This is a genomic window from Ancylobacter koreensis (assembly GCF_023016525.1).
In the GTDB taxonomy this organism is placed as follows: Bacteria; Pseudomonadota; Alphaproteobacteria; order Rhizobiales; family Xanthobacteraceae; genus Ancylobacter; species Ancylobacter koreensis.
In genome coordinates, this window is the sequence record NZ_JALKCG010000005.1 from 1 (window position 1) to 113917 (window position 113917).

Annotated in this window: 100 protein-coding genes (1 of these 100 cut by a window edge); 58 read left to right on the forward strand and 42 right to left on the reverse strand. The window is 69.7% G+C overall.

From position 1 onward, the window contains the following. Positions 1-427: 427 nt before the first annotated feature. The 4 genes from MWN33_RS12805 to MWN33_RS12820 all read right to left on the reverse strand — a co-directional run bounded on the left by MWN33_RS12805 (position 428) and on the right by MWN33_RS12820 (position 5746). Positions 428-2869, reverse strand: a complete 2442-nt coding sequence (locus tag MWN33_RS12805; protein ID WP_247201266.1) for a glycosyltransferase — start codon at positions 2867-2869, stop codon at positions 428-430. Between the two features lie 241 nt (positions 2870-3110). Beyond that, positions 3111-3935 carry a phosphonate ABC transporter, permease protein PhnE gene (gene phnE, locus MWN33_RS12810; protein ID WP_247201267.1) on the reverse strand — a complete coding sequence of 275 codons (825 nt, stop codon included), beginning with the start codon at positions 3933-3935 and terminating at the stop codon, positions 3111-3113. Continuing rightward, a complete protein-coding gene (locus MWN33_RS12815; protein WP_247201268.1) occupies positions 3928-4797 on the reverse strand; it encodes a phosphonate ABC transporter ATP-binding protein in 870 nt (289 codons plus the stop codon). Before MWN33_RS12815 ends, phnE begins: the two co-directional genes overlap by 8 nt. A gap of 91 nt (positions 4798-4888) precedes the next feature. Beyond that, a complete protein-coding gene (locus MWN33_RS12820) occupies positions 4889-5746 on the reverse strand; it encodes a PhnD/SsuA/transferrin family substrate-binding protein (RefSeq protein WP_247201269.1) in 858 nt (285 codons plus the stop codon). A gap of 106 nt (positions 5747-5852) precedes the next feature. Here MWN33_RS12820 and MWN33_RS12825 point away from each other — a divergent pair, with 106 nt between their 5' ends. Both MWN33_RS12825 and phnF read left to right on the forward strand, forming a co-directional pair. Beyond that, positions 5853-7049 carry an alpha-D-ribose 1-methylphosphonate 5-triphosphate diphosphatase gene (locus MWN33_RS12825; protein WP_247201270.1) on the forward strand — a complete coding sequence of 399 codons (1197 nt, stop codon included), beginning with the start codon at positions 5853-5855 and terminating at the stop codon, positions 7047-7049. A gap of 4 nt (positions 7050-7053) precedes the next feature. Beyond that, a complete protein-coding gene (phnF, locus tag MWN33_RS12830) occupies positions 7054-7830 on the forward strand; it encodes a phosphonate metabolism transcriptional regulator PhnF (RefSeq protein WP_247201271.1) in 777 nt (258 codons plus the stop codon). Positions 7831-7843: 13 nt separating this feature from the next. Here the strand turns inward: phnF and MWN33_RS12835 are convergent, their stop codons facing one another. Next, positions 7844-8623 (reverse strand): DeoR/GlpR family DNA-binding transcription regulator, encoded by a 780-nt coding sequence (locus MWN33_RS12835; RefSeq protein WP_247201272.1) that lies wholly within the window; start codon positions 8621-8623, stop codon positions 7844-7846. Positions 8624-8802: 179 nt separating this feature from the next. Between MWN33_RS12835 and MWN33_RS12840 the strand changes: the two genes are divergently transcribed. From MWN33_RS12840 to MWN33_RS12880, 9 genes are all read left to right on the forward strand, one after another. Continuing rightward, complete coding sequence (locus MWN33_RS12840; protein WP_247201273.1) at positions 8803-9771, forward strand: ABC transporter substrate-binding protein; 969 nt, start codon at positions 8803-8805, stop codon at positions 9769-9771. Between the two features lie 80 nt (positions 9772-9851). Then, entirely contained in the window at positions 9852-10907 is a 1056-nt protein-coding gene (locus MWN33_RS12845; RefSeq protein WP_247201274.1) for a quaternary amine ABC transporter ATP-binding protein, read from the forward strand. Continuing rightward, positions 10904-12904, forward strand: coding sequence for an ABC transporter permease (locus tag MWN33_RS12850; protein ID WP_247201275.1), 2001 nt, complete (start codon positions 10904-10906; stop codon positions 12902-12904). Before MWN33_RS12845 ends, MWN33_RS12850 begins: the two co-directional genes overlap by 4 nt. Further along, the gene (locus MWN33_RS12855; RefSeq protein WP_247201276.1) at positions 12901-13776 is read left to right on the forward strand and encodes a phosphotransferase; all 876 of its coding nucleotides are present in this window, start codon (positions 12901-12903) and stop codon (positions 13774-13776) included. Before MWN33_RS12850 ends, MWN33_RS12855 begins: the two co-directional genes overlap by 4 nt. 47 nt (positions 13777-13823) lie before the next feature. Then, a complete protein-coding gene (locus MWN33_RS12860) occupies positions 13824-16274 on the forward strand; it encodes a GcvT family protein (protein ID WP_247201277.1) in 2451 nt (816 codons plus the stop codon). Next, positions 16271-17494: an NAD(P)/FAD-dependent oxidoreductase gene (locus MWN33_RS12865; RefSeq protein ID WP_247201278.1), complete on the forward strand. Its 1224-nt coding sequence runs from the start codon at positions 16271-16273 to the stop codon at positions 17492-17494. The genes MWN33_RS12860 and MWN33_RS12865 overlap by 4 nt, the downstream gene beginning before the upstream one ends. Positions 17495-17505: 11 nt before the next feature. After that, the gene (locus MWN33_RS12870; protein ID WP_247201279.1) at positions 17506-18426 is read left to right on the forward strand and encodes a phosphotransferase; all 921 of its coding nucleotides are present in this window, start codon (positions 17506-17508) and stop codon (positions 18424-18426) included. 160 nt (positions 18427-18586) lie between these two features. Then, complete coding sequence (locus tag MWN33_RS12875; RefSeq protein WP_247201280.1) at positions 18587-19516, forward strand: alpha/beta fold hydrolase; 930 nt, start codon at positions 18587-18589, stop codon at positions 19514-19516. Further along, entirely contained in the window at positions 19513-21102 is a 1590-nt protein-coding gene (locus MWN33_RS12880; RefSeq protein WP_247201281.1) for a rhodanese-like domain-containing protein, read from the forward strand. The genes MWN33_RS12875 and MWN33_RS12880 overlap by 4 nt, the downstream gene beginning before the upstream one ends. A gap of 196 nt (positions 21103-21298) precedes the next feature. On the opposite strand, the gene MWN33_RS12885 is transcribed toward MWN33_RS12880, so the two are convergent. The 3 genes from MWN33_RS12885 to MWN33_RS12895 all read right to left on the reverse strand — a co-directional run bounded on the left by MWN33_RS12885 (position 21299) and on the right by MWN33_RS12895 (position 24456). After that, positions 21299-22873, reverse strand: coding sequence for a tripartite tricarboxylate transporter permease (locus MWN33_RS12885; protein ID WP_247201282.1), 1575 nt, complete (start codon positions 22871-22873; stop codon positions 21299-21301). A 10-nt stretch (positions 22874-22883) separates the two neighbouring features. Next, on the reverse strand, positions 22884-23387 hold the full coding sequence (locus tag MWN33_RS12890; RefSeq protein ID WP_247201283.1) for a tripartite tricarboxylate transporter TctB family protein: 504 nt from the start codon (positions 23385-23387) through the stop codon (positions 22884-22886). A gap of 73 nt (positions 23388-23460) precedes the next feature. Continuing rightward, entirely contained in the window at positions 23461-24456 is a 996-nt protein-coding gene (locus MWN33_RS12895) for a Bug family tripartite tricarboxylate transporter substrate binding protein (RefSeq protein ID WP_247201284.1), read from the reverse strand. A gap of 444 nt (positions 24457-24900) precedes the next feature. Here MWN33_RS12895 and MWN33_RS12900 point away from each other — a divergent pair, with 444 nt between their 5' ends. The 5 genes from MWN33_RS12900 to MWN33_RS12920 all read left to right on the forward strand — a co-directional run bounded on the left by MWN33_RS12900 (position 24901) and on the right by MWN33_RS12920 (position 30125). Beyond that, positions 24901-26007, forward strand: a complete 1107-nt coding sequence (locus tag MWN33_RS12900; RefSeq protein ID WP_247201285.1) for an AbrB family transcriptional regulator — start codon at positions 24901-24903, stop codon at positions 26005-26007. Beyond that, a complete protein-coding gene (locus MWN33_RS12905) occupies positions 25991-26785 on the forward strand; it encodes an SDR family oxidoreductase (RefSeq protein WP_247201286.1) in 795 nt (264 codons plus the stop codon). The genes MWN33_RS12900 and MWN33_RS12905 overlap by 17 nt, the downstream gene beginning before the upstream one ends. An 11-nt stretch (positions 26786-26796) precedes the next feature. Then, entirely contained in the window at positions 26797-28164 is a 1368-nt protein-coding gene (locus MWN33_RS12910) for an MmgE/PrpD family protein (RefSeq protein WP_247201287.1), read from the forward strand. 10 nt (positions 28165-28174) lie between these two features. Then, positions 28175-29269: an isocitrate/isopropylmalate dehydrogenase family protein gene (locus MWN33_RS12915; protein ID WP_247201288.1), complete on the forward strand. Its 1095-nt coding sequence runs from the start codon at positions 28175-28177 to the stop codon at positions 29267-29269. 157 nt (positions 29270-29426) lie between these two features. Continuing rightward, complete coding sequence (locus MWN33_RS12920) at positions 29427-30125, forward strand: FCD domain-containing protein (protein ID WP_247201289.1); 699 nt, start codon at positions 29427-29429, stop codon at positions 30123-30125. 108 nt (positions 30126-30233) lie between these two features. Here the strand turns inward: MWN33_RS12920 and MWN33_RS12925 are convergent, their stop codons facing one another. Next, positions 30234-31265: a PdxA family dehydrogenase gene (locus MWN33_RS12925; protein WP_247201290.1), complete on the reverse strand. Its 1032-nt coding sequence runs from the start codon at positions 31263-31265 to the stop codon at positions 30234-30236. A 16-nt stretch (positions 31266-31281) separates the two neighbouring features. Then, a complete protein-coding gene (locus MWN33_RS12930; protein ID WP_247201295.1) occupies positions 31282-32037 on the reverse strand; it encodes an FCD domain-containing protein in 756 nt (251 codons plus the stop codon). Positions 32038-32339: 302 nt separating this feature from the next. On the opposite strand from MWN33_RS12930, the gene MWN33_RS12935 reads away from it, so the two are divergent. Together MWN33_RS12935 and MWN33_RS12940 are read left to right on the forward strand one after the other, a co-directional pair. Continuing rightward, positions 32340-33419 (forward strand): tartrate dehydrogenase, encoded by a 1080-nt coding sequence (locus tag MWN33_RS12935; RefSeq protein WP_247201303.1) that lies wholly within the window; start codon positions 32340-32342, stop codon positions 33417-33419. A gap of 31 nt (positions 33420-33450) precedes the next feature. Then, positions 33451-34878, forward strand: a complete 1428-nt coding sequence (locus tag MWN33_RS12940) for an MmgE/PrpD family protein (RefSeq protein ID WP_247201305.1) — start codon at positions 33451-33453, stop codon at positions 34876-34878. Positions 34879-34937: 59 nt separating this feature from the next. On the opposite strand, the gene yghU is transcribed toward MWN33_RS12940, so the two are convergent. Then, positions 34938-35816 carry a glutathione-dependent disulfide-bond oxidoreductase gene (yghU, locus tag MWN33_RS12945; RefSeq protein ID WP_247201318.1) on the reverse strand — a complete coding sequence of 293 codons (879 nt, stop codon included), beginning with the start codon at positions 35814-35816 and terminating at the stop codon, positions 34938-34940. Between the two features lie 325 nt (positions 35817-36141). Here yghU and MWN33_RS12950 point away from each other — a divergent pair, with 325 nt between their 5' ends. Continuing rightward, the gene (locus MWN33_RS12950) at positions 36142-37905 is read left to right on the forward strand and encodes a chloride channel protein (RefSeq protein WP_247201320.1); all 1764 of its coding nucleotides are present in this window, start codon (positions 36142-36144) and stop codon (positions 37903-37905) included. Positions 37906-37920: 15 nt separating this feature from the next. Here MWN33_RS12950 and MWN33_RS12955 read toward each other — a convergent pair whose 3' ends face one another. After that, positions 37921-39342 carry a helix-turn-helix domain-containing protein gene (locus tag MWN33_RS12955; protein ID WP_247201323.1) on the reverse strand — a complete coding sequence of 474 codons (1422 nt, stop codon included), beginning with the start codon at positions 39340-39342 and terminating at the stop codon, positions 37921-37923. Between the two features lie 142 nt (positions 39343-39484). On the opposite strand from MWN33_RS12955, the gene MWN33_RS12960 reads away from it, so the two are divergent. The 3 genes from MWN33_RS12960 (at position 39485) to MWN33_RS12970 (ending at position 43642) form a co-directional block, all read left to right on the forward strand. Further along, entirely contained in the window at positions 39485-39724 is a 240-nt protein-coding gene (locus tag MWN33_RS12960; protein ID WP_247201324.1) for a hypothetical protein, read from the forward strand. Between the two features lie 132 nt (positions 39725-39856). Further along, positions 39857-41155, forward strand: coding sequence for an isocitrate lyase (aceA, locus tag MWN33_RS12965; protein ID WP_247201326.1), 1299 nt, complete (start codon positions 39857-39859; stop codon positions 41153-41155). A 309-nt stretch (positions 41156-41464) separates the two neighbouring features. Then, positions 41465-43642: a malate synthase G gene (locus MWN33_RS12970; protein WP_247201328.1), complete on the forward strand. Its 2178-nt coding sequence runs from the start codon at positions 41465-41467 to the stop codon at positions 43640-43642. A 96-nt stretch (positions 43643-43738) separates the two neighbouring features. Here the strand turns inward: MWN33_RS12970 and MWN33_RS12975 are convergent, their stop codons facing one another. Beyond that, positions 43739-44347, reverse strand: coding sequence for a nitroreductase family protein (locus MWN33_RS12975; RefSeq protein ID WP_247201330.1), 609 nt, complete (start codon positions 44345-44347; stop codon positions 43739-43741). Between the two features lie 239 nt (positions 44348-44586). Here MWN33_RS12975 and MWN33_RS12980 point away from each other — a divergent pair, with 239 nt between their 5' ends. Together MWN33_RS12980 and MWN33_RS12985 are read left to right on the forward strand one after the other, a co-directional pair. Further along, complete coding sequence (locus tag MWN33_RS12980; RefSeq protein WP_247201338.1) at positions 44587-44907, forward strand: GNAT family N-acetyltransferase; 321 nt, start codon at positions 44587-44589, stop codon at positions 44905-44907. Positions 44908-45072: 165 nt separating this feature from the next. Next, the gene (locus tag MWN33_RS12985) at positions 45073-47784 is read left to right on the forward strand and encodes a DNA translocase FtsK (RefSeq protein ID WP_247201341.1); all 2712 of its coding nucleotides are present in this window, start codon (positions 45073-45075) and stop codon (positions 47782-47784) included. 39 nt (positions 47785-47823) lie between these two features. Here the strand turns inward: MWN33_RS12985 and MWN33_RS12990 are convergent, their stop codons facing one another. After that, complete coding sequence (locus MWN33_RS12990; protein WP_247201342.1) at positions 47824-48048, reverse strand: hypothetical protein; 225 nt, start codon at positions 48046-48048, stop codon at positions 47824-47826. Positions 48049-48315: 267 nt separating this feature from the next. Here MWN33_RS12990 and MWN33_RS12995 point away from each other — a divergent pair, with 267 nt between their 5' ends. The 5 genes from MWN33_RS12995 to MWN33_RS13015 all read left to right on the forward strand — a co-directional run bounded on the left by MWN33_RS12995 (position 48316) and on the right by MWN33_RS13015 (position 53324). Beyond that, complete coding sequence (locus MWN33_RS12995; protein WP_247201347.1) at positions 48316-49776, forward strand: NAD-dependent succinate-semialdehyde dehydrogenase; 1461 nt, start codon at positions 48316-48318, stop codon at positions 49774-49776. A gap of 180 nt (positions 49777-49956) precedes the next feature. Then, positions 49957-50799 carry an EamA family transporter gene (locus MWN33_RS13000; protein WP_247201348.1) on the forward strand — a complete coding sequence of 281 codons (843 nt, stop codon included), beginning with the start codon at positions 49957-49959 and terminating at the stop codon, positions 50797-50799. Positions 50800-50843: 44 nt separating this feature from the next. Further along, positions 50844-52166 carry an ATP-dependent DNA helicase gene (locus MWN33_RS13005; RefSeq protein WP_247201349.1) on the forward strand — a complete coding sequence of 441 codons (1323 nt, stop codon included), beginning with the start codon at positions 50844-50846 and terminating at the stop codon, positions 52164-52166. Positions 52167-52479: 313 nt separating this feature from the next. After that, entirely contained in the window at positions 52480-52929 is a 450-nt protein-coding gene (locus tag MWN33_RS13010; RefSeq protein WP_247201351.1) for an RrF2 family transcriptional regulator, read from the forward strand. Continuing rightward, positions 52926-53324 carry a methylglyoxal synthase gene (locus MWN33_RS13015; protein ID WP_247201362.1) on the forward strand — a complete coding sequence of 133 codons (399 nt, stop codon included), beginning with the start codon at positions 52926-52928 and terminating at the stop codon, positions 53322-53324. The genes MWN33_RS13010 and MWN33_RS13015 overlap by 4 nt, the downstream gene beginning before the upstream one ends. 111 nt (positions 53325-53435) lie before the next feature. On the opposite strand, the gene MWN33_RS13020 is transcribed toward MWN33_RS13015, so the two are convergent. Then, a complete protein-coding gene (locus tag MWN33_RS13020) occupies positions 53436-54677 on the reverse strand; it encodes an acyl-CoA dehydrogenase (protein ID WP_247201363.1) in 1242 nt (413 codons plus the stop codon). Between the two features lie 281 nt (positions 54678-54958). Between MWN33_RS13020 and MWN33_RS13025 the strand changes: the two genes are divergently transcribed. The 5 genes from MWN33_RS13025 to MWN33_RS13045 all read left to right on the forward strand — a co-directional run bounded on the left by MWN33_RS13025 (position 54959) and on the right by MWN33_RS13045 (position 60738). Further along, entirely contained in the window at positions 54959-56560 is a 1602-nt protein-coding gene (locus MWN33_RS13025; protein ID WP_247201368.1) for an ABC transporter substrate-binding protein, read from the forward strand. A gap of 183 nt (positions 56561-56743) precedes the next feature. Further along, the gene (locus MWN33_RS13030; protein ID WP_247201370.1) at positions 56744-57754 is read left to right on the forward strand and encodes an ABC transporter permease subunit; all 1011 of its coding nucleotides are present in this window, start codon (positions 56744-56746) and stop codon (positions 57752-57754) included. Beyond that, positions 57747-58727 carry an ABC transporter permease subunit gene (locus MWN33_RS13035; protein WP_247201372.1) on the forward strand — a complete coding sequence of 327 codons (981 nt, stop codon included), beginning with the start codon at positions 57747-57749 and terminating at the stop codon, positions 58725-58727. The genes MWN33_RS13030 and MWN33_RS13035 overlap by 8 nt, the downstream gene beginning before the upstream one ends. Further along, a complete protein-coding gene (locus tag MWN33_RS13040) occupies positions 58727-59716 on the forward strand; it encodes an ABC transporter ATP-binding protein (protein WP_247201374.1) in 990 nt (329 codons plus the stop codon). The genes MWN33_RS13035 and MWN33_RS13040 overlap by 1 nt, the downstream gene beginning before the upstream one ends. 71 nt (positions 59717-59787) lie before the next feature. After that, positions 59788-60738 carry a dipeptide ABC transporter ATP-binding protein gene (locus MWN33_RS13045; protein ID WP_247201658.1) on the forward strand — a complete coding sequence of 317 codons (951 nt, stop codon included), beginning with the start codon at positions 59788-59790 and terminating at the stop codon, positions 60736-60738. Positions 60739-60765: 27 nt separating this feature from the next. On the opposite strand, the gene MWN33_RS13050 is transcribed toward MWN33_RS13045, so the two are convergent. The 4 genes from MWN33_RS13050 to MWN33_RS13065 form a co-directional block, all read right to left on the reverse strand. Beyond that, entirely contained in the window at positions 60766-61635 is an 870-nt protein-coding gene (locus tag MWN33_RS13050; RefSeq protein ID WP_247201376.1) for an energy transducer TonB family protein, read from the reverse strand. Beyond that, entirely contained in the window at positions 61632-62192 is a 561-nt protein-coding gene (gene exbD, locus MWN33_RS13055) for a TonB system transport protein ExbD (protein WP_247201378.1), read from the reverse strand. The genes MWN33_RS13050 and exbD overlap by 4 nt, the downstream gene beginning before the upstream one ends. Positions 62193-62198: 6 nt before the next feature. Further along, on the reverse strand, positions 62199-63320 hold the full coding sequence (gene exbB, locus MWN33_RS13060; RefSeq protein WP_247201382.1) for a tonB-system energizer ExbB: 1122 nt from the start codon (positions 63318-63320) through the stop codon (positions 62199-62201). A 217-nt stretch (positions 63321-63537) separates the two neighbouring features. Next, positions 63538-64965, reverse strand: coding sequence for an FAD-binding oxidoreductase (locus MWN33_RS13065; RefSeq protein ID WP_247201387.1), 1428 nt, complete (start codon positions 64963-64965; stop codon positions 63538-63540). A 54-nt stretch (positions 64966-65019) separates the two neighbouring features. On the opposite strand from MWN33_RS13065, the gene MWN33_RS13070 reads away from it, so the two are divergent. The 10 genes from MWN33_RS13070 to mgtE all read left to right on the forward strand — a co-directional run bounded on the left by MWN33_RS13070 (position 65020) and on the right by mgtE (position 74232). Then, positions 65020-65307 carry a type II toxin-antitoxin system ParD family antitoxin gene (locus MWN33_RS13070; RefSeq protein ID WP_247201389.1) on the forward strand — a complete coding sequence of 96 codons (288 nt, stop codon included), beginning with the start codon at positions 65020-65022 and terminating at the stop codon, positions 65305-65307. Then, complete coding sequence (locus MWN33_RS13075; protein WP_247201390.1) at positions 65297-65461, forward strand: type II toxin-antitoxin system RelE/ParE family toxin; 165 nt, start codon at positions 65297-65299, stop codon at positions 65459-65461. The genes MWN33_RS13070 and MWN33_RS13075 overlap by 11 nt, the downstream gene beginning before the upstream one ends. A gap of 183 nt (positions 65462-65644) precedes the next feature. After that, complete coding sequence (locus tag MWN33_RS13080) at positions 65645-67474, forward strand: ABC-F family ATP-binding cassette domain-containing protein (RefSeq protein WP_247201392.1); 1830 nt, start codon at positions 65645-65647, stop codon at positions 67472-67474. Between the two features lie 136 nt (positions 67475-67610). Further along, the gene (locus tag MWN33_RS13085) at positions 67611-68411 is read left to right on the forward strand and encodes a TrmH family RNA methyltransferase (RefSeq protein ID WP_247201394.1); all 801 of its coding nucleotides are present in this window, start codon (positions 67611-67613) and stop codon (positions 68409-68411) included. A gap of 257 nt (positions 68412-68668) precedes the next feature. Beyond that, positions 68669-69286: an amino acid kinase family protein gene (locus tag MWN33_RS13090; RefSeq protein WP_247201395.1), complete on the forward strand. Its 618-nt coding sequence runs from the start codon at positions 68669-68671 to the stop codon at positions 69284-69286. Then, positions 69283-69849 carry a flavoprotein gene (locus MWN33_RS13095; protein WP_247201396.1) on the forward strand — a complete coding sequence of 189 codons (567 nt, stop codon included), beginning with the start codon at positions 69283-69285 and terminating at the stop codon, positions 69847-69849. The genes MWN33_RS13090 and MWN33_RS13095 overlap by 4 nt, the downstream gene beginning before the upstream one ends. Beyond that, complete coding sequence (locus MWN33_RS13100) at positions 69842-71314, forward strand: DUF6513 domain-containing protein (protein ID WP_247201397.1); 1473 nt, start codon at positions 69842-69844, stop codon at positions 71312-71314. The genes MWN33_RS13095 and MWN33_RS13100 overlap by 8 nt, the downstream gene beginning before the upstream one ends. Next, complete coding sequence (locus tag MWN33_RS13105) at positions 71311-71877, forward strand: DUF447 domain-containing protein (RefSeq protein ID WP_247201399.1); 567 nt, start codon at positions 71311-71313, stop codon at positions 71875-71877. The genes MWN33_RS13100 and MWN33_RS13105 overlap by 4 nt, the downstream gene beginning before the upstream one ends. A gap of 10 nt (positions 71878-71887) precedes the next feature. Beyond that, entirely contained in the window at positions 71888-72640 is a 753-nt protein-coding gene (locus tag MWN33_RS13110; RefSeq protein ID WP_247201401.1) for a (5-formylfuran-3-yl)methyl phosphate synthase, read from the forward strand. Between the two features lie 212 nt (positions 72641-72852). After that, the gene (gene mgtE / locus MWN33_RS13115) at positions 72853-74232 is read left to right on the forward strand and encodes a magnesium transporter (RefSeq protein ID WP_247201403.1); all 1380 of its coding nucleotides are present in this window, start codon (positions 72853-72855) and stop codon (positions 74230-74232) included. Positions 74233-74287: 55 nt separating this feature from the next. On the opposite strand, the gene MWN33_RS13120 is transcribed toward mgtE, so the two are convergent. The 5 genes from MWN33_RS13120 to MWN33_RS13140 all read right to left on the reverse strand — a co-directional run bounded on the left by MWN33_RS13120 (position 74288) and on the right by MWN33_RS13140 (position 79497). Continuing rightward, positions 74288-75088, reverse strand: coding sequence for a formylmethanofuran dehydrogenase subunit C (locus tag MWN33_RS13120; protein WP_247201405.1), 801 nt, complete (start codon positions 75086-75088; stop codon positions 74288-74290). Further along, positions 75085-76002, reverse strand: coding sequence for a formylmethanofuran--tetrahydromethanopterin N-formyltransferase (gene fhcD, locus MWN33_RS13125; RefSeq protein WP_247201410.1), 918 nt, complete (start codon positions 76000-76002; stop codon positions 75085-75087). The genes MWN33_RS13120 and fhcD overlap by 4 nt, the downstream gene beginning before the upstream one ends. Before the next feature lie 187 nt (positions 76003-76189). Then, positions 76190-77857 carry a formylmethanofuran dehydrogenase subunit A gene (locus tag MWN33_RS13130; RefSeq protein WP_247201416.1) on the reverse strand — a complete coding sequence of 556 codons (1668 nt, stop codon included), beginning with the start codon at positions 77855-77857 and terminating at the stop codon, positions 76190-76192. Next, on the reverse strand, positions 77858-79099 hold the full coding sequence (locus MWN33_RS13135; protein WP_247201417.1) for a formylmethanofuran dehydrogenase: 1242 nt from the start codon (positions 79097-79099) through the stop codon (positions 77858-77860). A gap of 17 nt (positions 79100-79116) precedes the next feature. Next, entirely contained in the window at positions 79117-79497 is a 381-nt protein-coding gene (locus MWN33_RS13140; protein ID WP_247201419.1) for a 4a-hydroxytetrahydrobiopterin dehydratase, read from the reverse strand. Between the two features lie 157 nt (positions 79498-79654). On the opposite strand from MWN33_RS13140, the gene MWN33_RS13145 reads away from it, so the two are divergent. The 6 genes from MWN33_RS13145 (at position 79655) to MWN33_RS13170 (ending at position 85590) form a co-directional block, all read left to right on the forward strand. Then, complete coding sequence (locus tag MWN33_RS13145; protein ID WP_247201426.1) at positions 79655-80674, forward strand: beta-ribofuranosylaminobenzene 5'-phosphate synthase family protein; 1020 nt, start codon at positions 79655-79657, stop codon at positions 80672-80674. An 87-nt stretch (positions 80675-80761) separates the two neighbouring features. Next, a complete protein-coding gene (locus MWN33_RS13150) occupies positions 80762-81658 on the forward strand; it encodes an NAD(P)-dependent methylenetetrahydromethanopterin dehydrogenase (RefSeq protein WP_247201427.1) in 897 nt (298 codons plus the stop codon). Beyond that, a complete protein-coding gene (locus tag MWN33_RS13155; RefSeq protein ID WP_247201428.1) occupies positions 81624-82793 on the forward strand; it encodes an ATP-grasp domain-containing protein in 1170 nt (389 codons plus the stop codon). The genes MWN33_RS13150 and MWN33_RS13155 overlap by 35 nt, the downstream gene beginning before the upstream one ends. A gap of 5 nt (positions 82794-82798) precedes the next feature. Then, on the forward strand, positions 82799-83767 hold the full coding sequence (gene mch / locus MWN33_RS13160) for a methenyltetrahydromethanopterin cyclohydrolase (protein ID WP_247201429.1): 969 nt from the start codon (positions 82799-82801) through the stop codon (positions 83765-83767). Between the two features lie 81 nt (positions 83768-83848). Further along, a complete protein-coding gene (locus MWN33_RS13165) occupies positions 83849-84757 on the forward strand; it encodes a RimK family alpha-L-glutamate ligase (protein ID WP_247201430.1) in 909 nt (302 codons plus the stop codon). Next, on the forward strand, positions 84754-85590 hold the full coding sequence (locus MWN33_RS13170; RefSeq protein WP_247201432.1) for a triphosphoribosyl-dephospho-CoA synthase: 837 nt from the start codon (positions 84754-84756) through the stop codon (positions 85588-85590). The genes MWN33_RS13165 and MWN33_RS13170 overlap by 4 nt, the downstream gene beginning before the upstream one ends. Here the strand turns inward: MWN33_RS13170 and MWN33_RS13175 are convergent. Beyond that, complete coding sequence (locus MWN33_RS13175) at positions 85580-86284, reverse strand: HisA/HisF-related TIM barrel protein (RefSeq protein WP_247201433.1); 705 nt, start codon at positions 86282-86284, stop codon at positions 85580-85582. The two genes, MWN33_RS13170 and MWN33_RS13175, sit on opposite strands and share 11 nt — an antisense overlap. 29 nt (positions 86285-86313) lie before the next feature. Between MWN33_RS13175 and MWN33_RS13180 the strand changes: the two genes are divergently transcribed. The 5 genes from MWN33_RS13180 (at position 86314) to MWN33_RS13200 (ending at position 93056) form a co-directional block, all read left to right on the forward strand. Beyond that, positions 86314-87276: an ATP-grasp domain-containing protein gene (locus tag MWN33_RS13180; protein WP_247201434.1), complete on the forward strand. Its 963-nt coding sequence runs from the start codon at positions 86314-86316 to the stop codon at positions 87274-87276. Further along, a complete protein-coding gene (locus tag MWN33_RS13185; RefSeq protein ID WP_247201436.1) occupies positions 87276-88310 on the forward strand; it encodes a hydantoinase/oxoprolinase family protein in 1035 nt (344 codons plus the stop codon). The genes MWN33_RS13180 and MWN33_RS13185 overlap by 1 nt, the downstream gene beginning before the upstream one ends. A 26-nt stretch (positions 88311-88336) precedes the next feature. Further along, positions 88337-88699, forward strand: coding sequence for a dihydroneopterin aldolase (gene folB / locus MWN33_RS13190; RefSeq protein ID WP_247201437.1), 363 nt, complete (start codon positions 88337-88339; stop codon positions 88697-88699). A 109-nt stretch (positions 88700-88808) separates the two neighbouring features. Continuing rightward, positions 88809-91457 (forward strand): aminopeptidase N, encoded by a 2649-nt coding sequence (gene pepN / locus MWN33_RS13195; protein ID WP_247201445.1) that lies wholly within the window; start codon positions 88809-88811, stop codon positions 91455-91457. A 132-nt stretch (positions 91458-91589) separates the two neighbouring features. Further along, a complete protein-coding gene (locus MWN33_RS13200) occupies positions 91590-93056 on the forward strand; it encodes a sensor domain-containing diguanylate cyclase (protein ID WP_247201454.1) in 1467 nt (488 codons plus the stop codon). 4 nt (positions 93057-93060) lie between these two features. Here the strand turns inward: MWN33_RS13200 and fae are convergent, their stop codons facing one another. After that, positions 93061-93600: a formaldehyde-activating enzyme gene (gene fae, locus MWN33_RS13205; RefSeq protein WP_247201456.1), complete on the reverse strand. Its 540-nt coding sequence runs from the start codon at positions 93598-93600 to the stop codon at positions 93061-93063. 309 nt (positions 93601-93909) lie between these two features. On the opposite strand from fae, the gene MWN33_RS13210 reads away from it, so the two are divergent. Further along, positions 93910-96237 carry a sensor histidine kinase gene (locus MWN33_RS13210; protein ID WP_425532004.1) on the forward strand — a complete coding sequence of 776 codons (2328 nt, stop codon included), beginning with the start codon at positions 93910-93912 and terminating at the stop codon, positions 96235-96237. Positions 96238-96247: 10 nt separating this feature from the next. Next, a complete protein-coding gene (locus tag MWN33_RS13215) occupies positions 96248-97357 on the forward strand; it encodes an NAD(P)/FAD-dependent oxidoreductase (RefSeq protein ID WP_247201459.1) in 1110 nt (369 codons plus the stop codon). Here MWN33_RS13215 and MWN33_RS13220 read toward each other — a convergent pair. The 16 genes from MWN33_RS13220 to MWN33_RS13295 all read right to left on the reverse strand — a co-directional run bounded on the left by MWN33_RS13220 (position 97354) and on the right by MWN33_RS13295 (position 113615). Continuing rightward, positions 97354-100332, reverse strand: coding sequence for a bifunctional [glutamine synthetase] adenylyltransferase/[glutamine synthetase]-adenylyl-L-tyrosine phosphorylase (locus MWN33_RS13220; RefSeq protein WP_247201461.1), 2979 nt, complete (start codon positions 100330-100332; stop codon positions 97354-97356). The genes MWN33_RS13215 and MWN33_RS13220 overlap by 4 nt on opposite strands. A 66-nt stretch (positions 100333-100398) precedes the next feature. Next, positions 100399-101808: a sensor histidine kinase gene (locus tag MWN33_RS13225; RefSeq protein ID WP_247201465.1), complete on the reverse strand. Its 1410-nt coding sequence runs from the start codon at positions 101806-101808 to the stop codon at positions 100399-100401. Further along, entirely contained in the window at positions 101792-102472 is a 681-nt protein-coding gene (locus MWN33_RS13230) for a response regulator transcription factor (protein WP_247201471.1), read from the reverse strand. The genes MWN33_RS13225 and MWN33_RS13230 overlap by 17 nt, the downstream gene beginning before the upstream one ends. 394 nt (positions 102473-102866) lie before the next feature. Next, positions 102867-104432: a Do family serine endopeptidase gene (locus MWN33_RS13235; protein WP_247201475.1), complete on the reverse strand. Its 1566-nt coding sequence runs from the start codon at positions 104430-104432 to the stop codon at positions 102867-102869. Between the two features lie 92 nt (positions 104433-104524). Further along, a complete protein-coding gene (locus MWN33_RS13240; protein WP_247201479.1) occupies positions 104525-105016 on the reverse strand; it encodes a cytochrome c-type biogenesis protein in 492 nt (163 codons plus the stop codon). Beyond that, complete coding sequence (locus tag MWN33_RS13245) at positions 105013-105204, reverse strand: DUF2283 domain-containing protein (RefSeq protein WP_247201480.1); 192 nt, start codon at positions 105202-105204, stop codon at positions 105013-105015. Before MWN33_RS13245 ends, MWN33_RS13240 begins: the two co-directional genes overlap by 4 nt. After that, complete coding sequence (locus MWN33_RS13250) at positions 105201-105449, reverse strand: DUF4258 domain-containing protein (protein ID WP_247201481.1); 249 nt, start codon at positions 105447-105449, stop codon at positions 105201-105203. Before MWN33_RS13250 ends, MWN33_RS13245 begins: the two co-directional genes overlap by 4 nt. A 3-nt stretch (positions 105450-105452) precedes the next feature. Continuing rightward, positions 105453-107465 carry a heme lyase CcmF/NrfE family subunit gene (locus MWN33_RS13255; protein WP_247201482.1) on the reverse strand — a complete coding sequence of 671 codons (2013 nt, stop codon included), beginning with the start codon at positions 107463-107465 and terminating at the stop codon, positions 105453-105455. Positions 107466-107628: 163 nt separating this feature from the next. Next, positions 107629-108075 (reverse strand): cytochrome c maturation protein CcmE, encoded by a 447-nt coding sequence (gene ccmE / locus MWN33_RS13260; protein WP_247201483.1) that lies wholly within the window; start codon positions 108073-108075, stop codon positions 107629-107631. 4 nt (positions 108076-108079) lie between these two features. Beyond that, positions 108080-109231 carry a c-type cytochrome biogenesis protein CcmI gene (gene ccmI, locus MWN33_RS13265; protein ID WP_247201484.1) on the reverse strand — a complete coding sequence of 384 codons (1152 nt, stop codon included), beginning with the start codon at positions 109229-109231 and terminating at the stop codon, positions 108080-108082. A gap of 157 nt (positions 109232-109388) precedes the next feature. Then, positions 109389-109856, reverse strand: a complete 468-nt coding sequence (locus MWN33_RS13270) for a YMGG-like glycine zipper-containing protein (protein ID WP_247201485.1) — start codon at positions 109854-109856, stop codon at positions 109389-109391. Between the two features lie 93 nt (positions 109857-109949). After that, entirely contained in the window at positions 109950-111335 is a 1386-nt protein-coding gene (locus MWN33_RS13275) for an ATP-binding protein (RefSeq protein WP_247201486.1), read from the reverse strand. Next, positions 111335-112021 carry a response regulator transcription factor gene (locus tag MWN33_RS13280; protein WP_247201487.1) on the reverse strand — a complete coding sequence of 229 codons (687 nt, stop codon included), beginning with the start codon at positions 112019-112021 and terminating at the stop codon, positions 111335-111337. The genes MWN33_RS13275 and MWN33_RS13280 overlap by 1 nt, the downstream gene beginning before the upstream one ends. 69 nt (positions 112022-112090) lie before the next feature. Beyond that, positions 112091-112402: a hypothetical protein gene (locus MWN33_RS13285; protein ID WP_247201488.1), complete on the reverse strand. Its 312-nt coding sequence runs from the start codon at positions 112400-112402 to the stop codon at positions 112091-112093. A 179-nt stretch (positions 112403-112581) separates the two neighbouring features. Further along, the gene (locus tag MWN33_RS13290; RefSeq protein ID WP_247201489.1) at positions 112582-112830 is read right to left on the reverse strand and encodes a hypothetical protein; all 249 of its coding nucleotides are present in this window, start codon (positions 112828-112830) and stop codon (positions 112582-112584) included. Beyond that, on the reverse strand, positions 112827-113615 hold the full coding sequence (locus MWN33_RS13295) for a glycoside hydrolase family 108 protein (protein WP_247201491.1): 789 nt from the start codon (positions 113613-113615) through the stop codon (positions 112827-112829). The genes MWN33_RS13290 and MWN33_RS13295 overlap by 4 nt, the downstream gene beginning before the upstream one ends. A gap of 144 nt (positions 113616-113759) precedes the next feature. On the opposite strand from MWN33_RS13295, the gene MWN33_RS13300 reads away from it, so the two are divergent. Further along, positions 113760-113917: the 5' portion of a hypothetical protein gene (locus MWN33_RS13300; RefSeq protein WP_247201493.1), read on the forward strand. It continues 352 nt past the right edge of the window; 158 of the gene's 510 nt are visible here — the first part of the coding sequence; the start codon lies at positions 113760-113762; its stop codon lies beyond the right edge, outside the window.

Here is a 113917-nt window from a genome sequence, read left to right on the forward strand (position 1 = left end):
CCGCCGAGACGCCCCGCTCCTTGATCAGCCGAACCGCTTCAACCTTGAACTCCCGCGAAAACTTCCGTCGCTGCATCTGCCACCTCCGGCTTCATGAAACACCCAATCTCGGTGTCCACGAAACCGGCAGAAGGCCTCATCTTCTATCCCAGTCCCTCGAGAGCACCGGCATCGGGCTGGCCGTTCTGAGTGATCCGGACTCGATCGCGTATTACGGGGGCTACTGGAACTATCTCGGCATGGAGTTCGGGCGGCCGACGCTGATGATTGTAAGGCCGTTTCCCCCGAACGGCTCCACGGGGGACCGGCCGGCGGGCCGACCCGGCTGCGGCTTCCGCTCCCGCCCGTCCCCTGTGGCGACGGTAGCCCCCATTTTCAGCGTCCATGCCCGATACCTCTCGTTGCTCCGGCCCTGAGAGACGCGTCGCTAGAGGGATGGGTTAGGATCGAGGCCCACCCCCTGGACGATCGCCTTCATGCGGGCGATGCCGCCGTCGAAGCTGTGGTGCTCACGCATGCGCTGCAGCCCGCCAAGGGAAAGCTGTTGCCAAAGCTCCTCGTCCCGGTAGGCCCGAACCACGAGCTTGGCGAATTCGCCGGGATCATCGGCGACAAGAATGCCGCCCTCCTCGTCGAGCTTCATCCCCTCGGCTGCCGCTGACGTGCAGATACAGGGAACGCCGTGGCATAAACTTGAGATAACCTTGCCTTTCGAGCCGGCACCATACCGCAATGGCGCGACGGTCAGTCGAAGACCTTCGAACGCCTCCTGAAGATCCGCGACATGACCCACGGGAACAAGTCCCGGATCGCTCCGTCGCCGCAGTTCGTCGGGCATGTCCGCGCCCATCAGATGGAATTGCACATCCGGCAGTTCGCGCCGAACGAGGGGCCATACTGAATCCAGAAAATACCCGACAGCGTCGAGATTGGGCAGATGCCTGTAGCCGCCGATGAAACCAATATGGCGTCGCGCCGCGAAATCCCGCCGCCGGCCGGGAATGTCCCGGACAAGCCGAACCTCGTGGACGGTTGCGCCGGGCACTTCGTCTTCGAGGAGCTTCAACTCCTCATTCGAGACAACGATAGCCGCATCGGCAAGCCGGATCAGGTCCAGCTCCCTTTCGCGCGTGCGAAGGGCTGCGTCGATCTTGACGCGATTGCCTTCGAGATGACCCTCCCGTTGCTCCCTGAGAAAATGAAGGTCCACCGTGTTGAATATAATCTTGGAGTTGCGACTGCGCGCGCGGATGACTTCAAGAAACTGTCCACCATGATACACTCGCGACAGAAAAGCGAGTTCGAACTGACTTATATTTGATCGTATGAACTCATATATACTTGGCGCCAAGGTATCATCTACGACAGTGACGCCCGTGTTCTCAAACTGCTCCTTGGCCGCCCGCGCCATCTCATCGAGCGCGGTGGATTGAAAATGGGTCGTTGCCGCAAAGTAGACATGGTATCCCATCCGCTGGAAGATGCGGACGAAATTGATCGCGTCGAGCGATCCGGAATCGCGGTCCGGCGTCGGGTAGGCGCTGTCGATGACAAGAACGCACCGGCTGCCCTCGGGCACCAGCTTCCCCGTGCGGGGACGATCGGACGGATCGGCGGAGGTCTCCGATGAACCGCCAGCGCTGGAAAAGGTTGGGAAGGGCGGATGCTCGGGAGGCTGACGATAGGCCTTCGGCAGCGCCAAATAGGCGTCGCCTTCCATCCATTGCCGGAACGGCGATCTGGGGACGCCCTTGCTGATGACCCAGGACCGGAAGATGCCGCGCGGCTTGCCGTCGGCGTGGAACAGCAGACGGCGCAAACCGCCGGTCGGCTTGCCGTTGCGCCGAAAAAACAACCGTCCGAGAACCGAGCGCCGGTCAACGGCCGCCGGGCCGGGTGAGTGCTCCAACACCCTCAGGCGCTGTTGAGTGGTGCGCAACTCCTCCAGAATGCCGTCGAATATGAACTGCTGCTGCGCCGCGAAGTTGGCCAGAAGCTGGGCGTCATCGAGAGGAGGCGGTTGCGTGCCCGCACCCGCCTCCTCCTCGCGATACCACCGCAGAACCTCGATCAGCCCGGATGCGCGCACGAGCAAGGGGGCGTGCAGCAGGCTCGGCAGCAGGTTTGGCAGCTTGATCGACGGCGCAATGACCTCGTCGTAATGGCGCCGGGCGTCGTCGATATGGGCGACGAACTCGCAGGGAATGTTGAGCGATTCCGAGATGTCGCGCCACTTGAAGGGCAGGTCGATCGTGTCGGCGCGCCAATAGGCGAACGGCCTGCGATAGGCCGCCGCGACCAGGCAGGCGTGCATGGCCGAGCCCAATACAAAATCGGCCGAGAAAATGGCGTCGATGACATCGGTCAGCGCCTTCTCGTTGTTCTCGACATTTGGCCGCACAACAAGGTCGCAGCCAGAAGCGGCAAGAAGAGCCTGATCGTCTCGCTTGTCGTGGAAATGGGGCACACAGATGGACTTGCCCGCCAGCCAGTCCAGCTTCCGCGGGCGGTAGAGCGCCGGCATAAGAAAGGCCGGATCCCCCTGCGGCACGAAGGCGCCAAGTGCCAGTTCGGCAGCGCTGAGCGGCCCTCGCACCGCTTGAACCTCGACGGCAGGCCAGTTCTCGCGCGAAAGCCCTCCAGCTTCGCGGACGCCGCATCCCCAGAAAACCACGGGATGATCGGACTGCGCCCGCAGCGGGACGAACATGTCGTCCATCACGCTGCCTACAATGTGGACGCCTGAAACACCGGCGCGATAGCCGAAGAAGAGACGCGATACGAGATATTCCGACAGGAAGTCACCGAAATTCTGCGTATCTTCGCCCTTCAGCCAATAAAGAACGTTGGATCTATTCGAGAATTTCATATCGGCGCAGCCACGGGGTTTGCAAACGCACAGCCAACCGCAGCGTTCTTAGCCTAGAAATTGTATGTCGATAAGTTCTATTGGCTCATCTTCCGACGCCCTCAGGGAGCTCGCATCCCTTCGCGCGATTGGCCCCGCGGGTGCCCCGCCGCCCGGGTCGGCGGAAGCGCGCGGCTTCAATCCGTCCCGGGAGCAAGGCATTGGCGCGGATGCCCTGCCCGGATCATCGTCCCTCTACCGCCTACTGGAACTTGGCGCGTAGCCGGTCGGTCAGCAGCTCCATCACCAGCACGATGGCGAAGATGGCGAGGATGATGGCGGAGGCGTTGCGGTACTGAAACAGGTCGAAGGCGACCTTCAGCTCCTGCCCGATGCCGCCCGCGCCGACGAGGCCGAGCACCACGGAGGAGCGCACCGCCTTCTCCAGCGCAAAGAGCGAGGAGTTGATCAGCGTCGGCATCACGTCCGGCAGGATCGCCCCGCACAGCACCGTCACGCGGTTGGCGCCGATGGCGTGCAGTGCCTCCTGCGGCTTCATGTCGGCCTCCTCCATCGCCTCGGCGAAGAAGCGCCCGCAGAAGCCGATCGTGTCGACCACGATGGTCATGGTGCCCGCCACCGCCCCCAGCCCTAGCGTGGAGACGAAGAGCAGCGCCCAGACGAGATCGGGCACGGTGCGGAACAGCGAGACCAGCGCGCGCGGAAGCTGGCGGAACACGCCGAGCGGGGAGATGCCGCGCGCCGCCAGCCAGCCCACCGGCAGGCTGAGGATCACGCCGAACACCGTGCCGACCAGCGCGATCTGCAGCGTCTCGACGATGCGCCAGCCCATGCGCTGAAGAAAGCCCGGATCGGTGTTGGGCGGCAGCATGCGCCCGACCAGCTCGGCCATGCGCGGCGCGCCGGCGGCGAGCTTCTCGGGCGCCGGCGCCACCTGCCCGACCGAGGCGAGGAACACCGCGCCGAACACCACCAGCAGCGTGAAGGACACCGGCGAGATCGACGGCAGGCGCGGCGGAAGCCCGGCGCTACGCATCGAAGCGCTGTGCACGGAAGCGCTACGCATGGAGCAGCCCTCCCGCGTTCGCGCCCTGCGCCGCCGGAATGTCCGGGGCGCCCTCATCGGCAAAGGCGCCGTGGGTGAACACCTCGTCCATGTCGCGCGCCCTCACCTGCGCCGTCGGCAGGTCGAAATGCACCTGGCCCGCCCGGAGCGCGATCACCCGGTCGGAATAGTCGAGCGCGTGCTTCATGTCGTGCGTGGTGTAGACCAGCGTGATGCCGTGCTCGCGCGCGAGATCGGAGAAGATGGTCATGATCTCGCGGCCCACGGCGGGATCGAGGCTGGCGGCCGGCTCGTCGGCGATCATCAGCTTGGGCCGGCGGATCAGCGCGCGGGCGATGGCGACGCGCTGTGCCTGCCCGCCGGAAAGCTGGTCGGCACGGGCACCGGCGCGCTCGGCAAGGCGCACCTCGGCCAGCGCCTGCATCGCCTCCTCGCGCCATTCGCGGCGGGCGATGGCGTGGTGGAAGGCGCGCCAGCTTCCCGGCAGGCCGAGCTTGCCCTGCACCACATTGGTGAGCACCGACTGGCGCCCGACGAGGCCGTGGTTCTGGAACACGAAGCCGATCTGCCGGCGCAGCCGCCGGAGCTGGGCCGGGCTCGGCGCGGTGGAGAAGCTCTCGCCCAGCGTCATGATCTCGCCGCCGGTCGAGGGCAGCAGGCCGATCAGGCATTTCAGCAGGGTCGACTTGCCCGCCCCGTTGGAGCCGATGAGCGCCACGCGCTGGTCGGCGCTTATGTCGAGATGGACCCCGGCGAACACCGCCTGCCCGTTGGGATAGGTCTTGGAGAGCCCGCGCGTGCGGATCACCTGGGCGGGGATCACCTGGGCAGGGATCGGCTGCACCATGCCGGCCGGCTGCATGTCGGTCTCCGGGAAAGGGATGAGAGGGAGCCGCTGAAAGAACGATGCCGCGCCGGACGGGGCGGACCCGTCCGGCGCGGCAGTGCCGGGATCACTCGACGAAGCTGGTGAAGCTCTCGATGCCGATGGTGCGGTACATCGAGCGGACATAGTCGTAGTCGCTGTCCTTGATGTCGGTGATGAAGATGCCGCCCTTGAACTTCTGGTTGTCCTCGCCCTTGAGCACGGCGCTCATCAGCTCGTTGCCATGCTTGAGGAAGGCGTCACGCACCTTCACGAACACGTCCTCGGGGATGTCCTTGCGGGCGACGAGGATGTCGTTCGGCAGGTCGCGGCCGCGCGCCACCACCGCGAAGGCAGCGTTGGGGAACGCCTTGCGGATGGAGTTGAGGTGGCCGTAGTTCAGGCCGATGGCGGCGATGTCGCCGCGGATCAGGGCTTCCGCCGCGACGTTGCGGGAGATGATCACGCCCTCATAGTCCTTGCCGTACAGGATGCCGAAATCGGTGAGCACCTGCGCGGGCCCGAGATGCTGCGAGGTCGAGCCGACCGAGCCGAAGGCGACCTTCTTGCCCTTGAGGTCCTCGACCGTGCGGATCGGGCCGTTGGCGAGCACGGCGATCTGCGCGAAATAGTCCGGGCGCTGCCAGGCCACGACGATGCGCGGATTGCTCAGCTCCTTCATGACGACATATTCCGCCGGGCCGGTGAGCACCAGCTCGACATGGCCGGAATTCATCGCCTCGACGGCGGCGGTGCGCGAGCTCACCGGGATCAGCTCGATGTCGAGCCCGGTGAGCTTCTCCAGTTCCTTCTGGAAGCCGCCGAACTCCTGCTGGAGCGCTTCCAGCCCCTCAATGTCCGTCACCGCGAAGCGGACAGGCTCGGCCACCGCGGTGAAAGCCGTCGCCAGCGTGATGGCGAGGGCGGAAACAAGCGTGCGAAACATTTTCTGTCCTTTGCTGTATAGACAGGAACTTCGATGCCTGATTATCTGTATAGACAGCAGATGACGGGTTCGTGACACTGTGACGGCAGGGCAGCGGGTGAAGGCGATGGGTTCGGTAATGAACGGCTGGCGGATCGAGAACGGGCGGACGCTTACGGAGCGCGGCTGGAGCGAGGCGTCGCTGCATGTCGCCGGCGAAGCGCTGGCCGAGGACGACGCAGGCGCGCCGCGCCGCATCGACGCCTCCGGCCTGCTCGTCCTGCCCGGCATGGTCGACGTGCATGGCGACGCCTTCGAACGCCATCTCATGCCTCGCCCCGGCGTGCGCTTCGACACCACGCTGGCGCTGCGCGACACCGACCGGCAGCTCGTCGCCAACGGCATCACCACCGCCTTCCACGGCGTCACCGTCTCCTGGGAGCCGGGTCTGCGCTCGGTGGAGGCGGCGCGCGCCTTCGTCGCCGCGCTGATGGCGCGGCGCGGTTCGCTGAGCTGCGACACCCGCCTGCACCTGCGCTGGGAGACCTTCGCGCTCGACGCCGCCGCCGAGGTGGCGGAATGGCTGAAGCTCTCCCCCGCGCCCATCCTCGCGCTCAACGACCACACCACCGGCTCGGTGCTGAAGGGCACCATTGCCCGCAAAATCGGCCAGATGGCCGAGCGCGCCGGCATCGGCCGCGAGGACTACATGGCGCTGCTCGACCGCGTGTGGGGCCGGCGGGACGACGTGCCGGCCGCCATCGCCGCGCTGGCGCGGGCCGCGCGCGACAACGGCAACGTGCTGCTCGCCCATGACGAAAGCTCCCCGCAGGAGCGGGAGCATTTCCGCGCGCTCGGCGCCGTCGCCTCGGAATTCCCGATGACGCAGGAAACCGCTGAGGCCGCCCGCCTCGCCGGCGAGGACATCATCCTAGGCGCCCCCAATGTGGTGCGCGGCGGCAGCCATAACGGCGCGCTCGACGCCGCGCAGGCGATCCGCGAGGGCCGCTGCACCGTGCTGACCAGCGATTACCACTACCCCTCGCCGCTCTACGCCGCCTTCAAGCTGGCGGCGGGCGACATGGAGGCGCTCGCCACCTATTGGCCGCTGGTCTCGCGCAACCCGGCCCGCGTCGCCCGCCTCTCCGATCGCGGCACGCTCGCCCCCGGCCGGCGCGCCGACCTCCTCCTCGTCGACGCCTCGGACATGGCGCATCCGGAAGTGGTGGCGACCATGGTGGCGGGCCGAATCGTCTATGCTCGGCGCGCGCTCGACCATCGGGCGACGTCGGTAAATCCGGCGCTCGCGAGCGCGGCGGAGTGAGGGCGTGAACAGGAGCGTGCGGTCCCAGCCCGCCCGGCAGGGCGACGTCAGCGGCTTCGACGGGCTGGTGTTCCGCCCGCGCAGCGACACGCCGATCTGGCAGCAGATCTACGACTACATATTGTCGCTGATCGACAGCGGCTGGCTGCAGCCCGGCAGCCAGCTTCCCGGCGAGGTGCATCTCGCCGAAAAGCTCGGTGTCACCCGCATCACGCTGCGCCGCGCGCTCCAGCAGCTCCAGCAGGAGGGGCATCTCACCTCGCGCAAGGGCGTCGGCGTCTTCGTGCGCGCCCTGCCCTCGGCGCTGGTGGTGCGCGACGGCAGCCGCTTCGCCGAGAGCCTGCGCGCCGACGGCAAGAGCGTCACCACCCGCACGACGTTTCTTGAGGCCGAATTCGCCGACGCGGCGGCGGCCGAGCACCTGCGCCTGCCGCCCGGCGCGCCGGTGATCCGCCTGCGCCGCGTGCGCGCCGCCGACGGCCAGCCGATCCACATTTCCACCAAGGTCTTCCCCGCCGCTCTGCTGCCGGACTTCGAGACCGTCTATTCCCGCCGCCAGTCGGTGACGGACGTGTTCATCGCGCACGGAATCCAGAAATACCGGCGGCTGGAGACCCGCATCAGCGGCGGCTTCGCCACTCCCGACGAGGCCAGCCTGCTGGCGCTCACACCCGGCACGCCGGTGTTCCGCACCAGCTCGATCAACACCGATGCGAACGGCAACCGCCTCGAATGGGGCCTCGGTTGCTGGCTGCTGACCTCGGTCGACTTCGTGTTCTGACGAGCGGGGACGCTTAGCCCACAGGCGGCGCCACCACCAGCTCGATGCCCGCCCCGGTGATCCACTGGCGGTCGCCCGGCTCCGGCTCGCGGTCGGTCACCAGCACGTCGATGGCCCCCGGCGCGCAGATGCCGACGGCGGCGCGGCGGCCGAACTTGGAATGGTCGGCCACCACCAGCGACTGGCTCGCCGCCTCGATCATGGCGCGGGCGATGCGCGCCTCGTCGAGGTCGAAATCCATGAAGGCGCCCTCCTCGTCCATTCCGGCGACGGAGAGGATGGCGAGGTCGGCGCGGAACTGGCGGATGAAGGCCAGCGCTTCCGGCCCCACCGCCGCCGCGAGGTCGGCGCGCAACTCGCCCCCCGCCATGTAGACGCGGTTGCCCTCGCGCCCGACGAGGTGGCGGGCGATCTCCAGCGAATTGGTGACGACGGTCAGGTCGCGCCGCTGAGTCAGCGCCTCGGCCACATAGGCGGTGGTCGAGCCGGTATCGATGAGCAGCACCTGCCCGTCACGCACCCGCGCCGCCACCGCCGCGCCGAGCGCCCGCTTGGCGGCGGCGTTCACCCGCATGCGGCGGTCGAACGGCGCCTCGCTCCCCGGCCCGGCCCAGGCGACGCCGCCATGGGCGCGGGTCAGCACCCCGCCGTCGACAAGGGCGCGCACGTGGCGGCGCACCGTCTCGTCGGAGACGCCCAGCTTCTCGGCGAGCACGCTGATGCGGCTGAACCCGTCCTCGCGCACCGCCTCGATGATCGCCGCCTGCCAGCGCGTTGGGTGCGGAACGTTCATTCACATGCCTCCGATGTGGGCATGTTGTGGGGGTGGCGCGATGAAATCAACAAATTTGAGGTTCTGATGTTGATTTTCGTTGGAATGGCATTGATCCTGCAGCGTGACGGCCGTCGCAGAAACAGGCGTCAGGAAACCGGCGCCCAACAGGCCGCACCTTCCAGCTCGGGAGTTCCCTCATGGTTTCTCTGTTCCGACGCCGATCCGTTTCACGCCTCGCTGCCGCGAGCCTCGTCGCCCTCGGCCTCGCCGCCGGCACCGCGCAGGCCAAGGTGGAATCCAACGACCCGATCAAGATCACACTGCACGACTGGACGGGCGAGCTTATCAGCGCCCGCATCATCGGCGAGGTGCTCAAGAAGGCGGGCTACAATGTCGATTACGTGCAGGCCGACTATCTCGCCCAGTTCGCCGGGCTGAAGACCGGCGACCTGCATCTCGCCCCGGAGATCTGGGCCACCACCGGGCAGGAGGCGCTCGACGAGGGCGTGAAGTCCGGCAAGGTCGAGAATCTCGGCGAGACCGGCATGATGGCGATCGAGGAATGGTGGTTCCCCGATTACATGAAGGAAAAGTGCCCCGGCCTGCCGGACTGGCAGGCGCTCAAGAAGTGCGCCGCCGAATTCTCCGCCCCCGAGACCGCGCCGAAGGGCCGCTATCTCGGCGGCCCCGTCACCTGGGGCGGCTTCGACGAGGAGCGGGTGAAGGCGCTCGACCTCGATTTCGAGGTGGTGCACGCGGGCACCGACGCGGCGCTGTTCGCCGAACTGCAGAGCGCCTATGACCGCAAGGCGCCCATCGTGCTGTGGATCTACGCGCCGCACTGGGCGCCGATCAAGTACAAGGGCGAGTTCGTCAATTTCCCGCGCTACGAGCCGGCCTGCTACACCGATCCCGCCTGGGGCTCCAACAAGGAGGCCACCCATGATTGCGGCAAGCCGCGCGGCCCGATCTGGAAGGCCGCCTGGGCGGGGCTGAAGGACAAGTGGCCGGGCGCCTATTCGACCATCAAGGACGTCAAGATCGACAATAACGAGATGGGCGCCCTCGTCGCCCGCGTCGATCTCGACGGCGAGAAGGTCGAGGCGGTGGTCGACGACTGGATCGCCAAGAACGAGGCGCGCTGGAAGGGCTGGCTGCCGAAGTAGCCCGGCCGGACTGACCGCTCTCCCGCTTCGACGGCCGGCGCCCCGGTGCCGGCCGTCCTCTCCCGCCTCACTCACGGAGCATGCCCGTGCCGTCGTCCGCGGACGCCCCCGTCCTCGCCTGCCGTCACGTCTCGAAGCTGTACGGCCACGGCGCCGCGCGCTTCCTCGACGGGCGCGCCGCCCCGGAGGAAATGGCCGCTGCCGGCGTCATCCCCGCCGTCATCGACGTCAATCTCGCCATCGGCCGGGGCGAGACCTTCGTCATCATGGGCCTGTCCGGCTCGGGCAAGTCGACGCTGGTGCGCTGCCTCGCCGGGCTGATCGAGCCGACCGGCGGCGAGGTGCTGTTCGAGGGCCGCGACCTGTTCGCCCTGCCCGAGCGCGAGCTGATCCAGCTGCGCCGCCACAGGATGGGCATGGTGTTCCAGCATTTCGCGCTGCTGCCCCACCTCACCGTGCTCGGCAACGTCGCCTTTCCGCTCGACGTGCAGGGCATGCCGAAGGCGCAGCGCGAGGCGCGCGCCCGCGAGATGATCGAGCTGGTCGGCCTCAAGGGCCGCGAGGCCTATTTCCCGCGCGAATTGTCCGGCGGCCAGCAGCAGCGCGTCGGCATCGCCCGCTCGCTCGCCGCCGACCCGGAGCTGTGGTTCCTCGACGAGCCGTTCTCGGCGCTCGATCCGCTGATCCGCCGCGAGATGCAGGACGAGCTGAAGCGCCTGCAAGCCATCCTCAACAAGACCATCGTCTTCATCACCCATGATTTCGACGAGGCGGTGCGCCTCGCTGACCGCATCGCCATCATGAAGGACGGACGGCTGGTGCAGGTGGGCACCGCCGAGGAGCTGATCCTCCATCCCGCCAGCGACTATGTGCGCGCCTTCACCCGCGACGCGCCGCGCGCCAAGATCCTCACCGCCCGCGCCATATTGCGCACGCCCGGCCCGGACGAGGCCGGCATCGCCGGCATGGTGCCCGCCTCGACGCCCATCGCCGGCTTCGCCCAGCAGGTGGAGGCCACCGACAAGCCCTTCGCCGTGGTGGAGGACGGGCGCATCCTCGGCGTCATCGACCGCCGCGCCATGATGGACGTGCTGGTGGGGCGCGACCTTGCCGGTCCGGCGGAGCCCGGCCCATGAGCGCCCCGGCGCTGGAGGCGGCCCCGCCGCTGGCGCGCCCGCGCGCCGCCGCGCTGCTGTGGCCGGTGGTCGGGGCGATCACGGCGCTCCTCGTCCTGCTCCCCACCTCCGCCCTGCCGGGCTGGATGTGGAAGCTGCCCCCCTCGTGGAAGCTGCCGCTGGCGGGAGAGGTTTCGGCCTTCGTGAAGTGGCTGGTGGACAGTGCGGCCCTCGGCCCGCTCGCCTTCATCGACCTCACCCGCGCCATCGCCTGGGTGCTGGACTGGCCGCTGGCGCTCGCCCGCGCGCTGCTGGTCGCCGGCTTCACCACCGGGCAGGGCTCGCAGGCGGTGCAGTGGTTCCCGCCGCTGCCCTGGTTCGCCGTGGTCTTCCTCGCCGTGGCGCTCGCCGCGCGGGTGGGCGGGTGGCGGCTCGCCCTGCTGATGGGCGCGGGGCTCGGCTACCTCCTCGTCTTCGGCCAATGGGCGAGCGCCATGGTCACGCTCGCCTCCGTCCTCGTCGCGGCACCGCTGGCAGTGGCGGGCGGGCTGATGGTGGGCATCGCCTGCCACCGCTCGCCGCGCGCGGAGAAGGCGATCACCCCGCTGCTCGACCTCGCCCAGACCGTGCCGGTCTTTGCCTATCTGGTGCCGATCCTCGTGCTGTTCGGCTTCGGACCGGTGTCGGCGATGATCGCCACTATCCTCTACGCGCTGCCGCCCATGGTGCGCATCGCCGCCGCCGCCTTCCGCGCCGTGCCGGAGGAGGTGGTGGCGCTCGCCCGCATGAGCGGCTGCACGCGCCGGCAGTTCACCTGGAAAGTGCTGGTGCCCACCGCCAGGCCCGCTTTGATGCTCGGCGTCAATCAGGTGATCCTGCTCACCCTCAACATGGTCATCATCGCCTCGATGATCGGCGCCGGCGGGCTGGGGTACGACGTGCTCACCGCGCTGCGCCGGCTCGCCATCGGCGCGGGTATCGAGGCGGGGCTCGCCATCACCGTGCTCGCCATACTGCTCGACCGGCTGGCGCAGGCGATGGCGCGCGCCAGCGAGCGCGGCCGCCACCACGGCGCGCGCGCGCCCCGCCGCTATTGGCTCCCCGTGCTCGCCGTCAGTGCCGCGTTGTGGCTCGCCGCTTTCCTCGCCCCGCCGCTGGCGACTTTCCCGGACAGCCTCCAGCTCTCCACCGCCGCGTGGTGGGACGAGTGGGTGCGCTGGATCAACATCACCTTCTTCGACACGCTCGACGCCTTCAAGAACGCGGTGCTGCTGAACCTGCTGGTGCCGGTGAAGCGCTTCATGCTGGCGCTGCCCTGGCCGTGGGTCGCCCTCGTCGCAGCATTCGCCGGCTGGCGCGCGGGCGGGGCGGGGCTGGCGCTCGGCGCGCTGGCGGGAGTGCTGTTCATCGTCTTCGTCGGGCTGTGGGAATATGCGGCGCTGACGCTCTATCTGTGCGGCGTCTCGGTGCTGGTGGCGGTGACGCTCGGCGTGCCCATCGGCATCTTTGCTTCCGGCCGCGAGCGCCTGTGGCGGGCGGTGGAGGTGGCCATCGACACCCTCCAGACCCTGCCCTCCTTCGTCTACCTCATCCCCATCGTCATGCTGTTCCGCGTGGGCGACTTCACCGCGATGATCGCCATCGTGCTCTACGCCATCGCCCCGGCGATCCGCTACACCGCGCACGGGCTGCGCGGCGTGCCGGCGCCTCTGGTGGAAGCGGGCATCGCCAATGGCTGCACGCGCACGCAGCTCCTCACCCGCATCAAGCTGCCGCTCGCCCTGCCGGACATGCTGCTCGGCGTGAACCAGACCATCATGCTGGCGCTCTCCATGCTCGTCATCACCGCGCTGGTCGGCACGCGCGACCTCGGCCAGGAGGTCTATTCGGCGCTCGCCAAGGCCGATGTCGGGCGCGGCGTGGTGGCCGGCCTCTGCGTCGCCATCATCGCCATGGTCGCCGACCGGCTGATCTCGGCCGCCGCGCTGCGCCTCAAGCGGAGGCTCGGCCTGTCATGAGCGATGCGTCGACGCTCGACAAGGTGCGCGGCCTCGCCTTCTGGCAGGGCAAGGTCGATCCCGTGCCGCTGACCGGGGGCATCACCAACACCAACTTCCTCGTGGAGGACGCCGGCAGGCGCTATGTCGTGCGCGTCGGCGAAGATATCCCCGAGCACGGCATCTCCCGCGCCGCCGAGCTGGCGGCCAGCCGCGCCGCCCATGCCGCCGGGGTGTCGCCCGCCGTGCTTCACGCCGAGCCGGGCATCCTCGTGCTCGACCATATCGACGGCCGCACCTTCGCGGCGGCGGACGTGCGCGCCGATCTCGACCGCGCGGTGGCGCTGGTGAAGCGGGCGCATGAGGGCGTGCAGCTTCATCTGCGCGGCGGGGCGCCGGCCTTCTGGGTGTTCCATGTGGTGCGCGACTATGCGCACCGGCTCGACGCCGCCGGCTTCCGCCTCAAGGCCGAGCTGCCGCGCCTCTTGGCGATCTCCGAAAAGCTGCGCCGCGCCGTCGGGCCGGTCGATCTCGTCTTCGGCCATAACGACCTGCTGCCGGGCAATTTCCTCGACGACGGCAAGAGGCTCTGGCTGATCGACTGGGACTATTGCGGCTTCAACTCGCCGCTGTTCGACCTCGGCGGCCTCGCCTCCAACAACGGCTTCAGCGAGGCGCAGACCGAGCGGGCGCTGACGCTCTATTTCGGCGCCCCGCCGGACGCCGCGCTCACCCGTTCCTTCCGCGCCATGCTCGCCGCCTCGCTGCTGCGCGAGGCGATGTGGAGCATGGTCTCGGAACTCCATTCGAGCATCGACTTCGACTACCGCGCCTACACCGAGGACAACCTCGCCCGCTTCGAGGCCGCGCTCGCGGCCCTCGACGGGCCATGAGCCCCGTTCTGAACCCGCTTGCCCGCGTGCAACGAAATGGACCGCCGATGAGTGCCCCAGACCTTCCCTCCTCCGCCCGCGTCGTCGTCATCGGCGGCGGCATCGTCGGCTGTTCCACCGCCTATCACCTCGGCAAGATGGGCTGGACCGACGTCATCCTGCTGGAGCGCAACAAGCTCACCTCCGGGTCGACCTGGCACGCCGCCGGCCTCGTCGGGCAGCTCCGCACCAGCGCCAACATCACCCAGTTGCTGGGCGAATCCGTCGCGCTCTACAAGCGGCTGGAAGCCGAGACGGGCCTCGCCACCGGCTGGAAGATGAATGGCGGCCTGCGCCTCGCCTGCAACGCCGACCGCTGGACCGAGGTGAAGCGGCAGGCCACCACCGCCAAGAGCTTCGGCCTCGACATGCAGCTCCTCACCCCGAAGGAGGCGCAGGAGCTCTGGCCGCTGATGACGGTGGACGACGTGGTGGGCGCCGCCTTCCTGCCGACCGACGGTCAGGCCAACCCCTCCGACATCACGCAGGCGCTCGCCAAGGGCGCGCGCATGGCCGGCGTCACCCTGATGGAGGAGATCGGCGTCGAGGCCATCGAGGTCGAGCTCGGCAAGGTGAAGGCGGTCGTCACCACGCAGGGGCGCATCGCCTGCGAGAAGGTCGTGATCTGCGCCGGCATGTGGTCGCGGGCGCTCGGCAAGCTGGCCGGCGTCAACATCCCGCTCGTCGCCGTGCAGCACCAGTACATGGTGACCGAGCCCATCGAGGGCGTGCCGCGCAACCTGCCGACCCTGCGCGACCCCGACCGCCTGACCTACTACAAGGAGGAGGTCGGCGGGTTGGTGGCCGGCGGCTATGAGCCCAACCCCATCCCCTGGGCGCAGAAGGGCATTCCCGACGGCTTCCACTTCTCGCTGCTGCAGGAGAACTGGGAGCACTTCGAACCGCTGATGAACCTCATGCTCGGCCGCGTGCCGGCGCTGGAGACGGCGGGCGTGCGCCAGCTCATCAACGGGCCGGAGAGCTTCACGCCGGACGGCAACTTCATCCTCGGCGAGGCGCCGGAGGTGAAGGGCGTCTTCGTCGGCGCCGGCTTCAACGCCTTCGGCATCGCCTCGGGCGGCGGCGCCGGCATGGCGCTCGCCGAATGGGTGGCGCGGGGCGAACCGCCCTACGATCTCTGGCCGGTCGACATACGCCGCTTCGGCGCCAATCACCGCGACGAGGGCTGGGTGCGCACGCGCACGCTGGAAGCCTATGCCAAGCACTACACCATGGCCTGGCCCGCCGAGGAGCATGCGAGCGGACGCCCCCTGCGCCGCTCGCCGCTCTACGACCGGCTGAAGGCGGAGGGCGCGGTGTTCGGCGAGAAGCTCGGCTGGGAGCGCGCCAACTGGTTCGCCGGCGAGGGTGACGAGCCGCGCGACCTTTATTCCTTCGAGCGGCCGAACTGGTTCACGGCGGTGGGGCGCGAGCACGCGGCCTGCCGCGAGCGGGCGGTGCTGTTCGACCAGACCTCCTTCGCCAAGTTCGAGATGGTCGGCCCGGATGCGGAGGCCGCGCTGTCGTGGATCTGCGCCAACGACGTCGACAAGCCGCCGGGAACGCTGATCTACACCCAGCTGCTCAACGCCAAGGGCGGCATCGAGTGCGACCTCACCGTCGCGCGGCTGGCGGCCGACCGCTACTACATCGTCACCGGCACGGGCTTCGCCACGCACGACTTCGACTGGATCGCCCGCAACATCCCCGAAGGGCTCGACGCGAAGCTGATCGACGTCACCTCGGCCGGCGCCACGCTCTCGCTGTTCGGGCCGAAGGCGCGCGACATCCTCGCCGCGCTGACGGACGACGACATCTCCAACGAGGGCTTCCCCTTCGGCCGGGTGAAGCGCATCGGCGTCGCCGGAGCGCCGGTGACGGCGCTGCGCGTCACCTATGTCGGCGAACTCGGCTGGGAGCTGCACCTGCCGGTCGAATTCGCCGCCACGGTGTTCGACGCGCTCGTCGAGGCCGGCCGGCCGCATGGCCTCGCGCTGGCCGGCTACCGCGCCATCGAGACGCTGCGGCTGGAGAAGGGCTACCGCGCCTGGGGCGCCGAGATCGGGCCGGACCATTCCCCGCTCGTCGCCGGCCTCGGCTGGGCGGTGAAGCTGAAGTCCAACCGCAACTTCCTCGGCCGCGAGGCGCTGGAGGCGCAGCGCGCCAGGCCGCTGCCGCGCCTGCTCGCCGGCTTCACGGTGGACGATCCGGGCATCGTGCTGCTCGGCCGCGAAACCATCTACCGCAACGGGCGGCGCGCCGGCTGGCTGTCCTCCGGCGGCTTCGGCTACACGCTCGGCAAGCCGGTCGGCTACGGCTATGTCCGCGACCCCGACGGCGTGAACGCCGACTACGTGCTCTCCGGCAGCTACGAGCTGGAGGTGGCGGGCGTGCGCGTGCCGGCCAGCGTCTCCCTCGCCCCCTTCTACGATCCCAAGATGACCAAGGTGAAAGCGTGAGCACGTCGGCGCAAATCGTCATCATCGGCGGCGGGGCAGTCGGCACCGGCGTCGCCCTCCAGCTCGCGGAAGCGGGCTTCAAGGACATTCTGCTGCTGGAGCGGGAATCCTCGCTCTGCGCCGTCACCAGCCCGCAGGCCGCCGGCCTCGTCGGTCAGGTGCGCTCCTCGCTGGAGCGCACCAAGCTCGCCATGTGGTCGGTCGCCACCTTCGCCCGGCTGGAGCGCGAATCCGAGATGAAGCCGAGCTGGCGGCAGACCGGCAGCCTGCGCCTCGCCCAGACCGAGGCGCGCGTCGCCGAGTTCCGCCACATGATGGCGGTGGCGAAGGAGGCGGGGCTGGAGGTGGAGCTGCTCGACGCCCCCGCCGCGGCGAAGCTCTGGCCACATCTCGACTTCGCGGCGGCCAAGGCCATCCTGTTCTGCCCCACCGACGGCTATCTCCAGCCCGCCGATCTCGTCGCCTCCTATCAGCACGAGGCGCGCAAGCTCGGCGTGCGCTTCAAGACCAGCGCCGGCGTTTCCGGCATCCGGCTGGAGAACGGCCGCGTTGCCGGGGTCGTCACGCAGGAGGGCGAGGAGATCGCCTGCGCGATGGCGATCAACGCCGCCGGCGCGCATGGCTACCATGTCGGGCGCCTCGTCGGGCTGGATCTGCCGGTCATCCCGGTGCGCCACCACTACATGATCACCACCTCCACCGACTGGATCCGCCCGGACATGCCGGTGCTGCGCATGCCGGACGGCACGCTCTACGCACGCGCCGACGTCAATGCGCTGCTGATCGGCGGCTGGGAGCCGGAGGCGATGTCGCTCGACCCGCGCAGCTACGGGCTCGGCGACCGGCTGCCCGCCATCGCCGAGGACTGGCCGGTGCTGGCCAATTTCATGGAGGAGTTCCGCCCCTTCGGCGGGCCGCTGTGCGACCAGCCGATCCGTCACGTCTTCACCGGCTGGCCGACCTTCACGCCGGACGGGCGCTTCATCATCGGCGAGAGCAAGCAGGTGCCCGGCTTCGTCTGCGCCGCCGGCTGCAACGCCCATGGCGTCTCGGGATCTGCCGGCATCGGTCGCCACGTGGTCGAGGCGCTGACGGAGAAGGACCCCTCGCCCTATGTGAAAAGCCTGTCGCCGGAACGCTTTGCCGGCGGCTTCGACTGGGACGAGGCGCGGCGCAGGGCGCAGCATATCCTCGAAACCTATTACCATATCGGCCATTGAGGGAGGTGGGGGTGAGCGAGCAAAAGGCCCGGGAGGCGCTCGCCGCCCTCCCCTTCTTCGCCGGGCGCGACGTGTCCGGCGCCACGCTGACCCGCCTCGGCGGGCTCACCAACCTCGTCTACCGGGTCGGGCTCGGGGACGAGGTGTACTGCCTGCGCCTGCCCGGCGCGGGGACCGAGGCCTATATCGACCGCAAGGTGGAGGCGATCAACGCCCGCGCCGCCGCCGCCGCCGGCGTCTCGCCCCCGGTGCTGGCGACCGACGAAGGCGGGTTGATGCTTTCCGCCTTCATCGAGGGCGCCACCACGCTGAGCCCGGAAGGCTTCCGGTCCATCCCCGGTGCGGTCGCGCGGGCGGGCGCGACGCTGCGGCGCCTGCACGACAGCGGCGAGAGCTTCGCCTTCCGCTTCGAGCTGTTCGCCATGATCGACGAGTATCTCGCCGTGCTGGCGAAGCTCGGCGCGCAGCTTCCCGAGGGCTATCACGACGTGGTGGCCGAGGCCGGCGCGGTGCGCGAGGCGCTCGCCGCCCATCCGCTCCCCTTAGCTCCCTGCCATTGCGACCCGCTGTGCGAGAACTTCATCGACACCGGCGCGCGCATGTGGATCGTCGACTGGGAATATTCGGGGATGAACGACCCGATGTGGGACCTCGGCGACGTCTCGGTCGAGGGCGGCTTCGACGCCGCGCAGGACGAGGAACTGCTCGCCGCCTATTTCGGCGGGCCGGCCGGCGCGGCGGATCGTGGACGCATGGTGCTCTACAAGGCGATGTGCGACCTGCTGTGGACGCTGTGGGGCCTGATCCAGCATGCCAACGGCAACCCGGTCGACGATTTCTGGGCCTATGCGGTCAACCGCTTCGAGCGCTGCAAGCGGCTGATGGCCGAACCCGACTTCGCCCGCCATCTCGACGCCGTGCGCCGGGGCTGAGACGCGCCCCGCCATCCGGGACGGCGGCCATCGTCGCCAGAAAGCCGGCAATGTCGGGCGGTTCACGGCGGCTTGCGTCTTTTTACATGACTGCACGGCCAAATTGTTGACAGTTGGCACAAATCGGAGGAAACATCCGGCATCAGAAGAGGAGGCGCCCATGGCCGTCGTAGAAGCCGTTCCCGAGCTCGTTTCGTCCACCCGGCTGATGGAGGGCTTCACCTTCCAGCGCATCGAGACGCGCGGCGCCGAGATCAATGTCGCCACCGCCGGCGAAGGCCCGCCGCTGCTCCTCATCCACGGCAACCCGCTCACGCTGGTGAGCTGGCACAAGGTCGCCCCCTCGCTGGCGCGCGACTTCTCCGTGGTCGCCATCGACATGCGCGGCTATGGCGACAGCTCCAAGCCCTATGGCGGCGAGGACCATTCGGGCTACTCGTTCCGCTCCATCGGCGAGGACGCCTTCGACGTGATGGACGCGCTCGGCCACAAGACTTTCGCGGTCGCCGGCCATGACCGCGGCGCCCGCGTCGGCTTCCGCATGGCGCTGGACCAGCCCGAGCGCGTCACCCGCTACGCCGCGCTCGACATCGTGCCGACCCACCATGTGCTCAACAACATCACGCTGGGCTGGGCGCGCGAGAGCTACCACTGGTTCTTCATGGCCCAGAAGGCGCCCTTCCCCGAGAAGCTGCTCTGCGCCGATCTCGACTATTACATGCGCTACAAGCTCAACAAGAAGGGCGTCGGCCTCGAAATCTTCACCCCCGAGGCGATCGAGGAATATATCCGCTGCGCCACGCCCGAGCAGATCCACGCCGTCTGCGAGGATTACCGTGCGACCATCACCGTCGATCTCGACATGGACACGGCGGAATACGGCAAGCGCAAGATCACCTGCCCGACGATGGTCATCTGGGGCACCAACAGCCATTGCGGCCGCCACTTCAAGCCGGTCGAGGCGTGGTCGGAATGGGCGGACGACCTCGTCGGCCTGCCGGTGCCGACCGGCCATTACCCGGCCGAGCACCGCCCGGACCTCGTCTATGCGGCCTTCTATCGCTTCTTCCGCGGTGAGCCCGTGACATGACCATTGCCCGCGTGACGGCGGAGGCGGCCCGGCGCCGCCTCTTTGCCGGCGGCGAAATCGCGTTCCTGGATGTGCGGGAGGCCGCCGCCTTTGGCGACGGCCATCCGCTTTTTGCGATTCCGTGCGCCTATGGCCGGCTCGAACTGTCGGCAGTTGCCCTCGTCCCGCGCCGCGATTGCCCGCTCCTGCTGGTCGACGACGATGACGGCCTGTCCGAGCGCGCGGCCGAGCGCCTCGCCGCCTGCGGCTACACCGACATCACGGTGGTGATCGGCGGCGTGCCGGCCTGGAAGGCGACCGGCTACGGCATCTTCGCCGGCGTCAACGTGCCGAGCAAGACACTGGGCGAGTTGCTCGAACACGCGCACCATCCCGGCACCATCGACGCCCCGACCTTCGACCAGTGGCGGCGCGAGGGGCGCGAGCACCTGTTCTTCGACGCCCGCCCGCCGGGCGAATACGCCAAGATGCGTATCGAAGGCGCGCGCTGCGTGCCCAATGGCGAGCTGGCCCATCGCCTCGCCGCCGTCGCGCCGGACGAAACGACGCCCATCGTCATCACCTGCGCCGGCCGCACGCGCGGCATTGTCGGCGCGCTGGGGCTGCGGGCGCTGGGCGTGCGCAACCCGGTCTATGCGCTGGAGAACGGCACGCAGGGCTGGGCGCTGGCCGGCTTGCCCCTTGATCGCGGGGCCAAGCCCGATCCGTTCCCCGAGCTCGACGCGGCGGCGAAGGCCGCCAGCCGGGATCGCGCCGAGCGCCTCATCGCCCGTACCGGCCTCGCCCGCACCGACATTGCCGGCGCCGGCGCCCTGCTGGCGCAGGCGGAGCGCACGCCGTTCCTGTTCGACCTGCGCAGCGCACCCGAGCGCGCGGCGCGGCCGGCACCGGGCGCGGTTCCCGCGCTGGCCGGCCAGCTCATCCAGGCCACCGACCAGTATGTCGGCGTGCGCCATGCCCGGCTCGTGCTGATGGACGATACCGGCCTGCGCGCGGCGCTCGCCGGCCTGTTCCTGCGCGCGCTGGGCTTCGAGGTGCATGTGCTGGCGCTCGACGAGGAGCCCGACGTGGCGCCCCCGGCCCCGCCCGCCACCGGGCTGAAGCTGCCGGCTGCGCCGCCGTCGGTCGATCCGCGCGCCGGCTGGGCCCGCGCCTGCCACGGCCTGCCGCTGTTCGACCTGCGCTCCTCCACCGAATGGGAGGTGCGCCGGCTCGCCGGTGCGCGCTGGATGCTGCGCGTCGACCTGCCCGGCCCGCTGCCGGCCGGCACCAAGCGCGTGCTGCTGCAGGGCGAGGAGGGCGTCGTCGCCGGTGCCGCCGCCGATCTCGCCACGCGCGGCATCGCCGCCGAATGGCTGACGCCGGATCTTGAGGCCTGCGCGGCGGCGGGCTGGCCGGTGGAGACCACGCGCCGGCCGCTCAGCCGCGACCGCGCGCTCGACCGGGTGTGGTTCGTCCACGATCGGCACGACGGCAATGCCGAAGCCTCGCGCCGCTATCTCGCCTGGGAGACCGGGCTGATCGCCCAGCTCGACGCCGAGGAGCGCGCCACCTTCGGCACGGTACCCATCGACGCCCTCGCCTGACGGCCGATCCGGACCTCTCGACGCCCCTTCCGCCACCGGCGGGAGGGGCTTTTTTGTGCCTGGTGCCGGCCGGCGAGCCGCGCGCGCCGACCGGATACCGGGTGGGCTCGACCATCCCCGCAAAGAAAAAAGGGGCGGGTGTGAACCCGCCCCCCGTTGGGGAGTGATCGTCGGCGGCAGGCGCCGCCGGGGCGCCTCAGCCCTTGCTGGGCGTGGTGTGGGCGGCATTGGCGGCCGCCTCGTCGCGCAGGCGCTCCATCGCCAGCGCCTCGGCCGCCTCGGCCCGGTTCTGCTTGCGCTTGCCCCAGGCGGTCATCGCCAGCGAGGCGAACATCACCGCGAAGATGGCCATCGCCGCCGGCCGCTCCAGTATGTACATCGGGTTGCCGCCGGAGAGCTGGTAGGAGCGCAGGAACTCCGTCTCCAGCATGCGCCCGAGCAGGATGCCGACCACCACCGCCGAGACCGGATATTCGTAGCGGTTCAGCGCGTAGCCGAGCAGCGCGAAGACGAACAGCGTGATCGGGCCGGCCGCCTCGCCCGTCACCGCATAGGTGCCGAGCGTGGCGATGACGAGGATCGCCGGCAGCACGTAGCGTGTACGCACCTTCATGATGTTGGAGGCGACGTAGATGAAGCCGATGCCCACCGCCAGCAGCACGATGGCCTGGACGATGTTGTTGAGGATGATGGCGTACACCATCGGCTTCTGCGTCTCGATGAAGCTCGGGCCCGGCACGATGTTGTGCATCATGAAGGCGGCGATCAGGATCGCCGTCGCGCCGCCGCCGGGGATGCCGAGCGCCAGCATGGTGGCCATGGAGCCGCCCTCGCCGCTCGCCACCGCCGATTCGGCGGCGATGACGCCCTTGGGGTTGCCCTTGCCGAAGGTCGCGCTGTCCTTGGCGGTGCGCTTGGTCTCGGCATAGGCGATCAGGTTGCCGATGGACGAGCCGACGCCCGGCACGGCACCGATGATGATGCCGATAATCGAGCCGCGCAGCAGCACGCCGGGATACTTCATCGTGCCCCAGCAACCCTTGAGGATCTTGCGCAGGCTGACCTCGCGCGAGCCCTCGGCCTCGATGATGTAGTCACGGGTGGCGAGGCTGAGCAACTGGCTCGCCGCCAGCAGGCCGATCATGGCGGGGATCGGCGCGATGCCGTCGAGCAGCACCGGCAGGCCCAGCGTGCCGCGGGTGAAGCCGGCGGTGTTCATGCCGACCGTGCCGAGCAGGATGCCGAAGGCCGCCGCGAGCAGTCCACGGCTGATGTAGGTGGAGCCGAGCGAGCCCAGCAGCATCATGCCCCAGATCGCCACCGCGAACATTTCCACTGGACCGATGCGAAGCACGATGTCGGCCAGCGGCTCGATGACGAGCAGCAGCAGCAGATAGCCGGCAATGCCGCACAGGGTGGAGGCGAACAGCGCGTAGCCCAGCGCCTCGTTATGCTCGCCCTTCTGCGACATGGCGTAGCCGTCGAAGGTCGTCGCGAAGGAGGATGGCGATCCCGGTATGTTCATCAGGATCGCCGGCACCGACCCGCCGAACCCCGCACCGGTATAGACCGAGGTGAGGAAGACGATGGCCGAGAAGAAATCCATGTAGAGCGACATCGGCAGCACGATGGCCATGGCCATGGTGATGGAGATGCCGGGAATGGCGCTGAAGACGAGGCCGACGATCAGGCCGGGGACGATCCATCCCCAGGACCCGACCGAGGTGAACATGATGCCCAGCGCATCGTTGAAGGCGGTAATGTCGATCATCGGGCGCGCCTCACAGCAGGGTGGTGGGCATGGGATAGGAGATCAGGGCGCGGAACCCGTAGATCGTGACCAGGGTGACGGCGAGCGAGAACACCAGCAGATGCACCGGCCGCCGCTCGCCGCAGATGGCCATCGCCGCCGCCGCAAACAGGAAAATAGCGATATCGAAGCCGATGACGTCGAGCAGGAAGACCATCAGGCCAAGCGACACGCCCAGCGCCACCATGCGGATGATGTCCGAGTGCCCCGTGGAGACCTCGATGGCGAAGGGGTCCTTCTCGCCGCCCGCCCTGGGCGCCGCGACGGCGTCGACCTTGCGGAAGCACTGGGGAAGGATGAACAGGTACATGGCCAGCGCGAAGATCGCCACCGGCTGCACCAGCAGCAGATTGTTCACGCTGAGCGACACGCTCCGCGCGTCAAAGAGGTACCAGAAGACCGCGCCGGCGATCAGCGTGATGAGTGCCAGATGGCCGTAGTCGATGACGTAGGTTTGCCGACCGATACGCATCATCAGCTCCATGAGACGGGGGAGTGAGAATGAAGGCGGGCCGGCGACACGCGCGGCCCGCCCCCGTCGGTGCGGCCTACTTCAGCAGGTCGACGTACTTGGCCATCTTGGCGGCGTTGTCGAGATACGCCTTGTCGGACGCCTCAGGGCCGTACCAGGTGGTCGCGAGCTCCTGGAGCTTAAGGGCCTCGATGGCCGCCGGGTTCTTGCTCGCGCGCTCGATGGCGCCGACGAGGAACTTGTAGATTTCCGGCTGCTCGTTCTTGAGCTTGGTGGTCACGGCCCAGCCGCGCTGCGAGCCTTCCACGAAGTCCGGCTTCAGGCCGCTCGCGCCGATCAGGGGCGCGTCGGGATACCATTCCACCTTCTCGGCCGCGAACATGGCGAGCGGGCGGATCTTGGTCTTCAGCGGCAGGAAGCCCTCGCCGCCGACGAAGCCGACATCGACCTGGGCGCCGGCGGTCGCGTTGCGGGCCGGACCGCCGCCGTCATAGGTCACGATGCGCAGCTTGGTGGGATCGATATCGGCCGCCTGGAAGGCCAGCACCATGTTGGCGTAGTCGGCCGAGGCCGGCTGCACGCCGATGCTGAGGCTGGACGGGTCCTTCTTCAGCTTCTCGATCACTTCGGCGAAGGTCTTGACCGGGCCGTTGGAGGAGGTCGCCGCCAGCGTGTAGTCACGCGACGGCAGGTTGATCATCGAGAAGTCCTCGACCTTGTACGGCGCGTTCTGCAGCAGCACGGTCAGCGGGATATAGGGCGCTGCCGAGGTGCACAGGATGGAATAGCCGTCGGCCGGCTGGTTCAGCGCGTAGGAATTGCCGAGCTGCGTGCCCGCGCCGGGCTTGTTCACGATCACCAGCGGCTGCCCCACCTCCTTTTCGAGGAAGGTCAAGAAGGCGCGCGACAGGCGGTCATTGTAGCCGCCGGTGGCGAACGGCACGATGACGTTGATCGGGCGCGTCGGATAGTTCGCGGCGCGCAGGATCGACGGCATCGCGACAAGCCCGCTGGCCGCCGCGAGGCCGCCCGCGGTGATTTTGAAGGCGTCTCTGCGTGTGAAATCTGTCATGTTTTCCTCCCGCCGTTCCATCTCGATCGGTCGGCCGGACGCATTGCGTTCTCGGCCACGTGGACTAGGCAGGACGAGACTGTATCCCCGCCCGTCAACTGTCAACACATTTGCTGAGAGCCGGAAGCGAATTCCCCGGCCGTACCGGGTCAAGCCGGCGGGATCATTGCCTTTTCCGCCAATATTTTCCCCGCTCCCAAGGCCGCCGCAGGGGTCGCGAAAGCCGTCCGCATCGCGCACGATCTGTTGACAGTTGTCATTGATGCTGTCTCAATCCGGCCGGGTTCCGCCGGCGGTGCGCCGCTGTGAGACGGGCCGTCGGGAGGTTGTCATGTTCGTCCACCGCGTCGCCAGCCGGGCCCTGCCCGCCTCATCTCCAGCACGCGCGCGGGTCCGCGCGGGCGCAGGGATAGGGCGCGCGCCCGCGGAGGCGGCGGCGGTCTGATGGCGGAGATTCCGAAGGATTCCGGCGAATCGAGCCTGCTCGCCTCGCCCCGACTGCGCTGGTGGCTGCGCTTCCTCGTCACCTACGCCATCGGCGCGGCCGCCGGCTACGCCGCCTCGCTCGCGCATATCCCCCTGCCCTGGATGCTGGGGCCGCTCTTCGTCTGCGGCCTGCTCAACGTGTCCGGCGTGCCGCTGCAGGCCGGCCCACATCTGCGCGAGATCGGGCAGGTGGTGGTCGGCCTCGCCATCGGCATGCGCTTCACGCCGCATCTGCTGCTCGTCTCGCTCGAACTGCTGCCGGCCATGCTGGTGGCGACGCTCTACATCATCCTCGCCACCTTCATCGGCGCGCTCATCATGCGCCCGCTGGCCCGCATCGACCCGACCACCGCCTTCTTCGCCACAGCCGCCGGCGGCATGGCCGACATGGCGGTGGTGGCGGCGGCGCGCGGGGGCGACACCAACGCGGTCTCCATCGTCCACGCCCTGCGCGTGACGACGGTGGTGTCCATCGTGCCCTTCATGGTGTTCGCCTTCGGCGAGCCGGGCAATGTGAACACGGCCGACCCCGCGACCTCGCACGATCTTCTGCTGCTCGCGCTCGGGCTGGTCGTCGCCTATCTCGGGGCGCAGGCGCTGCGCCCGACCGTCATCCCCAATCCCTGGCTGCTCGGCTCGCTGCTGCCGAGCGCGGCGCTCGGCGCCTCGGGCCTGCTCAACGTCGCGGTGCCCGGCATCCTCATCGTCGCCGCGCAGATCATGATCGGCGTCTGGCTGAGCATGCGGTTCCGGCGCGAGCTGTTCGTGCGCCTGCCGCGTGTCGCCGCCTCGGGCCTGCTGGTGGGCGTGCTGCTCATCTTCGCCGCGCTCGCCGGGGCCGAGGTGCTGGCGCTGGCCACCGGCCTGCCGCTGACCACGAGCTTCCTCGCCCTCGCGCCGGCCGCCATCACCGAGATGGTGCTGACCGCCAAGGCCATGCATGCCGACGCCGAGCTGGTGACGGCCTTCCACATCGTCCGCATCGCGGTGATCTCGTCGACCATCCTCATCGTCTTCCGGGTCTACCGCTTCGTCTTGAGGAGTCATTATGGATCTGGGGTTTGACGGTCGCCGGGCCGTCATCGTCGGCGGCAGCTACGGCATCGGCGAGGCGACGGCGGAGATCCTGCTGCGCGAGGGCGCGCAGGTGATCATCGCCTCGCGCAGCCGCGACAATCTGGAGGCCGCTGCCCGGCGTCTGGAAGCCGCGACCGGCCGCGCGCCGGACATCTTCGTAGCCGATGTGGTGGACGACCCCAACGCCGCCGAGGCGCTGGCGGCACAGGCCGCGACCCGCTGGGGCGCGCTCGACGTGCTGGTCAGCGCGGTGGGCGGCAGCGTGCGCGCCGACTTCGCCACGCTCGCGGACGAGGACTGGCTCGCCAGCTACCGCTTCAACGTGCTCTCGACCGTGCGCACCGTGCGCGCGGGCACCGCGCTCCTGGCGAAGGGCGAAGCGCCTGCCGTCGTCACGCTGGGCGCCGCCGCCGCCAAGATGCCCTATGCGCATCAGGTCATGACCAATGTCCACAAGGCCGGCCTGCTCGGCCTCGTGAAGACGCTGGCGCTGGAACTCGGCGAGCTCGGCATTCGCATCAACAGTGTCGGCCCCGGCCGCACCAAGACCGCGCTCTGGACCAACCGCGCCACCCGCATGGCGGCGGAGCGCGGCGTACCGGTGGAGGAGATCTACGCGGAATTCTCGCACGAGATTCCACTCAAGCGTTTCGCCGAGCCGCAGGAGATCGCCGTCATGGTCGCCTGGCTCGCCAGCCCCCTCGCCAGCTACATCACCGGCCAGGCCATCAATGTCGACGGCGGCATCGCGCGCGGCCTCGTTTAAAGGAGAACAGAATGTCCCAAAAAGACGTCACCAAGCAGCTCGCCGCCTGGATCGTGAAGACCGGGCTCGACGACATCCCCGCTTCCGTCCGCGACGAGGGCGTGCGCACCTTCTTCAACTGGCTGGGCTGCGCCGTCGGCGGCGCGCGCCATGAGACGGTGGATTGCGCGCTGGCCGGCATCTCGCCCTTCGCCGGCAGGCCGCAGGCCACCGTGATCGGGCGCGGCGAGCGCCTCGACGTGCCGAACGCGGCGCTGATCAACGGCATCTCCTCGCATGTGCTCGACTATGACGACACGCATCTGAAGACCATCATCCACCCCGCCGGCCCGGTCGCCTCGGCGCTGCTGGCGACGGCGGAATACATGCCGGTCTCCGGCGCCGACTTCCTCAACGCGCTGATCGTCGGCGTCGAGGTCGAATGCCGTATCGGCAACAGCGTCTATCCCGAGCATTACGACCGCGGCTGGCACATCACCGGCACGACCGGCGTGTTCGGCGCCGCCGCCGCCGTCGGCCGCCTGCTCAAGCTCGACGAGACGCAGATGACCTGGGCGCTCGGCATCGCCGCGACGCAGGCCTCGGGCCTGCGCGAGATGTTCGGCACCATGTGCAAGAGCCTGCATCCCGGCGCCGCCGCCCGCAACGGCGCGCTCGCCGCCTTCCTCGCCAAGGCCGGCTTCGACAGCTCGCTGCAGGCCATCGAGGCGCCGCGCGGCTTCGCCAACGTGCTCTCCACCAAGCAGGACTACAACGAGATCCTTGGCGGTCTGGGCGAGACCTGGGAAGCCGGGCTCAATTCCTACAAGCCCTTCGCTTGCGGCATCGTCATCCACCCCACCATCGACGGCTGCCAGCAGCTTCGCGAGGAGCTGGGCGCCGAGGTCGGGAAGATCGCCGCCGTGCGCCTGCGCACCCACCCCCTCGTGCTGGAGCTGACCGGCAAACGCACGCCGAAGACCGGGCTGGAGACCAAGTTCAGCGTCTTCCACGCCGCCGCCTGCGCCCTGCTGCGCGGCGACGGTTCGCCCACCGCCTTCACCGACGAGGCCGCCAACGCGCCCGAGATCATCGCCCTGCGCGACAAGGTGGATGCGACCTCGGACACCTCGATCCACGAGGCCTCCGTGGTGATCGAGGTCGAATTCGAGGACGGCCGCACGATCGAGAAGACCATCGAGCGCGCCATCGGCAGCCACGACAAGCCGCTGAGCAACGCGCATCTGGAGCGCAAGTTCGCCCACCAGTCCGGCCTCGTGGTCGGCGACGAGGTGACGAAGCAGTTGATGGCGCTGGCCTGGCGCCTGCCGGAGCTGGCGGACGCCGGCGAGGTCGCCCGCGCCTCGGTGCCGGCGAACCTGCGCAACGCGGCGGAGTGAGGGGAGCACCATGACCCACGCCCCCCTGCGCATCGGCGTCCTCAACGGCGACGATATCGGCCACGAGATCGTGCCCGCCTCCCACGCCATCGCCGATGCGGCGGCGCGGGCGAGCGGCCTCGCCATCGACTGGCGGCCCATGCCGCTCGGCCGCAAGGCGCTGGACGAGCTCGGCCACACCATGCCGCCCGGCACGCTGGAGACGCTCGGCACGCTCGACGGCTTCATCCTCGGGCCGATCGGCCACATGGCCTATCCCAAGGTGCCGGAGGCGATCAATCCGCACCCGATCCTGCGCAAGAGCTTCGACCTGTTCGCCAATGTGCGTCCCACCCGCTCCTATCCAGGGCTGGGCTGCCTCTATGACGACATCGACCTTGTCATCGTGCGCGAGAACAATGAGGGCTTCCAGCCGGACCGCAACGTGGTTGCCGGCTCGGGCGAGTTCCGCCCGACGCACGACACCACCATCTCGGTGCGCGTCATCACCCGCGAGGGCAGCCGCAAGGTCGCCCGCGCGGCGCTGGAGATCGCCCGCGCGCGCAAGAAGCGGCTGACCGTCGTGCACAAGAACACGGTGTTCAAGCTCGGCTGCGGCATGTTCGTGGAGGAGTGCTACGAGGCGGGGAAGGAATTCCCCGACGTCGCCATCGAGGAGGTGATCGTCGACACCTTCGCGATGAAGCTGGTGCGCGAGCCCCAGCGCTTCGACGTCGTCGTCACCACCAACATGTTCGGCGACATTCTCACCGACGAGGCGGCGGGTCTGGTCGGCGGGCTCGGCATGGCGCCGGGCCTGTGCATCGGACGCGGCGAGATCGCCATGGCGCAGGCGACGCACGGCTCGGCGCCCGACATCGCCGGCAAGGGCATCGCCAATCCCTATGCGATGATCGAATCCACCCGCATGCTCATCGAGTGGCTCGGCCGCCGCCGGAGCATCCCCGCCGCCGCGCGCGCCTCGGAACTGATGAAGGCCGGCATCGAGGCGGCGCTGGCCGATCCGGCCACCCGCACGCCGGACATTCTCGGCACCGGCACGCAGGGCGACATGGTGGAAGGCATTCTGGCGGCGATGCGCGAGCGCGCGCCGGTGGCGGCCTGAACGCCCGCGAGGGCGGAACTGCGAGGGGCGGCGGGCCTGGCGCCGGCGCCCCTCTGGTATTTCGAAGACAAAATGCCGCATCCATCCTTCTACCGGGCGCGACGCGCAGAAATTAAGAGCCTTTCGATTCCTGATTGTCTACAATCGACGGATGAGCATGGGCAGCGATTCAAACCATTTGGCCGACCTCTCCGTGGTGAAGAGCGTCTCGCTCACCAGCGCGCTCGAAAAGGAGCTGGAGCGGCTCATCCTCACGGGCGAGCTTGAGCCGGGCGAGCGGATCAACGAAATTCACCTCTCGAACCGCTTCGGCACCAGTCGCGGCCCGATCCGCGAGGCGACGCGCAGCCTGGAGGCCAAGGGCCTCGTCGAGGTGGTGCGCAATCGCGGCGTCTTCGTGCGCCGCCTGTCGGTGGAAGATGCCGTCGAAATCTACGACGTGCGCGCCGCGCTGTTCGGCCAGGCCGGGCGCCTGCTGGCCGAGCGAATGACCGACGGGTTGCTCGGACAGCTCACCCGCATGGTCGACGAGATGGACGCCGTTGCCGAGCGCGGCAGCTTCGACGACTACTACCCGCTCAATCTCAGCTTCCACAATCTCATTGTCGGCTCGTGTGGCAACCGCACGTTGCAGGCGGAATATCACCGCTTCGTCAACAAGCTTCACCTGTTCCGCGCCCGCGCGCTGGTGCAGGGCGGCGGGCTCGCCGTGTCGAACCGCGAGCATCGCGCCATGCTGGAGGCGCTGGCCTCCGGCGACGGCGACCGGGCGCAGATGACGCATTGGCGCCACGTCGCCCTCGCCAAGCGCCGCCTCATCGCCGCCGTCGACGGCGCGGCGTCCCGTATCGACTGACTTTTCGTCACCGGCTGGAGCCGAGGCGAAGACGTGGATCCCCGGGTCAAGCCCGGGGATGACGTCGTTTCGTGGGTCAGCTTGAGCCCGAGCCAGACGGGTTGCCCCTCACGCCGCCGCGCGCGCCTCGTTCTTGCGCGAGGCCACCCGCGCGGCGAGGCGCACGGCGGACTGGAAGGCGCCGATATCGGCGATGCCCTTGCCCACGATGTCGAATGCGGTGCCGTGCGCGGGGGTCGTGAACACGATCTCCAGCCCCGCGGTGATGGTCACGCCCTTGTTGAAGCCCTTTAGCTTCGTCGCGATCTGCCCCTGGTCGTGATACATGGCCAGCACGCTGTCGAAGGCGCCGCTGAAGGCCTTGATATAGACCGTGTCCGAGGGGAACGGGCCGGTGCAGTCGATGCCTTCCTTCGCCATCGCCTCGACGGCCGGGCGGATGAAGTCGATCTCTTCCGTGCCGAACATCCCGCCCTCGCCGGCATGCGGGTTGAGCGCGGCAACCGCGATACGCGGCTTGTCGATGCCGGCCTTGCGCATGGTGTCGTCGGCGAGGCGCAGCGCCCGGCAGATGGAATCGAAGGTGACCTGATCGAGCGCGGTGCGCAGCGAGACATGCGAGGTCACGCGCGTCATCCACTGACCTTCCAGCACGTTCATCTCGCTGAACGGGCCCTTGTGGTCGAGCAGATGGGCGAACATCTTGTGCTCGTCCGGGAAGCGCCAGCCGCCGTTGAACATGGCCTGCTTGTTGAGCGGGGCAAAGCACACGCCCTCGACCTCGCCGGCCTTGGCGAAGTCGATGGCGCGGGCCAGCGTGTCGCCGGTCAGCCGGCCGGAATCAGGGTTGGCGACGCCGAGCTCGAAGGCGGCCGGGTCGATATTGCCGAGGTCGACCACCGGGATTTCCGGCGCGCTCCAGTCCACCGCCTTGGGCGAGGGATAAAGCTTGGTGTTCAGCGTCACGCCGGCATGGCGCGCGCCCATCTCCAGCACGCGGATATCGCCCACCACCACGAGGCGCGCCACGTCACGCAGGCTGCCTTCGGCCAGCAGGCGGGCGGTCTGCTCGGGGCCGATGCCGGTGCAGTCGCCGGGCACCAGGGCGAGGACCGGGAGGGAGGAGGAAGTGCGCGTCATGGAATCACCTGTCTGACTATCTGTCGTTGGATGGCCGGTCTTTCGACCGGGTGTTGCGCGGATCGAGCGGACCGGGCCGCCCCTCCGTCGCGCTGTCGTCTTCGAGCGTGCGCAGGAAGCGCGCCTTGCCGGCGAGGATGTGCCGCTCCAGCAGCCGCGCCGCGCCGGTGCCGTCGCTCTGCCGCAGGGCGTCGAGAATGGCCTTGTGTTCGTCGTTCGAGGTGCGCATCGAGCCCGGCAGCACGAGGCCGCGCCGGCGGAAAAGGTGCAGCTCCGCCTCCAGCAGCGGGTAGAGCTCGATCAGCTTGGCGTTGTCGGAGGCGACCACCACGTGCCGATGGAACTCGTTGTTGAGCTGGTAGAAGGTGGCGATGTCCGGCGCCTCGATGGCCGCGTCCATGCGGGCGATCAGCTCTTCGAGGTCGCGCAGCTGCACCGTGGTGACGATGGCGGCGGCCAACCGCCCGGCGGTGCCGAACAGGCCGGCGCGGATGTCGTAGAGGTCGAGCGCCTCCTTGGTGCTGACCTCGCGCACGAAGAAGCCGCGGTTGAGCTCGCTGCGCAGCAGGCCGATCTGTTCGAGCGCCCGGCAGGCCTCGCGCACCGGGCCCCGGCTGATGCCGAGCCGCAGCGCCAGCGTGCTCTCATTGATGCGGGTGCCGCTGGTGAGTTCGCCCGTGCCGATCATGCGCTCGATCTCGCGCTGGATCACCGGCACGAAGGATGCGGTGCGCGGGGTGCGGACGGAATTGGCTGGCGAGCGGCGGAGCATGCGGCAATCTGGCCCGTTGAATCGAAAATTGTCAACACTGATGACGATTATGACGACAACGATGCCCTATTTGCCACGCGACATTCATTCCGTTGGGGCAACGCGTCTGCTGCGTTGCAACGAGATAAAATCCTCACAAATTCAGTAGGCATAACGACAGGGTGAGACTAAGTCGGAGCCGCCCGGGGAGGTTTTCAAAGCGCTGTTTTTCTGAAAAGTGTTGACAGTTGTCGGTTCGTTGAACACTGTCCTCCCCGGCTTAATGTGCCGGTGCCGGCTGCCAGCGATATTCAGGAGTTCCCATGACGACTTATTCCATTGCGGTCATTCCCGGAGACGGGATCGGCAACGAGGTGGTGCCGGAGGCGCAGCGCGTTCTGGAGGCGGCCAGCCGCATTGGCGGCTTCTCCTTCGACTGGACCCATTACGACTGGAGCTGCGAGCGCTTCGCCAAGACCGGCGCCATGATGCCGGCCGACGGCCTTGCCCAGATCCGCGACAAGGACGCCATCTTCCTCGGCGCCGTCGGCTTTCCCGGCGTGCCGGACCACGTGTCGCTCTGGGGCCTGCTGATCCCGATCCGTCGCGGCTTCCACCAGTATGTGAACCTGCGCCCGGTGAAGCTGCTCGCCGGCGTCGAGAGCCCGCTCAAGGGCCGCGAGCCCGGCTCCATCGACTTCTATGTCGTGCGCGAGAACAACGAGGGCGAATATTCCTCCATCGGCGGCCGGCTCTATGACGGGCTCGACGACGAGCTGGTAATGCAGCAGTCGATCTTCACCCGCCGCGGCTGCGACCGGGTGATGCGCTACGCCTTCGAGCTGGCCAAGGGCCGCAAGCAGCACGTCACCTCCGCCACCAAGTCGAACGGCATCAGCCACACCATGCCGTACTGGGACGAGCGCTTCGCGGCGATCTCCAAGGAGTATCCCGGCTTCACCACCGACCAGTACCATATCGACATCCTGACCGCGCATTTCGTGCGCAACCCGGACTGGTTCGACGTCATCGTCGCCTCCAACCTGTTCGGCGACATCCTCTCCGATCTCGGCCCGGCAGTGGTCGGCTCCATCGGCATCGCGCCCGGCGGCAACATCAACCCGGAGAAGGACTATCCCTCCATGTTCGAGCCGGTGCACGGCTCGGCGCCGGACATCGCCGGCAAGGGCGTGGCCAATCCCATCGGCCAGATCTGGTCGGGCGCGATGATGCTGCGCCATCTGGGCGAAGAAGCCGCCGCCGGCGCCATCGAGAAGGCCATCGAGGACGTGCTCGCCCGCCGCGACAGCCTCACCCGCGACCTCGGCGGCACCGCCGGCACCCGCGAACTCACCGATGCCATCATCGGCGCCCTGCCCTCCTCCGCCGCGAACGCCGCCTGAGCGCGTCGAACGACAGAACAGGAAACGCACCATGACGCTGCACCAGACCAATCCCGCCCAGGCCCAGCCGATCGTCGAAGGCCTGACCCAGGACGTCGCCGAGTTCGTGGTCGGCACCACCTATGCCGACCTGCCGGCGGACGTAATCGAACTCGGCAAGAAGTCGATCCTCGACGGCATCGGCCTCGCCCTCTCCGGCTCGGTCGCCAAGAGCGGCGAGTACATCCAGGCCTATCTCGACGGGCTCGGCATCAAGGAAGGCCCGGCGACCGTCATCGGCACCTCGCTGAAGGTGCCGCCCCGCTTCGCCGCCTTCGCCAACGGCGTCGGCATCCATGCGGACGACTATGACGACACCCAGCTCGCCGTCGCCAAGGACCGCGTCTACGGCCTGCTGACCCATCCCACCGCCCCGGCGCTGCCGGCGGCGCTGGCGGTCGCCGAGGCCGGCGGGCGCTCGGGCCAGGACATGATGCTGGCCTATCATCTCGGCGTCGAGGTGGAGTGCAAGATCGCCGAGGCGATCAACCCGCGCCACTACCAGCACGGCTTCCATGCCACCGCGACCTGCGGCACCTACGCTGCTGCCGCCGCCGCCGGCAAGATCAAGGGGCTGAGCGTCGAGCAGATGGTGCGCGCCTTCGGCTGCGCGGGCAGCCAGTCGGCCGGCCTGCGCGAGAACTTCGGCACCATGATGAAGCCGTTCCACGCCGGCCGCTCCTCGGAGAGCGGCGTGGTGGCGGCCGACTTCGCGGAACTCGGCTGGACCACCACCGACAAGATCCTGGAAGCTCCGCGCGGCTTCTTCCAGGCGGCGGGCGGCGGCTTCGACGCCGACGCCATCGTCGGCAAGCTGGGCGCGCCTTGGACCTTCGCCTCCCCCGGCGTCTCCATCAAGCCGCATCCGTCGGGCTCGCTCACCCATCCCGGCATGACGAAGATGCTGGAGCTGATCCGCACCCACGGCATCAAGGCCGAGGATGTGGAGCGCGTCGATGTCGGCACCAACCAGAACATGCCGAACGCGCTGATCCACCACCGCCCGAAGAACGAGCTCCAGGCCAAGTTCTCCATGGAGTTCTGCATGGCGATCCTGCTGCTCGACGGGCGCGGCAGCCTGCCGGAATTCACCGACGAGACGGTGGAGCGCGAGGACGTCAAGGCGATGATCGAGCGGGTGAACTTCCACGTCCACCCGGAGGCCGAGGCCGCCGGCTACGACAAGATGACCACCATCATCGACATCCACATGAAGGACGGGCGCACCATTTCCGGCCGCTCGGACTTCGGCAAGGGCAGCCCGGCCAACCCGATGACCTATGACGAGGCGGCCGACAAGTTCCGCGGCTGCGCCGAGTTCGCCAAGTGGGACAAGGCCAAGACGGAGGCGATCATCGAGACCGTCCGCCGTCTGGAAGCCGTCCGGGACATCCGCGAGCTCACCGCGCTCTGCGCCTGACGGCAGCCGGTCCGATGAGGGGGCGTCCCGCGCGAGCGGGGCGCCCTTTTTCGTTGCCTTCAGCCGGCCGCTTCCAGCTTATCCTGCGTCTTCGTGTCGAAATCGCTCGCGTCGTGGCGTTCGCGCAGCTGCTCGGCGAGCGGGCCGTTCATGCGGTTGACGCTGCGCCCGCGCCTGACCGCCGGGCGTTCGAGGATGGCGTCGGCCCAGCGCAGCACATGGGTGTATTCGTGGGTCGAGAGGAACTCGGCGGATGCGCCGTAGTGCCAGCCCTTGGCGAGCCCGCCATACCAGGGAAACACCGCCATGTCGGCGATGGTGTAATCCTCGCCGGCGAGATACGCGCTCTCGGCAAGGCGTCGGTCGAGCACGTCGAGCTGGCGCTTGGTCTCCATCGCGAAGCGGTCGATGGCGTATTCGATCTTGGTCGGCGCATAGGCGAAGAAATGGCCGAAGCCGCCGCCGAGATAAGGCGCGCTGCCCATTTGCCAGAACAGCCAGGACAGGCACTCGGCCCGCCCGGCCGGATCGGTCGGCAGGAAGGCGCCGAACTTCTCCGCGAGATAGAGCAGGATGGCGCCGGATTCGAACACGCGGATCGGCGTCGAACCGGAGCGGTCGAGCAGGGCCGGAATCTTCGAGTTGGGGTTGATCCCGACGAAGCCGGAGCCGAACTGGTCGCCCTCGCCGATCCTGATCAGCCAGGCGTCGTACTCTGCGCCCGCATGGCCGAGCGCCAGCAGTTCCTCCAGCAGGATCGTCACCTTCTGGCCGTTCGGCGTGCCGAGCGAATAGAGCTGGAGCGGGTGCTTGCCGACCGGCAGCTCCTTCTCATGGGTCGCGCCGGCAATGGGCCGGTTGATGTTGGCGAAGGTGCCGCCATTCGCCTTGTTCCAGGTCCACACCTTGGGCGGCGTGTAGTCGGACGTCTCGGACATCGGGGAAAACTCCACATGCTGGGCGGCGCGCGCCAAGGGCGCACCGCGAATCCTGTCAGTTCAGGAGCGACTTTACGCGGCTCGCGGCGGCGGTCGACCGCCGCGCCATCACTTACCGGCGACGTGACCCAGGGTGAGCGCGCCGCAGCCGGTTGCGCGCGGCACCGGCTTTGCCTAGAGCCCTTTCCGTTCGGATGGAACCATCCGAACGACAAGAAAGTGCTCTAGATTCAATAAACTGGAGCATTTCCTCTTCGATCAGATGATTCCATCTGATCGGGAAATGCTCTAGTCAGGTCTCGATGAGGCGCGAGACGGGCGGCACATGACAGGCGATACCGGCCCCGATTCCGTCCCGCAGGGCCTGCGCCAGCTCGTGCGCGCGAGCGAGCTCGGCATCGTCGCGTTGGCGGGCATCGTCGGCGTGCTGGCGGGGCTCGTCGTCATCGCGATGAACGCGGCGCTGCAGGCGCTGCACGTCCTGGTCTTCCGCATTCCCGACGCCGCGCATCTCTCCATCACCCACGGTATCGCCCCCGTGCTGCTGCTGGCGGGGCCGGTGCTGGGCGGGCTCGCCTTCGGCCTTTGCGCGCGCTCCTTCCTGCGCACCGCCGCCAGCCCGCCCGTAGACCCGATCGAGGCCAATGCGCTGCATGGCGGGCGCATGTCGCTGCGCGACAGCCTCATCGTGGCGGCGCAGACGCTGTTCTCCAGCGGCGTCGGCGCCTCGGTGGGGCTGGAAGCCGGCTACACCCAGGCCTCCGCCGGCCTCGCCTCGTGGATCGGCCGGCGTTTCCGCGTGCGGCGGGCGGACCTGCGCCTGCTGGTCGGCTGCGGGGCGGGAGCCGCCATCGGTACCGCCTTCGACGCGCCGCTGATGGGCGCCTTCTACGGCTTCGAGCTGGTGCTCGGCACCTATGCCATCCCCGCCTTCGTGCCGATGATGACGGCGACCTTCACCGCCGCCCTCACCCGCGAGCTTTTGGTGCCGCAGACGCACCCGCCGCTGCCCGCCTTCGCCACGCCCGGGCTTGTCGACCTGCCGGCGGTGCTGCTGCTGGGCTTCCTGTGCGCGCTGGTCGGCATCGCGGTGATGCGCGGGGCGACGCTGGTGGAGGCGGGCTTCCGCCGCTCCGCGCTGCCGGCCTATCTGCGCCCCGCCATCGGCGGCCTCATCGTCGGCGCCATGGCGCTGTGGAACCCGGCCGTGCTCTCGGCCGGGCACGGGGCGGTCTATCACTATCTCGCCGCCGACGGCACGCTGGCACTGGCGGCGCTGCTGCTGGTGGCGAAGGTCACGGCCTCCTCTGTTTCCATCGGCTCGGGCTTTCGCGGCGGCCTGTTCTTCGCCTCGCTGCTGATGGGCGTGATGGCCGGGCGGGTCTACGCCGCCGGGCTGGAACTCGTGCTGCCCGGCCTCGTGCCCGCGCACGCCGCCTATGCGCTGATCGGCATGAGCGCGCTGGCGGTCGCCGTGGTCGGCGGGCCGATGACGATGACGCTGCTGGCGCTGGAGATGACCGGCGACCTCGCGCTGACGCTGGCGGTGCTGGCGGCGGCGGGCACCGCCTCGCTGGCGACGCGCCGGCTGTTCGGCTTCTCCTTCGCCACCTGGCGCTTCCACCTGCGCGGCGAGAACATACGCGGCGCCCACGATATCGGCTGGCTGCGCGAGATCACCGTCGGGACGCTGATGCGCCACGAGGTGCCGTTGCTCGACGTCGACACGCCGATCAACGAGGCCCGCCGGCGCTACCCGCCGGGCGCCGCGCCCTATCTCGTCGCCACCGAGGCCGGGCGCTATGCCGGCATGGTGGCGCCGGCCACGCTCTATGAGAGCGGCGACACGCCGGACGCCGCGCCGGCGACGCTGCGCCCGCTGCTGCGCTTCGCCCGCACCAGCCTCGCCCCGACCGCGACGATCCGCGAGGCGCTGGATCTGTTCGAACAGGCGGAGGCCGATGCGCTGGCGGTGACCGCGCCGGACGGGCGGGTGATCGGCCTCCTGAGCGAGGCGCATGCCGTGCGCCGCTACAGCGACGAGATGGGCCGGCGGCTGAGCGAACTGACCGGGGAGCGGCTGGACTGAGGTTCGCCCGCCGCGTCACACTCCACGCCGCGCCTGTGCGTAAAAACTCTCGGCCATTTCGGTGTCGTTCAGCGTGAAGCGATGGTCGCTCGCCGGCTGGGCGCGCTGCTCGCAGTCGAGCCGCGGGCAGATGCGGCAGCCGACGCCGATCGGCACGGTCTGCGAGGGATCGGACAGGTCCATGCCGTCGGAATAGACCATCTGCGGGGCGTGCGAGATGTGGCAGCCCAGCCCGATGGAGAGGTGCCGGCGCGGCGCGTTGTGCCGGTGCCCGCCCTTGGTGATCGACTTGGCGATGCAGAAATAGCGCTGGCCCTCCGGCATCTGGCTGAGCTGCACGTTGATGCGCTCGGGATGGAAGAAGGCGGCGTAGACGTTCCAGCGCGGGCAGGCGCCGGAATGGCGGGAGATGTGGATGCCCGACAGCGAGAAGCGCTTGGAGATGTTACCGGCGATGTCGGTGCGCACGAGATGCAGCGGGATGCCGGAGCGGCCGGGCCGCTGCAGCGTGGTCATGCGGTGGCAGACCTGCTCGAAGCTGGTGCGGAAGCGGCGCTGGATGCGCTCGATGTCGTAGCGCGTCTCCTGGCAGGCGGCGAGGAAGGGCTCGTAGGGCATGATGAGCGCCGCCGCGAAATAGCTCGCCAGCGCGTTGCGCGTGACCACCGGCGCGTCGGCCGCGAGGTTGCCGGCCTCGATCAGTTCGTCGATCTGGCGCGAGGCCGCGAGCAGGCCGAGCTGGTGCGCGACCACGAACAGCGCCGATTCCGGCGGCAGCACCTCGGCGGTGATCAGCTCATGCGCGCCCGCATCGTAGCGCCGGGCGATGCCGGCCGGCAGCGAGGCGGAGCGCCAGTTCAGCCCGAACACGTTGGCGAGATAGGTCTTGAGCCCGTATTCGAAGGAATCCGAGGCGAAATCGATGTCGCGGCGGATGCGCTCGGCCGCCGCCTCCAGCGTCGCGAAATAATTCGCGTTCTCCTGGATGAAGTCGGACACCGCGTCGGTGGCGGGGTGGGCGGCGCCCTCCTCGTCGAGCGGGCCGGGCGTGCCGGTGCGGTGCGCGTCGCGCAGCGAGCGGAACTGGTCGAACAGCCGCACCACCGCGCGCCCGACCGCCGGGTTCGAGGTGGCGAGGTCGCGAATGTCCTGATTGGTCAGCGCGTTCTCGGCGAACAGGTCGTCGCTGAACAGCTCCATCAGGTCGCCGACGAGGCGGGATTCGTCGTTCTCCACCAGCTCGCCCGGTTCGATGCCGAAATAGCCGGCCAGCTTCATCAGCAGCGGCACGGTGATGCGCCGGCGATTGTGCTCGATGAGGTTGAGATAGCTCGCGGAAATGCCGAGCGCGGTGGCGAGGTCCGCCTGCGAGACGCGCTTCGCCCGGCGCAGCCGCTGCACCCGGTTTCCGATCCGCGGCTCGGTGGTGGCGAGCATCGCCCGCTCCTTTGCTCGGTTTACAAAAACTGCCGGTAAAATTTACAAGCCTTATCAGCTTAACACACTCAAATCATTATATTTATTGCCTTTCCGTGTCGAGTGTTAAATCTTTACATCACACCCAACGGGAGGAATTGACATGAACCGCATCCCGCAGGACGGCCAGCCCCAGGGCGCCGAGGAATTCGTCACCATCGTCGGCGGCGACGCCGAGGAGATCGGCCGGGCGTTCCGCTCGCAGGGCCTCGCCGAGCAGGACTTCACCATCGTCCACCGCATCGGCCGCCACCGCTTCGCGCTGGCGCCGGGGCAGGACCCGGGCGCGCTGTTCGACGGGCGCGAACTGGTGGCCGCCACCTACACCCGCCGGGCCCGCTGACCATGGCCGCCCGGCCGCGCTTCCGACCGATCCGCCGCGAGGACGCGCGCGGCGGGTCGGCTGGCGCGGGCGCCGAAACCTCCACGGCACCCGCGCCCTTCTCCACCCCTTCCGACACCGCAGGAAAAAGCCATGCTCGACCAGCGCCGCACCACCGCCCCCGACAGCTTCCCCGTCCCCAACTGGGCGCCGGAACGCTGGCAGGGCATCCGCCGCACCTACACGCCCGCTGACGTCGCGCGCCTCTCCGGCTCGCTGCGCGTCGAGCACACGCTGGCGCAGAACGGCGCCCGCCGCCTGTGGGAGCTCCTGCAGTCGCAGGACTACGTTCCCACCATGGGCACCTACACCGGCATCCAGGCGGTGCAGCAGGTGAAGGCGGGACTGGAGGCGATCTACCTCTCCGGCTGGCAGGTCGCCGCCGACGGCAATTCGTCGGGCGACATGTACCCCGACCAGAGCCTCTACCCGGTCGACAGCGTCCCCGCCGTGGTCCGCCGCATCAACAAGGCGCTCACCCGCGCCGACCAGATCCAGACCATGGAGCGCGCCGACGGCGTGAGCGCGCCGCAGCTCGACTATTTCGTGCCGATCATCGCCGACGCCGAGGCCGGCTTCGGCGGCCAGCTCAACGCCTATGAGCTCACGAAGGCGCTCATCGAGGCCGGCGCAGCGGCGGTGCATTTCGAGGACCAGCTGGCGTCGGAGAAGAAGTGCGGGCATCTCGGCGGCAAGGTGCTCGTCCCCACCCGCCAGTTCATCCGCACCCTGAACGCGGCCCGCCTCGCCGCCGACGTCGCCGGCGTGCCGACCGTGCTGATGGCGCGCACCGACGCGGAATCGGCGCGGCTGATCACCTCGGACATCGACGAGATCGACCGGCCCTTCATCACCGGCGACCGCACGGAGGAAGGCTTCTACCGCTACAACGGCGGCTTCGAAGCCGGCATTGCCCGCGCCATCGCCTACGCCCCCTATGCCGACCTCCTGTGGTGCGAGACCTCGACGCCGAGCCTCGACGACGCCCGCCGCTTCGCCGAGGGCGTGCACCGCGCCCATCCCGGCAAGATGCTGGCCTACAACTGCTCGCCCTCGTTCAACTGGGCCAAGCACATGGACAAGGCGCAGATGAAGCACTTCCAGCGCGAGCTGGGCGCCATGGGCTACCGCTACCAGTTCATCACGCTGGCGGGCTTCCACAACCAGTGCTTCACCACCTTCGAACTGGCGCGCCGCTACCGCGAGGACGGCATGGCCGCCTATTCGGAGCTGCAGCAGGCCGAGTTCGCGGCGGAGAGCCGGGGCTTCACCGCCACGCGCCACCAGCGAGAGGTGGGCACGTCCTACTTCGACGCCATCGCCACCGTGCTCAGCGAGGGCGCCAGCGCCACCACGGCGATGAAGGACTCCACCGAGACGGCCCAGTTCTGAGGACGCTCAGGGACGAGATTTCCAGCCTCGTCATCCCGGGGCGGCGCACGGCGCGCCCGCGCAGCGGTCTGGGGAGGCCCTGCGCGGGTCCGGCGAAGGCCGGGCGCTCCGGGATGGCCCTCTTTTTCTGCCGACCAGCCATGTCGCAACGCAAACGCTGGGTAAGGCGTTGAAAGCGCATAGGCGCCCCTTGCCTGCCGCATAACTCCGACTATGTGCGATGTTGCGCCGCACCCGCACTTTTGTTTATTGCAAAGCACAGCTGTGCCGGTCGCGCGCCGGCCTTCCGCTCGCTCGAAGGGACCCGTCATGAACTACACCGACGTCGCCGGCCTGAAGGTGGACACCGCGCTTGTCGACTTCATCGACAATGAAGCCATCCCCGGCACCGGGGTGGATGCCGCGGCCTTCTGGAGCAGCTTCGCGGGCATCGTGCGGGAATTCGCCCCGCGCAACGCCGAGCTGCTGAAGCGCCGCGACGAGTTGCAGGCGCAGATCGACGCCTGGCACCGCGCCCACCGCAACAAGCCGGTCGATCCCGCCGCCTACGAGGTGTTCCTCGCCGAGATCGGCTACCTGCTGCCCGAGCCCGAGCCCTTCGAAGTCGTCACCGAGAAGGTGGACGAGGAGCTCGCTGCCATTCCCGGCCCGCAACTCGTGGTGCCGGTCACCAATGCCCGCTACGCCCTGAACGCCGCCAATGCCCGCTGGGGCAGCCTCTACGACGCGCTCTACGGCACCGACGCGCTGCCCGAGGACAACGGCGCCTCGCGTTCCAACGGCTTCAACGCGGTGCGCGCCCAGCGCGTGATCGAGCGCGCCCGCGCCTTCCTCGACGAGAGCGTGCCGCTCGCCGCCGGCAGCCATGCCGAGGCCGTCGCCTACCGCGTGGCGGAGGGCAAGCTGGCGGTCGAACTCGCCTCCGGCACCGTGAGCGGCCTGAAGGACCCAGCGCAGTTCGCCGGTTTCGACGGCGAGGCGAAGGCGCCCGCCTCCGTCCTGCTGGTCAATCACGGCCTGCACATCGACATTGTGATCGACCGCGCCCACCGCATCGGCAAGACCGACCTGGCCGGCGTCGCCGACATCGTGATCGAGGCGGCGGTGACCACCATCGTCGATTGCGAGGACAGCGTCGCGGCAGTCGATGCCGAGGACAAGGTTCTCGTCTACCGCAACTGGCTCGGCCTGATGAAGGGGACGCTCAGCGCCAGCTTCGCCAAGGGCCGCGAGACGGTCGAGCGCAGCCTCGCCGCCGACCGCCACTACACCGCCGCCGACGGCAGCGACCTGACCCTGCACGGGCGCAGCCTGATGCTGGTGCGCAATGTCGGCCAGCACATGCTGACCGACGCGGTGCTCGACGCCAGCGGCAACGAGATTCCCGAAAGCGTGCTCGACGCCGCCGTGACCACGCTGATCGCCCTGCACGACCTCAAGGGCACCGGCCGCCTGCGCAACAGCCGCGCCGGCTCGGTCTACATCGTGAAGCCGAAGATGCACGGGCCGGAGGAGGTCGCCTTCGCGGTCGACCTGTTCGCCCGCGTCGAGAAACTCCTCGGCCTCGACCACAACACGCTGAAGATCGGCATCATGGATGAGGAGCGCCGCACCAGCGCCAACCTCGCCGCTTCGATCCGCGCCGCCCGCGAGCGCGTCGTGTTCATCAACACCGGCTTCCTCGACCGCACCGGCGACGAGATCCACACCTCGATGGAGGCGGGCCCGATGGTGCGCAAGGCCGAGATGCGCGCGCAGCCCTGGATCAAGGCCTACGAGGACCGCAACGTCGACGCCGGCCTTGCCGCCCATCTCGATGGTCACGGCCAGATCGGCAAGGGCATGTGGGCGATGCCCGACCGCATGGCCGACATGCTGGAGCAGAAGGTTGCCCATCCGCTGGCCGGCGCCAACACCGCCTGGGTGCCCTCGCCGACCGCCGCGACGCTGCACGCGCTGCACTACCACAAGGTCGACGTGTTCAAGCGCCAGGCCGAGCTGCGCGCGCGCACGCCCGCCTCGAAGCGCGACCTGCTGACCATTCCGGTGGTCGACCGCGGCAACTGGGAGCCGGCGGCGGTGCAGGAGGAACTGGACAACAACATCCAGGGCATCCTCGGCTATGTCGTGCGCTGGGTCGACCAGGGGGTCGGCTGCTCCAAGGTGCCGGACATCCACAATGTCGGACTGATGGAAGACCGCGCCACGCTGCGCATCTCCTCGCAGCACGTCGCCAACTGGCTGCTGCACGGCGTCGTGACGCCCGCGCAGGTCGAGGAGACGCTGCGCCGCATGGCGAAGGTCGTCGACGGGCAGAATGCCGGCGATCCCGACTACGTGCCGATGGCGCCGGCCTATGACGGCTTCGCCTTCCGCGCCGCCCGCGACCTCATCTTCGAGGGCCGCGCGCAGGCCAATGGCTACACCGAGTTTGTGCTCACCCGCCGCCGCCGCGAGGCCAAGCAGGCGCAGGCCGCCGCCGCCTGATCCACCGTTCGAGGAAGCGCCAGAAAGGCGAAACGCCAACGAGCAAGGCCGTTCCGGTTCCGCCGGGGCGGCCTTTCCGTTTCCGGGGCGGCGCGTTCAACCCGGCGGCGCCCAGCGCGTGGTCAGCGCGGCGAGGTCCGGGCGCGGGCGCTCGCCCGGCTCCTCGGCGGCCGTACCCACATGGACGATGCCGGCCACCCGCTCGCCCTCGCCAAGACCGAGGATGCGGCGCGCCTCCCCATGCGTCGCCGCCCAGCCGGTCACCCAGATCGCGTGGAAGCCCATCGCCTTCGCACCCGTGAGCAGGTTCATGCACACCGCGCCGGCGGAAAGCTCCTGCTCGAAATCGGGGATCATCGTGCCCGGCGCCGGCCGGCTGACCACCACCACCGCCAGCGGCGCGGGGAACAGGCGCGACATGATGCCGGCGAACTTCTCACGCTTGTCCGGTGCCATCTGCGGGTTGCCGGCGCGGTAGGCGTCGGCCAGCAGTGCGCCCACCCGCCCCCGCGCCTCGCCCTCGATGAGGATGAAGCGCCACGGCACCAGCATCGCATGGTCCGGCACGCGGGCGGCGATGGCGAGCAGGCGCGCGGTCTCGTCCGCGTCCGGTCCCGGCGCGCCGAGCGCCGCCGCCGACACCGAACGGCGGCTCTCCAGCGCGGCGAGCATGTCGGGCGAGGCGGGACGTCGGACGTGGTTCATGGGGGCGAAGCCTTTCTGTTTCGCCCCGCTATCCCATATCGGTCGGAAGCGCGCGACCGAAACCTGTCCGCGCGATGTCGCTCGTGTCCCTCATGGCGCACACGGCGCACATTAATGTCCCTGACCGCCCAGCGGCAGGGGGCGACTCCCGGCCTGTTTTGGTCGACAATATCCCATCGGCCGGCGACGCGGCCGAGCCATAACCGGCGCCGGCCAGCGGCGCCCCCAAGGAGCACAGAATGAGCATCAACGGCGAAATCCCGGTGCGCGACAACCGCGCCGCCGACCGTTTCGAGATCGAGAAGGACGGGCAGATCGCCTTCGCGCAGTACGTGCTGGCGCCCGATCACATCATCTTCACCCACACCGAGGTGCCGGCCGAGCTCGGCGGGCGCGGCCTTGCGACGCGGCTCGTGGAAGCGGGCCTTGCCAGCGCGCGCAAGAACGGGCTGTCCGTCATCCCGCGCTGCTCGGTGTTCGGCCGCTATGTGATGAAGCACCCCGAGACCCACGACCTGCTGGCGCCGGAAATCCGCGCCACCCTCGGCCTGCCGGCCTGACCGGTCGTGGGGGCGGGGCGCGGCTGCGTCCCGCCATCCACAGGAGGGGGAATTCCCGCCGCTCCATACCGTTCGTTAACGCTGTGCTCCTAACCATGGAGCATGGCCGAGACGGCGCGTGGCGCGCCCTCGGCGCGAGACCAAGCGGCAAAGGTTCTGGCGTCCATGCGTAACCCGGCGCGTCCCTCCGATTCCAACGCGGACAAGGCATCCGAGACGACGGACGGCGCCCCGCGCCGCATCTTCTCGCGCGCCAACCCGCAGACCACCTACGCCCCGCCCGCGCCGAAGAAGCCCGCGCCCGCCACGCCGGCGGCGAGGAGCTCGGTACCGAAGGTGGCGCGGCCCGCGAGCGCGCCGGCCGCGCCGGGCCCGCAGGACGTGATCCCGAGCTGGCTGCAGCCCTTCAGCATGCCGCCCAACACCCGCTTCACCCGTACGCCGGACTACCTGCTGCGCCAGCCGCCCGCCGCCGTGCCGGCCGAGCCGGAAGCACCGGCGGCCACCGCCGCCATCGAGGCGGCATTCGCCCCGCCGCGCCCCTCGCAGACGCCCGTGCTGCGCGTGCCCCCGCGCAAGCCCCCGCTCGGCGCGGTGCCGAAGGCGCTGATCGCCGCCCATGCCCGCCGCGCGCTCACCGCCCAGCCGACGCCGGCCGATCTCCCCGTCGAGACGACCGAAGCGCCGCCGGAGCCCGAATTCACGCCGGAGCCGGCACCGGCTCCTGTCGAGGCCCACGTACCCGAGCCGGCGCCCGAGCCGGCCTCCGCACCCGCGCGCGGGTTCCCCACCGTCGCCGGCTGGTCGCTCGACGACAGGCTTGTCGCGGCCAACGACGCCGCACGGCCCGAAGGCTTCCTCGCCTCCGAGGAGGAAGATTACCGTGCCGCCGGCTATGTCTTCGACGAGGAAGCCGACGACAGCGAGGAAGACGCCTTCGAGGAGGATTTCGAGGCCTATGGAGAGGAGGACGGCGCGCCGGCCTTCGACGAGGCGTTCGAAGCCGAAGACGAGGAGGACGACGAGGATTTCGCCTTCGCCGCACCGCAGGAAGAGACCTTCGCATCCGAAGCCGCGGCTTTCCCGGCGCCCGCCCCGGCCGCGCCCGTCGTCACCCTGAGCGGCTTCGACAGCTACAGCGCGACGCCACTCGACGTCTCCTTCTCCTGGCCGAGCTTCGGCATGGTGCCGGTCTCCGTCGAGCCCGCCCGCGCCCCCGCGCCGGTGATCGCGGCTCCCGCCCCGGCCCCCGTGGCTGCCGCGCCGGCTCCGCGCCCGGCACCTGTTGCCGTCCCGCCGGCCGCCCCGGTGGCCGCCCGTCCGGCCCCCGCTCCCGCACCGCGCCCGGTGCGCGAGGAGGCGGCCGAATATGAGCTGCCGCCGCTCGAACTGCTGACCGAACCGCCGCAGAACGAGCCGGATTACGAGCTCTCCGAGGAATTCCTCGACCGCAACTCGGTGAAGCTGCAGCAGGTGCTGCACGACTTCGGTGTGCGCGGCGAGATCATCGACGCCAACCCCGGCCCCGTCGTGACGCTGTACGAGCTGGAGCCGGCGCCCGGCATCAAGTCGAGCCGCGTCATCGGCCTTTCCGCCGACATCGCCCGCTCGATGAGCGCGATCTCCGCCCGCGTCGCGGTGGTGGAAGGGCGCAACGTCATCGGCATCGAACTGCCCAACCAGCGCCGCGAGACGGTGTGGCTGCGCGAAATGCTGGCGAGCCACGAGTTCGAGGCTGCCAAGGCCAAGCTAGGCATCGGGCTCGGCAAGACCATCGGTGGCGAGCCGGTCATCGTCGATCTTGCCCGCATGCCGCATCTGCTGGTCGCCGGCACCACCGGCTCGGGCAAGTCGGTCGCCATCAACACGATGATCCTGAGCCTGCTCTACCGGCACCGGCCGGACCAGTGCCGGCTCATCATGATCGACCCGAAGATGCTGGAGCTTTCGGTCTATGAGGGCATCCCGCACCTGCTGACACCGGTCGTCACCGACCCGAAGAAGGCCATCGTCGCCCTGAAATGGGCGGTGCGGGAGATGGAAGACCGCTACCGCAAGATGAGCCGCCTCGGTGTGCGCAACATCGACGGCTTCAACGCCCGCATGGCGGAAGCCGCCGCCAAGGGCGAGATCATCACCCGCACGGTGCAGAAGGGCTTCGACAAGGAGACCGGCGAGATGCTGGAGGAGGAGGAGATCATGGATCTCGCTCCCCTGCCCTACATCGTCATCGTGGTCGACGAGATGGCCGACCTGATGATGGTCGCCGGCAAGGACATCGAAGGCGCCATCCAGCGACTCGCCCAGATGGCGCGCGCCGCCGGCATCCACCTCATCATGGCGACGCAGCGCCCGAGCGTCGACGTCATCACCGGCACCATCAAGGCCAACTTCCCGACCCGCATCTCCTTCCAGGTGACGAGCAAGATCGATTCGCGGACCATCCTCGGAGAGATGGGCGCCGAGCAGCTCCTCGGGCAGGGCGACATGCTCTACATGGCGGGCGGCGGGCGCATCTCGCGCGTGCACGGCCCCTTCGTCTCCGATCAGGAGGTCGAGCGCGTCGTGGAGCATCTCAAATGCCAGGCGCGGCCGGAGTATCTCGACGAGGTGACGGCCGAGGACGAGGAGGAGCCGGCCGCCGAGGACGGCGCGGTGTTCGACAAGTCCGCCATGGGCTCCGAGGACGCCGGCGATCTCTACGATCAGGCGGTGGCGGTGGTGATGCGCGACAAGAAGGCGTCCACCTCCTACATCCAGCGCCGGCTGCAGATCGGCTACAACCGCGCCGCCTCCATCATGGAGCGTATGGAGAACGAGGGCATCGTCGGCCCGGCCAACCATGCCGGCAAGCGCGAGATACTCTCCAGCCGGTAGGCCGCGCATGCGCGCCGCCGGGCGGTCTCCCGCCCGGCATCACGGGCCGATCACCGACCAGAGCGACAGCCCCGCCGCCATCAGGAGCGCGGCGCCGGCGAGCATCAGCGCCGCACGCCAGTTGCGCCGGCGCCCGCCCGGCCAGGGCGTGCGCGACGAGCCCGTATGGGTGGCGTCGGCGCGCGCACCGCCGGTCTCAGCGTTCCGGAAGCGGCCCGGCACCCGCTCCGCGCTTTCCTCATGCGAACGATCCGCGGTCGGCATCGGCTCTCCTCGTCCGTTGACGGCTCCGGCAGGCAAAGATGCACCGCGCCCTCGTCCGGCCCGGCGACATCGGCTCTCTCAGGTATGACAATCCGCAGGCGATCAGGTTCCCGGCGAAGTGGAAGACTCCGACGCCGACGCGTCCGGCATCGTACGAATTCCAGGAAAGTTGGATCCAATCCGCTGCGGCAGGTCCGGTTTACCCCTTTCCGTCCGACGGCACGGTGATTAGGTATGCGCCAACTCCCAGCCCCGAAAGGTTCGGCCATGCAGCATTCCGTGTCCTATCCCGACGTCCTGCTCCTCATCGACGGTCAGTGGCGCGGGGGCACCGGCCAGGACGGCGCGCCGGCCAGCCAGCCCGTGATCAACCCGGCGACCGAGGAGGTTCTCGGCACGGTGGCCCACGCCAGCCGGGGCGATCTCGACGCGGCGCTGGCCGCCGCCGAGAAGGGCTTCGCCGTGTGGCGCCACACCGCCGCCCACGAGCGCTACAAGATCATGCGCAAGGCGGCCGAGATTCTGCGCGAGCGCCACGAGGCGATCTCGACGATCATGACCCTGGAGCAGGGCAAGCCGCTGCCGGAAGCCCGTATGGAGACGCTCGCCTCCGCCGACATCATCGACTGGTTCGCCGAGGAAGGCCGCCGGCAATATGGCCGGCTGATCCCCGCACGCGCCGCCGGCGTGCAGCAGATCGTCCATCGCGAGCCGGTCGGCGTCGTTGCCGCCTTCACCCCGTGGAACTTCCCGATCAATCAGGCGGTGCGCAAGGTTTCCGCCGCCCTCGCCGCCGGCTGCGCGGTGATCCTCAAGGGGCCGGAGGAGACGCCGGCGAGCTGCGCCGAGCTGGTGCGTGCCTATGTCGACGCGGGTGTGCCGGCGGGCGTGGTGAACCTCGTCTTCGGCGTGCCATCCGAGATTTCGCAGTACCTGATCCCGCACCCGACCGTGAAGAAGATCTCCTTCACCGGCTCGACGGTGGTCGGCAAGCAGCTCGCCGCACTGGCCGGCGCGCATATGAAGCGCGTCACCATGGAGCTCGGCGGCCATGCCCCGGCGGTGGTGTTCGAGGACGCCGACGTCGAGGTGGCGGTGAAGCTGCTCTCCGGCGCCAAGTTCCGCAATGCCGGGCAGGTCTGCGTCTCGCCGACCCGCTTCCTCGTGCATGAGGACATCTATTCCCGCTTCGTCGACGGCTTCGTCGAGGCCGTGCAGCACGTGAAGGTCGGCAACGGTCTGGAAGACGGCGTGCGGATGGGCCCGCTGGCCAATCCGCGCCGCGTCGAGGCGATGGAGGCGCTGACCGCCGACGCGGTGTCGAAGGGCGCGACGCTTCGCACCGGCGGCTCGCGCATCGGCAACAAGGGCTATTTCTTCCAGCCGACCGTGCTGACCGACCTGCCGGCCGACGCCCGCATCCTCAATGAGGAACCCTTCGGCCCTATCGTGCCGATCATGCCGTTCTCCTCGACGGAGGCGGTGATCGCGGAGGCGAACCGCCTGCCCTACGGCCTCGCCGCCTATGCCTACACCACCTCTTCCGCCCGTGCCGACGAGTTCGCCCGCCGGGTGGAGAGCGGCATGGTGTCGATCAACCATCACGGCCTCGCTTTGCCCGAAGTGCCGTTCGGCGGCATCAAGGATTCCGGCTATGGCTCGGAGGGCGGCACCGAGGCGATGGAAGCCTATGTGAACACCAAGTTCGTGACCCAGCTCGGCGTCTGAGCGGGGACCGCACAACCTTTCGAGGGTCGCGCCCCGGCGCGATCCTCCCTCCGGCCCGGCGCCTCCGGGCAGCCCGGACAACGGCACGCCGGTTCCGAGGCCATAGGCAGCGCACGGCTCGGCTTCGCCAGCGGAATCGGCTAAAGCCTGCCGCTCCCGCTTCTCCTGCCCGGCCGTTCCATGGAACCCAGCGTCTTCCTCGCCGTCATCGCCGCCGCTGCGATGCATGCCGGCTGGAACGCGGTACTGAAGATCCGGCTCGACCCGTTCCTCGCCGTAGTGCTGGTCAATGCCGCCTGCGGCGTCATCGCGCTGCCGGCCGCGCTCTATTTCGGCCTGCCCGAGCCCCATGTCTGGCCGTGGATCCTCGCCTCGATCCTCATCCACCTTGTCTATTACCTGACCCTCAGCGGCGCCTACCGGCGCGCCGACATGGGGCTTGTCTACCCGCTGGCGCGCGGCAGTGCGCCCCTGCTCACCACCATATTGTCGGTGACGCTGGTCGGCGAAAGCGTCGACCTGCAGGGCTTCCTCGGCGTGGCGCTGCTGGCCTTCGGCATCCTTACCATCGCGTGGCGGCGCGCCGGCCTCGCCGCCATCGACCGCACGGCGCTACGCCTCGCGCTGATGTGCGGCCTCTCCATCACCGCCTACACGCTGGTGGACGGCCTCGGCGCGCGTGCCGCCAGCAGCCCGCACCTCTATTCCGCCTGGCTGTTTGTGATGGACAGCGTGCTCATCACCGCCGTCGGCCTCGCCTGGAAGGGGCCGCGTGCGCTGGCGCCGACGCTCTCCTTCATCGGGCCGGGCCTTGCCGGCGGGGCGATGTCGCTCGCCGCCTATTCGATCTCGATCTGGGCGATGACCAAGGCGCCCATCGGCCTCGTGGCGGCGGTGCGCGAATCCAGCGTGCTGTTCGGGGCGGTGATCGCCGTCGTGGTGCTGCACGAGCCGCTGCGCCGCGAGCGCATCCTCGCCGCCGGCCTGATCGTCGCCGGACTGGCGCTGATCAAGCTGCATTGAGGGCGCATGTCGCCCTCCCCGCCCTCCTGTGCTCCATTGCGCCGATGAACGAGACACCTGCCCTGCCGATTCGCCCCTCCGTACCGGTGGAGGCCTTCGCCGGCCCGCTCACCGTGGTGGGAAAAGGCGCGCCCGTGGTGATGGTGCTGGGCGGCGCGGGCACCGGCAAGACGACCTTCCTGCACACGCTGCGCAAGCATGGCGGCAGCCGGCAGGCTTTCCTCGCCCCGACCGGCGTCGCCGCGCTGCAGCTCGGCGGGCAGACCATCCATTCCTTCTTCGGCCTGCCGCCGCGCCTCGTCGATCCCGATCAGGTCAAGCCGCGCTCGCCGAAGCGCACGCTGATGAAGAAGCTGGAGCGCCTCGTCATCGACGAGATTTCCATGGTGCGGGCGGATGTGCTCGACGCGGTGGACCGCTCGCTGCGGATCGCGCGCGGCACTCCCGAGCCGTTCGGCGGTGTGCAGGTGGTGCTGGTTGGCGATTTTCTCCAGCTCCCCCCGGTGGTGCCGAGCGCCGAGCGCGAGATCCTCGGCCATCTCGGCTATGAGGGCCCCTTCGCCTTCGACGCCCGCGTGCTGCGCGAGGTGGAGCCGGCGCGGCTGCCCTTCCTGCAGGTGCACCGGCAGACCGACACCTATTTCGTCGAGCAGCTCGCCGAACTGCGCATGGGCCGCTACGTCCACGAGGCGGTCGCCGCCATCAACGAGGCCTCGTTCCGCGAGCACCGGCCCGGCCGCACGCCGGTGGTGCTGGCGCCCACCAATATGCGCGTCGACGCCTATAACCGGCGCGGCATGGACCTGCTCCACGACGAGGGCCGGCTCTACGAAGGCAAGAGCGAGGGCGAGTTCGACCTCGCCAACGACCGGCTTCCGGTGCCGGAGACGCTGGCGCTGAAGGTCGGCGCGCGGGTGATGACGGTTCGTAATGACCCCGAGAAGCAATGGGTCAACGGCTCGGTCGGCACCGTCACCGGCCTCGCGCCGGACCGCGCCTATGTGCGGCTGGACGGCGCCGGCATCGTCGAGATCGAGCGCACGAGCTGGGAGCGCATCCGCTACGACTGGGACGAGGCGACCGGCAAGGTGGAGGCCAAGGTGGTCGGCACCTACAGCCAGCTTCCCCTCGTGCCCGCCTGGGCAGTGACGGTGCACAAGGCGCAGGGCCTGACGCTGGAGGATGTGCGCATCGACTTCGACAGCGGCGCCTTCGCCGCCGGCCAGGCCTATGTCGCGCTCTCGCGCGCCCGCTCGCTGGAGGGGCTGTCGCTGGCCCGCCCGCTGCGCACCTCCGACATCCGCATCGACCGGCGCGTCGCCGCCTTCACCGCCGCCTTCGAGGCCGCAGCGGCACTCCCCGCGTGAGTCCCTTCAGGCGAAGGCTTTACAAATTCCATATTGTCGATAGATTACCCTCTCATGAGAGAGGCACCCATGGCTCAGGCTGGCATTCGCCGTTACCGCGACAAGCTGCTGTTCGCCCTGGCCTATGGCGCGGTGATCGGCGCGATCCTGTTCGCACATCCGTTCGGCTGAACCGCGAGCACGGCGCTGTCAGTGGCGCCCAGCCGGCGCGCCGAATTTCGGCTTCTGGCAGAAGTCCGACTGTTCTACCATCTATGTGGTGTGCTGCGAGCGGGGGATTCGCTCCTGCCGCGCGGCTGGAAGATATGCGGACATGCTGACCAACAAGGGCAAGTACGGCCTCAAGGCGATGGTTTTTCTCGCCAGGCTTGATCCCGGATCGAGCGCGATGGGCCAGGAGATCGCCACGGCCAACAACATCCCGAAGAAGTTCCTCGACGCGATCCTGCTCGAACTGCGCAATGCCGGGATGCTTCGCTCGAAGAAGGGGCCGGGCGGGGGTTACGCGCTGGCGCGCGCCCCGCGCGATATCCGTATCGGCCACATCATCCGCACGCTCGACGGACCGCTGGCGCCGATCAACTGCGCCAGCAAGAGTGCCTACGTGCCGTGCCAGGACTGCGAAGACCTCGCGACATGCTCGGTGCGCATCACCATGAGCAAGGTGCGCGACGCCATGTCGGACATCCTCGACCGCATGTCGCTGCAGGACATGATCCTGTTCGCCGAAACCCCCGACGCCGACCTCATGTACAACATATGAGCATCGGCGCGTCCCGCCCTGGTCTGCTCGGCCTCGTCGCCCATGACAGCAAGAAGGACGAGATGGTCGCCTGGGCCTTGGCCCATCGCGACGTACTCTCCCGCTTCGCCATCGTCGCCACCGGCACGACCGGCGGGCGCATTCTCGACGCCTGCCCGGAACTGCGTCTGACCCGGCTGAAGAGCGGGCCGCTCGGCGGCGACCAGCAGATCGGCGCGCTGATCGCCGAGGGGCAGGTGCGTGCGCTGGTGTTCTTCGTCGACCCGCTCACCGCCCAGCCGCACGATGTCGATGTGAAGGCGCTGATGCGCGTCGCGCTGGTCTACGACATCCCGCTGGCGCTGAACCCCGCCTCCGCCGAGATGGTGATCGCCGCGCTGGCGGTGGAGGGCTAGCGCCTTTCGCACCCACACCGTCATGGCCGGGCTTGACCCGGCCATCCACGCCTTGTGCGCTGAAAAGTCGTGGATCCCCGGGTCAAGCCCGGGGATGACGGCAGTAAGTCCTCAGAAGAACGCCTGGTGCCCCGTGATGGCGCGACCGAGGATCAGCGCGTGAATGTCGTGCGTGCCCTCATAGGTGTTCACCGTCTCAAGGTTCACCATGTGGCGCATGACGGGGAACTCGGCGGAGATGCCGTTGCCGCCGTGCATGTCGCGGGCCTGCCGGGCGATGTCGAGGGCCTTGCCGCAATTGTTGCGCTTGAGCAGCGAGATGGTCTCCACCGGCAGCGCGCCCTCGTCGAAGAGCCGGCCGGCGCGCAGCGCGATCTGCAGGCCGAGCGCGATCTCGGTCGCCATGTCGGCGAGCTTCTTCTGGATGAGCTGGGTCGCCGCCAGCGGGCGGCCGAACTGCTTGCGGTCGAGCGTGTACTGGCGGGCGCTGGCATAGCAGGCCTCCGCCGCGCCGATCACGCCCCAGCCGATGCCGAAGCGGGCGCGGTTGAGGCAGCCGAACGGACCCTTGAGACCTGAAACGCCGGGCAGCAGGCTCTCTTCCGGCACCTCGACGCCATCGAGCACGATCTCGCCGGTGATCGAGGCGCGCAGCGACAGCTTGTGGCCGATCTTCGGCGTCGAGAAGCCCTTGGCGCCGCGTTCCACGAGGAAGCCGCGAATCTCATCGTCATGCGCGGCGGACTTCGCCCACACCACCGCCACGTCCGCGATGGGCGAGTTGGTGATCCACATCTTGGCGCCGGTCAGGCGGTAGCCGCCGTCGATCTTCTCGGCGCGCGTGCGCATGCCGGCGGGGTCGGAGCCGGCGTCCGGCTCCGTGAGGCCGAAGCAGCCGATGAGTTCGCCCGTCGCCAGCTTCGGCAGGAATTTGCGCTTCTGCGCCTCGCTGCCATAGGCATTGATGGGGTGCATGACGAGCGAGGACTGCACGCTCATCGCCGAGCGATAGCCCGAATCCACCCGCTCCACCTCGCGGGCGACGAGGCCGTAGCAGACATAGCCGAGCCCTGCCCCGCCATATTCCTCGGGAATGGTGGGGCCGAGCAGGCCGAGTTCGCCCATCTCGGTCATGATCTCGCGGTCGAACCGCTCCTCCATGAAGGCGGAGGTGACGCGCGGCAGCAGCTTTTCCTGTGCATAGTCGCGCGCGGTGTCGCGCACCAGCCGTTCCTCCTCCGAGAGCTGCCCGTCGAAGTCGAACGGATCGGCCCAGTCGAAGGCCGCGCGGCGGCCGGACGAAGCGGGGGAAGCGGAAGCGGCGGCAGGGGCGGAGGACGGCGCGGCACTCATGGAACGACTCTCCCGAAGGGTCCGGCGGCAGAGGAGCGGAGTGGAACGCCGGCTCCCTGCTCTTACAACTTCGCACGGCGGCTTGCACCTCGCCGACGGTTCCCCGCCACCGTCGCCACGAGGTATCCCTTAGGTCATGCGACTTTCGTCGGGGCCGGGGGTGTGATTGCGCAACGTGGAGACACGTGTTTGAGTTGCCGCATTGGGCGGCGGTGATGAAGAACAGGGCATCCGGGAACAACGGATCGCGAACCATGCCGACCTTCATGAGGGGAACTACAATGCCGGTCATCTCTACCAAAGCGGCCATCGCGGCCGCCCTGCTCACGGCGTTCGCGGCGGCTCCCGCCTATGCCGCGAAGACGCTGGTCTACTGCTCGGAGGGCAGCCCCGAGAACTTCACGCCGGCGCTGAATACCACGGGCACCAGCTTCGACGCCGCCCGCCCGGTCTACAACCAGCTCGTCGAGTTCGAGCGCGGCACCACCAAGGTGGTGCCCGGCCTCGCCGAGAGCTGGACGGTGAGCGACGACGGCAAGGAGCTGACCTTCAAGCTGCGCAAGGGCGTCAAGTTTCATTCGGGCGTCAACGGCTTCACGCCCAGCCGCGACTTCAACGCCGACGACGTGATCTTCACCTTCGACCGCATGTGGAAGCCGGAGAACCCGTACCACAAGGTCACCGGCGGCGCGTATGACTACTTCAACGACATGGGCATGCCCGACCTGCTCGCCTCCATCGACAAGGTCGACGACTACACGGTGAAGTTCGTGCTGAAGGAGCCGAACGCGCCGATGCTCGCCAACCTCGCGATGGATTTCGCCACCATCCACTCGAAGGAATATGCCGACTTCCTGCTGAAGAAGGGCACGCCCGAGCAGTTCGACCAGATCCCGGTCGGCACCGGCCCGTTCTCGTTTGTGAACTACCAGAAGGACGCGGTGATCCGCTACAAGGCCTTCCCGGCCTATTTCGAGGGCCCGGCCAAGATCGACAACCTCGTCTACGCCATCACGCCCGACCCGACCGCGCGCTACGCCAAGCTGAAGAAGGGCGAATGCCATGTGATGATCGCGCCGAACCCGGCCGACATCGCCGGCATGAAGACCGACCCCGCCGTCAACCTGCTCTCGCAGCCCGGTCTGAACATCGCCTACTGGGCGTTCAACGTCGAGAAGCCGCCCTTCGACAAGAAGGAGGTCCGCCAGGCCTTCAACATGGCGATCGACAAGGCCGCGATCATCAAGGACGTCTATCAGGGCGCCGGTCAGGGGGCGATCAACCCGATCCCGCCGACCATCTGGTCCTACAACAAGGACGTGAAGGACTACGCCTACGACCCGGAGAAGGCCAAGAAGATGCTGGCCGACGCGGGCGTGAAGACGCCGCTCGACATCGACCTGTGGTGGATGCCGGTGCAGCGCCCCTACAACCCGAACGCCAAGCGCATCGCCGAGATGATGCAGGCCGACCTCGCCAAGATTGGCGTCAACGCCAAGCTGGTGTCCTATGAGTGGGGCGAGTACCGCAAGCGGATGCAGGAAGGCGAACACACCACCGGCCAGCTCGGCTGGACCGGCGACAATGGCGATCCCGACAACTTCTTCTTCCTGCTCGGCTGCCCGGCCGCCCGCAAGGGCGGGCAGAACCTCGCCAAGTGGTGCAACAAGGAGTTCGACGACCTGATCACCAAGGCGCGCACGATCTCCGACCTCTCCGAGCGCACCAAGCTCTACGAGCAGGCGCAGGTCATCTTCAAGGAAGAGGCGCCCTGGTTCACCATCGCGCACTCGGTCGTCTATGAGCCGACCCGCAAGGAAGTGGTCGACTACAAGGTCAGCCCGTTCGGCCGCCACGAGTTCTACGGCGTCGAACTGAAGTGATCGGCCACGGCCGGGGTCCCGTATCCCGGCTCGATCGTCGTCCCGGACGCGGCTTGCCGCGCTCCGGGACCGCCACCCGCTAAGCCGCATCGCCGTCCCGCGATCCCGGACCAACGCCCTGCGGTGTCCGGGATGACGGCTGCTTTGCAGGGGTAAGGCACGGCCCATGGGTACGCCCTACACATGCTGAAACTGATTTTCCGCCGCGTCGCGCTCACGCTGCCCACCTTCGTGGCGCTGATGTTCGTCACCTTCGTCGCCGTGCGCATGGTGCCGGGCGACCCCATCGAGGCGCGCACCGGCGAGCGCGGCATCGCCCCCGAGCGCCTTGCGGCGCTGCGCCACGATCTCGGCCTCGACCAGCCGGTGTGGAAGCAGTTCCTCGACTACGCCTATGGCCTGCTGCACGGCGATTTCGGCGTCTCCATCGTCACCAAGACGCCGGTGCTGCACGAATTCCTCATCCTGTTCCCGGCGACGCTGGAGCTCGCCCTCTGCGCGCTCGTCTTCGCTATCGTGCTCGGCATTCCCGCCGGCGTGCTGGCGGCGGTGAAGCGCGGCTCCGTGCTCGACCATTCGGTGATGACGGTGGCCCTCGCCGGCTATTCCATGCCGATCTTCTGGTGGGGCCTGCTGCTCATCATGTTCGTGTCGGAGTATCTCGGCCTCACGCCGGTCTCCGGCCGCATGGATCTGATCAACTACTATTTCGAGCCGGTGACCGGCTTCATGCTGATCGACAGCCTGCTGTCCGGCCAGGAAGGCGCCTTCGGGGCGGCGGTCGCCCATCTCATCCTGCCCTCCATCGTGCTCGGCACCATCCCGCTCGCGGTGATCGCGCGCATGACGCGCTCCTCCATGCTGGAGGTGCTGGGCGAGGACTATGTGCGCACCGCCCGCGCCAAGGGCCTGTCGCCGCTGCGCGTGGTCGGCCTGCACGCGCTGCGCAATGCGCTGATCCCCGTCGTCACCGTGGTCGGGCTGCAGACCGGCACGCTGCTCGCCGGCGCGGTGCTGACCGAGACCATCTTCGCCTGGCCGGGGGTGGGAAAATGGCTGATCGAATCCATTTCCCGCCGCGACTATCCCGCGCTGCAGGGCGGCATCATGCTGATCTCGGCCATCGTCATCCTCGTCAATCTCATCGTCGATATGCTCTATGTCGCGATCAATCCGAGGATCCGGCATGGCTGAGGAGAACGCCATCGACGATCCCATCCCGGCCGGCCCGGAGCGCCTGGTGCTGAGCGATTCCGGCCTCAGCCTGAGCGCCGTCACCGTGGCACAGGCCGAGCCGGTGGGCGAGGAACCCTCCCCGCTGCGCGCCTTCTGGTCCGCCTTCAGCGAGAACCGCGGCGCCGTGCTCGGCCTCGCGATCGTCGTCTTCATCGCGCTGCTGGCGGTCTTCGCGCCGTGGGTCGCGCCGCATTCGCCGACCGAGCAGTTCCGCCAGAGCGTGCTGCTGCCGCCGGTCTGGGCGGGCGGCAACTGGAGCTTTCCGTTCGGCACCGACGCAGTGGGCCGCGACGTGCTTTCCCGCCTGATCTACGGCGCGCGCATCTCGCTCGGCATCGGCCTCTCAGTGATGGTGGTCTCGGTGGCGGTCGGCATCGTGCTCGGCCTCGCGGCGGCCTTCCTGCGCGGTGCGGTCGAAGTGGTGGTGATGCGCATCATGGACGTGGTGGTGGCGATCCCGAGCCTCGTGCTCGCCATCCTCGTCGTGGCGGTGCTCGGCCCCAGCCTCGTCAACACCATCGTCGCGGTGACGGTGGTCTACCTGCCGCGCTATGTGCGCCTCGTGCGTGCCGCCGCCATCGCGGAGCTGTCGAAGGAATATGTCGTCGCCGCGCAGGTGGCCGGCGTCGGCAAGCTGCGGCTGATGTTCGTCACCGTGTTGCCGAACTGCCTCGCCCCGCTCATCGTGCAGGCGGCGCTCGGCATCTCCGACGCCATACTGGAGGCGGCGGCGCTGGGCTTCCTCGGCCTCGGCGCGCAGCCGCCCACGCCCGAATGGGGCGCCATGCTGGCCGATGCCCGCGAATTCATTCGCTCGGCGCCGTGGATCGTCACCCTGCCGGGCCTCGCCATCCTCGTCACCGTGGTCGCGATCAACCTCATGGGCGACGGCCTGCGCGACGCCCTCGACCCGAAGCTGAGGAGGAGCTGATGCCCCTGCTCTCCATCCGCAACCTGTCCGTCACCTTCTCCACCGCGCGCGGGCCGTTCCGCGCGGTGGACGGGGTGGACCTCGACGTCGAGGCGGGGGAACTCGTCGCCATCGTAGGAGAATCCGGCTCGGGCAAGTCAGTCGCCATGCTCGCGGTGATGGGCCTGCTGCCGTGGACAGCCAAGGTCTCGGCCGACCGGCTGGAATTTGACGGGCGCGACCTGCTGACGCTGTCGCCGCGCGAACGGCGCCGCATCGTCGGGCGCGACCTCGCCATGATCTTCCAGGAGCCGATGTCGAGCCTCAACCCGTGCTTCACGGTCGGCTTCCAGATCCGCGAGGCGATGGCCGCCCATCTCGACCTCTCGCGCGCCCAGCGGCAAGCCCGCGCGGTGGAACTGCTGGAACTCGTCGGCATCCCCGAGCCGGAGCGGCGGCTCAAGGCCTTCCCGCACCAGCTTTCCGGCGGCATGAGCCAGCGCGTCATGATCGCCATGGCGCTCGCGTGCAAGCCGAAGCTCATCATCGCCGACGAGCCCACAACCGCGCTCGACGTGACCATCCAGGCGCAGATCCTCGACCTGCTGCTGCGGCTGCAACGGGAGAGCGGCGTCGGCCTCGTGCTGATCACCCACGACATGGGCGTGGTGGCGGAAACCTCGCAGCGCGTCTGCGTGCAGTATGCTGGCCAGCAGATCGAGATGCAGCCGACGCGCGGCCTGTTCCGCGACCCGCACCATCCCTATACGGCGGCGCTGCTGGCGGCCCTGCCCGAACGGGCGAGCGGGCGCCTCCTGCCCTCCATTCCGGGCGTGGTGCCGGGCCTCGCCGACCGGCCGCGCGGCTGCCTGTTCTCGCCGCGTTGCCGTTTCGCGACGGATACCTGCCGCAACGTGCCTCCGCCGCGCGCGGGCGCCGAGCTCGGCTTCGCGCTCTGCCACACGCCGCTCGTCGACGGCGTGCCGCAGCGCCGGGAGATGGCGGCATGAACACGCCCGTCCCGCACGATCACGCCAACCATCCCGACCTGCCGCATGTCGCGCCCGCCGGCGCGGCGGTGATGGAGGCGGTCGACCTCGCGCAGAGCTACGAGGTTTCGCGCGGCCTGTTCGCGCCCTCCGCCACGGTGAAGGCGGTCGCCGGCATCAGCTTCCGCCTCGCGCCGCGCTCGACGCTCGCCATCGTCGGCGAATCCGGCTCCGGCAAGTCGACGCTGGCGCGCATGCTCACCATGATCGAGCGGCCGGGCGCCGGCTCGCTGCGGCTCGACGAGGTGGATGTCGCGGAGGCGGATGCGCGCACGCTGCGCCGCTATCGCGGCGAGGTGCAGATGGTGTTCCAGAACCCCTATGGCTCGCTCAATCCGCGCCAGACGGTGGGCAGCGCCATCGAGGAGCCGCTGCTGGTCAACACGACGCTCTCCGCCGCCGAACGGCGTGCCCGCGCGCTCGATATGATGGCGCGTGTCGGGCTGCGGCCGGAACATCACGGGCGCTACCCCCATATGTTCTCCGGCGGCCAGCGACAGCGCATCGCCATTGCCCGCGCGCTGGTGCTGCGGCCGAAGATCCTCGTGCTGGACGAGCCGGTCTCGGCGCTCGACGTGTCCGTGCGCGCGCAGGTGCTGAACCTGCTGGTCGAGCTTCAGGAACAGCTCGGCGTCGCCTATGTGTTCGTCAGCCACGATCTCGGCGTGGTGCGGCACATGGCCGATGAGGTGCTGGTGATGTATCTCGGCCGCGCCGTCGAGCACGGCCCGCGCGACGCGGTGTTCGACGCCCCGCGCCACCCCTATACGCGCGCGCTGCTCTCGGCGACGCCGGTCGCCGACCCCGAGGCGAAGAAGGAGCGCATCGTGCTGGAGGGCGAGCTGCCCTCGCCCTTCAACCCGCCCAAGGGCTGCCCCTTCAACCCGCGCTGCCCGCTGGTTCAGGAACGCTGCCGGGTCGAGATGCCCCCGCTGGAGAAGAAGGGCGGCCAGCTCGTCGCCTGCTGGGTGGCGGAAGGCTGACCGCGTCCGCCGCCGCCGCGGAACCGCTCACCTCTGGCTGAACAGGACCGGGACGGTGAAGGCGATGGTCCCTCCTGCCACTTCGGGCGGCGGAGGCGGGACCGGGGAGGCGCGGCGCACCATGGCGACGGCCTCCTCGTCGAAGCTCGCATTGCCGGAGGAGCCCGCCAGCCGCGCCGAGAGCACCTGCCCGGAGCGGTTGATGGTGAAGGCGACGCGTGCCTTGCCCTGCCCGCTCTCGCCGCCGGGATAGCGCTTGTGGCGGTTGAGATGCGCCATCAGCCGCGAGCGCCAATTGGCCGGTGCCCGGCTGCTGGAGGTCGCCGCCCCCGCGCTCGGCGCGGCGATGCGGTCCGAGCGCGCGGCGTTGAGCGAGGGCGCGGCGGTGGTCTGCGGCGCCGGCGGCTTGTCGCTCTTCTCGCGCTCCTTCGGCTTGGGCTTCGGCTTCGGGCGCTCCTTGGGCGGATCGGGCTTCTTCTCCGGCGGAGTCAGTTCGGAGGCGAGTGGCGGCGGCGGCGGCAGCGGCACCTCGATGTCCGGCGCGGGAGATTCGGCGACCTCGGGGATCGGCTCCTGCTCGGGCAGCGGCTCCGGCGGCGGGGCGTCCTCGTCCTTGGCCAGCGGATCGGGCGGCACCTCCTCCTCGATCTTTTCCGGCGCCTCGACCATCTCCGGGCCCGGAGGCAGCTCCACCGGCTCGGCTTCAGGGGCGACCGGCATCTCGGCCAGCTCGATCATGATCGCCGCCGGCTCCTCCGCCGCCACGATGGGCGGCTCGGTGAGCATGTAGGCGAGCGCGCCGCCATGCACGGCGAGCACGAGGCCGCCGCACAGCACCCAGCCCGCGCCTTCGCGCAGCCTTTGCCCCCGGCCGGGCCTGAGCAGCAGGAGGCTCATGGGGCCGACGTTCCCGGAGCGGGTGCCGCGGGACCGGGGACGGCGGCCGGAGCCGCTGCGGGGGCCGCAGCAGCGCCGGGGACGGCGGCGCCGGGAGCGGCAGTGCCCGGAACCGCGCCGGGCGCAGCGGCCGGCTGGCCGGCCATCTCCAGCCCGACCAGCGCGATCTTGAGATAGCCGGCGGCGCGCAAGAGGTTCATCACCTCCATCAGCGCGCCATAGTCGACGCTCTTGTCGGCGCGCAAGAAAATGCGGGTGTCGCGCTTGGTCTCGGTCTGGCGGTCGAGCGTGAGGCCCAGCGCCTCGCGCGCGACGTCCTCATTGCCGAGCGCGAGGCCAAGATCACTCTTCACGGTGAGATAGACCGGCTTGTCGGGGCGCGGCTGCACGGCAGCGTTGGAGGCCGGCAGGTCCACCGCCACGTCCACCGTCGAAAGCGGCGCCGCGACCATGAAGATGATGAGCAGCACGAGGATCACGTCGATGAACGGCGTGACGTTGATCTCGTGGTTCTCGACGAGATCGTCGCTGTCGGAGCTCTGGAGCTTGGCAGCCATGGGCGCTCACTCCGCCGCCGCGCGCAGCCGCTGGGCCTCGGGCCGGCCGCGCCGGGCGTCGCGCCGGTCGAGGTCGCGCGAGAGCAGCCGCAGCACCTCCGCCGAGGCGTCGCCCATCAGCACGCGATAGCCCGACACCTGCCGCGAGAAGTGGTTGTAGATCACCACCGCCGGAATCGCCGCGACGAGGCCGATGGCCGTGGCGAGCAACGCCTCGGCGATGCCCGGCGCCACCACGGCGAGATTGGTGGTCTGGGCCTTCGAGATACCGATGAACGAGTTCATGATGCCCCAGACCGTGCCGAACAGGCCGACGAAGGGTGCGGTGGCGCCGATGGTGGCGAGAAGGCCGGTGCCGCGCGTGATCGCTCGGCCCGCCGCCACCTCGATGCGGCCGAGCGAGATCGACACGCGCTCCTTGATGCCCTCGGCCGGCAGGTCGCCGGAACGCTGCAATTCGAGATCGGTGGCGCGCAGCATGGCGCCGGCCGGCCCGCGCGGCTCGACCCGGCGCGCCTCGTCCAGCGTGGCGCTGGAGAGATAGCCGCGCAGCGCACGGCGCAGCCGGCCTCTGGCGAACATGAGTTCCAGCGTCTTGGCCAGCCACACCGTCCACGTCACCACCGAGGCGAAGGCGAGGCCGATCATCACCGCCTTCACCACCCAGTCCGCCGCCATGAACATGCCCCACGGGGACAGGTCGTGCGGAAGCTGCGCGGCAACGGAGGGATCCTCGCCCTCATGATGCGGATCGGCGGCAGTCACGCCGTCCGCCGGAAGGACGCCCTGCTCGCCGACGACGGGGGCGGCGGCGGGCGCCGTGCCGGAGAGCACGGGCGCGACGGCGGGCGGGACGAGATCGTCATTCGCCGCCGGGGCGGTGGTGCCCGGCACGGCGGAAGGCTGGGCAAGGGGAGGCTGAACGACCGGCGCCGGCGCCGCCGAAGGCGCGGCGGGGGCAATCGCGGGCGCTGCGGCGGGCGCTGCCGCTGACGGAGCCGCCACGCCGGCGGGTACCGCCTGCTGCGCCAGCACCGGTTTGCCCGCCACCATGCCGAGCAGCGTGGCGAGCACCATCAGGGCGCCCAGGCGCCGGCGGTACGGCGAAGTCGTGCGGGATGTCAGCATGGCGGCTTTCCGAGTTTCGGTCGGCCACGCCCGTGCCACTCACGCGTGAGTGGACGCAATCGTCGGCCGCCCCGTCAGTCACCGGCTTCCATAAACCCTGCGATACGCGCTCGACAATACGAAAAAGCCTGAATTCGCAAATGTAGAACGCTTCAAAACAACGAATACGTTCGCGAAGTCTAGTTTATCATCGTTCCAGACAGGTAACTATTGTGGACTAAGCGCCGATCACCTTGCCCGGGTTGAGCGTGCCGGCGGGATCAAGTGCCTGCTTGAGCCGGTGCATCAGGTCCAGAGCGACGGGATCTGCGTAATGCGCCAGCTCCTCGCGCTTGAGGATGCCAATGCCGTGCTCGGCCGCGATGGAGCCATCCATGTCGGTCACGATGTCGTGCACGATCCGGTTGAAGGTCTCCCACATGGCGATGAAGGCGGCCTTCTCCATGCCGACCGGCTGGCTCAGGTTGAAATGGATGTTGCCGTCGCCGACATGACCGAAGGGGCATGGCCGCAGCCCCGGCAGCGCCGCCGTCACCGCCCCCAGCGCCCGCTCCAGGAATTCCGGCACGCGCGAGACCGGCACCGAGACGTCGTGCTTGATCGAGCCGCCCTCGTGCTTCTGCGCCTCCGACATGTCCTCGCGCAGCCGCCACATATTGGCGGCCTGCGCCTCGGAGGTCGCAATCGCCGCGTCCAGCACCTCGCCGGCCTCCATAGCGGCGGCGAGCGTCTCCTCCATCAGCGCGCCGAGATCGAAGGCGCGCGTGGGCGCGCTGAGTTCGGCCAGCACGTACCAGTCGTGGCTCTCCTGCAGCGGACGCACGGTGCCGGGCATATGCGCCAGCACGGTCTCGACGCCGAAGGCCGCCATCAGCTCGAAGGTGGTGAGCGCATCGCCCGCCTCGCCGCGGAGCCGCGCCAGCAGGGCGAGCGCGGCGGCCGGGTCCGGCACGGCGAGGAAGGCCGTAGTGCGCTGCGCCGGCAGCGGGAACAGCTTGAGCACGGCGGCGGTGATGAGGCCGAGCGTGCCCTCCGTGCCGAGGAAGAGTTGCTTGAGGTCGTAGCCCGCATTGTTCTTGCGCAGCCGCTTGAGGCCGTTCCACACCCGACCGTCAGCGAGCACGACTTCGAGGCCGAGCACGAGGTCGCGCGCATTGCCGTAGCGCAGCACGGCGGTGCCGCCGGCATTGGTGGAGAGGTTGCCGCCGATGCGGCAGGAACCCTGCGAGGCGATGTGCAGCGGGAACAGGCAGCCGGCCGCCACCGCCGCCTCATGCGCCTTGTCGAGGATGCAGCCGGCTTCCACCGTCATCGTCATGTCGACCGGGTCGACGTTGCGCACCCGGTCGAGCCGGGCGAGCGAGACCAGCATCTGCCCGAACGGCATCTGCCCGCCGACGAGCCCGGTATTGCCGCCCTGCGGCACCAGCGCGACGCCCGCCCGCGCGCAGGCCTCGACGATGAACGCCACCTCCTGCGTCGTGCCCGGCCGCAGCACGGCGGGGGTGACGCCCTGATAGAGCCCGCGCTCCTCGCGCAGATAAGGCGCCATGTCGGCGGCATCGGTCAGCACATGGGCCGGGCCAATGCGCTGGGCGATGGCGGCGAGAAGGGGAGAGAGGGGGGACGAGGCTGCGAGCGTCATTGAACTCCCAGGGGCAAGCGGTATGATGAATTCATACTATGGAGGGAAGGCCCGATGGCGAATGCCGAGAAGCGCACCTTCAGTCTGCCACGCGAGCAGGCGGAATTCATAGACCGGCTGGTGGATTCGGGCACGTATGGCAGCGCCAGCGAGGTCGTCCGCGCCGGGCTGCGCGCGCTGCAGGAACGCGACGCGGCGGTGGAGCGCTGGCTGCGCGAGGAAGTAGCGCCGGTGATGCGGGCGGCCCAAGCCGACCCTTCGTCGCTCCTCACCGAAGACCAGGTCTTCGGCGAAATCCGGCGGCGGCACGATGACCGGATGAAGAACCGACGTGCGGTATGAGGTTAGATTCACTGCAGCGGCCTTGGACGATCTCGCGGGGATCTATGATTTCATCGCCGCGCGCTCCGGACCGCTCACCGCCTTAGCCTATGTCGAGCGTGTCAGGGCTTATTGCCGTTCCTTCTCCGATTTCCCCGCGCGGCACCCTCCGTGACGATGTCGCTCCCGGCCTGCGCATTGTCGGCTTCGAGCGGGGGTGACAATAGCGTTCCATATCGAGAGCGACCGCGTGGTGTTCAACCGCATCCTGTATGGAGGGCGCTCGCTCGAAGGGCTCGGCGACGACTGACCGCTCCCGCCCCTTGCCCCGGCGCTTCTTTCCCCCTATCCCCGCGCTATGGCGCCTCCTCTCCTTCTGCTTCAGGATACCAAGCTCACCTTCGGCGGCACGCCGCTGCTGGAGGGGGCGGAGCTTTCCGTTTCCGCCGGCGAACGCGTCGGCCTCGTCGGCCGCAACGGCTCGGGCAAATCCACCCTGCTGAAGATCGCCGCCGGCCTCGTCGTGGCCGACAGCGGCGCGCGCTTCGTGCAGCCCGGCGCGACGGTGCGCTATCTCCCGCAGGAGCCGGACCTCTCCGGCTTCGAGACCACGCTCGCCTATGTCGAGGCCGGAATGGGGCCGGGCGATGCGGAATACCGCGCGCAATATCTGCTCAGCGAGCTGGGTCTCACCGGGACCGAACATCCGGCGAACCTCTCCGGCGGCGAGGCCCGCCGTGCTGCGCTGGCCCGCGTGCTAGCGCCCGAGCCCGATATCCTGCTGCTCGACGAGCCGACCAACCATCTCGATCTGCCGGCCATCGAATGGCTGGAGGCGGAAATCGCCTCGCTGCGCTCCGCCCTCGTGCTGATCAGCCATGACCGGCGCTTCCTGCAGGACCTCACCCGCGCCACCGTCTGGCTCGACCGGGGCCGCACGCGGCGCATGGAGCGCGGCTTCGCGTTCTTCGAAGAATGGCGCGACCAGGTGCTGGAAGAGGAAGAGCGCGACCAGCAAAAGCTCGCCCGCAAGATCGTCGCGGAAGAGCACTGGATGCGCTACGGCGTCACCGCGCGCCGCAAGCGGAACGTCCGCCGCGTCGGCGAGCTCGCGGCCCTGCGCACCCAGTATCGCGAGCATCGCGGCGCGGTCGGCACCATTTCCGTCACCGCCACCGAGGCGGACGTCTCCGGCAAGCTGGTGATGGAGGCCGAGCACATCTCCAAGGCCTATGGGGACCGCGTCATCGTGCGCGATCTCTCCATCCGCATCCAGCGCGGCGACCGCATCGGCATCGTCGGGCCCAATGGCGCGGGCAAGACCACGCTGCTGAAGATGCTGACCGGGGAACTCGCACCGGACAGCGGCAAGGCCAAGATGGGCACCAATATCGAGATGGCGACGCTGGACCAGCGCCGCGCCGCCCTCGACCCCAACCGTTCGGTACGTGAAACGCTGACCGACGGGCGCGGCGACCAGGTGTTCGTCGGCGGCAATCCGCGCCATGTCATCGGCTACATGAAGGACTTCCTGTTCACGCCGGAACAGGCCGGCACCGCCGTCTCGCGCCTGTCCGGCGGCGAGCGCGGGCGGCTGCTGCTGGCGTGTGCGCTGGCGCAGGCGTCCAACCTCATGGTGCTGGACGAGCCGACCAACGACCTCGATCTCGAAACACTCGACCTCCTGGAAGAGATGATCGACGACTATGCCGGCACGGTGCTGCTGGTGAGCCATGACCGCGACTTCCTCGACCGCACCGTCACCGCCACCATCGCCTATGAAGGCGACGGCAACTGGGCGGTCTATGCGGGCGGCTATTCCGACATGGTGGCCCAGCGCGGCCATGGCGTGAAGGCGCGGGCCGCTGCCGCCGCCGCTTCGCCCCCGAAGGCCGCCCCAGCCGGCGCAACGCAGGCCGTGCCCCCTGCCGCGAGCTCGCCGGCCTCCCGACGCAAGCTCTCCTTCAAGGAGAAGCACGCGCTGGAACAACTGCCCAAGAAGGTCGCCCAGCTCGAATCCGACGTGAAGCGCCTCAACAACACCCTGCACACGCCGAATTTCTACACGCGCGATCCCGCCGGATTCCAGAAGGCGACCGCCGAACTGACCCGCGTGCAGGCCGAACTTGCCGCCGCCGAGGAACAGTGGCTGGAGCTGGAGATGCTGCGCGAGGAAATCGGGGGGTGAGCGGGCATATCCCTTCAGTCCGGCCGTCATCCCGGCCGCAGCGAAGCGGAGCGCCGGGATCGTTCTCCATTGCTCTCGCGATCCCGGATCGGTCCTGCGGACCGTTCGGGACGACGCCCCACGCAACCTTCTAGCCATGCCCCGCCTCATCCCCCTCACCTCCCCCGACGACCCGCGCATCGACGCCTATCGCGTCATCAAGGAGCGCGATCTGGTCGGGCGCGGCGGGCGGTTCATCGTCGAGGGGCGCACGGTGCTGGACGTCGCGCTCTCGAAGCGCAACCGCTTCGCGCTGGAATCGCTACTGCTGGCGGAAAGCCGGGTGGAGGCGCTGGCCGGGCTGATCGCGCAGGCACCGGACGACCTGCCGGTCTACACCGCCAGCCAGGCGATCCTCGACGGCATCACCGGCTTCCACATCCATCGCGGCCTGCTCGGCATCGGGCTGCGGGGAGCGGAGCCGGGCATCGAGGACGTGCTCGCCCGCCTGCCGGAGGAGGCGCTGGTGGTGGTGCCGCTCGGCATCACCAACCATGACAATGTCGGCGGCATCATGCGCAACGCCGCCGCCTTCGGCGCCGATGCCGCGCTGTTCGACTTTGCTTCCTGCGACCCGCTCTACCGCAAGGCGATCCGCGTCTCGGTCGGCGGCAGCCTCGTCGTGCCCTTCGCCCGCGAGGGCAGCGCCGGCGCGCTGTGCGACCGGCTGATCGCCCATGGCTTCGAGCTGCTGGCGCTGAGCCCCGCTGGTGCGGTGACGCTCGCCGAGGTGCACCGGCCGAAGCGCGCGGCCCTGTTGCTCGGCGCGGAAGGGCCCGGCCTGCCGGACGAGATCCTTGCCCGCGCCACCACGGTGCGCATCCCGATGAAGGCCGGCTTCGACTCGCTCAACGTGGCGACCACCAGCGGTATCGCGCTACACGCCCTCGCCGCCTGACCGGCGCACATGGCTGGGCTGCGTCAAGCGCGCGTGATCGGGCCGAATCAGGCTCGACAACCGGCAGGGCGAGGCGCATCCTCGTTTCACTTCTACAGGCGGGCAGCCGTCTGACTGATCGTCACCTTATCAAGGCCCGAGGCATTGCCACGGGCCTTTTTCTTTGTGCCGCCTCCTCCCGGCAGGGGGCGCGACAGCGGTGCCGGTTTGCGCCGACGGGCGTTTGGCGTAGCTTCGCCCCGAACGGAAACCGAGCCATGCCCGACCTTTACCCCACGCCTCGCGCCGCGTTTCGCCGCCCCGAGATCGTCAAGCTCGGCGGCAGCCTTGTCAGCCATCCGCGCCTGACGGCGGTGCTGGAGGCGCTGGCCGAGCGCGGCGCGCCGCTGGTGCTGGTCGCCGGCGGCGGCCCGCTGGCCGATGGCGTGCGGGCGCTGCAGCCGCGCCTGTCGCTCTCCGATGCCGCCTGCCACCGCATGGCGATCCTCGCCATGGAGCAGACGGCGCACGCCTTCGCCGATCTCATGCCCAGCCTCGTTCTCGCCGACAATCCGGACGCCATCGCGCAGGCGCACGGGGAAGGCCGCGCCGCGCTGTGGCTGCCCGCCCGCATGGCGCTCGCCGCGCGCGATCTGCCCGAGAGCTGGGAGCTGACTTCCGACAGCCTCGCCGCCTGGCTCGCGGTCGAGATCCACGCCGCCCGGCTCACTCTCGTGAAATCCCTGCCCACCGGCGGGGCGACACCGGACGAGTGGGCGCGCGCGGGGCTCACCGACCCGCTGTTCCCCGCCTTCGCCGCGCGGTTCGCCGGGCCGGTCGAGGTGACGACGCCGGAGGCGCTGCTGGCCGGCACGAAAGGGAGCCTTGCCGCATGAGCGCGAACAAGGGGCTTTATCCGCGCTGGGCTTGGGCGCTGACCGGCTCGGGGCACTTCTTCACCGAGTCCATCGCGCTGATAAAGTCGCTGGACGCGGTGGACCTGTTCGTCTCCAAAGCCGCCGACGAGGTGCTGCGCATGTACAAGCAGGACCTGCCGGAAGGCACGCGCATCTTCAAGGAGACGACGGCGAGCTCGGCGCCGGTCGGGCGGTTCTACGAGGGGCTCTACCACACGCTGGTGGTGTCTCCCGCCTCCTCCAACACGGTCGCCAAGGCGGTGTTCGGCATCTCCGACACGCTGGTGACGAACTGCTTCGCGCAGGCCGGCAAGTGCCGGGTGCACGCCATCGTCTTCGCCTGCGACACCGCGCCTGAAATGATCACCATGGCGCCCAAAGGGCCGGTGCCGGTCTATCCGCGCCGCATCGACCTTGAGAACACGGCGAAGCTCAAGGAATTCGACGACACCACTGTGGTCGAATCCATCGAGGATCTGGAGGCCGCCATCGCCGCCCGCCAGCGGCACCTCGCGGAGAAGGCCGCCCCGCTCGATGGCTGACGAGCCCGCCGACGGCGCTGGCCGGCCGGAAAGGATAGCGCTCGTCACCGGCTCACTGGCCGAGCCGCGCCTCAGCAAGATCGCCGGCGAGATCGCCGACGCGGCGCTCGACCCCGTGGTGGTGAATGTCGGGGTCAAGGTCGCCGCGCTGATGACGGCGGAGATCGTCGAGCGCCGGCTTAAACTGCCCGAAGGCACCGACCGCGTGCTGATGCCCGGCCGCTTTCGTGGCGACCTCGACCGGCTGGAGCGCTTCTTCGGCGTGCCCTTCGCGCGCGGGCCGGACGAGATCGCCGACATCCCCGACTATTTCGGTCAGCAGCGCCGGGCGGCGGACCTCTCGAAGCACGACGTCGCCATCTTCGCCGAGATCGTCGACGCCACGACGCTCAGCGTCGAGGCCATCGTGGCGCGTGCGCTGTTCCTCAGGGGCGAGGGCGCCGACGTCATCGACCTCGGCTGCCTGCCCGATACCGAATTCCCGCATCTTGAAGAAGCCATCGCCGCCCTGCACGGCGAGGGGCTGAAGGTCAGCGTCGACAGCTTCGACCTCGACGAGTTGCGGCGCGCCACGCGGGCGGGCGCTGACTACCTTCTCAGCCTCAATGAGAACAACCTGCACATCGCCGGGGAAGGATCGGCCGTGCCGGTGCTGGTGCCGTCGACGCAGGGCGACCTCGAATCGCTGTCACGGGCGGTGGAGGCGTGCCTCGCGAGCGGGCAGCCCTTCTACGCCGACCCGATCCTCGACCCGATCCATTACGGCTTCACAGCTTCGGTGGTGCGCTACAGCGAGTTGCGCCGGCGCTATCCCGGCATCCCGATCCTGATGGGCATCGGCAACGTCACCGAGCTTACCGACGCCGATACCACCGGCATCAACGCCATCCTCATGGGGCTGATCTCGGAACTGCACCTTCAGGCGGTACTGGCGGTGCAGGTGAGCCCGCATTGCCGGACGGCGGTGCGCGAATTCGACCGGGCGCGGCGCGAATTCTACGCCGCCCGGCAGGCGGGGGCGCTGCCGCAGGGCTTCGGCGGCGGGCTGATGGCGCTGCGCGACCGCAAGCCCTTTGCGGCCTCTCCCGAGGACATCGACCGGCTGGCCGGCGAGGTCCGCGACCGCAACTTCCGCATCGACGTCGCGCAGGACGGCATCCACATCTACAACCGCGACGGCCATCACGTGGCCAGCGAGCCCTTCGCCCTGTTTCCGCAGCTCGGGGTGGAAGCCGACGGCGCCCATGCTTTCTATCTCGGCGTCGAGACGGCGCGGGCGGAAATCGCCTACAAGCTCGGCAAGCGCTACGCGCAGGACGAGGGGCTGAAATGGGGCGTGGCCGGCGAGATCGCCGGCAGCCCCGAGGCGGCCCACCGTTTGACTTTCAAGGAGGCCGGCACGACCTTGCAAGCCAAAGTCGCTGCCAAAACAGACGCCAAGGCGAAAGCCGGAGAGACCCCGTGATCCGTGAAGCCATCGTCACCACCCGCTCGCTCGACGGCGAGCCGCATATCGCCCCCATGGGCGCCACGGTGATCGAGGGCGGCTACCTGCTTCAGCCCTTCCGCCCCTCGCGCACGCTCGACAACCTCGCCAGCACCCGCATCGCGGTAGTGAACTTCACCGACGATGTGCGCATCTTCGCGAGCTGCGTCGTCGGACGCCGGCTGAACGTCGACGTGAAGAAGGCGACCTATATCGACTGCCCGCGCCTCGCCGACGCGCTCTCCCATGACGAGATCACGGTGGAGCGCGCCGAGGACGACCCGCAGCGGCCGAAATTCTTCTGCAAGACCTATCATTCCGAGGGCCATACCCGCTTCGAGGGCATGAACCGCGCCAAGGCCGCCGTGCTGGAGGCTGCCGTGCTGGTGAGCCGGCTCAACTTGCTGCCCGACGACAAGGTGGACCAGGAAATGGCCTATCTCGCCATCGCGGTGGAAAAGACCGCCGGGCCGGACGAGCTTGAGGCATGGGGCTGGATGCTGGAGGCCGTCGCCGAGCACCGCCGCCGGCGCGCCTCCTGAGCCGGCGCTCATGAGTCAGCTGCGCGACACCGCCTCGTCGCTTCCGCCGGGCCTTCTCGCCAGCGTCGCGGATCTGCGCGAGATGGAGCTGGCGCGCGCCGGCGGGGCGGACATCATCGATCTGAAGCAGCCGGCCTTCGGCGCGCTCGGCGCCTGGAGCCCGGAGGCGCTGACCGCCGCCGTCATGCTGTGGAACGCCTGGGGCGAGCAGCTGGGCGAGGCCGCCCGCCCGGCGCTGAGCGCCACCGCCGGCGACCAGCCCATGGTCCCGGCGCTCATCCGTGCCGCCGCGGAGCGCGTGGCCGAGACCGGGGTGCCCATCGTCAAGGTCGGGCTGTTCCACTCCAAACACACCAACGAGTGCATCGAGGCGCTGGCCCCGCTCGCCAGCCGCGCGCGACTCATCGGCGTGCTGTTCGCCGATCAGGAGCCGGACTTCGCCGTGGTCGGCGCGCTCGGCCGCGCGGGCTTCGCCGGGGTGATGATCGACACCGCCGACAAACGGGCCGGCTCCCTGACCGAGCATCTCGACCCGCTCACCCTCGGCCAGTTCGTCGCCGAGGCCCGCCGGCACGGGCTGATCACCGGGCTCGCCGGCTCGCTCAGGCTCGGCGACATCCCCTCCCTCACAGGCGTCGGCGCGGACTATCTCGGCTTCCGCGGCGCGCTGTGCGAGGGCGGGCGCACGGGCGCGCTCGACCCGATGCGGCTCGGGCAGGTTTACGCCCGGCTGCGCGAGCCGACGGACCATTCGCGACCCTGATCGCGCCGCTTGACTCCGCCTCCCCGGAGGTTCATTCCCCGCCTGCTGCGTGTCACCGCGGCGCAACCGGAATCCCCTAACCATGCCCAGCGACAGTTACAGTCGATTGTCCGGCCGGCGACGGCCGGCGCCGTGAGCCGACCGCAGAACTGATCTGGGTTTCGGCTCCCTGCGCCCGCCTTCGAAGGCCGGACAGCGGAAAGAGAGCCGAAATGGAAGAACGGACGGAAGACCGCCGCGACGACGAGGTCGTGGACGCCGCTGCCCTCGCGGCCGAGCTCGCCGAAGAACACCCCGCCGACATTGCCGAAGCCCTCGACGACGAGGACCCCGAGGTCGCCTCCGCCGTCCTCGCCAGCCTGCCGCGCGAACGGCAGGTCGAGGTGCTGGACCTGCCCGATGTCGACCTCTCCATTGACCTCATCGAGGCGCTGCCGGTCGAGGAGGCGGTGCGCCTGCTCTCGGACATGTCGGCCGACCGCGTCGCCGACCTGTTCCGCTGGATGGAGGAGCCCGGCCGCTCGCATCTGTTCGCCCGCCTGCCGCCGGACACGCAGGCCGAGCTGAACCGGCTGCTGTCCTGGCCAGAGCACACCGCCGGCAGCCTGATGACCACGGAATTCGTCACCGTGCCCTCCACCTGGACGGTGGGCGAGACGCTGCGCCACATCCGCGAGATCGAGCGCACGCGCGAGACGATCTATGCCATTTACGTGCTCGATCCCATCGATCACCGGCTGCTCAAGGCGGTGACGCTGCGCCGGCTCATCATCGGCGAGCCGGGCCAGCCGATCCTCTCCATCGCGCCGACGCACGACCCGATCACCGCCGACCCCATGATGGACCGCGAGGACGTCGCCCGCCTCATCTCGAAATACGACCTGCTGGCCGTGCCCGTGGTCGACGAGAAGGAGCACGTGCTCGGCATCGTCACCGTGGACGACATGATCGACGCCATCATCGAGGAGGGCACCGAGGACGCGCAGAAGTTCGGCGGCATGGAAGCGCTCGACGAGCCCTATATGGAGATCGGCTTCTTCGACATGCTGAAGAAGCGTGCCGGCTGGCTCTGCGTGCTGTTCCTCGGCGAGATGGCGACCGCAAGCGCCATGCAGCATTTCGAAGACGAGCTGGAACGCGCCATCGTGCTGACCCTGTTCATCCCGCTCATCATGAGCTCGGGCGGCAATTCCGGCTCGCAGGCGACCTCGCTCATCATCCGCGCGCTGGCGCTGCACGAAATCAAGCTGGGCGACTGGTGGCGCGTGGCGCTGCGCGAGCTGCCCTCCGGCCTCGTGCTGGGCGCCATACTCGGCACGCTGGGCGTCACCCGCATCACCGTCTGGCAGCTCGCCGGCTTCCACGATTACGGCGAGCACTGGATGCTGGTCGCGGCTACCGTGGGCGCGGCGCTGATCGCCATCGTCACCTTCGGCTCGATGATCGGCTCGATGCTGCCCTTCGTGCTGCGCCGGCTCGGCTTCGACCCCGCCAGCGCCTCGGCGCCCTTCGTCGCCACCTTCGTCGACGTGACGGGCCTCGTGATCTACTTCTCGGTCGCGCTGATGATACTGCACGGCACGCTGCTGTAGGCCCCGGGCCGTCCTCCCGACCGGCCGCGCGGCCGGCCGGGAGGACTGATCGCGGTTAGCCCGGCACCAGCACCTCGCCCTGCCCGCCCATCAGCGTGTCGCCGACGAGGCGGCGGGCCGAGGTCCAGCCATTGAGCGGGCCGGCGAGTTCGGCAACGCGGCGGGCCATGAGGCGCAGTGCGACCAGTTCATGCACGCCGGTATCGACGAAGCCGGCAGGCAGTTCGGGGCGTGCCTGCGCGATGATCGTGCCGCGCTTCATCCCGCGCCCGGCAAGCGGGCCGATGGCACCGGCGACGCTCACCGTGCCGGCGATCATGTCGGTCGCCAGCCCCTCGCCGGCATCGCCCGCGATGACGATGAGGCCGCCGCGCTGGCGCTCGGCCGCGCGCGGACCGGCGTTGCCACCGATCTTCAGCACGCCGCCCGACAGGCCGCGCCGCGAGCCCGAGCCCGCCGCCCCGGCACGCGCACCCGCCGTACCGGCGAGTTCGATGCGCCCGCCGGACATTTCCGCGCCGAGGAAGTCGCCGGCATCGCCCGCGATGCGCAGCACGCCCCCGCTCAGCCCACGTCCTGCCCAGGCGCCGACGCGCCCGTCGACGATCAGCTCGCCCTCGGTCATGCCGGCGCCCACGCCGTCGAGGCGCTCGTCGCCGATCTCGATCAGCAGCACGCCGTCCGGCGCGCCCTCGATGAAGAACAGCTCGGCCAGCTTCACGCTGCGCCCGCCATGCGGCACCGGCAGGTGCTCCAGCTCGCGCAGGGTCAGCGGGCAGGTGACGGCCGGCGTGATCCCGGACAGGTCCACCCGCGCGGCGAATGGCGCACGCGGCTTGAGAGAAACCCCGCTCATGCCGTGCCTCCCGCGCTGTCTTTCATGATCTCGCGCAGCTTGAAGTGGAACGGGCCGAGATTGCCGCCGTAATTGCCGGCATCCACCGCCACCACGCCGCCCTCGGCACCCACCGCGCAGACCGCCGCGACGCCGACCTTTGTGGCCTCCGACACCGCCTCGAAGCTGAAGCCGTCGATGACGATCTCCAGCACCGAGCCGACCTCGGGCGGGAGGGCGCTCGGCCGGGTGCCGCGCAGGGTCGGGCAATAGGCGTCGTTGGTGGAGGCGAACAGGCCCTTATACTTCGAGCCGACCTTGGAGCCCGAGCGCACCACCCCGCCGGGGAACGGCAGGATGACGCCCTCGACCTTGCCCATCGCCGCCACCGCCTGCTCGGAGGCATGCAGCGCGGCGGCGCGCGAGCGGGCGAGGATGAGGAAATTGCCGCCGCCGACGCCTTCCACCGAGCCGGTATCCTCGTCGCAGACGAACTCGCCCTCCATGACCGGCAGGCGCCAGAAGCGCTTCTCGCCGATCTTCTTGGAAATCTGGTGCCCGTCGGCGAAGTAGCGGATCGTCTTGGCCAGCGGCACGCGCTTGCCGCCTTCCACGCCGGCATAGCAGGCCGTGGTCGGGCAGGTCAGCACGCATTGGCCGAGGCGCAGCGGCACCACTTTCTTCAGCGAGCCGAAATCCATCGCGAAGATCAGCAGCGACACGCCGGGCCGGCCGTCCGGCGTCTCCTCTGGGCTGAGCGTGCGCTCGATGCCCGCCTCGCAGCCGCAGCCGATGACGGAGGTGGCAAAACCCGTGGTGGTACGCCCGGCCGTCAGCGCCCATTCCGGCGTGTCGGCGGTGACGATGAGGCGGGTGCCGACCATCGGGAAGGCTTCCGCGAAATTGTCGCGTATCTCGACGCCATTGAGGATCATCGGGCGCCCTCCTGCAATGTCGACCGACGCCTGCGGCGATCTTTCGGCCCTGCTCCCTCTCCCCGACGGGGAGAGGGTTGGGGTGAGGGGCCCGGACGCCCGGAAGTGCGGAGCGCGTGCCCCCTCACCCGGCGCTGCGCGCTGACCTCTCCCCCACGGGGAGAGGTGAGAAGTCCGTCGATCGGTCTCACGACGCACCTCCCTCGCATTTGAGGATGGTCGGGCCGGCACCGTTCCGCAATTCGCCGTCGGCGACACGGAAATGCTTTGCCTTAAGCCCCACCGCCTCGTCGAACCAGCGGTCGATGTCCTTCTCGACCGCGCGGTCGAAATCGGGCCGCGCGACATGGGTGGTGCCCTGCGCCAGCTCGACCACGACGCCGTCCTTCACGATCAGCCGGCCGTTCTTGAACACCATGCGGGTGGTCGAGAACATCGCCTCGCGGTCGGCGTCCTCGGTGTGCACGGCGATGTCGGCCACCGCGCCGGGGCCGAGGTGGCCCTTGTCGGTGAGCCCGAGGATGCGGGCCGGCGCGGCGCGGGTGAGGATGGCGACTTCCTCCAGCGAATATTCGCGGGTGATCTCGCTGAGCACCGTGTGCTTCTGCGCCGCCTTGTTCAGCGTGGAGAGCTGAGCGTTGCGGAAATCGCGGTCCATCAATAGGCGGATGAGGTGGGGATAGGTGGTGAACGGCCCGCCATTGGGATGGTCCGTGGTGAGGAAGATCCGCCAGGGGTCCTCCACCAGCAGGAACAGCTCCAGCCCGATCGCCCATTGCAGCGCGTTGACGAAGGACTTGTCCTTGTACTCGAACGGCACCACGCCGCAGGCGGCGTCCAGCTCGATGTCCATGCCGATGGATTTCTTCGGCGAGGCGAGGCCGCGGTTTCGGTATTGCGACATGTAGTCGGCCGAGGCGGTAACGGTCTGGCCGAACATCACCTGCCCGACATCGACCGAGATGTTCGGGTTGGCGTTGACCATCTCGGCGATGCGCGCCGCCGAGGAGGAGAAGCGCCGGTCGCCCTCGGTACCGTAGGAATGGAACTGCAGATGGGTGAGGTGCAGCCGCCGGCCCTCGGTGGCGGCGATGGTGGCGAGCGTCGTCTCGTCATTGCCCGGCACACCGAGATTGCAGCCGTGCAGATGGATCGGGTGCGGGATGCCGAGCTCGGTGACGGCGCGGATCAGCGTGGTGAGCACCTTGCGCGGCGATACCCCGTAATGCGGGTTCGCCTCGTCCAGCTCCATCTTGCGGGCGTTGAACTTGAAGGCGTTGATGCCGCCGGGATTGACGATCTTGATGGCGAAGGCCTGCGTCGCCTCCAGCATCCAGCCGACATAGGCGTTCACCTGCTCCTGCCCGGCGCCGGCCGCCAGCAGGCGCAGGAAATAGTCGTCATTGCCCAGCACCAGATAGGCGCCGGTGTCGAGATTGGGAATGTCGGCCATTTCCAGATGCGCGCCACGCGCATTGGCGCCGACCATGGCCGGCTCGAACACCGTGGTGTAGCCGAGTTCCGCATAGCGGCAGCCGGTGGCGTGCGCCGTCGGCACCGCCCGCCCGCCGCCGCAGCCGCAGAAATTGCCGGGCATTTCCGGGTAGGCCCGCCGGTCCTCCTGCATCAGCAGGCGGGCCAGGTTCATCTTGCCGCCGGCGATGTGGCTGTGCAGGTCGATGCCGCCCGCCATCACCACGTCGCCGCCGAGGTCGTATTCCGCGTCGGCCCTGAGGTCGGTGGGCGCGACGATGCGCCCGTCCTCGATCTCGATGTCGCGCACGGCGCCGCTGGCGACACCGTTCTCGCCATTGGCCGGGTCGAGCACACGCCCGCCCTTCAGCCGCAGTCTCATTTACCCCTCCGCTATGCGACGCACAGCCTCGGCGACGCTGGGGAGCGTCGCGACGCGCAAGGCGCCGAGCGGCAGGCTCACGATGGAATCCATTCGGAACACCGTGCCGGCGTGGTCCACGCCGGGGGTGCCCACAGGAATCAGAACATCCGGTTCCTTGTCGAACACCGTATCGGGATGGGCAAGGGCGATGACCCTGCCCGCAAAGGCCGGCGGCGGCTCGGGCCGGAAGGCCGAGACCCACACCAGCAGGTCGGCGTCGGCGAGCGCTGAAGCCGTCGAATAGAGCGCGCCGTCATGCGCGCTCGCCTGTCCGCGCACCGCCGTTCGCAGCGGATAGCCGAGGCGCCACAGCATAAGCTGGTTGACGCCGATGATGTTGTCGCGCCCGCCCAGCGGGAACACGCCCGCCCGCGTGGTGACGTTGAGCGCATCTACGAGGCCCGTCGCACGTTCGGCGACGAGATCGCCGTCATCGAGCGTGCCGGCGTTCCACGTCACCACCGCATAGGCGCTCGCGCGCAACTCGCCGGCGAGCGAGGCCAGCGTCTCGCAGTCAATGCCGCCGAAGCTCCCGCCCGGCGGGGTGCGACCGGCAACGAGGCTGGAGAGCGCCTCCAGCGCGGCGACCGCATCATCGGTTGCGAGATGGACGACATCTACGCCGGAGAGCTGCGCCTTCGCCTTCTCGCCCGGCGCGCCGCCGAGGAAGATGACCTTGCGGCCGGCCGTCGCGAACAGCGGCGCTTCGGGGTAGAGACGCTCGAACAGCCGTCCCCAGGTCGCGGCAGGATCGTCGCCGACGACGAGCAGCAGGTCGCAATGGTTGCGCGCCTCGGCGAGCGTCGTCGACAGCCAGCCGGTGCGCTGGGCGGCGGCGTAATTGCGGAACAGGCCCTCGGACGCATAGTGGTCGAGCACCCCGCCGAAACGGACGGCGAGGTCGACCAGCGCGCCAGCCCCGGCCATGTCGGTGCCGAGCCCGCCGATCAGCGGCGAACGGGCTTCCGCCAGCAGGTGGCGGGCGACGGCGGCCGCCTCCTCGAAGCTGGCGGGGGCGCCGGCGATGCTGGCCGGGCGGTCGGCGACGTCGAGCCGGCGAAGCAGCCGGGCGGCTTCCGGGCAGATGCTGCCGGTGGGGCGGATGGCGCGACCCTCGACCTCGACGCTCAGATCGTCGCAGCCGAGCCCGCAGAACCCGCAGACCACATCGTGGATCGTCTCGCTCGCAGCACCGGCCATGGCTCAATCGCAACCGTTCAATCGTATTTGATGTAGGAGAAGCGCAGATCGCCGCGCGGCGTGCCTTCCAGCGCGCCGCCCGCCTCGGTGCCCGGCTGCCAGCCGACCACCTCTTCGATCTTCTTCGCCAGCTGAAAGTCCCGCTCGGTAATGCCTTTGGCGTCGTGCGACATGAGCCGCACCTCCACCCAGGCATAGGAAGCGGTGATATCAGGATGGTGCCAGGCGGCCTCGGCCAGATGGCCGACGGCGTTGATCACCATCAGCGTGCCCTTCCAGCTCGACGTGCGGAAGGTGCGCCGAATCCAGCCGTCCTGCAGCTTCCAATGCGGCAGGTCGGCAGCGAGCCGTTCCTCCACCTCGTTGTCGGTGAAGGTTTTTTTCGGATCCAGCGCCATGCTCTGGCGTCCTCCTGGCGGCGTCCGCCCGTTCTGTCGCGGGCAGGTTTTAACGATTCGGTAGCACGCACCCGGCGGTTCCCGCAAACGCGGAAATCGACAGGGCGGCTTGTCCGCTGCGCCATCCGCGCCTTACCATGCCCGCGAGGAAACGCCGGTGAACACGACAACACGAGATTTCGGCACCGCGAAGGACGGGCAGGACAGGGCGGTGGTGCGCATCACCGCGCCGGGCCGGCTGCATCTTGGATTCCTCGATCTTTCCGGCACTCTGGGGCGGCGCTTCGGCAGCCTCGGCATCGCGCTTGACCGGCCCTCCACCGTGGTGCGCCTGCGCCGCGCCGAGAAGCTGACGGCGAGCGGGCCAGATGCCGGCCGCGCGGTGGCGGCGGTGGAGAAGGCGGCCGCCCGCTTCGGCCTCGACAAGGCGGTCGAGGTGACGGTGGAGACCGCGCTGCCGCCCCATTCCGGCCTCGGCTCCGGCACCCAGCTCGGCCTCGCGGTCGCGACCGGCCTCTGCCTCGTCAACGGGCTGGACCTCAGCCCGCGCGAGATCGGCGCGGCCTTGGGTCGCGGGGCGCGCTCGGCGATCGGCATCGGCGCCTTCACCGAGGGCGGCGTGATCCTCGACGGCGGCAAGAAGCGGGGCTCGGACGCCCCTCCTCCCATCCTCTCGCGGCTGCCCTTCCCCGAGAACTGGCGCATCCTGCTGGTATATGACCACGCGCATCAGGGACTTAGCGGCACAGAGGAAGTCAGCGCGATGGAGGGCCTGCCGCCCTTCGCCGACACGCTCGCCGGCCACATGGCGCGGCTTGCGGTGATGGTGGCGCTGCCGGCGCTGGCGGAAGCGGATGTGGATTATTTCGCCGCGGCGGTCGGCGAAATGCAGCGGCTGCTCGGAGAGCACTATGCGGGCGCCCAAGGTGGCCGCTATACAAGCTCATCCGTCGCCGAAGTGATGGATTGGCTCGAGACGCGCGGCCTGCGCGGTCTGGGGCAGAGTTCCTGGGGGCCCACGGGTTTCGCCATTATCGGCAGCCCCGAGGAGGCCGAACAGGTGATTTGCGAGGCCCGCGCCCGTTTCGGCGACCGGCCCGCTTTGGCTTTCGACTGCGCGCGCGGCAGCAATGCCGGCGCACGGATCGAGTGGCTTGCCTGCCTGGAGCAGTGCTAGCGGCGGTTTTGGCGTTCAGCCCGCGTCGCTCCCTATCCTTCCCACGAGAGGCCGCAAGGCCCGATTCTGACCTAGGGACCGAACGCAATGGCGGATATCGCCCCCATTCTTCATATCGTTTCACCGCTTCGCCACGTCAGCCCGTTCGACGTGAACATGGCTGTCGACGCCGGCTACGCGACCATCCTGCCCTATTCCGGCGTGACGCTGGACGAGATCGCCGACCTGACGCAGGACATGATGTTCTCGCGCCACCCCGATGCCGCGCCGCGCACCGGCCTGTTCATCGGCGGCAAGGATGCCGGCCTCGCGCTCGACATGGCGAGCCGGGCGAAGAGCGTGCTGTTTCCTCCCTTCGAGATTTCCGTCTTCGTCGATCCGGCCGGCTCCTTCACCACGGCGGCGGCGATGATCGCCGAGGTCGAGAAGAAGCTGCGCCCCTCCCGCCCCGAGGGGCTCAAGGGCGCCAAGGTGCAGGTCTATGGCGCGACCGGCGTGGTCGGCGGCATTGCCGGCGTGATCGCCGCGCAGGCGGGGGCGCAGGTGACGCTGGTCAGCCACCGCGAGATCGAGGCGGTCGAGGCGAAGGCGCGCGACTTCAAGCAGCGCTTCGGCGTCGAGCTTGCGGGCGCGGCGGCCAAGGGAGAGGACGACAAGCGCGCCCTGCTGGCCGACGCCGAGGTGGTTCTCGCCTGCGGGCGTGCCGGTGTCGAGATCCTCTCGGCCGACGCGCTGGCCGGCGCGAAGCACCTCAAGGTCGCCGCCGACGTCAATGCCGTGCCGCCCTCGGGCATCGCCGGCATCGACGCGCACGCCGACGGAAAGACTCTTGTGAATGGCGCGCTCGGTATCGGCGCACTCACCATTGGCCATCTGAAGTACAGCGTGCAACATGAGCTGCTGAAGCGCATGCGCGTTGCTCATGCCGCGCTGACCATCGGGTTCGAGGATGCCTTCCTCCTGGCGCGATCACTCTCGGTCTAGGGACGAAGCCGATGTCGTCATCGTCGGCATCGCGGCCCGTGCATTGGCCGCCGCCGCCCGCCGCGCCGGGCACCGCGCCATCGTCCTCGACTTGTTCGGCGACGACGACACGCGCGAACTCGCCGTCGAGGCGATCCCGCTACGCCGCCTCGGCGGCTTCGCCATCGACCCGGACGACCTGTTCGAGCAGCTCGCCATCCACGCCGGGACAGACCTGCCGGTCGTGCTCGGCACCGGCTTCGAGCATGCGCCCGAGATCGTCGAGGCGCTCGCCGCGCGGTTCCGGCTGGTCGGCAACGGCCCTGCCACGCTGGCCGCGCTCAAGGAGCCGCGGGCTTTCAGTGCCCTGCTCGGCGCCCTCGGCATCCCCCATCCCCGTGTCTTCGCCGAGCGCGCGCCCGCCGGCGTTGCGACGCTGGAGAAGCGCATCGGCGGCTCCGGCGGCTGGCATGTGCGCGAGGCGGACGAGACACGCGGCACCGGCTGGTATCTGCAGGAGCGCGTCGAGGGCCGCACCGTCTCGGCGCTGTTCCTCGGCGACGGGCGCGCCGCGCGCCTCCTTGCCTTCTCCGAGCAATGGTGCGAGCCCGGCGAGGACGCGCCGTTCCGCTATGGCGGGGCGGCCGGTCCCATCCGGCTCGATCCCGCCGTCGAGGGCGAGGTGGAGCGGGCGCTGGAGCGCATCGTCGGCGCGACGGGCCTCGTCGGCCTTGCCAGCGCGGACCTCGTGCTCGGCACCCGGGACGGGGAATGGAGCCTCATCGAGGTCAATCCACGCCCCGGCGCCACGCTTGACGTGTTCGACCATGCACCGCTGCCGCCTCTGTTCGGCCTGCATCTCGACGCCTGCGCGGGCACGCTGCCGGAGCTGGCGCTTCTCGCTCCCGGTCCGGGCGTGGCGGCGCGCGCCGCGGGAGTCCTCTATGCGCCCGCCGCCTTCGAACGGCGGCTCGATGCCTTACCCGACTGGGTGGCCGATCGGCCCCCGCCGGGCACGCGCATCGAGGCCGGCGAGCCCGTCTGCACGGTGCTTGCCGACGGACAGGACGCTCATCAGGCCCGCGAGAACCTTTCGCTGCGCCTCGATCACCTTTGGCGTGAGCTGAACAGAGCCGGCCGCAAGGCGGCGGAGTAAACCCCATGCTCGACACTCCCACGGACAGGCGCCCGAGCGTTTCCGCTCTCACCGGACCGCTTGTCGACGACCTCGTGAACAAGGCCGACATCCTGCGCCTCGACATCAGCCGCAGTGCGTGCGGCGCCCGCATCGTCGATGCCGGCATCGCCGCGCGCGGCGGCATCGAAGCGGGCCGGCGCATCGCCGAAATCTGCCTCGGCGGTCTCGGCGCGGTCTCGATCGACGCCAGCGCCCGCTTCCAGCGCTGGAACACCATGGTCACGGTGACGACCGCCGATCCGGTCGTGGCCTGCCTCGGCAGCCAGTATGCCGGCTGGAGCCTGGCGGAAGGCGACTTCTTCGCCCTCGGCTCCGGGCCCGCCCGCGCGCTGTGGGGCAAGGAGGCGCTGTTCGGCGAGCTCGGCTATCGCGACCGCGCCGACCAGGCGACGCTGGTGCTGGAGGTGGACCGCACGCCGCCCGACAGCCTCGTCGCCCATGTCGCCGCCGAATGCGGCGTGGCGCCGGAAAACCTGACCATGGTCCTCACCCCGACATCGAGCCTTGCCGGCACCGTGCAGATCGTCGCGCGGGTGCTGGAGGTCGCGCTGCACAAGACGCACGCGCTGCACTTCCCGCTGGAACGCGTGGTGGACGGCATCGGCTCCTCGCCGCTGCCCCCGCCGGCGCCGGACTTCGTGGCCGCGATGGGCCGCACCAACGACGCCACGCTCTATGGCGGCGACGTGCAGCTCTTCGTCACCGGCCCCGAAAGCGAGGCGCGCGAGCTGGCCAAGGGCCTGCCCAGCTCCTCCTCGCGCGACCACGGGCGCACCTTCGCGGAGATATTCACCGCCTATAATGGCGACTTCTACGCGATGGACCCGATGCTGTTCAGCCCCGCCCGCGTCACCGTGACGGCGCTGGAGACCGGCCGCAGCTTTACCTTCGGCGCGTTCCACGACGACATATTGGAGCGCTCCTTCGCATGAAGACGGATCGCGCATGAAGACGGCTCGCGCATGAAGACGGCTCGCGCATGAAGACGGCTCGCGCATGAGGGCCGGGCACGCATGACGGCCGCACGGTCCCGCACGGTCGTCATCTTCACCGAGGACGCCGACTGGCACACCCGCCGGCTCAAGGCAGCGGTGGAGCGCGAGGGATTCGACGTGCTCGTGCTCTCGCTCAACGAGTGCGGCTTCGCCATCGGCGAGACCGCGCACGGCCTCGTTTTGCCGGGGCTGGGCGACCTTTTGCCGGCCGCCGCCTTCGTGCGCCTCATCGCCAAGGGCTCGACCGAGCAGATCACCGCCCGGCTCGGCCTGCTGCACGCGCTGCGCGAGCTCGGCGTGAAGGTGATGAACGATGCCCGCGCGGTGGAGCGCTGCGTCGACAAGTCGACCACCAGCTTCCTGATCGCGCAGGCCGGGCTGCCGACCCCGCGCAGCTTCGTCGGCGAGGATCGCGCACAGATGCAGGCGCTGGTCGATTCCGCGCCGGGCGACATGGTGCTGAAACCCCTGTTCGGCGCGCAGGGACGCGGGATACGCCGCATCCCGGCCCGCTCGCAGCTCCCCGAGCCGGACAAGGTCGGCGGCATCTACTACCTCCAGGACTTCATCCCCCCGAAGGTCGCCGGCGAACATCAGGACTGGCGCGTCTTCGTGATCGGCGGCGCGGTGGCGGGCGCCATGCTGCGCCGCTCGCCGGGCTGGATCACCAACATCCATCAGGGCGCGGTCGGCGTGCCCGCGCCTTTCGACGCGCGCGCCCATGACTATGCCATCCGCGCCACCGCCGCGGTGGGGGCCGACTATGCCGGCGTCGATCTGATCGAGGACGCGGCAGGGCAGTTGCACGTGCTGGAGGTCAACTCCATGCCGGCGTGGAAGGGCCTCCAGCGCACCACCGAAACCGACATCGCCGGCGCGCTGGCGCGCCATCTCGCCGCCGCGCTCGCCCCCGTGCCCGTGCCATGAGCGCCAGCGCGATCGAGGCCGCCTTTCTTTCCGCCTGCCGGGCCGAGCTCGATGCGCTCAAGCCCGGCAACGTCCACCGCTTCGGCGCCGGCCACGGCATGGACGTGTCCCATTTCGAGCGCGCCGCCGAGGCCGCGGCTCCCTTCGTCGCCGCTCCCGGCATGCGGGTCGGCGCGCGCATCGAGGGCGCCGTCGGGGCCTCGCTGAAGGCGACCGGGCTCAACGCCAATCTCGGCATCGTGCTGCTGTGCGCCCCGCTGGCGGCGGCGGCCGAGCGGCAGGGTCCGCTGCGTGCCAATCTTCGCCGTGTGCTCGACGGGCTCGACATGGCGGATGCGCAGGCGACTTTCCGCGCCATCGCCGCCGCCAGCCCCGGCGGCCTCGGCCAGCACCCGGAACACGACGTCTCCACTCCCGCCCGCATCGGCCTCGTGGAGGCCATGGCGCTGGCGGCCGGCGGCGACCGTATCGCCGTGCAGTATGTCTCGGGCTTCGTCGACCTGTTCGACACCGGCCTCGCCCGCTACGGCGACCTCGCCGGCGCGGCGCCGGAGGCGCGCACGGAAGCCGTGCACCTCGCCTTCCTCGGCGCCTTTCCCGACAGCCATATCGCCCGCAAGTTCGGCATCGAGATTGCCGATGCAGTGCGGGCGGAAGCCGCCGCCCTTCTGGCGAATGTCGATTTCCGTGCCCCGGCGGCGGAACGCCATGCGACGCTCGGCCCCTTCGACGCATCGCTGAAGGCGCGCGGCCTCAACCCCGGCACCAGCGCCGACCTCACCGTGGCGACGCTGTTCGCGGCCGGCCTCTGCGCGTCGAGCTTCAGCCTGTGAAGGCGGCGATGTCCGCGCGCGACAGCCGCCCGTCATGCAGCGCGCTCGCCAGCAGCACGCCGGCGACGCCGAGAGCGGCCAGCGCATGAAGATCGCCTGCGTCGCGCACCCCGCCGGCGGCGTAGACGCGCCGCCCGCCGGCCCGCGCCAGCACCGCGCGCAGCGTTTCGAGGTCCGGCCCCTGCCCGGCGCCGACGCGCGAGAGAGTCATCACGATCACCGCCCCGGGCCAGAGATCGGCGTCCGCGTGCAGCTCGCGCGGGCCGCGCGGGCCTTCGGGGCCGTAGTCGAGGGAGAGGATACCGCCCTCTCCGACCGCTCCCAGCGCCGCCTTCGCCTGGTCGAGCGCGGGAAGGCTCTCGCTGCCGATCACAGGCCGGCCGGGTCCGCTCGATGCCCGGCGGGCAAGCGCGGCGGGATCGGCCTCGCCAGCGTCGACCCAGAGAGCGAGGCCGGGATGGCGCGCCTCCAGCGCTGCCAGCGCTGCATCATGGCCGGGCCGGCCGGCGATGGCGTCGAGATCGGCGACATAGAGCGTGCGGAAGGCGCCGAGCGCCAGCAGTCCGTCCGCCACGTCGAGCGGTTCGGCGCCGGCGCTGAGCGGCGTCTCGATGGGGCGGTAGGCCTCGCGCGCGCCGCGCCGGGCATGCACGACGGCACCTCCCATCAGGTCGATGACCGGTATAAGTTCCACCGCGTGCCTACCTCTGCGACGTGTCGATAATGCTTGTCTTCGTCTGCGAAACCGTCACCGGCGGCGATCATCTCGGCAGCGAGCTTCCCGCCTCGCTGATAGCCGAAGGAATGCTGATGCGCGACACGCTCATCGGCGATCTGGAGGATCTTCCCGGCGTGCGCGTCGTCACGACGCACGATGCGCGCCTGCCCGCCCCCGCGCGCGGCACCAGCACGGCGCTGCGTCTCGGCGACGATGCCCCATCGGTATGGAACCTGATGGCCGAACAGGCCGATGTGGTCTGGCCGATCGCACCGGAGACCGATGGAAGGCTGGAACTGCTGGCCGAGGCCTTCCGCGCCCGCGCCCGCCGCGTGCTGCTGCCCGATCAGCCCACCCTCGCCCTGTGCGCCAGCAAATGGCGCACCGCCGCCGCGCTGTCGGCGGCCGGCGTGCCGGCGATCCCGACCTGGTGGCCGGATGCGATTCCCGAATCGGCCGCCGGCCCCTTCGTGGTGAAACCGGACGATGGCGCCGGCGCCTCGGGGGTGCGTATCCTCGACGGACGGCCGACGCCACCCTTCCCGCCAGGCCTCGTCGCGCAGCCGCTCGTCGAGGGCACGCCGGCGAGCCTCACTCTCCTTTGCCAGAGCGGGCGCACCTATGTGCTCGCCGCCAACCGCCAGCACGTGGAACCGCGCGACGGCGCCTTCCATTTCAGCGGCGTCACGGTCGGCGCCTTTCCGGTCGATGCGATGCTCGCCGATCTCGGTGCCCGCATCGGCGCGGCGCTGCCGGGCCTGCACGGCATCGTAGGCGCCGACTACATCGCCACCCCGGCCGGCCCGGTCGTGGTTGAGGTCAATCCGCGCCTCACCACCGCCTATGCCGGGCTGCGGCGCGCGCTCGGCGTTAATCCGCTCGCCTTCGTGGCCGAGCTCATCCGCGACGGCGAGGTGCCGGAGATTCCGCGCCTGCCGCCCGCCATTCCCGTCGAGGTCCTTCTGTAATGAACATCGCCCGCCTGGGTTGGGACGTCGGTGGCGCCCATGTGAAGCTCGCCGCCTTCGGCCGCGACGGCCGTCTCAAGGCGGTGCGCATCGCCCCCTGCCCGGTATGGAAGGGCGAGGACCAGCTCGCCGAAGCGGTGCGCGGGCTGCGCGCCGAGTTCGCGCCGGAGGTGGCCTCCGCCGTTACCATGACCGCCGAAGTCGCCGATCTGTGGCCGGACCGGCGCGCCGGCGTGGTCGGCACCGCCGCCGTGCTGATGCGCGAACTCGGCGGCGCGCCGCTCGCACTTTTCGCGGGCCCGGAAGGCTTCGTGCCGGCCGAGCGCGCAGCCGAGCATGCCGATGCCATCGGCTCAGCCAACTGGTACGCCACCGCTGCCGTGCTGGCTCATCTGCTGCCGGGCGGCGTGCTGGTGGATATCGGCTCGACCACGGCCGACCTCATTCCCTTCGGCTCCGGCCGGGTGGCGGCGCGCGGCTTCACCGATGCCGAGCGGCTGGCGAACAACGAACTCATCTACACCGGCGTCGCCCGCACCCCCGTCATGGCGCTCGCCGCCGAGGCGCCGTTCGGCGGGCGCTGGCTGCCGCTGATGGCCGAGCACTACGCCACCACGGCGGATGTCCACCGCCTCACCGGCGATCTTCCCGAAGGGGCCGACCTGCACCCGAGCGCCGATGGCGGGCCCAAGACAGAGGAAGCGAGCGCGCGCCGCCTGCTGCGCATGGTGGGGCAGGACCTCACCCCCGTCACGCTGCCGCAGGCGAAGGCGCTGGCACGGCATCTGGCGGAAGCGCAGACCCATCGGCTCGGCCGCGCGCTCGATTGCGTGGCGTCCGGCATGGAAGCGGCGCCGGAACTCATCGTCGGCGCCGGGGTGGGCCGCTTCCTCACCGCCCGCCTCGCCGAGCGCCGGACCACCGCCTATCTCGACCTTGCCGACGTGCTGACCGACGATCCCGCCCTCGCCCGCCCGGCGGCGGACTGCGCGCCGGCGGTGGCGGTCGGCCTGCTCGCCGCCGCCCTCGCCTGATCCTTCACGGAACCCGGAATCCCGCCATGTCCGACCGCATCTTCCTCCGAGGCGTCGAGTTGCACGCCCATCACGGCCTGCACCCCGAGGAGGCGCGGCTCGGCCAGCGTTTCATCGTGGATGTCGACTGGTGGCTCGACACCGGCGCGGCCGCCGCGCACGACAATTATGGCGAGACGGTCGGCTACGAGAAGGTGTTCGAGGTGGTCCACGAGGTGTCCTCCGGCCACCGCTTCCATATTCTGGAAGCCTTCGCACATGCCATCGCCGATGCCGTGCTCACGCGTTACCCCCGCGTCGAGAAGGTGCGGGTGGAGCTCCACAAGCCCGCCGCCCCCATTGCCGGCATCTTCCGCGACGCCGGCGTCGAGATCGTGCGTTCGCGCTGATCTTCGACCCCGCGCGGGACCGGCGGCCCTTCCGGTCGGCGGCCCGAGCCCTTACCTCTTGGTGACTGCCTCTTGGCGACGCCCGCCCCTTTCCCTCCGGGAGCCTTCCATGCCGCGCGATGCCGTGCCCCAGCCCGTCCGCCTCAGCGATTACCGTCCGCCGGACTGGCTCGTCGACACCGTGCATCTCGACGTGCGGCTGCACCCCACCGCGACGCGCATCCTCGCCCGGCTCGCTCTACGGCCGAACCCAGAGGGGCGCGAGGGCTCGCCCATCGTGCTCGACGGCGACGAGCTGTCGCTGAAGTCGCTCACGCTCGACGGCACCCCGCTCGCCGGCAATGCCTATGTCGCGACGGCCTCGGCGCTCACCGTGCTGGCACCGCCGCAGCGGGCCCTGACGCTGGAGATCGAGACCGTCGTCGACCCCTCGGCCAACACCAAGCTGATGGGCCTCTACCGCTCCTCGGGCGCCTATTGCACCCAGTGCGAGGCCGAGGGCTTCCGCCGCATCACCTATTTCCCCGACCGGCCGGACGTGCTCGCCGTCTACACCGTGCGGATCGAGGCCGAGCGCGAGGAGGCCCCCGTCCTGCTCGCCAACGGCAACCCGGTCGAGAGCGGCCCGGTCGAGGGCACGAGCCGCCATTATGCGGTCTGGCACGACCCGTGGCCCAAGCCGAGCTACCTGTTCGCCCTCGTCGGCGGGCGGCTGGAGCGCATCGTCGAGGAGTTCGTGACCGCGAGCGGGCGCAAGGTCGAGCTCGGCATCTATGTCGAGCCGGGCAAGGCGGGCCGCGCCGGCTACGCCATGGACGCGCTGCGCCGTTCGCTGCGCTGGGACGAGGAGGCGTTCGGCCGCGAATACGACCTCGACGTGTTCAACATCGTGGCGGTGGCCGATTTCAACATGGGCGCGATGGAGAACAAGGGGCTCAACGTCTTCAACGACAAATACGTGCTCGCCAGCCCCGAGACGGCGACCGATGCCGACTACGCGAACATCGAGGCGATCATCGCCCACGAGTATTTCCACAACTGGACCGGCAACCGCATCACCTGCCGTGACTGGTTCCAGCTCTGCCTCAAGGAAGGGCTCACCGTCTTCCGCGACCAGGAGTTCTCCTCCGACCAGCGTTCGCGCGCGGTCAAGCGCATCGCCGACGTGCGCCTGCTGAAAAGCCACCAGTTCCCCGAGGATGCCGGCCCGCTGGCCCATCCCGTGCGCCCGGACACCTATCGCGAGATCAACAATTTCTACACGGCGACCGTCTACGAGAAGGGCGCCGAGGTCGTGCGCATGCTGAAAACCCTGCTCGGCGAGGATGGCTTCCGCTCCGGCATGGACCTCTATTTCGAGCGCCATGACGGCGACGCGGCGACGGTGGAGGACTTCCTCGCCTGCTTCGCCGCCGCCGCCGGGACTGACCTGAGCCAGTTCGCGCTGTGGTACGCGCAGTCGGGCACGCCGCAGCTCACCGTCTCCGGCCATTGGGACGCCAGCGCGCGCAGCTTCCGGCTCGACGTCGAGCAGACGCTCGCCCCGACGCCGGGGCAGGACGAGAAGCGCCCGATGGTGATCCCGCTGGCGCTCGGCCTCGTCGGGCCGGACGGGCGCGACATGCCGCTCCTCCTCGACGACGGCACCAATGCCGGGCGCGGCGTGCTCACCATTACCCAGCCGCGCCAGAGCTTCGTCTTCCGCGACGTCGAGCACCGCCCGGTGCCCTCGCTCAATCGCGGCTTCTCCGCTCCGGTGAAGCTCGTCAGCGGCCTGACGACGGAGGATCTGGTCTTCCTCGCCCGCCACGATGCCGATCCGTTCAACCGCTTCGACGCCGGCCAGTCCATCGCCCTCGCCCATCTGGTGGAGGCGACGGCGGCCCATCGCGCCGGCCACCCGCTGCCGGCGCCGGACGCGCTGGTCGCCGCGCTCGGCGCGACGCTGGGCGATGCCTCGCTGGACCCCGCCTTCGTCGCGCAGGCGCTCTCCCTCCCTTCCGAGAGCGACGTGGCGCGCGAGATCGGCGGCGATGTCGATCCGGACGCCATCCATGCCGCCCGCCTTGCGCTGCGTCGCGCGCTTGGCGAGGCACTCGCTCCGGCGCTGGAGGAGGCCTATGCCCGCCACGCCCTCGCCGGTCCCTATTCGCCCGATGCCGCCTCCGCAGGCCGCCGCGCTCTGCGCAATGCCGGCCTCGACCTTCTGGCCGCCACCGGCTCGGCGGAAGGCGTCGCGCGGGCGCTCGCCCATTTCGAGCGCGCCGACAACATGACGGACCGCTTCCATGCGCTCTCCGTGCTCGCCCACAACGCCCCGCTGGCACGGGAGGCGGCGCTGTCGGCCTTCTACGAGCGGTTCCGCGACGACCCGCTGGTCGTCGACAAATGGCTCGCCCTGCAGGCACAGATCGCCGAGCCCGGCACGCTGGAGCGCGTGCGCGCGCTCGCCGCGCATCCCACCTTCTCCTGGGGCAACCCGAACCGGGTGCGCTCGCTGATCGGCTCCTTCGCCAGCATCAACCAGACGCAGTTCCACCGGGCCGACGGCGCCGGCCACGACTTCGTGGCGGAGGCGGTGCTGGAGCTCGACGGCCGCAACCCGCAGGTGGCGGCGCGGCTGCTCGCCGCCTTCAAGAGCTGGCGCGCGCTGGAGCCGGTGCGGCGGTCCTCCGCCGAGCGGGCGCTGCGCCGGGTCGCCGCCCGCGAGGGGTTGTCGCCGGACGTGGCCGACATCGTCTCGCGCTCGCTCGATTGAGCGTTGCAACGGCGCGCGACACGCCTTTCGCGGGCCTGCGCCCATTGGACGCGCGTATAATTAGGGGCCTCCGGGATTACCGGTGCGGTGCGAAGATGCTTATTGTGCATTGCATCGGAGGATTCTGGTTCGATGGACCGCGACGCCGCCCCGATATCCGACGCGGAGCCGCCCCTGCGGGAGGTCGCCTTCGCGCGCGCCCCCGTCGCCCTGTGCGTGGTCGATCGCGAATTGCGGCTCACCGCTGCCAATGAGCGGATGGCGGTGCTCGCCGGCCGGCCCGCCCCGGACCTCGCCGGATGCGCCGCCGACGAGCTGCTGCCCGGTGCCGGCGCCGTGCTGCGTCACTGGTTCGCACGCCTCCTCGCCGGCCGCACGGTGTCCGAGCGCGAAATCGTCGACCCCATTGGCAAGCGCACCTTTATCGTTGCCGCCACGCCCGTGTTCGACGCGGCCGGCGTGCTCGTGGCGCTCACGGTCTCGCTGACCGACATCACCCGCCGACGCGAGCTGCGCACGGCCCTTGCCCGCCGCGAGCGCGAGATCGGCGCGGCGCTGGAAAGCGCCGGCCAATGGATCTGGGAACTCGACATCCCCAGCGGGCGCGTCGAGCGCTCGCGCCACTGGCATGCGGCCCTCGGCTTCGAGGGCGGCGAGGGGCCGAAGGAAGAACGGCAGCTCGCCTGGGGCATCGTCCACCCTGAGGACCGGCCGGGCGTGCTGCGGCATTACGAACAGGTGCTCTCCGGCGCGAGCCCGGTGTTCGAGGCGGTCTACCGCATCGCCGACGCCGCCGGCCGCTGGCGCTGGATCCTCGGGCGAGGCCGCATCGTGGCGCGCGATGCCGATGGGAAGCCGCTGCGCCTGCTCGCCACCAGCGTCGACATCACCCGCCAGAAGCGGATCGAGGAGGAGCTGGAGGCGACGGTGCGCCAGCGCGCCCGGCTGGAGCGCGAGCTGGTGGAGGCCAACCGGCGCCTCACCGAATTGTCCGAGATGGACGCGCTGACCGAGCTGCCGAACCGGCGCAAATTCGACAAGGCGCTGACCCGCGAGCTCGGCCGCGCCGGCCGCAACGAGCCCTCTCTGGCGCTGGTGATGATCGATGTGGACGACTTCAAGTCCTACAACGACCTCTACGGCCATCCGGAGGGCGACGAGTGCCTGCGGCGCATCGCCGGCGCGTTGCGCGGCTGCGCCATCCGCCCGGCCGATCTCGTGACGCGCTATGGCGGGGAGGAATTCGCAGCCGTGCTGCCGGACTCGACCGAGGCGGACGGCGTAGCGGTCGCGACCGCCATGCTGGCGGCGGTGCGGGCGCTGCGCATTCCCCACGCCGGCAGCCCGCACGGCATCGTCACCGTGAGCATCGGCATCACGGTCCGCCATGCCGAGCGCAACACCAAGGCGCCGGCGACCGATCTCGTGGCCGGCGCCGACCGGGCGCTCTACGCCGCCAAGCACGCCGGCCGCAACCGCATCCTCATCGCCGGGCCGGACGGCTTCATGCGTCCCGTCCCGGTGCCCGAGCCCTCGCCCGAGACACCGCAGGCCGCGCCGCCGCGAGCCATGGCACGGCGCGCGGCGGCGCGGCGCTGACGCCTCAGTACTCGACCACGCCGTCCAGCGCGTAGTGCTTCACGCTCTTGCGGTTGGCGATCAGCTCGTCGACGGTCGGGCGGCCGGTCATGGCGCGCTCCAGCGCGATCTTCATCGCCTCGTAATTGGTGCGGTAGAGGTCCGCCTTGTCGAGATTCTCGTCCTCGGCGCAGCGCGGGTCGAGCCACACCATCACGATCATGCACAGCTCGTCGGCCTGGTCCCTGGGCAGGATGCCCTCGGCGAGCGCATCGACGATGGCGTCACCGATGGCGCCCTGCACCACGCCGCCGAGCAGGTCGACATATTCCAGCGTGTGGATGGTAGCCTTGGTGGTCATCATGGTGGCGGGGCGCACCTGCTGGTTCAGGTCGCGCACCACGAACATGCGGGTGTGGCCCTGCACCTGACCCATCATGGAGGCGAAGGCGTGCCCGGCCGGGCCGCGCACGGAGCCGATCAGCACCTCGGGCATCGCGTCGGTATACTGCCCGTCGGCCGCGAGCACGGTGGCCTCGCCGGTGCGGAACCAGATGTCGCTCATGTGGTCGTCTCTCCCTGCTGGCGCCCGGAACGGGCCGCCTGCGCATAGCATCGGCCGCCTTGGCCCGTCCATGCGGCGCGGTTGACCGCATGCGCCGTGTGCGCTGTCGCCGGCCGTCACCGGCAAACCCGCGCCGGCCACACCCGAGTGTGGCAGCCACAACCGGAAGGTTGCCGAATCCTTAACTTGACTCCCAGGGACTCTGGACGCGGCGGGACGATTCGATTCAAATCGCGGTGATTCGGAGAGATGCGGCACATCGCTCCTGTCGTTTGGGATCGGGGTTGGGACTTCGGGGGAGGCCGGCGGATGGCTCGCGCCAACGCTGCAGGCGCGTCCGTGCGCGTACAAGCCATGCGAGGGCTTGCACGCTCAGTGGCGCGGCCGGCATATCAACGGTTGGTCGACGCCGAACCCTTCATGCGCAAGGCGGTGCCGGCGCTTATCATTGCCTTCATCGCCTCCGTCGCCATCGCTGCCGTGGTGCAGATCCGCGCCTATCGCGCCGATGCCATCGCCAACGCCAAGGACGAGCTGGCTCTTTTCGCCGCCGCCATCGCGAGCGAAACCGGCCGCCACGCGCCCGGCACCACCGCTCCCGATGCGCTGCTGCGCGACAGCCTGCCGCCACGCGCTGCCGAGGCCGGCCGGCGCTACGGGCTGATCGATGCGGGCGGGCGCGTGCTCGCCACCCATGACGGCGCCGCCGATGGCGCGCCGGCGGCCGGTGAGCAGATCGCCCAGCTTCTCGCCAACACCCAGGCACTCGCCATCTTCGCCGAAAATGCCGGCGTGCTCGACGTGGTGATGCCCGACGGTTCGCCCGCGCTCGCTACGGTGCGCAACCTCTCCAGCGCCCCGATGCAGCTCGTCGTGGTGCAGCCGCTCTCCGGCGCGCTCGCGACCTGGCAGTCCGACACCATCCTCACCGTCACCCTGCTCTCGACGACCGGGGCGGTGCTGCTCATCCTCGGCTTCGCCTTCCACTGGCAGGCGACCCGCGCCCGCGAGGCGGACGGCATCTACGAGACAGTGCGTGCGCGCATCGACACCGCGCTTTCGCGCGGGCGCTGCGGCCTGTGGGACTGGGACATGGGGCGCGGGCGCATGTTCTGGTCCGAATCCATGTTCGAGATGCTCGGCCACGAGCCGCGCGACGAGCTGATTTCCTTCGGCGAGGTCGCCGGCCTCGTCCATCCCGACGACACCAATCTCTACGACATCGCCCGCGAGATCGCCGACAAGCCCGGCCGCACCATCGACCGGGTGTTCCGCATGAAGCACGCGGACGGCCACTGGGTCTGGCTGCGCGCCCGTGCCGAGGTGGTGCCGCAGGAGAATGGCGAGCCCCCGCACCTCGTCGGCATCGCGGTCGACGTCACCGAGGAGCGCCGGCTCGCCGAGCGCACCGCCACCGCCGACATGCGCCTGCGCGACGCCATCGAGAGCATCTCCGAATCCTTCGTGCTGTGGGACAGCACGAACCGGCTGGTGATGTGCAATTCCAAGTTCCAGTCGCTGCACGGCATCGGCGACGCCACGGTGGCGCCGGGCACAGAGTTCGAGGCCATCGCCTCGCTCGCCCGCCAGCCGGTGGTGCGCATCCCGCTGCGCCCCGAGGACCGGCCGGAAGAAGGCGCCCGTGCCTTCGAGGTGCAGCTGGAAGGCGGGCGCTGGCTCAAGGTCGCCGAGCGCCGCACCAAGGATGGCGGCTACGTCTCGGTCGGCACCGACATCACCGCGCTCAAGCGCCACGAAGAGCGGCTGATGGAGAGCGAGAAACGGCTGATGGCGTTGGTCGCGGACCTGCGCAAGTCGCAGCAGACGCTGGAGCTGCAGGCGCTCCAGCTCGCCGAGCTGGCGCAGAACTACGCCGACGAGAAGACCAAGGCCGAGGACGCCAACCGCGCCAAGTCCGAATTCCTCGCCAATATGAGCCACGAGCTGCGCACGCCGCTCAACGCCATCATCGGCTTCTCCGAGCTGATGGAAAGCGGGCTGTTCGGCCCGCTCGGCAGCGACAAGTACAACGAGTACTGCCGCGATATCCGCGATTCCGGCCGCTACCTGCTCGACGTCATCAACGACATTCTCGACATGTCGCGCATCGAGGCCGGCCGCGTGCAGCTCAGCCTCCAGCCGGTGCGGCTCGACGAGGTGGTGGAGGACGCCATCCGCGTCATGTCGGTGCGCGCCGACGAGAAACACCTCGCCGTCACCGCCGAGACCGGCGAGCCGGTCTCCATCGAGGCCGACCGGCGCGCGCTCAAGCAGATCGCGCTCAACCTGCTGTCCAACGCCATCAAGTTCACCCCGGAGCACGGCCGCGTCACCCTGCGCACCCGGCGCTCGTCGCATGCCGCGCTGCTGGTGATCGAAGATACCGGAATCGGCATCCCCAAGAGCGCGCTGGCGAAGATCGGCCGGCCCTTCGAGCAGGTGGAAAGCCAGTTCACCAAGACCCACAAGGGCTCGGGCCTCGGCCTCGCCATCGCCAAGTCGCTGGTCGAGCTGCATGGCGGCTCGATGCGCATCAGCTCCTCGGAAGGCATCGGCACCACGGTGATCGTCCGCCTGCCGCTGGGCGGGCGCCCGGCTCTGCAATATCGCTCTGGCCGCGCGCTGCCGGCCGAATAAGATCGCCGGCATGAGCGAGGAATACGCCGTCGACTGCGTGGTCGCCGGGGCTGGCGTGGTTGGCCTCGCCATCGCCCGCGCGCTGGCGCTGAGCGGCCGCGAGGTGCTGGTGCTGGAGGCGACCGGCCTCGTCGGCTCGGAAACCTCCGCCCGCAACAGCGAGGTCATCCACGCCGGCATCTATTATGCCCCCGACACGCTGAAGGCCCGGCTCTGCGTCGAGGGGAAGCGCGCGCTCTATGCCTATTGCGCCGCGCGCGGCGTGCCGCACCGCAACTGCGGCAAGCTGATCGTCGCCACCAGCCCCGCCGAGACGGAGAAGCTCGCCGCCATCGACGCCCACGCCCGCGCTTGCGGGGTCGACGATCTCGAACCGCTGTCGGGCGCGCAGGCGCGCGCGCTGGAGCCGGCGCTCAATGCCGAGGCGGCGCTGCTCTCGCCCTCCACCGGCATTATCGACAGCCACGCGCTGATGCTGGCCTATCGCGGCGATCTGGAGGATGCCGGCGGCATGATCGCCTTCAACGCCCCGATCCTCGCCGGCCAAGTGGCAGCAGATGGCTTCGCACTCGACATCGGCGGCGCCGAGCCGATGCGGCTGACCTGCACGAGCTTCGTCAACGCCGCCGGCCATGGCGCCGTGCCGCTCGCCCGCGCCATCGCCGGCATCCCGGCGGGGGCGATCCCGCAGGCGTGGTTCTGCAAGGGTTCCTATTTCACGCTCTCCGGCCGCGCGCCGTTCTCGCGGCTGGTCTATCCCGTGCCGGAGCAGGCCGGGCTCGGCGTGCATCTGACCCTCGACCTCGGCGGGCAGGCCCGTTTCGGGCCGGACACGCAATGGGTGGGCGGGCTCAACTACGACGTCGACCCGGCGCGCGGCGAGAAATTCTACGCCGCGATCCGCCGCTACTGGCCGGCGCTGCCGGACAGCGCGCTGAACCCGGCCTATGCCGGCGTCCGCCCGAAGATCGTGCCCCCCGGCGCCCCGGCGGCGGATTTCCGCATCGACGGGCCGGAGGAGCACGGCGTGCCGGGGCTGGTGCAGCTCTTCGGCATCGAATCCCCCGGCCTCACCGCCAGCCTCGCCATCGCCGACCGCGTGGTGGAGAAACTCCTCTAGGCTCGCCGGCGCGCCGGCTCGTCGTTCAGCAGCCGCTCGAAGGTGGCGCGCACCTGGCTCTGCGTCTCGAACAGATGCGCCTCCAGCGTCGAGAAGTCCGGCATGGCGCCCGCCCGCGCCAGCAGCCGGCGCAGCGCCGGGCTCGCCTCGGCCGGCTTGAACGGGCCGGAGAGCGCGAGGCGCAGCACCTGCGTGAGATCGTGCATCAGCCGGCAGGCATCGCCGAGGAGATGCCCGTCGAGCACGTCGATCAGCCCGGCCTGCGCGGCGTGGCCGATCACCCTGAGCGTCGACGTATCGACGATGCGCGGTTCGCGGCGCGCATGGGCGAGCACAAGGTACTGGGCGATGAACTCGATATCGACCAGCCCGCCGCGCGCATATTTCAGGTCCCACGGGTCGTCGTCGCCCTTCTCGTCGGCGATGGCGCCGCGCATGTCGAGAATGTCGGCGGCGAGCCGCGAGGCGACGCGCGGCCGGCGCAGCACCTCGGCGATAGCCTCCTCCACGCGCGTGCGGAAGGCGGGCGAGGCCGAGACGACGCGCGCCCGCGTCAGCGCCATGTGCTCCCAGGTCCACGCTTCCTCGGCCTGATAGGCCTCGAAGCGCGGCAGGCTCGTCGCCACCGGGCCGGCCCGGCCGGAGGGGCGCAGGCGCAGATCCACCTCGTAGAGCTGGCCGGCATTCGTCGGCGTGGTGAGTGCGCTGACGAGGCGCTGGGTAAGGCGGGCGAAATACTGCGCGCCATAGAGCGGACGTGGGCCGTCGCTCTCGGGATGCTCCCCGTCGAAATCATAGAGCACGATGAGGTCGAGGTCGGAGCCGGCGGTCATCTCGCGCCCGCCGAGCTTGCCCATGGCAAGCACCGCCACCTCGGCGCCGGCAATCGTGCCGTGCGCCTCGCGGAACCGCGCCGTCACCGCCTCGCCGAGCGCGCGGATGATGATGTCGGCCAGCCGCGCGAAGGCCTCCCCGGCGCGCGCCGCCGGCAGGGTGCCGGAGAGGATGCGCACGCCGATCAGCACATGGTGCTCCTGCCGGAAGCGGCGGGCGCGATCGAGCAGGTCCTCCTGGTCCTCCGCCTGCGCGAGATCAGCCTTGAGGCGCGCGGCAAGCTCGGGCTCGTCGGGCAGGGAGCCGAAGAAGGCGGGATCGAGCAGCGCGTCGATCAGCGAGGGGCGGTGCGCCAGCATCTCGCCGAGCCGCGGCGCGGTGCCGAGGATGGTCGCCATCAGCCGCACGAGATCAGGATTATGCCGCAGCGCCGGCAGCAGGCGGTGCGCGGTCGGCAGCTCGCGGAAGAAACGGTCGGCGGCGTTCAGCCCGGCATCGGGCGCCCCGCCGCGCGCCAGCGCGTCGACGAGCAGCGGCACGACGGCCTCCAGCTCCTCGCGCATGCCCTCGGGCCGCAGGGCGCGGGGTTCGCCGGCCAGCCAGCCGCGCACCGTCGCGCTCGCCGCCCCCGGGTCGGCATAGCCGAGGCCCTTCAGCGTCGCCAGCGTCTCGCGGTCGTCCTTGCCGGGGGGGAAGTCGAGGCGCCCCTCCACCGCCGCGCGCGGCCGGGCCTCCTCGAACAGCCGGGAATAATGATCCTGCACGCGGGCGAGGCGCTCGGTCAGCGCGTCGGCGAAGTTCGCGCGGTCCTCATAGCCCATGAAGCGCGCGAAGCCCGCCAGCGCCTCCTCGCTCTCGGGCAGGGAATGGGTCTGCGCGTCCGCCGCCATCTGCAGCCGGTGCTCGACACGGCGCAGATAATGGTAGGCCTCGTCCAGCTCCTCGCGCGCGGCCTCGCCGATCCAGCGGGCCTCTGCCAACGTGGCCAGCGCTTCCAGCGTGCGCGGGGTGCGCAGGCGCGGGTCGCGCCCGCCGGCGATGAGCTGCTGAGTCTGCACGAAGAACTCGATCTCGCGTATGCCGCCGCGCCCGAGCTTGACGTTGTGACCTTCCACCGCGATGGCGCCGTGGCCGCGAAAGGCGTGGATGTCCTGCTTCATCGCATGGACCTCGGCCACCGCCGCATAGTCGAGCGCGCGGCGCCAGACGAAGGGTGCCATCTGCCTGAGAAAGGCGTTGCCCAGCTCGATGTCGCCGGCGATGGGGCGCGCCTTGATATAGGCGGCACGCTCCCAGGTGGCGCCCTCGCGCTCGTAATAGTTCAGCGCCGCGTCGACCGAGAGCGCGACCGGTGTCGAGGCCGGATCGGGGCGCAGGCGCAGGTCGACGCGGGCGACATAGCCCTCGCCCGTGCGCTCCTGAATGAGCTTCACGAGCCGCTGGGTCAGCCGCACGAAGAAGGGCGCCACCTCCACATCCTTCGCCAGCGGCGCGATGTCCGGGTCGTAGAGCACGATCAGGTCGACATCGCTGGAATAGTTCAGCTCGCGCGCGCCGTGCTTGCCCATGGCAAGCACGGTGTAGCCGAGGCGCGTGGCGGCGGCCCTCTTCAGCTTGCGGCCGGCGATAGCCTCGCGCACGAGGAATTCCACCGTCTGCGCGATGCAGGCATCGGCCGTGGCGGTCAGCTCGGCGGTGACGGCCGCAAGGTCGAACACGCCGCCGATATCGGCCAGCGCGACCGTCAGCGCGGTCTGCGCGCGCAGGCGCCGCAGCGCGGCCATGACGTCCGCCTCGTCGTCGGTGGCGCCGACCGCCGCTGCCATGGCGACGCGGGCGGCTGCCAGCGCCTCGGCGGGATCGCTGTCGAGGATATCGGCCAGCCGGGCGGGATCGACGCGGATCAGCTCGGTGAGGAAGGGCGAATGCGCGACGACGCCGGCCAGCACGGCGCGCGCCTGCGGATGGGCGGCCAGCAAGGCGTCGAGCCGCGCGCGTGTCTGCGGCGAGGCGTCGGCAAGCGCGCCCTTCAGCGCGGCAGGCAGGCGCGCGGACACGGCAAAGCCCGGCTCCCGGCGCAGCCGCGCCGCAAGGCCGTTCCCCTGCTCCTCCGTCGCCTTCACGCTGCGCCGTGACGCCATCGCTGCGCCGCCTCCCCCGCTGCGCCTAACCTAACGCCATCCGGTTGTCGAATGCTGAGCGCCCTTTCAGGCGGCCCGCTCGGGTTCGGCGAGATCGAGCGGCAGGTCGACAACGATCCGCAGCCCGGGATCGTTGCCTTCCAGCGACAGCGTGCCGCCGTGCAGGCGCACCACCGCCGCCACCAGCGAGAGCCCGAGCCCGAAGCCCGGCTGCGTGCGGCTCGCCTCCAGCCGCACGAAACGCTCCAGCACGCGCGGCCGGTCCGCCTCGGGAATGCCGGGGCCGCGGTCGGCCACGGCCAGCCGGGCGCGCTCGCCCTCGCGCGTGACGGTGAGCGTCAATTCGCGGCGCTCGCCGGGCGTGTCCGGGGCGCTGTATTTGATGGCGTTGTCGATCATGTTGGAGAGCGCCTGCGCGAACAGTTCGCGCACGCCATGCACCGGCAGCGGGCCGGAGGCGTCGACCACGAGGTCGAGCCCGGCCTCGTCGGCCAGCGGCTCGTAGAGCTCGGCGACGCTGGCCGCCGTCTCCGCGAGGTCGAAGCGCACCATGGCGGCGCGCGCCTGCCCGGCCTCGGCGCGGGCGATCATCAGCAGCGCGTCGAAGGTGCGGATCAGCCCGTCGGATTCTTCGATGGTCTGCTCGGTGGCGGCGCGCCAGTCCGCCTCGGCCCCGGCGGTGCGCAGCGCGTCCTCGGCGCGGTTGCGCAGGCGCGTCAGCGGGGTCTTGAGGTCGTGGGCGATGTTGTCGGAGACCTCCTTCAGCCCCGCCATCAGCGCCTCGATGCGCTCCAGCATGGCGTTGAGGCTCAGCGCGAGGCGGTCGAACTCGTCGCCGGTATCCGCCACCGAGAGCCGGCCGGAGAGGTCGCCGGCCATGATGCCGTCGGAAATCGCCGTCATCTGGTCGATCCGCTTGAGCACGCGGCGGGTGACGAACAGTCCGCCGGCGACGCCCAGCACCACCAGCAGCACCAGACCCCAGACGGCGGGCCCGATAATGATCTGGCGCAGCTCCTCGCGCTCCACGATGTCGCGCCCGACCAGCAGGCGGAACTCGCCGGGCAGGAAGGTGACGTAGACCAGCGCCCGGCTCGGCGCGGCGGAGGCTTCCTCCGAGCGCAGATAGTCGATCTCGCGCCAGCCGGGCTTGTCGAGGAAGTTCAGCGGCAGGTTCAGCACGTTGCCGGCCAGCGGGTCGCCGCTGAAGCTGGTGACGAGCAGCAGGCCGGCATCGGGCGCGCGGGCGCGGCGGTTGACCACCTGCACGGCGCGCGAGATGCCGCCGCGCTCGAACTGCGCCTCGATGAAGCGGGTGTCGGCCTCGATCGATTCCGTCGCCTGCCGCGTCACCAGCCGCTGCGTGTGCCAGCCGAGATAGGCGATGACCGAGCCGGCGAAGACCGCGAAGACGAACAGATAGGCGGCGATCAGCTTGAACGCCGTGGTGCGGATGAGCTTACCGAGCGCCGTCACGGATGATGTATCCCGCGCCGCGCACCGTGTGGAGCAGCGGCGGATCGAAGCCCTTGTCGATCTTGGAGCGCAGCCGCGAGACATGCACGTCGATGACGTTGGTCTGCGGGTCGAAATGGTAGTCCCACACATTCTCCAGCAACATGGTGCGCGTCACCACCTGCCCCGCATGGCGCATGAGATATTCGAGCAGGCGGAACTCGCGCGGCTGCAGCACGATCTCCTGACCGGCGCGGGTGCAGCGATGCGCCAGCCGGTCGAGTTCGAGATCGGCGACGCGGTACATGGTGTCGGTCGCCTGCGGCGCGCCGCGCCGGGCCAGCGCCTCGACGCGGGCCAGCAGCTCGGAGAAGGCGTAGGGCTTGGGCAGGTAGTCGTCGCCGCCGGCGCGCAGCCCGGTCACGCGGTCATCGACCTGGCCGAGGGCGGAGAGGATGAGCGAGGGCGTCTTGTCGCCGCGCCCGCGCAGCTCGGCGATCAGCGAGAGACCGTCGCGGCGCGGCAGCATGCGGTCGACGACCAGCACGTCGTAGCCGCCGTCGAGCGCGTGGGCGAGGCCGTCCTCGCCGTCGGACGCGACGTCGACGACATGGCCCGCCTCGCGAAACGCCTTGCGCAGATAGTCGGCGGCATCACGGTCGTCCTCGACGATCAGCAGGCGCATGGCGGGCTCTTGGTCGTGCAGGCGGCGATCCCGCCGGACATCCGCGAGGTCGATGACGGGCCCATCGCAGGCCCGGCCATCGCGACGCGGCGTGGAATCGGCGGCGGCGAGAGGATTCGAACTCGTCCCCATGTACGTCATTTCGCGCCTCCCGCCTATCTGGTGCCTTGGCGGACATGCCGTCCGCCGGCGCCCCAAAAAGATGACGCGGAAAGCCCTTTCGGACCTCCCGCGCCACCGAACCGGCCGCAGCCCAAGGGGCGACGGAACGAGCCGCAACCGGAACTCCCAGAGTGCGATCCGATCGGACCGATCGGCACATCGCCCTCTGATCGACTGGAGGACGCGCGGTCCGATCCGCCCGCAGTACAGGCGGATCGGCACGCATCTATTGTCAGCCGCGCTGTTCGCCGAGCGAGATGGCGACGAAGCGGGTGCCCTGCTCGGACTTGACGCGCATCAGGACGGCCTTGCGGTTGTCCTTCTTGGCGGTGGCAAGGCCGTCGCGCACGTCGGCCGGGGTCATGACCGGCTTGCCGGCCACGTCGAGGATGACGTCACCCGCCTTCAGGCCGCGCTCGGCGCCGGGGCCGTTCGGGTCGACCTCGGTGATGACCACGCCCTGGTCGCCGGCGCCGGCGACACCCTTGGCGGGGGCCAGCGACAGGCCGAGGCGCGGCACGCCGTGGTTGCCCTGCTCGGCATCGCCGCCCTTCTTGTCGAGGGAGGCGACGTCGGTCGGCAACTGCTCCAGCGTCACCGGCACGGTGATCGACTTGCCGTCGCGCAGCACGCTCAGCTTCACCGTCACGCCCGGCTTCTTGCGGGCGATCTCGCGCGACATCTCGCGGGAGTCCTTGATGGTCTCGCCGTCGATCGCTGTCACGATGTCGCCCGCCTTGAGGCCGGCCTTGTCGCCGGGCGTGCCGGGCTGCACCTGGGCGATCAGCGCGCCGTCGGTCTCCTTCAGGTCCATCGCCTCGGCAACTTCGTCGCTGACCGGCTGGATCTGCACGCCGACATAGCCACGCGCCACCTGACCGCCGGACTTCAGCGCCTCGACCACCTCGGAGACGGTCTCGGAGGGAATGGCGAAGGCGATGCCGACATTGCCGCCCGAGGGGGAGACGATGGCGGTGTTCATGCCGATCACGTCGCCGTCGAGGCCGAAGGTCGGGCCGCCGGAATTGCCGCGGTTGATCGGCGCGTCGATCTGGATGAAGTCGTCATACGGGCCCGAGCCGATGTCGCGGCCACGCGCCGAGACGATGCCCGCCGTGACGGTGCCGCCGAGGCCGAAGGGGTTGCCGACCGCGACCACCCAGTCGCCGACGCGCGGCGCCTTCTCGGCCAGCTTCACCCACGGGAAGTTGCCCTTGCCCTCGACCTTCAGCAGCGCCACGTCGGTGCGCGGGTCGGTGCCGATCACCTTGGCGGTGTAGCTCTTGCCGTCCGTGGTGGTCACATCGACTTCCGAGGCGCCGTCGACCACGTGGTTGTTGGTGACGACATAGCCGTCATTGGAGATGAAGAAGCCGGAACCCTGGCCGACGACGGCGCGATGGCCGGGGCCGCGACGCGGGCCCATGTCGGGGCCACCCTGGCCCGGGCCGCCGGGGCCGAAGCCGAAGCGGCGCATGAAGCGCTCGATCTGCGGGGGAACGTTCTGGCCGCCCATGCCCTCGTCGTCATTGGCGGCGACCTCGTCCTCGTCCTTCTTCACCTTCACGCTGACGACGGCGGGCGAGACCTTCTCGACGATGTCGGCGAAGGAGAAGGTGCCGGCCGGCTGGTTGGTCGTCAGCTGGGCGGCGGCGGGAGTAATGGTCTCGGGGAGCACCAGGGCGCCGAAGGCGCCGCCGGCGAGCGCCAGCGTAAAGACGCCGGCGAGCAGCCGGGAACGGCTGTGGCGCAGCGTGGACGAAGAAGGCGTGGTCTGGTTGAGCGCGTTGCGCGACATGTGTCGTTCCTCGTTCGACAAATCACTCTCCCCTCGGGGAGCGTTGACGAGGAAGCTAGAGAGCGCCGCCTTAACGCAGGCTGGCGGCGGCGTTAAAGTTTCGTAACGTCCGCCGCGCCCTCGCCGAGCGCCCGGCGCAGCTTTTCCTCCTCCTCCGGCGAGAGGGGAGCCGTAGCGCCGGCCAGAACCGTCCGGCGGCGATAGGCAATGACAAGACCGGCGCCGCCCACCAGCAGCACCGCGAAAGGCGCGAGCCACAGAATGGCGTTGGCGCCGTGCCAGCTCGGGCGCAGCAGCACGAATTCGCCGTAGCGCGAGACCAGATAGTCCATCACCTGCCGGTCGCTGTCGCCGGCGGCGATGCGCTCGCGCACGAGCAGGCGCAGGTCGCGCGCCAGCGGGGCGTTGGAATCGTCGATGGACTGGTTCTGGCAGACCATGCAGCGCAGCTCCTTGGAGAGCTCGCGCGCCCGCGCCTCCTGTGCGGCGTCGGGCAGGACCTCGTCGGGCTGTACGGCATGGGCCGGCGCGGCCAGCGCCGCCAGCAGCAGGGCGGCTCCCGCGAGGCGGCACAATCGGGTCATTCGGCGGCTTCCGTCAGTACTTCCGGCGCCAGCTTCTCGCGCGCCTGCAGGAGTTCGAGCGCGAGAATGTGGCCCTGCTCGTCATAGTCGAGCACGACGCCGGGCGACACTTCCGCGCTTTCGACGACGGCGCCCGCGCTGAAGCGGACATAAAGCGCATTCGCCTCGGGATCATATTTGAGTTTCATCGCCGCGCTCCGCGATCGAAGAAGGTCGTGACGACGAAGACCGCATCGCCATCCGGCCGGTAGACTACACGCAAAACCCGGCCGTCGCGCTCAGCTATCGCCGCGAAGGCCCGTTCGAGCGCCGGATCGTTGGGATCGACATCCACCCGATCCGGCGCCTCCAGCGTCCGTGCGACCCAAGCTGCCTCGATGCCGCGTTCGGCCATCACGACCCTGACATGCGCGCTGAGCCGAATATCCCTCACGCCTCACTCCGCCGGCACCGGGGCGGCCGGGTCGGCATCCGGGCCCGGCCTGGCCTTCGGCTTCTTCGCCGGCTTGGGTGCGCCGACGCGCAGGCGGCGGTCGCTCAGCGACAGCACGCCGCCCAGTGCCATGATGAGCGCGCCGATCCAGATCAGCGTGACGAAGGGCTTCCAGTAGGCGCGCACGCCGACGGCCCCGCCCGGCAGCTCGTCGCCGACGCTCACATAGAGCTGGCTGAAGCCGATGGTGCGGATGCCGGCCTCGGTGGTCGGCATGTTGCGGGCGGTGAACAGGCGCTTGGCCGATTCGATGGTGCCGGCGTCGACGCCGCCCTTGCGCACCGAGAACACGCCGACGAGATCGCGGTAGTTCGGCCCGTTGCGCGGCTCCAGCCGGTCGAGGGTCAGCTCGTAGCCGCCGACCTCGAAGCTCCCGCCGACCTTCACGCCGGTGATGCGTTCGGCGTTCCAGCTCGTCTCGGCGATGATGCCGAACAGGCAGACGCCGATGCCGGCATGGGCCAGCGCCCCGCCGAAGGCCGAGCGCGGCAGGCCGCGCAGCCGTGCGAAGGCGGTCGCCGCCGGCAGGCGTCCGAAGCCCGCGCGCTCGACGATCTCCACCGCCGCGCCGATGACGACGAACACCGCCAACCCCATGCCGAAGGGCGCCAGCAGCGGCCCGCCGCCCTGCGCCCACAGGGCGAGGGCGCCGGCGACGATAGCGAGGCCGAAAGCGGCCATCATGCGCTGCGCCGCGCCGGCAAGGTCGCCGCGCTTCCAGGCCAGCAGCGGCCCGAAGGGCATGGCGAAGACCACGGGGAGCATCAGCGCGCCGACCGTCAGGTTGAAATAGGGCGGGCCGACGGTGATCTTCTCGCCGTTGAAGGCTTCCAGCGCCAGCGGGTAGAGCGTGCCGACCAGCACGGCGGCCGCGGCGGCGGTCAGCAGCAGGTTGTTCAGCACAAGCGCCCCCTCGCGGGACACGGGGGCGAAGATGCCGCCCTGCCGGAGCGTGGGCGCGCGCAGCGCATAGAGCGCCAGCGAGCCGCCGATGAAGAAGATCAGGATGCCGAGGATGAACACGCCGCGCGAGGGATCGGTGGCGAAGGCGTGCACGGAGGTCAGCACGCCCGAGCGCACGAGGAAGGTGCCGAGCAACGACAGCGAGAAGGCGAGGATGGCGAGGAGCACCGTCCATACCTTCAGCGCGTCGCGCTTTTCCATCACGACGGCGGAATGGATCAGCGCCGTGCCGGCGAACCACGGCATCAGCGAGGCGTTCTCCACCGGGTCCCAGAACCACCAGCCGCCCCAGCCGAGCTCGTAATAGGCCCAGTAGGAACCCATGGCGATGCCGAGCGTCAGGAAGCCCCAGGCGGCCAGCGCCCACGGGCGCACCCATCGCGCCCAGGCGGCGTCGATGCGCCCCTCGATCAGCGCGGCGACGGCGAAGGCGAAGGTGATGGAGAAGCCGACATAGCCGAGATAGAGCAGCGGCGGATGGATGGCGAGGCCGATATCCTGCAGGATCGGGTTGAGGTCGTTGCCCTCCGCCGGCGGGGGCACCACGCGGGTGAACGGGTTCGACGTGAGCAGGATGAACAGCAGGAAGGCGACCGCGATCGAGCCCTGCACGCCCAGCACATTCGCCTTCAGCCGCGCCGGCAGGTTCGTGCCGAACAACGCCACCAGCGCGCCGAACACCGCCAGCACCAGCACCCAGAGCAGCATCGAGCCCTCATGGTTCCCCCATGTGCCGGTGATGCGGTAGAGCAGCGGCTTGGCGGAATGCGAGTTCTCGACGACGTTCAGCACCGAGAAGTCGGACTGCACATAGGCGCTCACCAGCGCCGCGAAGGCGAGGCTCACGAAACCGGCCAGCACCAGCGCCAGCGTCGAGCCCACCCGCATCAGAGCTTCATCCCCGGAGCGCGCGCCCCAGATCGGGATCACCGTCATCAATATGGCGACGGCGAGAGAGAGGACGAGGGCGTAATGGCCGATCTCGGGATTCATGGGCGCGTGCTCCTCGCCATGGGCACATCAGCGACCCGACCCAATGCAACGTCATCCCCGGGCCTGACCCGGGGATCCACGTCTTCGAGACGGGCGGAACGGAGGAAGACGTGGATGGCCGGGTCAAGCCCGGCCATGACGGGGCAGAAGGTGGTGCGCACCCTCACGGCTTGCCCTCCCCTTCCTTCCACACGCCCTGCTTCTTCAGCGCGTCGGCGACTTCCTTGGGCATGTAGTTCTCGTCGTGCTTGGCGAGCACGCTGTCGGCGGTGAAGGTGCCGTCGGGCGCCATCGTGCCCTCGGCGATCACGCCCTGCCCCTCGCGGAACAGGTCCGGCAGCAGGCCGACATAGTTCACCGCGAGGTCTCCCCCGCCATCGGTGACGACGAAGCGCACATGGGTGTTGTCGGACTTCACGACGCTGCCGTCCTTCACCAGCCCGCCGAGGCGCAGGCGCGTGCCCGGGGCGGTGCGCTCGGCGGCGATCTCGCTCGGCGAGCGGAAGAACACGATGGTGTCGCTCAGCGCGAACAGCACGAGGCCGGCAGCGACCGCGAGCACGCCGAGCGCGCCGGAGATGAGCAGAAGGCGGCGTCCCTTGCGGGTCATGGCGTCAGCTCCCGAGGCCGAGTTCGCGGGCCAGCGTGTCGATGCGCCCGAGCGCCCCGTCGTCCTTGGCGAAATGGGTGCGCGCATCGGCGGCGGCGGCCTTCGCCTTGTCCGCCTCGCCCAGCACGTTCCAGGCCCGCATCAGCCGCAGCCAGCCGTCGAGATCGTCGCCGTCCTGCGCCAGCCGGTCGGACAGGCGCTGCACCATGCCACGCACCATCTGCTGGCGCTCCTCCGGGGAGAGGCTGCCGGCGGCAGCGACATCGGCGGCGCCGGGTCCCGCCCCTTGCCCCGACCCTTGCCCCGGTGCAACTGCCGGCGCCGGGGCGCCGACCCGTGCGAGGGACTCGCGCAGCAGTCCCTGCCACGGCGCGTCGGGCGGGGAGGCGGCAGCCAGCGCGCTCCACAGGCGGGCCGCCTCGGCGGGCTGGCCGTCCTGCTCGGCGGCGAGGCCGAGGAAATAGCGCGCCTTGGGATCGTCCGGCGCCTGCGCCAGCGCGGCCTGGAAGGCGGCCTTGGCTTCCGCCGTGACGACGCCGCCGGACTGCGCGACCAGCGCCTCGCCGAGCCCGGTCTGGCGCTGGGCGTTCGAGCCGAGCAGGCGGATGGCGTTGCTCCACGCCCGCACCGCGTCGTCGAGCCGCCCGATCCGGGCATAGATCGGCGCCACCACCTCATAGCCGCGCCCGTCATCGGGATTGGCTTCGAGATGGCCCTCGACCTTGCGGATGAGAATGGCGATGTCGGACTGGTCGGGCCGCGCCTCCAGCCGCTGCGCCAGCGGCTGCGGGGGGTAGAGCGGCGAGCCGAGGGTGAAATAGAGCCCGCTCGCCAGCAGCGGCACGCCGAGGAGCGCGATCACCGCCACGGCGCGGCGGCGCAGATCGGCCCCGCAGGCGGTGACGCGTCCGGCCTCGGCCTCGGCGGTGGCGCGCAGGATGCGGCGGGCGACCTCGGCCCGCGCCGCCTCGCCTTCGGCCGGGCCGATGAGCCCGCTCTCACGGTCACGCTCGATCTCGGCGAGCTGGTCGCGATAGACGGCAAGGTCCGCCTGCGCGGCGCTGGCGGCGGGGGCGGACGCCCCGGCGCGCAATGGCCAGAGCACCGCCAGAATGGCGGCGGCGGTCATCAGCGAGAAGGCGATCCACAGCAACATTAGTCTTCCTCTAATGCGCTGAGGTAGCCGACCGAAGGGCCGCCGCCAATCCGTAAGAGCCTCAGTCGGATCGCCGCAGGCTCACAGTCGCGCGAGACGGCACGCCTTCCATGCCACCCCTGCGTCAGCCCGCCACGGGCGCGTAGACCGCGCGCCGTCAGCCGGCGACCGGCGACCAGGTGCCGTCCGGGTTGCGGCAGGCGGTGCCGCGCGCCGTCTGCGGCTGGCCGTTGATGTAGATGGTGTGGGTGAATTCGCGGCACTTGGGCGAGCCGCCGCGCGCATAGGTCGGGCCCGGCACGATGGTGCCGTAGGCGCCGCTCTCGCCGCGCCAGCTCACCGGCGCGCCCGGCGTGCCGTTCTCCAGCGCCTGCATCTCGGCGTCGCGCGCACGGGCCCGGTCCGCCTGGTCCAGCGCGTTGCCGATGGAGCCGCCGATCAAGCCACCCACCGCCGCGCCGAGGACGGTGGCGGCGGTATTGTGGCCGACGACCTGGCCGATCACGCCGCCCGCCACCGCGCCGATGGCCGCCCCGCCCACGGTGTTCGGATTCTCCTGGGCGGTTGAGCAGCCCGCGACGATGCCGCCGATCAGGCCAATGGCCACAAGGTGGTGTGCGCGCATGAAAAGATTCCCTCCGGCTCGATCCCGTAACGAATGGCACGAAGCGAGAGGAATAGGGCGAAAGCGCGGCCCCGTCACCTGTAGCGTGGCACCTCAGGCTGCGGGAAGCCGCACGACGCAGCGCAGGCCGCCGAAGGGCGAGCGGCCCAGCGACAGCCGCCCGCCATAGAGCGCGGTCAGTTCCGAGACGATGGAGAGCCCCAGCCCCGAGCCCGGCACGGTCTCGTCGAGCCGCTTGCCGCGCTTGAGCGCCTCGGCCTGTTCCGCCGGCGTCAGGCCCGGCCCGTCATCGTCGATGACGATCTCGAAATAGTCCCTCTCGCCGAGGACCGCCGGCGCCGGGGCGACCGTGATCTCGACCAGCGTGCGCGCCCATTTGCAGCCATTGTCGACGAGGTTGCCGACGATCTCCTCCAGATCCTGCCGCTCGCCACGGAAGCGCACGCCCTCCGTGACCTCCGCTTCCACCGCGACGCCCTTGCCGCGATAGACCTTGCCGAGCGTGCCCGCCAGCCGCTCGACGATGGGGCCGACCTCCTCCACCGTGGTGACGACGGTGGCGCGCGCCGCCATGCGGGCGCGCTCCAGATGATGGGCCACCTGCCCTTTCATGATTTCGGCCTGCTCGCCCACCTTGGCGGCGAGCGCGTCGTCGGGCGCCAGCGCGCCGGCGCGCGCGGCCTCGTTCTGCAGCACGGAAATCGGGGTCTTCAGCGCATGAGCGAGGTTGCCGACATGGGTGCGGGCGCGCTCGACGATCTCGCGATTGGTCTCGATCAGCGCGTTCACCTCGGCGGCGAGCGGGGCGATCTCGACGGGATAATCGCCCTCGATGCGGTCGGCGCGTCCGGTGCGCACGGCGTGCAGGGCGGCCAGCATGCGCTTGAGCGGGCGCAGGCCGAACAGCACCTGGAAGACGAGGGTGAGCAGGAAGGCGCCGCCCAGAATCGCCAGCGTCACCTGCAGCGCGCGGTCGAAGGCGGCGACCTCCTCTTCGATCTCGCCGGCATCGGCCGCCACCGACACGGCGTAGCGTCCGTCCTCGCCGAGATCGACCACCCGCTCGACGATGCGCAGGTTCTGGTCCGAAGGCCCCTTGCCATAGCCCTCGCGCAGGCCCGACAGGTCGGGCTGGCCATCGCGCTCGAACAGCAGCGGCAGCGTGCCCTCGGGCAGCGAGCGCGAGGTCTTCACCTGCCGCGCCGGCCCGTCGGTGCGGGTGATCTGCCAGTACCAGCCGGAAATGGGGAAGTTGAACAGCGGATCGCCGAGCGTGGTCGGCTCCGGCATGGTGCCGGAGGCCGAATTGGCGACATCCGCCACGATGGTCTTGAGATAGACGTCGAGCCGCTGGTCGAAGGCGCGCTCCACCGCGTCGCGATAGACCGAATGCAGCGCGAAGCCGGTGATCAGCAGCACGCAGACGCTGACCACCGTGGCCGAGGCGAAGAGGCGGAGCGCCAGCGAGCCGGCGCGCATCAGCGCGGGCTTTCCTGACGCGGATTTTCCGGCGGCACCAGCAGATAGCCGAGCCCGCGCACGGTCTGGATCACGTCGACATCGAGCTTTTTGCGCAGCCGGCCGACAAAGACCTCGATGGTGTTGGAATCGCGGTCGAAATCCTGATCGTAGAGATGCTCCACCAGCTCGGTGCGCGAGACCACCCGCCCGGTGTGGTGCATGAGATAGGCGAGCAGCCGGTGCTCATGCGAGGTCAGCTTCACCTGCTTGCCGTTCACCGTCACGCGGCCCGAGCGCGTGTCGAGCATGACAGGCCCGCAGGTAAGTTCGCTCGCCGCATGCCCGGCCGAGCGCCGCAGCAGCGCGCGCAGGCGCGCCAGCACCTCCTCCATGTGGAAGGGCTTGGCCACATAATCGTCGGCGCCGGCATCGAAGCCCTGCACCTTGTCGCTCCAGCGGTCGCGCGCGGTGAGAATCAGCACGGGCATCTTGCGCCCGTCGCGCCGCCAGGCCTCCAGCACCGAGAGCCCGTCCATCTTGGGCAGGCCGATGTCAAGCACCACCGCGTCATAGGGCTCGGTGTCGCCGAGGAAATGGCCTTCCTCACCGTCATAGGCACGGTCGACGGCATAGCCGGCATCGACCAGCGCCTCGTGGAGCTGCCGGTTGAGATCAGGATCGTCCTCGACGACAAGCAGGCGCACGTTCTCTCCCCAGGCTTGCCCGCGCGACGCAGCGCGGCGCGGGGAGAATGCCATTGCGGGGCGAGGATGTCAGGAGGAAGGCGCCGGCCGGCCTTCGCGCCAGGCGAGCCATGTCACCGTGACGAAGGCGCCGAACCACGAGCCGCAGGCGGCGAACAGCACATAGACCCATTCCTGGGTGTAGCTGATGACCGCGAAGGCGGAGAGCAGATACCAGCCGGCGCTCCAGTTCGCCGCCGCGACGCGCCGGCGGGCGACGATGGCGGCGTTGAACAGCACGTAGACCGTGTCGGTGGCGGCGGTGAACACGAACACCGCCGCCGCCACCAGCGGGTCGATGGAGGACAGCGAGGCGGTCAGGTCGAGCGCATGGGACGTCATGGAACAGGCTCCGCGGGACGGACCCGGCCGCCGGGATCGGGCGGCACGCACCATCCTACCGCGTCCCGCGCCACCCGCAGAGCGCCTTTCCCACCGCATTATGCGCCTTCACCTGCCGGATGGTCGGGTCGGTGTCGGCCATCGCCCAGGAGATCGGGCGAAAGGCGCCGCACGCGCCTCTAGTCGCGGCGGAAGGCGTCGTCGTCGCGCAGCCGGCGATCGTCGCCATTGCGCCGGTCAGCGTCAGCACGCGCGCGATCCGCGCGCTCGATCGTCTCCACCACATCGCGTTCCCCTTCCAGCCGGCAGGCCTCGCGGCCCTCGCTGCGTCCCTTCAAATAGATCCAGCCCGCCGCCGCCAGCAGGGCGAGGGCGAGCGCGCCGGTCCGCCCGAGCGGGCTCACCAGCAGGCCGAGCAGCGCCGTCATCGCGCGCCCTCCCCGGCGAGGCGCCGCAGCGCGCCGTGCAGCGTCAGCCCGACGCCGGCCAGCACCAGCGCGGCGAACAGCCATCTCAGCGGGCCGGCATAGGCGGCGAGCGGGGCCAGCCGGTCGGCCTGCTCGGCCACCATGGCGCCCAGCGTGCCGGTGCCAGCGACGAGCCCGCCCGCCCCTTCCGGCGTACGCGAAAGGCGGGTATCGGCGGGGCGCGCCCTGCCGCCGGAAGCCTGCCGGGCCAGCGGCGCGGAAGCGGCCCCACGCGCCATCGCCGTGGCGGCGGCCCGCACCTCGCCGACGCGCCGCATCCAGCCAGCGCCGAAGGTCGGGTAGGTCTTCAGGCCCCGCAGCATGGCGAGCCGGCGCGCGCAGACCGCCTCGACCAGCGCCGGGGGGTCGGCGTCCGCCAGCGCGGCGAGCGTCACCTCGCCGATCTCGCCGTCGGCGAAGACGCCCAGCGCGCGCTGGAGCCATTTCGCCGCCTGCGCCGGGCCGGAGTTCACCGCCGCGTCGAACACGCAATAGTCGATGCCGGCCGGCAGTTCGTCGGCGCGCACCGCCTCCCAGTACTGCCGGCGGTAGATCGCCTCGATCTCCCCGGGCTCGATCAGGCGGACGGGCCGCGCGGGCGCGCCGCGCCGGCGGCGCCAGCCGTCATAGACGCGCTGGGTCACACCCTTCATGGTCGCCCCGCCAGGGTCGGCGGGATGGTCGGCATAGCCGCCCTCATGCGCGAGGACGCGGCTGAGCGCCTCGTCGAAGCTCGACGCGGTCATAATGGCCTCGCAAAAAGCAGGAAAATTGTGAATTAACGATTCATTAACTACGCCACTACCGGGACACGGTTGCGCTGCGGCAAGGTTTGCCGGACGATTTCCCCTCGAAGTCAGTGGGTTCCGCCACAAGGGAGTTCCGCCGGCATGCCCAGGGAAGACAATCTCGTCGACGACCTGAGGAATATTTTTGATGATGCACGCCGCAGCTCCGGACAGGTGCAGGCGGAAGCGCTTCTCGCCGCCGCGCCGATCACGCTGCGCGGCGAGGATCGCGTGCTCGGCTACATGCGCGACCGGCTCAG

Bases quoted from the DNA above. Each gene is read 5' to 3' on its own strand.
- MWN33_RS12805 (WP_247201266.1), bottom strand. From the start codon at position 2,869: ATGAAATTCTCGAATAGATCCAACGTTCTTTATTGGCTGAAGGGCGAA.
- phnE (WP_247201267.1), bottom strand. From the start codon at position 3,935: ATGCGTAGCGCTTCCGTGCACAGCGCTTCGATGCGTAGCGCCGGGCTT.
- MWN33_RS12815 (WP_247201268.1), bottom strand. From the start codon at position 4,797: ATGCAGCCGGCCGGCATGGTGCAGCCGATCCCTGCCCAGGTGATCCCC.
- MWN33_RS12820 (WP_247201269.1), bottom strand. From the start codon at position 5,746: ATGTTTCGCACGCTTGTTTCCGCCCTCGCCATCACGCTGGCGACGGCT.
- MWN33_RS12825 (WP_247201270.1), top strand. From the start codon at position 5,853: ATGGGTTCGGTAATGAACGGCTGGCGGATCGAGAACGGGCGGACGCTT.
- MWN33_RS12835 (WP_247201272.1), bottom strand. From the start codon at position 8,623: ATGAACGTTCCGCACCCAACGCGCTGGCAGGCGGCGATCATCGAGGCG.
- MWN33_RS12840 (WP_247201273.1), top strand. From the start codon at position 8,803: ATGGTTTCTCTGTTCCGACGCCGATCCGTTTCACGCCTCGCTGCCGCG.
- MWN33_RS12845 (WP_247201274.1), top strand. From the start codon at position 9,852: ATGCCCGTGCCGTCGTCCGCGGACGCCCCCGTCCTCGCCTGCCGTCAC.
- MWN33_RS12850 (WP_247201275.1), top strand. From the start codon at position 10,904: ATGAGCGCCCCGGCGCTGGAGGCGGCCCCGCCGCTGGCGCGCCCGCGC.
- MWN33_RS12855 (WP_247201276.1), top strand. From the start codon at position 12,901: ATGAGCGATGCGTCGACGCTCGACAAGGTGCGCGGCCTCGCCTTCTGG.
- MWN33_RS12860 (WP_247201277.1), top strand. From the start codon at position 13,824: ATGAGTGCCCCAGACCTTCCCTCCTCCGCCCGCGTCGTCGTCATCGGC.
- MWN33_RS12875 (WP_247201280.1), top strand. From the start codon at position 18,587: ATGGCCGTCGTAGAAGCCGTTCCCGAGCTCGTTTCGTCCACCCGGCTG.
- MWN33_RS12880 (WP_247201281.1), top strand. From the start codon at position 19,513: ATGACCATTGCCCGCGTGACGGCGGAGGCGGCCCGGCGCCGCCTCTTT.
- MWN33_RS12885 (WP_247201282.1), bottom strand. From the start codon at position 22,873: ATGATCGACATTACCGCCTTCAACGATGCGCTGGGCATCATGTTCACC.
- MWN33_RS12890 (WP_247201283.1), bottom strand. From the start codon at position 23,387: ATGATGCGTATCGGTCGGCAAACCTACGTCATCGACTACGGCCATCTG.
- MWN33_RS12895 (WP_247201284.1), bottom strand. From the start codon at position 24,456: ATGACAGATTTCACACGCAGAGACGCCTTCAAAATCACCGCGGGCGGC.
- MWN33_RS12900 (WP_247201285.1), top strand. From the start codon at position 24,901: ATGGCGGAGATTCCGAAGGATTCCGGCGAATCGAGCCTGCTCGCCTCG.
- MWN33_RS12905 (WP_247201286.1), top strand. From the start codon at position 25,991: ATGGATCTGGGGTTTGACGGTCGCCGGGCCGTCATCGTCGGCGGCAGC.
- MWN33_RS12910 (WP_247201287.1), top strand. From the start codon at position 26,797: ATGTCCCAAAAAGACGTCACCAAGCAGCTCGCCGCCTGGATCGTGAAG.
- MWN33_RS12915 (WP_247201288.1), top strand. From the start codon at position 28,175: ATGACCCACGCCCCCCTGCGCATCGGCGTCCTCAACGGCGACGATATC.
- MWN33_RS12920 (WP_247201289.1), top strand. From the start codon at position 29,427: ATGGGCAGCGATTCAAACCATTTGGCCGACCTCTCCGTGGTGAAGAGC.
- MWN33_RS12925 (WP_247201290.1), bottom strand. From the start codon at position 31,265: ATGACGCGCACTTCCTCCTCCCTCCCGGTCCTCGCCCTGGTGCCCGGC.
- MWN33_RS12930 (WP_247201295.1), bottom strand. From the start codon at position 32,037: ATGCTCCGCCGCTCGCCAGCCAATTCCGTCCGCACCCCGCGCACCGCA.
- MWN33_RS12935 (WP_247201303.1), top strand. From the start codon at position 32,340: ATGACGACTTATTCCATTGCGGTCATTCCCGGAGACGGGATCGGCAAC.
- MWN33_RS12940 (WP_247201305.1), top strand. From the start codon at position 33,451: ATGACGCTGCACCAGACCAATCCCGCCCAGGCCCAGCCGATCGTCGAA.
- yghU (WP_247201318.1), bottom strand. From the start codon at position 35,816: ATGTCCGAGACGTCCGACTACACGCCGCCCAAGGTGTGGACCTGGAAC.
- MWN33_RS12950 (WP_247201320.1), top strand. From the start codon at position 36,142: ATGACAGGCGATACCGGCCCCGATTCCGTCCCGCAGGGCCTGCGCCAG.
- MWN33_RS12955 (WP_247201323.1), bottom strand. From the start codon at position 39,342: ATGCTCGCCACCACCGAGCCGCGGATCGGAAACCGGGTGCAGCGGCTG.
- MWN33_RS12960 (WP_247201324.1), top strand. From the start codon at position 39,485: ATGAACCGCATCCCGCAGGACGGCCAGCCCCAGGGCGCCGAGGAATTC.
- aceA (WP_247201326.1), top strand. From the start codon at position 39,857: ATGCTCGACCAGCGCCGCACCACCGCCCCCGACAGCTTCCCCGTCCCC.
- MWN33_RS12970 (WP_247201328.1), top strand. From the start codon at position 41,465: ATGAACTACACCGACGTCGCCGGCCTGAAGGTGGACACCGCGCTTGTC.
- MWN33_RS12975 (WP_247201330.1), bottom strand. From the start codon at position 44,347: ATGAACCACGTCCGACGTCCCGCCTCGCCCGACATGCTCGCCGCGCTG.
- MWN33_RS12980 (WP_247201338.1), top strand. From the start codon at position 44,587: ATGAGCATCAACGGCGAAATCCCGGTGCGCGACAACCGCGCCGCCGAC.
- MWN33_RS12985 (WP_247201341.1), top strand. From the start codon at position 45,073: ATGCGTAACCCGGCGCGTCCCTCCGATTCCAACGCGGACAAGGCATCC.
- MWN33_RS12990 (WP_247201342.1), bottom strand. From the start codon at position 48,048: ATGCCGACCGCGGATCGTTCGCATGAGGAAAGCGCGGAGCGGGTGCCG.
- MWN33_RS12995 (WP_247201347.1), top strand. From the start codon at position 48,316: ATGCAGCATTCCGTGTCCTATCCCGACGTCCTGCTCCTCATCGACGGT.
- MWN33_RS13000 (WP_247201348.1), top strand. From the start codon at position 49,957: ATGGAACCCAGCGTCTTCCTCGCCGTCATCGCCGCCGCTGCGATGCAT.
- MWN33_RS13005 (WP_247201349.1), top strand. From the start codon at position 50,844: ATGAACGAGACACCTGCCCTGCCGATTCGCCCCTCCGTACCGGTGGAG.
- MWN33_RS13010 (WP_247201351.1), top strand. From the start codon at position 52,480: ATGCTGACCAACAAGGGCAAGTACGGCCTCAAGGCGATGGTTTTTCTC.
- MWN33_RS13015 (WP_247201362.1), top strand. From the start codon at position 52,926: ATGAGCATCGGCGCGTCCCGCCCTGGTCTGCTCGGCCTCGTCGCCCAT.
- MWN33_RS13020 (WP_247201363.1), bottom strand. From the start codon at position 54,677: ATGAGTGCCGCGCCGTCCTCCGCCCCTGCCGCCGCTTCCGCTTCCCCC.
- MWN33_RS13025 (WP_247201368.1), top strand. From the start codon at position 54,959: ATGCCGGTCATCTCTACCAAAGCGGCCATCGCGGCCGCCCTGCTCACG.
- MWN33_RS13030 (WP_247201370.1), top strand. From the start codon at position 56,744: ATGCTGAAACTGATTTTCCGCCGCGTCGCGCTCACGCTGCCCACCTTC.
- MWN33_RS13035 (WP_247201372.1), top strand. From the start codon at position 57,747: ATGGCTGAGGAGAACGCCATCGACGATCCCATCCCGGCCGGCCCGGAG.
- MWN33_RS13040 (WP_247201374.1), top strand. From the start codon at position 58,727: ATGCCCCTGCTCTCCATCCGCAACCTGTCCGTCACCTTCTCCACCGCG.
- MWN33_RS13045 (WP_247201658.1), top strand. From the start codon at position 59,788: ATGGAGGCGGTCGACCTCGCGCAGAGCTACGAGGTTTCGCGCGGCCTG.
- MWN33_RS13050 (WP_247201376.1), bottom strand. From the start codon at position 61,635: ATGAGCCTCCTGCTGCTCAGGCCCGGCCGGGGGCAAAGGCTGCGCGAA.
- exbD (WP_247201378.1), bottom strand. From the start codon at position 62,192: ATGGCTGCCAAGCTCCAGAGCTCCGACAGCGACGATCTCGTCGAGAAC.
- exbB (WP_247201382.1), bottom strand. From the start codon at position 63,320: ATGCTGACATCCCGCACGACTTCGCCGTACCGCCGGCGCCTGGGCGCC.
- MWN33_RS13065 (WP_247201387.1), bottom strand. From the start codon at position 64,965: ATGACGCTCGCAGCCTCGTCCCCCCTCTCTCCCCTTCTCGCCGCCATC.
- MWN33_RS13070 (WP_247201389.1), top strand. From the start codon at position 65,020: ATGGCGAATGCCGAGAAGCGCACCTTCAGTCTGCCACGCGAGCAGGCG.
- MWN33_RS13080 (WP_247201392.1), top strand. From the start codon at position 65,645: ATGGCGCCTCCTCTCCTTCTGCTTCAGGATACCAAGCTCACCTTCGGC.
- MWN33_RS13085 (WP_247201394.1), top strand. From the start codon at position 67,611: ATGCCCCGCCTCATCCCCCTCACCTCCCCCGACGACCCGCGCATCGAC.
- MWN33_RS13090 (WP_247201395.1), top strand. From the start codon at position 68,669: ATGCCCGACCTTTACCCCACGCCTCGCGCCGCGTTTCGCCGCCCCGAG.
- MWN33_RS13095 (WP_247201396.1), top strand. From the start codon at position 69,283: ATGAGCGCGAACAAGGGGCTTTATCCGCGCTGGGCTTGGGCGCTGACC.
- MWN33_RS13100 (WP_247201397.1), top strand. From the start codon at position 69,842: ATGGCTGACGAGCCCGCCGACGGCGCTGGCCGGCCGGAAAGGATAGCG.
- MWN33_RS13110 (WP_247201401.1), top strand. From the start codon at position 71,888: ATGAGTCAGCTGCGCGACACCGCCTCGTCGCTTCCGCCGGGCCTTCTC.
- mgtE (WP_247201403.1), top strand. From the start codon at position 72,853: ATGGAAGAACGGACGGAAGACCGCCGCGACGACGAGGTCGTGGACGCC.
- MWN33_RS13120 (WP_247201405.1), bottom strand. From the start codon at position 75,088: ATGAGCGGGGTTTCTCTCAAGCCGCGTGCGCCATTCGCCGCGCGGGTG.
- fhcD (WP_247201410.1), bottom strand. From the start codon at position 76,002: ATGATCCTCAATGGCGTCGAGATACGCGACAATTTCGCGGAAGCCTTC.
- MWN33_RS13130 (WP_247201416.1), bottom strand. From the start codon at position 77,857: ATGAGACTGCGGCTGAAGGGCGGGCGTGTGCTCGACCCGGCCAATGGC.
- MWN33_RS13135 (WP_247201417.1), bottom strand. From the start codon at position 79,099: ATGGCCGGTGCTGCGAGCGAGACGATCCACGATGTGGTCTGCGGGTTC.
- MWN33_RS13140 (WP_247201419.1), bottom strand. From the start codon at position 79,497: ATGGCGCTGGATCCGAAAAAAACCTTCACCGACAACGAGGTGGAGGAA.
- MWN33_RS13150 (WP_247201427.1), top strand. From the start codon at position 80,762: ATGGCGGATATCGCCCCCATTCTTCATATCGTTTCACCGCTTCGCCAC.
- MWN33_RS13155 (WP_247201428.1), top strand. From the start codon at position 81,624: ATGCCTTCCTCCTGGCGCGATCACTCTCGGTCTAGGGACGAAGCCGAT.
- mch (WP_247201429.1), top strand. From the start codon at position 82,799: ATGCTCGACACTCCCACGGACAGGCGCCCGAGCGTTTCCGCTCTCACC.
- MWN33_RS13165 (WP_247201430.1), top strand. From the start codon at position 83,849: ATGACGGCCGCACGGTCCCGCACGGTCGTCATCTTCACCGAGGACGCC.
- MWN33_RS13170 (WP_247201432.1), top strand. From the start codon at position 84,754: ATGAGCGCCAGCGCGATCGAGGCCGCCTTTCTTTCCGCCTGCCGGGCC.
- MWN33_RS13180 (WP_247201434.1), top strand. From the start codon at position 86,314: ATGCTTGTCTTCGTCTGCGAAACCGTCACCGGCGGCGATCATCTCGGC.
- MWN33_RS13185 (WP_247201436.1), top strand. From the start codon at position 87,276: ATGAACATCGCCCGCCTGGGTTGGGACGTCGGTGGCGCCCATGTGAAG.
- folB (WP_247201437.1), top strand. From the start codon at position 88,337: ATGTCCGACCGCATCTTCCTCCGAGGCGTCGAGTTGCACGCCCATCAC.
- pepN (WP_247201445.1), top strand. From the start codon at position 88,809: ATGCCGCGCGATGCCGTGCCCCAGCCCGTCCGCCTCAGCGATTACCGT.
- MWN33_RS13200 (WP_247201454.1), top strand. From the start codon at position 91,590: ATGGACCGCGACGCCGCCCCGATATCCGACGCGGAGCCGCCCCTGCGG.
- fae (WP_247201456.1), bottom strand. From the start codon at position 93,600: ATGAGCGACATCTGGTTCCGCACCGGCGAGGCCACCGTGCTCGCGGCC.
- MWN33_RS13210 (WP_425532004.1), top strand. From the start codon at position 93,910: ATGGCTCGCGCCAACGCTGCAGGCGCGTCCGTGCGCGTACAAGCCATG.
- MWN33_RS13215 (WP_247201459.1), top strand. From the start codon at position 96,248: ATGAGCGAGGAATACGCCGTCGACTGCGTGGTCGCCGGGGCTGGCGTG.
- MWN33_RS13220 (WP_247201461.1), bottom strand. From the start codon at position 100,332: ATGGCGTCACGGCGCAGCGTGAAGGCGACGGAGGAGCAGGGGAACGGC.
- MWN33_RS13230 (WP_247201471.1), bottom strand. From the start codon at position 102,472: ATGCGCCTGCTGATCGTCGAGGACGACCGTGATGCCGCCGACTATCTG.
- MWN33_RS13235 (WP_247201475.1), bottom strand. From the start codon at position 104,432: ATGTCGCGCAACGCGCTCAACCAGACCACGCCTTCTTCGTCCACGCTG.
- MWN33_RS13240 (WP_247201479.1), bottom strand. From the start codon at position 105,016: ATGACCCGATTGTGCCGCCTCGCGGGAGCCGCCCTGCTGCTGGCGGCG.
- MWN33_RS13245 (WP_247201480.1), bottom strand. From the start codon at position 105,204: ATGAAACTCAAATATGATCCCGAGGCGAATGCGCTTTATGTCCGCTTC.
- MWN33_RS13255 (WP_247201482.1), bottom strand. From the start codon at position 107,465: ATGAATCCCGAGATCGGCCATTACGCCCTCGTCCTCTCTCTCGCCGTC.
- ccmE (WP_247201483.1), bottom strand. From the start codon at position 108,075: ATGACCCGCAAGGGACGCCGCCTTCTGCTCATCTCCGGCGCGCTCGGC.
- ccmI (WP_247201484.1), bottom strand. From the start codon at position 109,231: ATGTTGCTGTGGATCGCCTTCTCGCTGATGACCGCCGCCGCCATTCTG.
- MWN33_RS13270 (WP_247201485.1), bottom strand. From the start codon at position 109,856: ATGCGCGCACACCACCTTGTGGCCATTGGCCTGATCGGCGGCATCGTC.
- MWN33_RS13275 (WP_247201486.1), bottom strand. From the start codon at position 111,335: ATGCGCGCCGGCTCGCTGGCGCTCCGCCTCTTCGCCTCGGCCACGGTG.
- MWN33_RS13285 (WP_247201488.1), bottom strand. From the start codon at position 112,402: ATGACGTCCCATGCGCTCGACCTGACCGCCTCGCTGTCCTCCATCGAC.
- MWN33_RS13290 (WP_247201489.1), bottom strand. From the start codon at position 112,830: ATGACGGCGCTGCTCGGCCTGCTGGTGAGCCCGCTCGGGCGGACCGGC.
- MWN33_RS13295 (WP_247201491.1), bottom strand. From the start codon at position 113,615: ATGACCGCGTCGAGCTTCGACGAGGCGCTCAGCCGCGTCCTCGCGCAT.